The 114,817-nt window shown below is 71.3% G+C and carries 97 protein-coding genes, 2 pseudogenes and 1 riboswitch (1 of these 100 cut by a window edge); of the genes and pseudogenes, 37 read left to right on the plus strand and 62 right to left on the minus strand.

The genetic code is table 11. The annotated features are described in order from the left end of the window. Positions 1–412 precede the first annotated feature (412 nt). Genes sbnA (AB0C46_RS12090) through AB0C46_RS12110 form a run of 5 tightly spaced genes read left to right on the plus strand, consistent with a single transcriptional unit; the run spans position 413 to position 6,720 of the window. Complete coding sequence (gene sbnA / locus AB0C46_RS12090) at positions 413–1,360, plus strand: 2,3-diaminopropionate biosynthesis protein SbnA (protein ID WP_362827909.1); 948 nt, start codon at positions 413–415, stop codon at positions 1,358–1,360. A 17-nt stretch (positions 1,361–1,377) separates the two neighbouring features. Next, a complete protein-coding gene (gene sbnB / locus AB0C46_RS12095) occupies positions 1,378–2,379 on the plus strand; it encodes a 2,3-diaminopropionate biosynthesis protein SbnB (RefSeq protein WP_362827702.1) in 1,002 nt (333 codons plus the stop codon). Continuing rightward, complete coding sequence (locus tag AB0C46_RS12100) at positions 2,376–4,226, plus strand: FAD/NAD(P)-binding protein (RefSeq protein WP_362827703.1); 1,851 nt, start codon at positions 2,376–2,378, stop codon at positions 4,224–4,226. Before sbnB (AB0C46_RS12095) ends, AB0C46_RS12100 begins: the two co-directional genes overlap by 4 nt. Further along, a complete protein-coding gene (locus tag AB0C46_RS12105; protein WP_362827704.1) occupies positions 4,223–5,425 on the plus strand; it encodes a PLP-dependent aspartate aminotransferase family protein in 1,203 nt (400 codons plus the stop codon). Before AB0C46_RS12100 ends, AB0C46_RS12105 begins: the two co-directional genes overlap by 4 nt. Further along, the gene (locus AB0C46_RS12110; protein WP_362827705.1) at positions 5,422–6,720 is read left to right on the plus strand and encodes a benzoate/H(+) symporter BenE family transporter; all 1,299 of its coding nucleotides are present in this window, start codon (positions 5,422–5,424) and stop codon (positions 6,718–6,720) included. The genes AB0C46_RS12105 and AB0C46_RS12110 overlap by 4 nt, the downstream gene beginning before the upstream one ends. A 114-nt stretch (positions 6,721–6,834) precedes the next feature. Here the strand turns inward: AB0C46_RS12110 and AB0C46_RS12115 are convergent, their stop codons facing one another. Next, on the minus strand, positions 6,835–7,983 hold the full coding sequence (locus AB0C46_RS12115) for an alkene reductase (RefSeq protein ID WP_362827706.1): 1,149 nt from the start codon (positions 7,981–7,983) through the stop codon (positions 6,835–6,837). Positions 7,984–8,116: 133 nt separating this feature from the next. Between AB0C46_RS12115 and AB0C46_RS12120 the strand changes: the two genes are divergently transcribed. After that, the gene (locus tag AB0C46_RS12120; RefSeq protein ID WP_362827707.1) at positions 8,117–9,001 is read left to right on the plus strand and encodes a sigma factor; all 885 of its coding nucleotides are present in this window, start codon (positions 8,117–8,119) and stop codon (positions 8,999–9,001) included. Between the two features lie 49 nt (positions 9,002–9,050). Here AB0C46_RS12120 and AB0C46_RS12125 read toward each other — a convergent pair whose 3' ends face one another. The 3 genes from AB0C46_RS12125 to AB0C46_RS12135 all read right to left on the minus strand — a co-directional run bounded on the left by AB0C46_RS12125 (position 9,051) and on the right by AB0C46_RS12135 (position 11,067). Continuing rightward, positions 9,051–10,289 (minus strand): SPFH domain-containing protein, encoded by a 1,239-nt coding sequence (locus AB0C46_RS12125; RefSeq protein ID WP_362827708.1) that lies wholly within the window; start codon positions 10,287–10,289, stop codon positions 9,051–9,053. Positions 10,290–10,394: 105 nt separating this feature from the next. Then, a complete protein-coding gene (locus AB0C46_RS12130) occupies positions 10,395–10,616 on the minus strand; it encodes a hypothetical protein (protein WP_362827709.1) in 222 nt (73 codons plus the stop codon). Between the two features lie 130 nt (positions 10,617–10,746). Further along, the gene (locus tag AB0C46_RS12135) at positions 10,747–11,067 is read right to left on the minus strand and encodes a hypothetical protein (RefSeq protein WP_362827710.1); all 321 of its coding nucleotides are present in this window, start codon (positions 11,065–11,067) and stop codon (positions 10,747–10,749) included. A gap of 162 nt (positions 11,068–11,229) precedes the next feature. On the opposite strand from AB0C46_RS12135, the gene AB0C46_RS12140 reads away from it, so the two are divergent. Both AB0C46_RS12140 and AB0C46_RS12145 read left to right on the plus strand, forming a co-directional pair. Continuing rightward, complete coding sequence (locus AB0C46_RS12140) at positions 11,230–12,168, plus strand: hypothetical protein (protein ID WP_362827711.1); 939 nt, start codon at positions 11,230–11,232, stop codon at positions 12,166–12,168. 113 nt (positions 12,169–12,281) lie between these two features. Beyond that, positions 12,282–12,370: riboswitch (ZMP/ZTP riboswitch) on the plus strand. Positions 12,371–12,391: 21 nt separating this feature from the next. Further along, on the plus strand, positions 12,392–13,246 hold the full coding sequence (locus AB0C46_RS12145; RefSeq protein ID WP_362827712.1) for a bifunctional 5,10-methylenetetrahydrofolate dehydrogenase/5,10-methenyltetrahydrofolate cyclohydrolase: 855 nt from the start codon (positions 12,392–12,394) through the stop codon (positions 13,244–13,246). 190 nt (positions 13,247–13,436) lie between these two features. Here the strand turns inward: AB0C46_RS12145 and AB0C46_RS12150 are convergent, their stop codons facing one another. From AB0C46_RS12150 to AB0C46_RS12160, 3 genes are all read right to left on the minus strand, one after another. Then, positions 13,437–14,558, minus strand: a complete 1,122-nt coding sequence (locus tag AB0C46_RS12150; protein ID WP_362827713.1) for an NADH:flavin oxidoreductase — start codon at positions 14,556–14,558, stop codon at positions 13,437–13,439. 153 nt (positions 14,559–14,711) lie between these two features. Continuing rightward, the gene (locus AB0C46_RS12155; RefSeq protein WP_362827714.1) at positions 14,712–15,884 is read right to left on the minus strand and encodes an FAD-dependent oxidoreductase; all 1,173 of its coding nucleotides are present in this window, start codon (positions 15,882–15,884) and stop codon (positions 14,712–14,714) included. After that, positions 15,881–16,204, minus strand: coding sequence for a bifunctional 3-phenylpropionate/cinnamic acid dioxygenase ferredoxin subunit (locus tag AB0C46_RS12160; protein WP_362827715.1), 324 nt, complete (start codon positions 16,202–16,204; stop codon positions 15,881–15,883). The genes AB0C46_RS12155 and AB0C46_RS12160 overlap by 4 nt, the downstream gene beginning before the upstream one ends. A 168-nt stretch (positions 16,205–16,372) precedes the next feature. Here AB0C46_RS12160 and AB0C46_RS12165 point away from each other — a divergent pair, with 168 nt between their 5' ends. From AB0C46_RS12165 to AB0C46_RS12190, 6 genes are all read left to right on the plus strand, one after another. After that, positions 16,373–17,173 carry an IclR family transcriptional regulator gene (locus AB0C46_RS12165; protein ID WP_362827716.1) on the plus strand — a complete coding sequence of 267 codons (801 nt, stop codon included), beginning with the start codon at positions 16,373–16,375 and terminating at the stop codon, positions 17,171–17,173. 188 nt (positions 17,174–17,361) lie between these two features. Then, positions 17,362–18,474 carry an S-(hydroxymethyl)mycothiol dehydrogenase gene (locus tag AB0C46_RS12170; protein ID WP_362827717.1) on the plus strand — a complete coding sequence of 371 codons (1,113 nt, stop codon included), beginning with the start codon at positions 17,362–17,364 and terminating at the stop codon, positions 18,472–18,474. Between the two features lie 50 nt (positions 18,475–18,524). Beyond that, positions 18,525–20,984, plus strand: a complete 2,460-nt coding sequence (locus tag AB0C46_RS12175; RefSeq protein WP_362827718.1) for an FAD-dependent oxidoreductase — start codon at positions 18,525–18,527, stop codon at positions 20,982–20,984. Between the two features lie 68 nt (positions 20,985–21,052). After that, a complete protein-coding gene (gene solA, locus AB0C46_RS12180) occupies positions 21,053–22,213 on the plus strand; it encodes an N-methyl-L-tryptophan oxidase (RefSeq protein ID WP_362827719.1) in 1,161 nt (386 codons plus the stop codon). 11 nt (positions 22,214–22,224) lie between these two features. Beyond that, positions 22,225–23,397, plus strand: coding sequence for an aromatic ring-hydroxylating dioxygenase subunit alpha (locus AB0C46_RS12185; protein WP_362827720.1), 1,173 nt, complete (start codon positions 22,225–22,227; stop codon positions 23,395–23,397). Positions 23,398–23,471: 74 nt separating this feature from the next. Further along, a complete protein-coding gene (locus tag AB0C46_RS12190; RefSeq protein WP_362827721.1) occupies positions 23,472–24,017 on the plus strand; it encodes a hypothetical protein in 546 nt (181 codons plus the stop codon). Between the two features lie 93 nt (positions 24,018–24,110). On the opposite strand, the gene sbnA (AB0C46_RS12195) is transcribed toward AB0C46_RS12190, so the two are convergent. From sbnA (AB0C46_RS12195) to AB0C46_RS12210, 4 genes are all read right to left on the minus strand, one after another. Then, positions 24,111–25,187, minus strand: a complete 1,077-nt coding sequence (gene sbnA, locus AB0C46_RS12195; RefSeq protein WP_362827722.1) for a 2,3-diaminopropionate biosynthesis protein SbnA — start codon at positions 25,185–25,187, stop codon at positions 24,111–24,113. A 222-nt stretch (positions 25,188–25,409) separates the two neighbouring features. Next, entirely contained in the window at positions 25,410–26,480 is a 1,071-nt protein-coding gene (gene sbnB / locus AB0C46_RS12200; RefSeq protein WP_362827723.1) for a 2,3-diaminopropionate biosynthesis protein SbnB, read from the minus strand. Beyond that, positions 26,477–30,055: an amino acid adenylation domain-containing protein gene (locus AB0C46_RS12205; protein WP_362827724.1), complete on the minus strand. Its 3,579-nt coding sequence runs from the start codon at positions 30,053–30,055 to the stop codon at positions 26,477–26,479. Before AB0C46_RS12205 ends, sbnB (AB0C46_RS12200) begins: the two co-directional genes overlap by 4 nt. Then, complete coding sequence (locus AB0C46_RS12210; protein WP_362827910.1) at positions 30,052–32,604, minus strand: Pls/PosA family non-ribosomal peptide synthetase; 2,553 nt, start codon at positions 32,602–32,604, stop codon at positions 30,052–30,054. Before AB0C46_RS12210 ends, AB0C46_RS12205 begins: the two co-directional genes overlap by 4 nt. A 456-nt stretch (positions 32,605–33,060) precedes the next feature. Here AB0C46_RS12210 and sigK point away from each other — a divergent pair, with 456 nt between their 5' ends. The 3 genes from sigK (at position 33,061) to AB0C46_RS12225 (ending at position 34,844) form a co-directional block, all read left to right on the plus strand. Further along, on the plus strand, positions 33,061–33,654 hold the full coding sequence (sigK, locus tag AB0C46_RS12215; protein WP_362827911.1) for an ECF RNA polymerase sigma factor SigK: 594 nt from the start codon (positions 33,061–33,063) through the stop codon (positions 33,652–33,654). Then, positions 33,654–33,944 carry a zf-HC2 domain-containing protein gene (locus AB0C46_RS12220; RefSeq protein ID WP_362827725.1) on the plus strand — a complete coding sequence of 97 codons (291 nt, stop codon included), beginning with the start codon at positions 33,654–33,656 and terminating at the stop codon, positions 33,942–33,944. The genes sigK and AB0C46_RS12220 overlap by 1 nt, the downstream gene beginning before the upstream one ends. 135 nt (positions 33,945–34,079) lie before the next feature. Further along, positions 34,080–34,844: an FCD domain-containing protein gene (locus tag AB0C46_RS12225; protein ID WP_362827726.1), complete on the plus strand. Its 765-nt coding sequence runs from the start codon at positions 34,080–34,082 to the stop codon at positions 34,842–34,844. Positions 34,845–34,881: 37 nt separating this feature from the next. Here the strand turns inward: AB0C46_RS12225 and AB0C46_RS12230 are convergent. Further along, positions 34,882–35,264 (minus strand): annotated as a pseudogene (locus AB0C46_RS12230) (L-lactate permease); the annotation flags it as partial. Between the two features lie 281 nt (positions 35,265–35,545). Here AB0C46_RS12230 and AB0C46_RS12235 point away from each other — a divergent pair. From AB0C46_RS12235 to AB0C46_RS12245, 3 genes are read left to right on the plus strand one after another with little or no spacing between them, the layout of a single operon-like run. Next, the gene (locus AB0C46_RS12235) at positions 35,546–36,313 is read left to right on the plus strand and encodes a (Fe-S)-binding protein (RefSeq protein ID WP_362827727.1); all 768 of its coding nucleotides are present in this window, start codon (positions 35,546–35,548) and stop codon (positions 36,311–36,313) included. After that, the gene (locus tag AB0C46_RS12240) at positions 36,310–37,881 is read left to right on the plus strand and encodes a LutB/LldF family L-lactate oxidation iron-sulfur protein (RefSeq protein ID WP_362827728.1); all 1,572 of its coding nucleotides are present in this window, start codon (positions 36,310–36,312) and stop codon (positions 37,879–37,881) included. The genes AB0C46_RS12235 and AB0C46_RS12240 overlap by 4 nt, the downstream gene beginning before the upstream one ends. Next, positions 37,875–38,516 carry an LUD domain-containing protein gene (locus AB0C46_RS12245; RefSeq protein WP_362827912.1) on the plus strand — a complete coding sequence of 214 codons (642 nt, stop codon included), beginning with the start codon at positions 37,875–37,877 and terminating at the stop codon, positions 38,514–38,516. The genes AB0C46_RS12240 and AB0C46_RS12245 overlap by 7 nt, the downstream gene beginning before the upstream one ends. A gap of 37 nt (positions 38,517–38,553) precedes the next feature. Here AB0C46_RS12245 and AB0C46_RS12250 read toward each other — a convergent pair whose 3' ends face one another. After that, entirely contained in the window at positions 38,554–38,991 is a 438-nt protein-coding gene (locus AB0C46_RS12250) for an SRPBCC family protein (protein WP_362827729.1), read from the minus strand. A gap of 104 nt (positions 38,992–39,095) precedes the next feature. Then, a complete protein-coding gene (locus AB0C46_RS12255) occupies positions 39,096–39,872 on the minus strand; it encodes an SDR family oxidoreductase (RefSeq protein ID WP_362827730.1) in 777 nt (258 codons plus the stop codon). Positions 39,873–40,176: 304 nt separating this feature from the next. On the opposite strand from AB0C46_RS12255, the gene AB0C46_RS12260 reads away from it, so the two are divergent. Together AB0C46_RS12260 and AB0C46_RS12265 are read left to right on the plus strand one after the other, a co-directional pair. Then, entirely contained in the window at positions 40,177–40,851 is a 675-nt protein-coding gene (locus AB0C46_RS12260) for a TetR family transcriptional regulator (RefSeq protein ID WP_362827731.1), read from the plus strand. 74 nt (positions 40,852–40,925) lie between these two features. Then, entirely contained in the window at positions 40,926–41,306 is a 381-nt protein-coding gene (locus AB0C46_RS12265; RefSeq protein WP_362827732.1) for a metalloregulator ArsR/SmtB family transcription factor, read from the plus strand. A gap of 96 nt (positions 41,307–41,402) precedes the next feature. Here the strand turns inward: AB0C46_RS12265 and AB0C46_RS12270 are convergent, their stop codons facing one another. From AB0C46_RS12270 to AB0C46_RS12310, 9 genes are all read right to left on the minus strand, one after another. Then, positions 41,403–42,197 carry a carbon-nitrogen hydrolase family protein gene (locus tag AB0C46_RS12270; RefSeq protein WP_362827733.1) on the minus strand — a complete coding sequence of 265 codons (795 nt, stop codon included), beginning with the start codon at positions 42,195–42,197 and terminating at the stop codon, positions 41,403–41,405. A 297-nt stretch (positions 42,198–42,494) separates the two neighbouring features. Beyond that, positions 42,495–43,916, minus strand: a complete 1,422-nt coding sequence (gene aspA / locus AB0C46_RS12275; protein WP_362827734.1) for an aspartate ammonia-lyase — start codon at positions 43,914–43,916, stop codon at positions 42,495–42,497. Between the two features lie 94 nt (positions 43,917–44,010). Next, the gene (locus tag AB0C46_RS12280) at positions 44,011–45,030 is read right to left on the minus strand and encodes an asparaginase (RefSeq protein ID WP_362827735.1); all 1,020 of its coding nucleotides are present in this window, start codon (positions 45,028–45,030) and stop codon (positions 44,011–44,013) included. A 2-nt stretch (positions 45,031–45,032) separates the two neighbouring features. Next, positions 45,033–46,505 carry an amino acid permease gene (locus AB0C46_RS12285; RefSeq protein ID WP_362827913.1) on the minus strand — a complete coding sequence of 491 codons (1,473 nt, stop codon included), beginning with the start codon at positions 46,503–46,505 and terminating at the stop codon, positions 45,033–45,035. 83 nt (positions 46,506–46,588) lie between these two features. Then, positions 46,589–47,326 (minus strand): FadR/GntR family transcriptional regulator, encoded by a 738-nt coding sequence (locus tag AB0C46_RS12290; protein ID WP_362827736.1) that lies wholly within the window; start codon positions 47,324–47,326, stop codon positions 46,589–46,591. 177 nt (positions 47,327–47,503) lie between these two features. Then, a complete protein-coding gene (locus AB0C46_RS12295) occupies positions 47,504–48,106 on the minus strand; it encodes a GNAT family N-acetyltransferase (protein ID WP_362827737.1) in 603 nt (200 codons plus the stop codon). A gap of 272 nt (positions 48,107–48,378) precedes the next feature. Further along, positions 48,379–48,738, minus strand: coding sequence for a hypothetical protein (locus AB0C46_RS12300; protein WP_362827738.1), 360 nt, complete (start codon positions 48,736–48,738; stop codon positions 48,379–48,381). A gap of 313 nt (positions 48,739–49,051) precedes the next feature. Further along, a complete protein-coding gene (locus AB0C46_RS12305) occupies positions 49,052–49,744 on the minus strand; it encodes a response regulator (protein WP_362827739.1) in 693 nt (230 codons plus the stop codon). Further along, positions 49,741–51,528 carry a sensor histidine kinase gene (locus AB0C46_RS12310; protein WP_362827740.1) on the minus strand — a complete coding sequence of 596 codons (1,788 nt, stop codon included), beginning with the start codon at positions 51,526–51,528 and terminating at the stop codon, positions 49,741–49,743. The genes AB0C46_RS12305 and AB0C46_RS12310 overlap by 4 nt, the downstream gene beginning before the upstream one ends. A gap of 229 nt (positions 51,529–51,757) precedes the next feature. Between AB0C46_RS12310 and AB0C46_RS12315 the strand changes: the two genes are divergently transcribed. The 3 genes from AB0C46_RS12315 to AB0C46_RS12325 are packed head-to-tail and all read left to right on the plus strand — an operon-like array spanning position 51,758 to position 54,513. After that, the gene (locus AB0C46_RS12315; RefSeq protein WP_362827741.1) at positions 51,758–52,573 is read left to right on the plus strand and encodes an ABC transporter ATP-binding protein; all 816 of its coding nucleotides are present in this window, start codon (positions 51,758–51,760) and stop codon (positions 52,571–52,573) included. Next, positions 52,563–53,435: an ABC transporter permease gene (locus AB0C46_RS12320; protein ID WP_362827742.1), complete on the plus strand. Its 873-nt coding sequence runs from the start codon at positions 52,563–52,565 to the stop codon at positions 53,433–53,435. The genes AB0C46_RS12315 and AB0C46_RS12320 overlap by 11 nt, the downstream gene beginning before the upstream one ends. 40 nt (positions 53,436–53,475) lie before the next feature. Further along, positions 53,476–54,513: an ABC transporter substrate-binding protein gene (locus AB0C46_RS12325; RefSeq protein WP_362827743.1), complete on the plus strand. Its 1,038-nt coding sequence runs from the start codon at positions 53,476–53,478 to the stop codon at positions 54,511–54,513. 33 nt (positions 54,514–54,546) lie between these two features. Here the strand turns inward: AB0C46_RS12325 and AB0C46_RS12330 are convergent, their stop codons facing one another. From AB0C46_RS12330 to AB0C46_RS12355, 6 genes are read right to left on the minus strand one after another with little or no spacing between them, the layout of a single operon-like run. After that, positions 54,547–55,611 carry a serine protease gene (locus AB0C46_RS12330; RefSeq protein WP_362827744.1) on the minus strand — a complete coding sequence of 355 codons (1,065 nt, stop codon included), beginning with the start codon at positions 55,609–55,611 and terminating at the stop codon, positions 54,547–54,549. Between the two features lie 9 nt (positions 55,612–55,620). Further along, positions 55,621–56,763, minus strand: coding sequence for a trypsin-like peptidase domain-containing protein (locus tag AB0C46_RS12335; RefSeq protein ID WP_362827745.1), 1,143 nt, complete (start codon positions 56,761–56,763; stop codon positions 55,621–55,623). Beyond that, positions 56,760–59,792 carry an AAA family ATPase gene (locus AB0C46_RS12340; protein ID WP_362827746.1) on the minus strand — a complete coding sequence of 1,011 codons (3,033 nt, stop codon included), beginning with the start codon at positions 59,790–59,792 and terminating at the stop codon, positions 56,760–56,762. Before AB0C46_RS12340 ends, AB0C46_RS12335 begins: the two co-directional genes overlap by 4 nt. Beyond that, positions 59,773–60,900: a hypothetical protein gene (locus AB0C46_RS12345; protein ID WP_362827747.1), complete on the minus strand. Its 1,128-nt coding sequence runs from the start codon at positions 60,898–60,900 to the stop codon at positions 59,773–59,775. Before AB0C46_RS12345 ends, AB0C46_RS12340 begins: the two co-directional genes overlap by 20 nt. 7 nt (positions 60,901–60,907) lie before the next feature. Next, positions 60,908–61,843, minus strand: a complete 936-nt coding sequence (locus tag AB0C46_RS12350; RefSeq protein WP_362827748.1) for a hypothetical protein — start codon at positions 61,841–61,843, stop codon at positions 60,908–60,910. Positions 61,844–61,861: 18 nt separating this feature from the next. Then, positions 61,862–62,758, minus strand: a complete 897-nt coding sequence (locus AB0C46_RS12355; protein ID WP_362827749.1) for a DNA/RNA non-specific endonuclease — start codon at positions 62,756–62,758, stop codon at positions 61,862–61,864. A 196-nt stretch (positions 62,759–62,954) separates the two neighbouring features. Here AB0C46_RS12355 and AB0C46_RS12360 point away from each other — a divergent pair, with 196 nt between their 5' ends. Further along, complete coding sequence (locus AB0C46_RS12360) at positions 62,955–63,806, plus strand: caspase family protein (protein ID WP_362827750.1); 852 nt, start codon at positions 62,955–62,957, stop codon at positions 63,804–63,806. Positions 63,807–63,895: 89 nt separating this feature from the next. Here the strand turns inward: AB0C46_RS12360 and AB0C46_RS12365 are convergent, their stop codons facing one another. Next, complete coding sequence (locus AB0C46_RS12365; RefSeq protein ID WP_362827751.1) at positions 63,896–64,087, minus strand: DUF6381 family protein; 192 nt, start codon at positions 64,085–64,087, stop codon at positions 63,896–63,898. Between the two features lie 454 nt (positions 64,088–64,541). Here AB0C46_RS12365 and AB0C46_RS12370 point away from each other — a divergent pair, with 454 nt between their 5' ends. After that, entirely contained in the window at positions 64,542–65,570 is a 1,029-nt protein-coding gene (locus tag AB0C46_RS12370) for a hypothetical protein (RefSeq protein WP_362827752.1), read from the plus strand. A gap of 242 nt (positions 65,571–65,812) precedes the next feature. Here AB0C46_RS12370 and AB0C46_RS12375 read toward each other — a convergent pair whose 3' ends face one another. The 3 genes from AB0C46_RS12375 to AB0C46_RS12385 form a co-directional block, all read right to left on the minus strand. Next, entirely contained in the window at positions 65,813–66,310 is a 498-nt protein-coding gene (locus tag AB0C46_RS12375) for a DUF6328 family protein (RefSeq protein WP_362827753.1), read from the minus strand. After that, complete coding sequence (locus AB0C46_RS12380; RefSeq protein WP_362827754.1) at positions 66,307–68,865, minus strand: ATP-dependent Clp protease ATP-binding subunit; 2,559 nt, start codon at positions 68,863–68,865, stop codon at positions 66,307–66,309. The genes AB0C46_RS12375 and AB0C46_RS12380 overlap by 4 nt, the downstream gene beginning before the upstream one ends. Positions 68,866–69,150: 285 nt before the next feature. Further along, positions 69,151–71,382 (minus strand): FUSC family protein, encoded by a 2,232-nt coding sequence (locus tag AB0C46_RS12385; RefSeq protein WP_362827755.1) that lies wholly within the window; start codon positions 71,380–71,382, stop codon positions 69,151–69,153. 282 nt (positions 71,383–71,664) lie between these two features. On the opposite strand from AB0C46_RS12385, the gene AB0C46_RS12390 reads away from it, so the two are divergent. Both AB0C46_RS12390 and AB0C46_RS12395 read left to right on the plus strand, forming a co-directional pair. Beyond that, positions 71,665–72,279 (plus strand): PadR family transcriptional regulator, encoded by a 615-nt coding sequence (locus AB0C46_RS12390; protein WP_362827756.1) that lies wholly within the window; start codon positions 71,665–71,667, stop codon positions 72,277–72,279. Positions 72,280–72,469: 190 nt separating this feature from the next. Next, a complete protein-coding gene (locus AB0C46_RS12395) occupies positions 72,470–72,934 on the plus strand; it encodes a DUF1877 family protein (RefSeq protein ID WP_362827757.1) in 465 nt (154 codons plus the stop codon). An 18-nt stretch (positions 72,935–72,952) separates the two neighbouring features. On the opposite strand, the gene AB0C46_RS12400 is transcribed toward AB0C46_RS12395, so the two are convergent. Together AB0C46_RS12400 and AB0C46_RS12405 are read right to left on the minus strand one after the other, a co-directional pair. Beyond that, complete coding sequence (locus tag AB0C46_RS12400; protein WP_362827914.1) at positions 72,953–73,936, minus strand: acyl-CoA dehydrogenase family protein; 984 nt, start codon at positions 73,934–73,936, stop codon at positions 72,953–72,955. Continuing rightward, positions 73,936–75,141, minus strand: coding sequence for an acyl-CoA dehydrogenase family protein (locus tag AB0C46_RS12405; protein WP_362827758.1), 1,206 nt, complete (start codon positions 75,139–75,141; stop codon positions 73,936–73,938). The genes AB0C46_RS12400 and AB0C46_RS12405 overlap by 1 nt, the downstream gene beginning before the upstream one ends. A gap of 225 nt (positions 75,142–75,366) precedes the next feature. Between AB0C46_RS12405 and AB0C46_RS12410 the strand changes: the two genes are divergently transcribed. Together AB0C46_RS12410 and AB0C46_RS12415 are read left to right on the plus strand one after the other, a co-directional pair. Beyond that, positions 75,367–76,149 carry an SDR family oxidoreductase gene (locus tag AB0C46_RS12410; RefSeq protein ID WP_362827759.1) on the plus strand — a complete coding sequence of 261 codons (783 nt, stop codon included), beginning with the start codon at positions 75,367–75,369 and terminating at the stop codon, positions 76,147–76,149. 182 nt (positions 76,150–76,331) lie between these two features. After that, positions 76,332–77,489 (plus strand): acetyl-CoA C-acetyltransferase, encoded by a 1,158-nt coding sequence (locus tag AB0C46_RS12415; RefSeq protein ID WP_362827760.1) that lies wholly within the window; start codon positions 76,332–76,334, stop codon positions 77,487–77,489. A gap of 85 nt (positions 77,490–77,574) precedes the next feature. On the opposite strand, the gene AB0C46_RS12420 is transcribed toward AB0C46_RS12415, so the two are convergent. The 4 genes from AB0C46_RS12420 to AB0C46_RS12435 are packed head-to-tail and all read right to left on the minus strand — an operon-like array spanning position 77,575 to position 81,004. After that, a complete protein-coding gene (locus tag AB0C46_RS12420; RefSeq protein ID WP_362827761.1) occupies positions 77,575–78,648 on the minus strand; it encodes a nitronate monooxygenase in 1,074 nt (357 codons plus the stop codon). Beyond that, positions 78,645–79,391: a CoA-transferase gene (locus AB0C46_RS12425; protein ID WP_362827762.1), complete on the minus strand. Its 747-nt coding sequence runs from the start codon at positions 79,389–79,391 to the stop codon at positions 78,645–78,647. The genes AB0C46_RS12420 and AB0C46_RS12425 overlap by 4 nt, the downstream gene beginning before the upstream one ends. Further along, the gene (locus AB0C46_RS12430) at positions 79,388–80,227 is read right to left on the minus strand and encodes a CoA-transferase (RefSeq protein WP_362827763.1); all 840 of its coding nucleotides are present in this window, start codon (positions 80,225–80,227) and stop codon (positions 79,388–79,390) included. The genes AB0C46_RS12425 and AB0C46_RS12430 overlap by 4 nt, the downstream gene beginning before the upstream one ends. A gap of 3 nt (positions 80,228–80,230) precedes the next feature. Next, positions 80,231–81,004 (minus strand): enoyl-CoA hydratase family protein, encoded by a 774-nt coding sequence (locus AB0C46_RS12435; RefSeq protein ID WP_362827764.1) that lies wholly within the window; start codon positions 81,002–81,004, stop codon positions 80,231–80,233. 82 nt (positions 81,005–81,086) lie between these two features. On the opposite strand from AB0C46_RS12435, the gene AB0C46_RS12440 reads away from it, so the two are divergent. Together AB0C46_RS12440 and AB0C46_RS12445 are read left to right on the plus strand one after the other, a co-directional pair. Continuing rightward, entirely contained in the window at positions 81,087–81,920 is an 834-nt protein-coding gene (locus AB0C46_RS12440; RefSeq protein ID WP_362827765.1) for an SDR family oxidoreductase, read from the plus strand. Beyond that, entirely contained in the window at positions 81,917–82,834 is a 918-nt protein-coding gene (locus tag AB0C46_RS12445) for an SDR family oxidoreductase (RefSeq protein ID WP_362827766.1), read from the plus strand. Before AB0C46_RS12440 ends, AB0C46_RS12445 begins: the two co-directional genes overlap by 4 nt. A 95-nt stretch (positions 82,835–82,929) precedes the next feature. Here AB0C46_RS12445 and AB0C46_RS12450 read toward each other — a convergent pair whose 3' ends face one another. After that, on the minus strand, positions 82,930–84,387 hold the full coding sequence (locus AB0C46_RS12450; RefSeq protein WP_362827767.1) for an MFS transporter: 1,458 nt from the start codon (positions 84,385–84,387) through the stop codon (positions 82,930–82,932). Between the two features lie 256 nt (positions 84,388–84,643). After that, the gene (locus tag AB0C46_RS12455; RefSeq protein ID WP_362827768.1) at positions 84,644–85,435 is read right to left on the minus strand and encodes a uracil-DNA glycosylase; all 792 of its coding nucleotides are present in this window, start codon (positions 85,433–85,435) and stop codon (positions 84,644–84,646) included. A gap of 234 nt (positions 85,436–85,669) precedes the next feature. Between AB0C46_RS12455 and AB0C46_RS12460 the strand changes: the two genes are divergently transcribed. Further along, positions 85,670–86,386 (plus strand): GntR family transcriptional regulator, encoded by a 717-nt coding sequence (locus AB0C46_RS12460; protein WP_362827769.1) that lies wholly within the window; start codon positions 85,670–85,672, stop codon positions 86,384–86,386. 29 nt (positions 86,387–86,415) lie between these two features. On the opposite strand, the gene AB0C46_RS12465 is transcribed toward AB0C46_RS12460, so the two are convergent. Then, the gene (locus AB0C46_RS12465) at positions 86,416–87,801 is read right to left on the minus strand and encodes an aminopeptidase P family protein (RefSeq protein ID WP_362827770.1); all 1,386 of its coding nucleotides are present in this window, start codon (positions 87,799–87,801) and stop codon (positions 86,416–86,418) included. A gap of 154 nt (positions 87,802–87,955) precedes the next feature. Between AB0C46_RS12465 and AB0C46_RS12470 the strand changes: the two genes are divergently transcribed. After that, positions 87,956–90,298 (plus strand): collagenase, encoded by a 2,343-nt coding sequence (locus tag AB0C46_RS12470; RefSeq protein WP_362827771.1) that lies wholly within the window; start codon positions 87,956–87,958, stop codon positions 90,296–90,298. On the opposite strand, the gene AB0C46_RS12475 is transcribed toward AB0C46_RS12470, so the two are convergent. The 4 genes from AB0C46_RS12475 to AB0C46_RS12490 form a co-directional block, all read right to left on the minus strand. Continuing rightward, on the minus strand, positions 90,270–90,683 hold the full coding sequence (locus AB0C46_RS12475; RefSeq protein ID WP_362827772.1) for an STAS domain-containing protein: 414 nt from the start codon (positions 90,681–90,683) through the stop codon (positions 90,270–90,272). The two genes, AB0C46_RS12470 and AB0C46_RS12475, sit on opposite strands and share 29 nt — an antisense overlap. 115 nt (positions 90,684–90,798) lie before the next feature. Next, a complete protein-coding gene (locus tag AB0C46_RS12480; RefSeq protein WP_362827773.1) occupies positions 90,799–93,201 on the minus strand; it encodes a glycosyl hydrolase family 65 protein in 2,403 nt (800 codons plus the stop codon). Further along, entirely contained in the window at positions 93,198–93,962 is a 765-nt protein-coding gene (locus tag AB0C46_RS12485) for an HAD-IA family hydrolase (protein WP_362827774.1), read from the minus strand. The genes AB0C46_RS12480 and AB0C46_RS12485 overlap by 4 nt, the downstream gene beginning before the upstream one ends. Positions 93,963–94,082: 120 nt before the next feature. Further along, the gene (locus tag AB0C46_RS12490) at positions 94,083–94,658 is read right to left on the minus strand and encodes a hypothetical protein (protein ID WP_362827775.1); all 576 of its coding nucleotides are present in this window, start codon (positions 94,656–94,658) and stop codon (positions 94,083–94,085) included. Positions 94,659–94,858: 200 nt separating this feature from the next. Between AB0C46_RS12490 and AB0C46_RS12495 the strand changes: the two genes are divergently transcribed. Then, positions 94,859–95,566, plus strand: a complete 708-nt coding sequence (locus AB0C46_RS12495; protein ID WP_362827776.1) for a response regulator transcription factor — start codon at positions 94,859–94,861, stop codon at positions 95,564–95,566. 15 nt (positions 95,567–95,581) lie between these two features. On the opposite strand, the gene AB0C46_RS12500 is transcribed toward AB0C46_RS12495, so the two are convergent. Next, on the minus strand, positions 95,582–97,306 hold the full coding sequence (locus tag AB0C46_RS12500; RefSeq protein ID WP_362827777.1) for a GAF domain-containing protein: 1,725 nt from the start codon (positions 97,304–97,306) through the stop codon (positions 95,582–95,584). Positions 97,307–97,520: 214 nt separating this feature from the next. Here AB0C46_RS12500 and AB0C46_RS12505 point away from each other — a divergent pair, with 214 nt between their 5' ends. Continuing rightward, complete coding sequence (locus AB0C46_RS12505; RefSeq protein WP_362827778.1) at positions 97,521–98,396, plus strand: universal stress protein; 876 nt, start codon at positions 97,521–97,523, stop codon at positions 98,394–98,396. Between the two features lie 18 nt (positions 98,397–98,414). Here the strand turns inward: AB0C46_RS12505 and ppk2 are convergent, their stop codons facing one another. From ppk2 to AB0C46_RS12580, 15 genes and pseudogenes are all read right to left on the minus strand, one after another. Next, on the minus strand, positions 98,415–99,236 hold the full coding sequence (ppk2, locus tag AB0C46_RS12510; protein ID WP_362827779.1) for a polyphosphate kinase 2: 822 nt from the start codon (positions 99,234–99,236) through the stop codon (positions 98,415–98,417). Between the two features lie 41 nt (positions 99,237–99,277). Further along, entirely contained in the window at positions 99,278–100,624 is a 1,347-nt protein-coding gene (locus AB0C46_RS12515) for a nicotinate phosphoribosyltransferase (protein ID WP_362827780.1), read from the minus strand. A 62-nt stretch (positions 100,625–100,686) separates the two neighbouring features. Then, a complete protein-coding gene (locus AB0C46_RS12520; RefSeq protein WP_362827781.1) occupies positions 100,687–100,986 on the minus strand; it encodes a dsRBD fold-containing protein in 300 nt (99 codons plus the stop codon). Positions 100,987–101,175: 189 nt separating this feature from the next. Next, positions 101,176–102,045 (minus strand): universal stress protein, encoded by an 870-nt coding sequence (locus AB0C46_RS12525; RefSeq protein ID WP_362827782.1) that lies wholly within the window; start codon positions 102,043–102,045, stop codon positions 101,176–101,178. Positions 102,046–102,159: 114 nt separating this feature from the next. Continuing rightward, positions 102,160–102,684: pseudogene (locus AB0C46_RS12530) on the minus strand (permease); the annotation flags it as partial. A gap of 47 nt (positions 102,685–102,731) precedes the next feature. After that, positions 102,732–103,892 carry a sugar ABC transporter permease gene (locus AB0C46_RS12535; protein ID WP_362827915.1) on the minus strand — a complete coding sequence of 387 codons (1,161 nt, stop codon included), beginning with the start codon at positions 103,890–103,892 and terminating at the stop codon, positions 102,732–102,734. 104 nt (positions 103,893–103,996) lie between these two features. Continuing rightward, on the minus strand, positions 103,997–104,806 hold the full coding sequence (locus AB0C46_RS12540) for an ATP-binding cassette domain-containing protein (protein ID WP_362827783.1): 810 nt from the start codon (positions 104,804–104,806) through the stop codon (positions 103,997–103,999). Between the two features lie 11 nt (positions 104,807–104,817). Further along, complete coding sequence (locus AB0C46_RS12545; RefSeq protein WP_362827784.1) at positions 104,818–105,918, minus strand: substrate-binding domain-containing protein; 1,101 nt, start codon at positions 105,916–105,918, stop codon at positions 104,818–104,820. A 1-nt stretch (position 105,919) separates the two neighbouring features. Next, positions 105,920–108,325: a SpoIIE family protein phosphatase gene (locus tag AB0C46_RS12550; RefSeq protein WP_362827916.1), complete on the minus strand. Its 2,406-nt coding sequence runs from the start codon at positions 108,323–108,325 to the stop codon at positions 105,920–105,922. A gap of 1,525 nt (positions 108,326–109,850) precedes the next feature. After that, complete coding sequence (locus AB0C46_RS12555) at positions 109,851–110,015, minus strand: hypothetical protein (RefSeq protein ID WP_362827785.1); 165 nt, start codon at positions 110,013–110,015, stop codon at positions 109,851–109,853. 119 nt (positions 110,016–110,134) lie between these two features. Next, complete coding sequence (locus tag AB0C46_RS12560; protein ID WP_362827786.1) at positions 110,135–111,799, minus strand: BBE domain-containing protein; 1,665 nt, start codon at positions 111,797–111,799, stop codon at positions 110,135–110,137. Positions 111,800–111,961: 162 nt separating this feature from the next. Beyond that, positions 111,962–112,990, minus strand: coding sequence for a zinc-dependent alcohol dehydrogenase family protein (locus AB0C46_RS12565; protein ID WP_362827787.1), 1,029 nt, complete (start codon positions 112,988–112,990; stop codon positions 111,962–111,964). Positions 112,991–113,105: 115 nt separating this feature from the next. Beyond that, positions 113,106–113,381: a hypothetical protein gene (locus AB0C46_RS12570; protein ID WP_362827788.1), complete on the minus strand. Its 276-nt coding sequence runs from the start codon at positions 113,379–113,381 to the stop codon at positions 113,106–113,108. A gap of 100 nt (positions 113,382–113,481) precedes the next feature. Continuing rightward, positions 113,482–113,922 (minus strand): hypothetical protein, encoded by a 441-nt coding sequence (locus AB0C46_RS12575; protein ID WP_362827789.1) that lies wholly within the window; start codon positions 113,920–113,922, stop codon positions 113,482–113,484. Positions 113,923–114,095: 173 nt separating this feature from the next. Beyond that, a protein-coding gene (locus AB0C46_RS12580) for a hypothetical protein (RefSeq protein WP_362827790.1) crosses the window boundary here: on the minus strand, positions 114,096–114,817 show its 3' portion. Its footprint extends 268 nt past the window's final position; only the last 722 of its 990 coding nucleotides appear in the window; its start codon lies off the right edge, out of view; its stop codon occupies positions 114,096–114,098.

The raw sequence follows: 114,817 nt of genomic DNA on the forward strand, positions 1-114,817 counted from the left end.
CCTTTTGCCCCCTCCCGGGCGGGGGGGGGGGGGCGGGGTACACCCCCCCGGCCCCCACCGCATGTCCGGGTCCTGCGGAAGCTCCTCGCCCGGTGGCGTCACCGGACGTAACGGGAGGTCAGGAGGGTTGCCGCCGACCAGGATCCGGGCAAATTTCATGATTCAACGGTTTTGTTTTCCATATAATCATTGTCATCGGCCTTGCGTGGTGGCAGGATTGTTCTGTCGCATCGCGAATGGGGGATTTGTGACACCGGGGGACGGGGGAAGAGTCCCTTCTGCGTAGCGCGCACCTGACCCGTGCGCCGACCAACAAGCCCGTGGGCTCCTCGCTTTGGCGAGCGCAATTCTTTTGCGCTGCCCATTTTCAACGGTTTGGATCCTGGTGATAGCGGAAGAAGTTTATGATCTCGTGCTGGATGATCTCTTCATCCGGCTTGACCAATTAGTTCCCGGCAGTTCAGTCTTCCTCAAACTGGAAGGCCTCAATCCTGCCGGTTCGGTAAAACTGAAAACGGCTGTCGCACTGGTCGCGGCGGCCGAGGAGTCCGGGCGCTGCTTTCCGCGGACCCGGCTGATCGAGTCGACGTCGGGAAACCTCGGCGTCGCCCTGGCGATGGTGTGTGCGGCAAAGGGCTACCGGCTGACCTGCGTCACGGACCCCAACGCCACCGTGCAGTCGAGACGTCTGATGGAGGTTCTCGGCGCCGAAGTGGTGGTCATCGACGTCAGGGACGCCCATGGCGGCTATCTGCAGTCGCGTATCGACTACATCGGCGAGCGGCTGTGCCGCGAGCCTGACCTGTTCTGGCTCAACCAGTACGCCAACCCGGCCGGACCGCAGGCCCACCGGGACCGCACGGGCCGTGCGCTCCTCGAGGAGATCGGCCACATCGACTACGCCTTCATCGGGGCCGGAACCACGGGCACCCTGATGGGCTGCGCGGAGTACCTGCGCCGCCACAGCCCCGCCACCCGGATCATCGCGGTGGACGCCGAGGGCTCCGTGACCTTCGGCGGGCCCGCCGCCCGTCGCCACATTCCCGGCCTGGGGACGAGCCGGCGGCCGGAAATACTGGACACCGGGAATATCGACGACGTCGTGCTCATTTCCGAGTCGGCCGCCGTGGAGATGTGCCGGACGCTGGCCGAAGAACGCGGGCTGCTGCTGGGGGGCTCGTCCGGCACGGTGCTGTGTGCCGTGCAGGACGCCGCAAAGGAAATCCCGGACGGAAGTGTCGTGGTGGCGCTCTCCCCCGACTTCGGGGACCGCTATCTGGAGACCATCTACAACGACGCTTGGGTGGCGGAACGCTGGCCCGAGTCCGTCGGCAACGAAATATCTCAGGCATCGGCCTGAGTGGGGGGAAACGCTTGATGTTCAATTTTGAGATAGTGGCCGGGGAAACGGTTCGTCAAGTTCTTCACGGTAAGCGTGGAGACGTGCTCGGCATTGTCAGCAGCGCCTACCGGGCGCATGAGTCCGGAGACTCCGTCAACCCGGACAGCTACTTCCTCCGCTTCCCGGAGAAGCCGGATTCCCGGATCATCGCGCTGCCGGCCTTCCTGGGCGCCGATGTCCAGCTCGCCGGTATCAAGTGGATCGCCAGCTTCCCGGGCAACACGCGCCGCGGAGCCCCGCGCGCCTCGGCGGTCCTGCTCCTGAACGACTACGAGACCGGGTACCCGATCGCCTGCCTCGAAGCCGCGAACATCAGCGCGGCGCGCACCGCCGCCTCCGCGGCGGTCGCGGCGACGGTGCTCCGCCCGGACAGCTTCGCGGGGACCCGCATCGCCGTAGTGGGCGGCGGCGTCATCGCCCGCAACATCTGCGACTACCTGAACGTCGCGGGCTGCGCCCCGGACGCGTATCTCGTCCACGATCTCGACGAGACATCCGGACAGGCCCTGGCCGAGCATGTGCGCACCACCCAGAACCGTCCGGCCACCTTCACCGCCGACCTCCACGCCGCTCTGCAGGCCGACACCGTCGTGTTCGCCACGACCGCTCTCGAGCCCTACGTCAGCACCCCGTTCAAGCCCGGTCAGCTGATTCTCAACATCTCGCTGCGTGACCTCACCCCCGAGGTGGTCCTCGGGGCGGACAACATCCTCGACGACGTCGAGCACTGTCTGAAGGCCCAGACATCACCCCACCTGGCCGAGCAGCTGTCCGGCTCCCGCGAGTTCGTGACCGGAACCCTCGCCGGAGTGCTGAACGGGGAGGTGACGCCCTCCTCGGACCGGCCGGTGATCTTCTCCCCGTTCGGACTGGGCGTGCTGGACCTCGCCGTGGGGGCGTTCGTCCTCGGCGAGGCACGCAAGGACGGCACCACCATCGAGGTGCCCAACTTCTTCGGGGAGACGCGCCGGTGGTGAATCACAGACCCGTCTCCGTCGCGATCGTCGGCGCCGGGTCGCGGGGGCTGGGCGTTTTCGAGCGGCTGGTCGCACACTGCCTGGCGCAGCCCGCCCCGCTCACCGTCCACCTCATCGACCCGCAGCCCTTCGGTGCCGGCTTCCATCTGCCCGCCCAGCCCGACCATCTGCTGCTCAACACCGTCTGCGCACAGCTCTCGGCCTTCGCCGACGCACACATGGTGGACGGCCCCGTACCGATATCCGGCCCCTCGCTGCACGAATGGTGCCGACGCCGGGATCTGCGGCTGGCGGACGACGGCTACACCGTGCGCGCCGGTGCGGGACGGGAGATCCAGCCGAACGACTTCCTGCCGCGCAGGCTGCTGAGCGAGTACCTCACCTGGGCGGCGGGGGAGATCACCGACGCGGCGCCCGAGAACCTCACGCTGCTGCGGCACCGTACGACGGCCGTTGACATCCACCCCGGAGCGTCGGACACCGAAACGGTCGTCCTCGCCGACGGCACCCGGATCGACGCCGACGCCGTCTTCGTCACCGTCGGCCACCACTCGCTCTACCTGCCCGCGGCACCCGCTCCCGACCCCCGACTCGTCACCCGCCCCTATCCGTTGCCCGAGGCGCTCGACAGCATCGGACCGGGCGAACGGGTGGCCGTCCTCGGTATGGGGCTGACGGCCATGGACGTCATCGCCACGCTGACCCTCGGGCGCGGTGGCGCGCACACGACGAACGAGCACGGGATGAGCTATCTGCCCAGCGGGCGGGAGCCGTTGATCGTGCTGACCAACCGCTCCGGGATGCCCTCGCGCAGCCGGCCGCGCCTCCACCCGGGACGGATGCGCTTCGTCCCGCTGGCACTGACCACCGAGCGGCTCGACGAGATCCGTGCGCGGCGGACGGACCGGCGGATCGACTTCGCCGCCGAGGTGCTGCCGCTCATCGAGGCCGAGATGGAACTCGCCTACTACCGCGTCCTGTTGGGCCGGGAGATGGGCAACGCCACGGACGCGGGGCTGGAGATGGCCAGGCGCTGCGCCCAGGCCGGCCACGAGACCCTGCTCGATGAGCTGCGTGCCCGGTTCGGCACCTGCCCGGTGCCCGGGGTCCTGTCCGCGAACCTCTCGGACCGGCAGTGGCAGGGCTACTCCGCCTACCGCGACTGGTTCACCGCGGAGGTCGCCGCCGACCTGGCCGAGGCCCGCGAAGGCCTCGGGGTGAGCCCGCTCAAGGAGGCCCTGGAAGTCCTGCGCGACCACCGCGATGTCCTGCGCGCGGTCATCGACCCGCCGGGCGTCGACGAGGCGTCGTTGGCTGCCTTCTTCGGGGAGTTCACCTCGACGGTGAACCGGCTGGTGATCGGCCCGCAGCTGGACCGGTCGGCCGAGCTGCTCTCGCTGATCGACGCGGGGATCGTCCGGCTCGGCCCCGGCCCGCAGCCGAAGATCGTCGCACCGGCCGGACAGGGGCCCTGGCGACTGGAATCCACCTGCCTGGCCGAGCCGTTGCGGATGGAGGTCGACCACGTGGTGCAGGCGCATGTGGTCGAGCCCGGCGCGGACCGGGCGACCGGGACGCTGCTCGGCACGCTGGTCGCCGCGGGCCGCGTCCGTACCCTCGCGCACCGCGGGGGGACGGTGGACGGGCTGGACGTCACCCGGCAGGGCCAGGGGGTCGACCGCACGGGCACCCCGCAGCCACGTCTGTTCTTCCTCGGGCCGCACACCGAGGGATCCAGCTACTACAACCACTATGTGCCCTCACCCGGCGCGCCCTCCCGTGCGCTGCTGGACGCGGAACTTGCCCTGAGCACCGCTCTGCCGTCACTGATTACGAGGAAGCGATGAACAACAGCGAGACCTTCACCCCCTGGACGCAGGAGTACCGGCCCGAGACGCGCGCCGCGCAGGGCGACGGCTGGCGCTGCCCGACCACCGGCGCGGTGCCGCCGCCGATCGGGCTGGGCGCGACCTTCGCGCGCGACAGCGAGTACCGGGCGCCGGCCGGACTGGCGTATCTGCGCGATCAGGGGACACCGGGGTACGAGCAGGTCGAGCAGGTGGTGGCGGGCCTGGAGGGCGGCTCGGACGCGCTGGTCTTCTCGTCCGGCATGGCCGCCGCCACCGCCGTCTTCCAGGTGCTGCCGGCCGGTGCGCGGGTCGTGGTCCCGCAGACCATGTACTTCGGTCTCACCAAGTGGCTGCGGGAGTTCGGCCCGCAGCGCGGCCTGGAGGTCGTCACCGCGCCCATGAACGACCTGGACGCGGTGCGGGCCGCGGTGACCGCCGCCCCGACTGCGCTGGTGTGGGCGGAGTCCCCGGCGAACCCGACCTGGACGGTGACCGATATCGCCGCGTGCGCCGAGATCGCGCACCGGGCCGGTGCCCTGTTCGGCGTCGACAACACCGTCCCCACCCCGGTGCACTCCCGGCCGTTCGCACTCGGCGCGGACCTGATCATGCATTCGGGCACCAAGTACCTCAACGGCCACACCGATGTGGTGGCCGGACTGCTCGTCAAGGCGCCGGGGAGCAGCGAGGCCCGGGACACGGTCTGGGAGCGACTGCAGCTGCACCGCCGGCTGACCGGCCCGATACTCGGTCCGATGGAGACCTACCTGCTGATGCGGGGCATCCGGACGCTCTACCCCCGTATGCGCCAGATCTCGGAAACCGCGATGGCCGTGGCCGAGCACTTCGCGGAGCACCCCCGGATCCGGCGGGTGGCCTACCCGGGGCTCGCCACCGACCCGGGACACGCCGTCGCCGCCCGGCAGATGACGGGGGGCTTCAGCGGCATGCTCTCCCTGCACGTCGACGGCGAGTGGCAGCAGTCCCTGCGGACCGCGAACCACTGCGAACTCTTCATCCGTGCCACCTCGTTGGGCGGTGTGGAGAGTCTGATCGAACACCGCTACACCTTCGAAGGGGCGGGTAGTACCTCGCCGAAGGACATGCTGCGGCTGTCCATAGGTCTGGAGAGCCCCGCAGACCTTGTCGCCGACCTCGAACAGGCCCTGGAAAAGGCCGTGAAGGAAGACCGTTGAGTTCCAAGACACCCACCCCCCACCCCGATGCCGCACCGCCGGGTTCCGCCCCACCGGAGCCGGCGCAGGCGGCGGAGGGGTCCCCGGTGCCGGGGCCGGAGACCCGGCCCGGCCTGTTCCGTGACGCCTCGCTGTCCGCGGTACTGGCGGGCTTCGTCGCCGTCGTCGTGTCCTACTCGGGCCCGCTCGTCATCGTGCTCGCAGCGGCGTCCGCCGGGCATCTGAACACCGCACAGACCAGCTCATGGGTATGGGCCATCTCCATCGGCAGCGGGCTCACCTGTATCGCGCTGAGCCTGCGCACCAAGATGCCGGTGATCACCGCGTGGTCGACACCGGGCGCGGCCCTGCTGGTCACAAGCCTGGGGGCGTACTCCTACGCGGAGGCCATCGGTGCGTTCATCGTCACCGGTTTGGTGATCACCCTGGTCGGCCTGACCGGAGTGTTCGGATGGCTGATGCGGCAGGTGCCCACCGCCGTGGTCTCCGCGATGCTCGCCGGCATCCTCTTCTCCTTCGGCACCGGAGTGTTCACCTCACTCAAGACCGCACCGCTGATCGCCGGTTCCGTGCTGCTCGCCTACCTCCTGGCGAAGCGGTGGCTGCCCCGGTACGCCGTACTGGTCGCCCTGGCGGCGGGTGTCGCGGCCAGTGCGGTCAGCTCCCGGCTGGACATCCACCTGGACCGGATCGAGCTGGCCAAGCCGGTCCTGACGACCCCGGAGTTCTCGCTCGCCTCCCTCATCGGCATCGCGGTGCCGATGATCCTGGCGACGCTCGCCTCGCAGAACGCACCGGGCATGGCCGTGCTCACCGCATCCGGCTACCAGCCCAAGGACCGCCTCCTGATCGGTTCCACGGGTCTGGTCTCCACGGCCCTGGCCCCGTTCGGCTCCCATGCCATCAACCTCGCGGCGATCACCGCCGCCATCTGCACCGGCCCCGAGTCGCACCGCGACCCGCGGCGGCGCTATGTGGCCGGAGTCTCCTGCGGAGCGTTCTACCTCCTCATCGGGGCGTTCGGCTCCACGCTGGTGGTGCTCTTCGCGGGCCTGCCCAAGGAACTGGTGGCGGCGGTAGCCGGAGTCGCCCTGCTCGGTGCGCTGGCCGGCGGGCTGACCGGGGCGGTGAAGGAGGAGAAGGACCGCGAGGCGGCCCTGATCACCTTCCTCGCCACCGCCTCCGGTGTCACCCTCTTCGGCATCGGATCGGCCTTCTGGGGACTGCTCTTCGGCGTCATCGCGCACTTCGTCCTGACCCGCCGGCGCGGTACGCCCACGGAACCCGCCAAGTGATCCGGGCCGGCCGTGCGTCGGCGGCGGCCACGACGTGACCGGGGCCCACACGGGCCGCCGGGCACCTTTGCGTGTCCGGCGGCCCACACCGGCGGTGATCCGCCCAGGGCCCGGTCACGCCCCGGGGACGAGTGCGTCCACGGCCCCTGAGCCACTCCCCGACAAGGCGTAGTCGACATAGCCCGCCGCACCGCCGGTGTAGTACGTGGCCGGGTCGCCGACGGCCGGCTCCTGGCGCAGGGCGAACCGGGTGACGAGGTCGGGGTTGGCGATGAAGTGCGTGCCGAAGGACACGGCGTCGGCGATCCCGGCGTCGAGGACGGCGTTCCCGGACTCGCGGTCGAAGCCGTTGTTCGCGATCAGGGGGCCGTCGAACCGCTGCCGGTAGCGTGCGAGCGCCGCGACGTCGGGGGTTCCGTCCGCCGTGGTGCGGTCCCGGCCCCGCAGGTGCAGGTAGGCGACCGGGCGGTCGTTGAGCTCCGCCACCAGTGCGTCGTAGTCGGCGAGCATCTCCTCGTCGGCCCGGAAGTGGTCCCCTTCGGTCCAGTAGGGCGCCAGGCGGACGCCGACGCGCCGGCCGTGCCACGGTGCGGCCGCCGCGTCGACGATGTCCAGCAGCAGACGCCGGCGGCCCGTACGGTCACCGCCGTAGGCGTCGGTGCGGCGGTTCAGCCGTGAGTTCAGGAACTGCGTGATCAGGAAGGCGCCGAGGGCACCGATCTCGACCCCGTCGAACCCCGCACGCCGGGCGTGCTCCGAGGCGGTACCGAAGTCGGCGACCGTGGCCGCGATATCGGCAGTGGTCATCTCCCGGGGGGTGACGGTCTCCTTGAAGCCGCCGGCGGTGAAGGACCTCGTACGGGGGTTGATCGCCGACGGGCCGCCGGGCAGCTCTCCTCCCAGGTGATCGGGGTGCGAGGCGGCCCCGGTGTGCCAGAGCTGCAGCACGATACGGCCGCCGAGGGCATGCACGACGTCGGTGACCCGCCGCCATCCGGCGATCTGGTCCTCGCGGTAGATGCCGGGCACGTGGACGAAGCCGATGGCCCGTTCGCTGACCCAGGTCCCCTCGGTAATGATCAGTCCGGCAGTGGCCCGCTGGCCGTAGTAGGCGGCGTGCAACTCCGTCGGTACGAGAGCGGCGTTGGCCGCGCGGGCGCGGGTGACCGGGGCCATCACCACACGGTTGGGCAACGCGAGGCCGCCGAGTTCCGCGCGCCGCAGCAGCGGTTGGTCAGGGGTGGTCGGCAGGGTACAGCTCATGGTGTGTTCCTCCTCGTCATCGGGCCGGGGCGGGGTGCCGGACCGGAATCCCGGCCGGACCGCGTGCTCCGGTCACCTCGGCCCGGTGGTGCGCGTCATCAAGGTGACGGAGCGGGACGAGGAAAGGTGACCGATGGACGAGCAGGACCGGCTGGCGGAACGGTTCGAGACACAGCGCGGCCATTTGCGGGCGGTTGCCTACCGGATGCTGGGCTCCCTCAGCGATGCGGACGACGCCGTGCAGGAAGCCTGGCTACGGCTCAGCCGCGTCGACAGCGACACCGTCGAGAACCTGCCCGGATGGCTGACCACGGTCGTGTCGCGGCTCTGCCTCGACATCCTGCGCTCCCGCACCGTACGACGGGAGGAACCGGTCGGACAGCAGCTGCCCGAACCGGCCGGGGACGCCGGTGACGGGACCGGCCCGGAACCCGAAGCACTGCTGATCGACTCGGTCGGCCGGGCCCTGCTGGTGGTGCTGGACACCCTGGCTCCCGCCGAGCGGATCGCCTTCGTCCTGCACGACATGTTCGCCGTGCCGTTCGACCGGATCGCTCCCCTCGTGGCACGTTCACCGGTGACCACGAAGAAGCTCGCCAGCCGCGCACGTCACAAGGTCCAGGGCACCCCCACCGTTCCCGCCGCCGATCTCGCCCGGCAGCGGAAGGCCGTCGACGCCTTTCTCGCCGCCTCGCGCGACGGTGACCTCGACGCGCTGCTCACGGTGCTGGCCCCCGACGTCGTGCGCCGGGCGGACCCCGCTGCCCTGCCCCCGGGCGCCCCGACAGTGGTCCGCGGTGCGCGCTCCGTGGCCGAGGGGACCCTGGTCTTCGGACGGAAGGCGCGGTTCGCGGCGCCGGCGCTGGTGAACGGGACCGTGGGGATCGTCGTGGCCCCACGCGGACGGCTGCTCCTCGCCCTCACCCTCACCGTCGAGGGCGAACGGATCACCACCTACGAAGTGATCGCCGACCCCGCCCGGCTGCGGCAACTCGACCTCGCCGTCCTCGACGCGTGACCGGTCGCCACGGCCCGGCACGCCGTTCCGGCCCCGTACGGATGTCCGGTCAGGACGCACCGGACCCGGCGCCGTCCTGCTTCAGCTTTGTCACCTTCCGCGGCAGTGCCCCGGCGCCGTCGGCGAGCGGGGGAGTGGCGCCGGGCGTACCGGCCCCCTTCTTCAGGCTGTCGAGAATGGCCAGCCCCTGGCCGACGATGCCGGAGACGATCTCGTTCATCCCGTCGGTGCCGTTGAGGACGGTCAGCCGGGCGCCGGAGAGGCCCTCGGCCGCGGCCTCCGCGAGGGCGGGAAGGTTCTCGACGGTGCGGTTGGCGGCGATCAGTTCCTGGTTGCCGTCCCGCAGCGAGCCCGCGAGGGCCGTGTTGGCGTCGGCGCGGGCCTGGGCGACGGTCCGCTCGGTGTAGGCGCGGGCGTCCGCCTCGTACCGGACCTGGTCACGCTGGGCCTCCGCCAGGGTGCGCAGCCGGTAGGCCTCGGCGTCCGCGGGGCGGCGTACCTCGGCCTCCAGCCGCTGGGCGGCGAGTGAGGCCTGCCGCTGGGCCAGCGCGGTCTGCTCCTCGATGACCTCCTGCGAGGCCCTGGCCTGGGAGAGCGGGCCGGCCTGCGCGGCACGGGCGTTGTACTGCTCGGTCTCGGCGAGGAACCCGGCCCGCTTGATCGCGGTGTCCCGCTCGTATTCGGCCTTCAGCGCCGCCGCCTGCTGTTCCCGTTCGGTCGCTTCCTGGTCGGCCTTGGCCTGCGCGATCCGGGCCGCGCCGGCGACCGCGGCGGCGTGCGGGGCGGCGAGATTGGTGATGTAGCCGGAGGTGTCGGCGATCTCCTGGATCTGCAGGGCGTCGACGACGATACCGAGCTTCTCCATCTCGGAGTGGCTGCCGTCCTTGACCTCCTGGGCGACCCGGTCCCGCTCCCGGATGATCTGCTCGACGGTCAGTCCGCCGACGATCGAGCGCAGATGACCGGCGAAGATCCGGCCCACCAGCTCTTCCATGGTGGCCTGCTCGGAAAGGAACCGGCGCGCGGCGTTGGCGATGGACGTCTGGTCGTCCCCGACCTTGAAGACGGCGACCGCCCGGACGCCGAGCCGGATGCCCTGCTGGGTGACGCAGTCCTCGGAGATCTCGGCCTCCCGCAGCGACAGCGACAGCAGACTCGCCTTCTGTTTCACGGGCATGACCCAGCAGCCATGGCCGGTGACGATACGGAATTGGGCGTCCCCGGCCCGGCGCTTCGAGCCGGAGACCAACAGCGCCTCGTTCGGCGCCGGAACATGCCAGAACAACATCGGAAGGCTCCTGGTCCGGTGCGACCGGCCCCGGTCGGGCTGCGGGGACGGCCGCGGGAAAAGGGAGTGCTCACGTGGCCGGCCACGGTCTGCGGGACCGCCGGGTCACGCGGGCAGCGGCGCGACGATCACCGACCGCGCCGAGGTGCGCTCCACCACGATGACCTGTGTGTGCCGGGCGATGGGCTCGCGGGACCAGGCGGCGAAGGCCTCGGAGCCGCCGCGTACGGGCAGCAGCACCTCACCCGGGCCGTCGGCCGGGATCGAGACGGTCACCCGCCCGATCACCCCGATCGGGCTGAAGTCCGTCTCATCCGTCGCGCTCACCCGGGCTCCGTCGCTGGTCACAGCCGCTGCCGGCGCAACCGCCGGACAGCGGGAAATCCTCGACAACTCAACGGTACTCCGGCCGGGGTGCCGCTTGCGCCGCTGGTCCGGCAGCCGCCGCGGACCGGGTTCAGGCCTCCAGACGGGCGGGGCGCGCCGCCGGGACCGACGGCTTTCTCGGGGGCAGTACGTCGGGCGCACGGTGGGGCCGAAGGGCGGTGAGGGCGATCTCGGTCTCCTCCATCAGCGCACGGTAGGAGACCAGGCGCTGCCACTCGGGGTCGGCGACCCCGGGCACCGTGGCGGCGCGCTCGGTCCACTGCTTCACCAGCCCGGCGTACAACGGTGTCTGCCTGATGACCTCCGCGGTGATCCACCGCGGCATCTGCCCGGGGCGGGGGAGGGACGTCTGTCCGTGACCTGCGACGGTGCCGGAAGAGGGGACGCTCATGGCCGTAGAAACGATTCTTCGACGCTGGGGTCACTGCGTATTTTTGCAGCCGTCCGTACTTCTGCCTGGTAGGCAGGGACGGATCTCCATCGAATATCACCTTATGCAGTGATCTATAGCTGGGAAGCGGTCCAATCCGGACGAAGGAACGTTGTCGCAGTCATGGAACCGAGGGAGTTGTGGGAGCGCCACGCGGTACTCGCACAGGCGTTTTGCAGCAGCGATGACGAGGTCCGCCGTACGCAGGGGCTCCTCGACGAGGCCGAGGCCCGCCGTTCGCGGACCCTGGCCGCCTTCGCCGTGACCGTGGGCAGCGACGCGGTGGTGGCGGAGCTGCTCGGCCTGGACGAACGCGAAGTGCGGCTGGCCCGGCGCACGGTGGGCAAGGACGACGCCCGCGCGGTCGCCAAGAGCCTGCTCGCCCAGCCCGCGTGCGAGCAGCCCCCCGCAGCGCAGCAGCCCGCGCCGCAGGCCCCCGCACCGCAGGCCCCCGCACCGCAGCCCGCGCAGGCGGCGGCTGCGCAGGGGACCGCCGGGCACCCCGCGGCACCCCCACCGGCGGGCCCGGTCGCCACTCCCCAGCCCTCCGAACCGGCCTGGGCACCGGCGCTGGACGCGGTCCTGATGAGCAGCTGGCACAGCGGAGTTGACCTCACCGCCCTGGCCACCGAACTCGGTCTCGACGTCCGGCTGCTGGTGGCCCGCGCACAACAGCTGTCCGCCGAGAGCCGCCCGGTCCAGCCTCCCGCGCCGGACCGCACAGGGCGGCACCGCCGGATGGTCGCTCCCCCGCCCTCCCCACAGCCACAGCCCGAGACCCCCCATCTGACCTGGCGCGAGCGACCACAGCAGCCCCCACGGGAGCACTACGAGCAGGAGCCCTGGAAGCAGCAGCCGTACCAGAGCTACCCGGAAACGCAGGAGTACCAGGAATACCGGGTGTACGAGGAACACCAGCAGTATCAGCAGCCCACCCAGCCCACCTGGGATGCCAACGCCATCACCGCCGCCCAACACGACTGGGACGGCATCCTCAGCCAGTGGGAGGCCACCGCCGCTCCCCAACCACCCCTCTCCGCACCCGGTCAGGGAGGAGGGTGACGAGGCCGTGCCGCCGGGCGCCGGAGGCATCCGGGTGTCGAAGCGCGCCGCCTGCCGGTGACGGCCGTGACCGGAGCCGTCCCGGGTGGCGAATCTGCTGTCGATTACAGTGGGCGCCGAGCCGTGACTGGCGCTTGGGTGGAGTACCACCGGGGAGCGGCTCGGCCATCCACGGTCGGTGCCGCGCGCCTGGGCGATCCCACACGACGCTCAGGAGTAGCCCATGTCCCCGGACGCCCGCCTCATGGACGGCAGCACACTGGCCCGCAGCATCGTCGAACAGGCCGCCCGGCGCGCCGCGGCCCTCACCGAACGGACCGGCACGGCCCCGTGTCTGGCGACGGTCCTGGTCGGCGAGGACCCCGCCTCGGTGACGTACGTACGCATGAAGCGCAACCGGTGCGCCAAGGCCGGGATTCTCTCCCGGCATGTCGCGCTGCCCGCCGCCACCACGACCGCGGAGCTGGTCGACACGCTCACCGCACTGTCGAACGACCCCACCGTGCACGGCATCCTGCTGCAGCACCCGGCCGGCCCGCACATCAACGAGCGCGCCGCGTTCGAGGCGATCGCCCCCGAGAAGGATGTCGACGGCGTCACCTGCCACTCCTTCGCCGCGATGAGCTTCGGCCTGGACGGCTTCGCCTCCTGCACGCCCGGCGGCATCCTCCGGCTGCTGGATCACTATGACGTCGACCTGGCCGGCAAGCACGCCGTTGTGGTCGGCCGCAGCGCGATCCTCGGCAAGCCGGTGGGGATGCTGCTGCTCGGCCGCAATGCCACCGTCACCTACTGCCACTCCCGCACCACCGACCTGGCGTCGCTCACCAAGGAGGCCGATGTCCTGATCGCGGCCGTCGGGCGGCCCCGGTTCCTGCGCGGTGAGCACCTCAAGCCCGGGGCCGTGGTGATAGACGCCGGCTCCAACCCGGGCAACGTCGGTGATGTGGACTTCGACTCGGCGCGCACCCGTGCCGCCCTGATCACCCCGGTCCCCGGCGGCGTCGGCCCCATGACCATCGCCACCCTGCTCACCCAGACCGTCGACGCCGCGGCCGCCCAGCTGAACGCGGTCTGACCGCCGCCCGCCGGGGCGCGGTAAGAGGCCGGAAACGTCCGCCCGGCTCGCGGCCGTCCGTGTGATCACGAGGTCGGTGGGCGATCCTCCTCGGAGGCGTGAACGGCCATGGCGGGACAGTGAGTTGCCATGGTGACGGGCGGTGGCACCGGGCGCGGCACCGGATCGGCCGCGCCCGGTGCTTCCAGGGTCAGTTCAATGTCCGCAGCATCGAGGCGTCGAACGGCACGAGTGCCTCGGTGCGACCCTCGAAGATCTTGGCGGCCCACTCCGGGTCGCCGAGCAGGGCCCGCCCGATGGCGACGAGGTCGAACTCGTCCCGCTCCAGCCTGTCCAGCAGCCGGTCGATGCCGGCGACGCCCGCCTGTTCGCCCTTGAACGTCCCGATGAACTCGTTGTCGAGTCCGACGGAGCCCACGGTGAGGGCCGGCCGGCCGGAGAGCTTCTTGACCCAGCCCGCGAGATTGAGGTCCGAGCCCTCGTACTCGGGCAGCCAGTAGCGGCGCGTCGAGCAGTGGAACGCGGTGACGCCGGCGTCCGTCAGCGGCGCCACGATCGCCTGGAGTTCTTCCGGCGTTTCGGCGAGGCGTGCTTGGTAGTTGCCCATCTTCCACTGAGACATCCTGAAGAGGACCGGGAAGTCCGGGGAGACCGCTTCCCGGCAGGCCGCCACGATCTCGGCGGCGAAACGCGTACGGGCGGTAGGGCTGCCGCCGTAGGCGTCGGTACGCCGGTTGGTGCCCGACCACAGGAACTGGTCGATCAAGTAGCCGTGGGCACCGTGCAGTTCGACCCCGTCGAAGCCGAGCCGCTCGGCCGTGGCCGCCGCCTCGGCGAACGCCGCGATGACCTCGTCTAGGTCCCGCTGGGTCATGGTGTGCCCGGACGGTGTGCCGTCGAGGGCGATTCCGGACGGGCCGGACGGCGGGGCGTCCGGGAACGGCGGCGCGCCCGCCTGGCGGGCCATTCCGACGTGCCACAGCTGCGGCATGATCGTCCCGCCCGCCGTATGGACCGCCGCCACGACGCGGCCCCAGCCTTCGAGTGCGTCCTCGCCGTGAAAGCGGGGGACGGCGCCGCTGGTTCCGGCGGCGGCGTGCTCGACGTAGGTCCCCTCCGTGATGATCAGGCCGACGCCGCCGGCGGCACGGCGCGCGTAATAGTCCGCGACATCGGCGCCCGGGACACCGCCCGGCGAGAACTCGCGGGTCATCGGCGCCATGGCTATCCGGTTCGGCACGGTGAGGCCGCCCAGGTCGAAGGGGCGGGAGAGCGTCTGGGCCGCTCGGGTGGCGGCGGCGCTGGGAGTCACGTGTGGGTCTCCTAGGAAGAGAACGCGGTCGCGGAACGCCACCGGCCGGCAGACGTTCCGCTGTTCCGAACACACCCCAGCGGCGCCGTCATCCGCCTCTCACTGTCTGCTGCGCCACAGTCGTCACGCGCTGGGCGCCTTCCTGGACGGAGGTCAGGTGGTGACTGGCTCGGTGGCGCGGGCCAGATCGCGGCGGAGTCGCATGAACGGGCGGGGCCGGTTGAGGGCCAGTACGGCGGTGGTGCGCCCGTCGCGTTCGTAGCAGGCGAGGAAGCTGCGGTCATCGGGCGAGCCCTCGACGATGCGCGGAGTGTCGGTGGGCAGTCGCCGGCCGGCGAACTGGATGCGCACGCCGTACTGGTCGGACCAGAAGTACGGCAGGCTCCGGTGGGCCGCGACGGTGCGGCCGGCGAGCAGGTTCCGGGTGGCGACGGCGGCCTGTTCGGTGGCGCTGGTCCAGTGCTCGGCGCGGATGCCGTCCACCCTGGCGACATCGCCGACCGCCACGACGTGGGGCTGCGGGGTGACCCCGCCCGCGTCGCAGCACACCCCGTCGTCGAGCGGGAGTCCGGAGTCCTGGAGCCAGGCGGTGTGGGGGCGTACCCCGATGCCGATGACGACCACGTCTGCGGGGAGCAGCCGGCCGTCGGCCAGCTCGACCCCGGTGACGCGATTCCCCGCGCCGCTGTCGTGCAGTCGGGCGACACCGGTTCCGGTGAGCAGGGTGACACCGTGGTCCGCATGGAGGGCGGAGCAGATCCCGGCCATGGTGTCGCCGAGTTGGGGGACGAGAGGGAGCGGGGCGGCTTCGACCACGGTGACGTCATGGCCGAGACCGGCGCAGGACGAGGCGACCTCGGCGCCGATGAAGCCCCCGCCGATCACCACGACGCGGACCGGGCCGCGGGTCAGCTCCGCGCGGAGTGCCTGGGCGTCCTCAAGGGTGCGCAGGGTGTGGGTGCCGGTGGGGGCCGGGCCGGGGAGGCGGCGCGGGGTGGCGCCGGTGGCGATGACCACACCGTCGGTGGTCAGGGACCGGCCGCCGTCGAGGAGCACCGTGCGCCCGCGGGTGTCGAGCCCGGTGGCCCGGGTGCCGAGCAGCCACTCGGCGTCCAGTTCGGCGATCTCCTCGGCGTCGGCCAGGGCCAGTTGACCCTGGTCTGCGGTGGCGCCGGTGAGGAAGCCCTTGGACAGCGGCGGCCGGTCGTAGGGGCGGTGGTGTTCCTCCCCGACGATCACCAGGCGGCCGTCGAATCCTTGGGCGCGCAGTGCCCGCGCGGCGTACAGGCCCGCCAGCGAGGCCCCGATGACAGCGACCGACTTCATGCGGCGGTGCCCTCCTCGGTGGCGAGGTGGTGGACGTAGATCATGCCGTCCTCGACGGTCACGGGGTGGGTGCGCACCGCCCGGCGGGCGGGCAGGCAGGTCGGCGCTCCGGTGCGGAGATCGAATGAAGCGGCGTGCAGCGGGCATTCGACCAGACGCCCCTCCAGCCAGCCGTCCGCGAGCGAGGCGTCCTGGTGGGTGCAGGTGTCGTCGATGGCGTACAGCTGCCCGTCGGCGTGGAAGACGGCGATCGGAGGTGCGGTGTCGATGCGTACGGACTCGCCAGTGGGCAGGTCGGCGAGAGGGCAGACAGGAATCACAGGACCCCCCTGTTACTGTTCGGTATCATCGAGTTTCGCGGTGCGCACGATGAAGCGCTATGCGCAACAGAATCCAGATGGGGAGCGGATGCGTCAAGCGATCCCCGGAAATGCCGACCCTTCGAATCCCGCGCCACGGCCGGGGTGCCAGGTGGTGAGATCCAACAGATGACGGACATCGTGGAGGGGCCGGCGGAGGACAGGCCGCCGAAACAGCCGGGCGGTGTGCAGTCGGTGGACCGGGCCGTGACCGTGCTGGAGATCCTGGCCCGGCACGGCGAGGCCGGGGTGACCGAGGTCGCCGATGAGCTGGGAGTCCACAAGTCGACCGCGTTCCGGCTGCTGGGTGTGCTGGAGAACCGCGGGCTGGTCGGGCAGGAGCAGGAGCGCGGCAAGTACTACCTCGGCGCCGGGGTGCTGCGGCTGGCCGGTGCGGCGGCGGTACGGCTGGACATCTCCCAGGAGGGCGCGGTGGTCTGCCGGCAGCTGGCCGAGGAGATGGGCGAGACGGTCAACATCGCGGTGCTGGAGAGCGACGCCGCCGTCAACATCATGCAGGCGCGCGGCCCGGCATCGGTCACCGCACAGAACTGGCTCGGCCGGCGTACGCCGCTGCACGCCACCTCCAGCGGCAAGGCGCTGCTCGCGTTCCAGCCCGCACCGGTCCAGGAGGCCGTGCTGGCGCGGAAGTTGCCGCGGCTCACCGAGCGGACGGTCACCTCGGCCGCCGCGCTGCGCCGTGAGCTCGCCGAAGTGGTCGAGCGCGGTTTTGCGGTGGCGTTCGAGGAGCTGGAGCTCGGGCTGCGTGCGGTCGCGGCGCCGGTGCGGGCGCACGACGGCTCGGTGATCGGGGCGATCAGTGTGTCGGTGCCCGCCTACCGGCTGGCCGAGGAGCGGCTGCCCGAGGTCGCCAAGGGCACCGTTGCCGCAGCTGAGGAGCTGTCGCGGCGGATGGGGTACGCCTGTTGACCGGATGACGGGTGAGGGTGCGGAGGCGGGGCCGGAGCGTGCGTTCCGGCCCCGTCGCGGTGTCCGGGCGCGTCACGGGTCCTTTACCAAGAGCTGGCTCGTACCTCTTGACGGTGCCGATCCGGCGTCTCCACGATGTCTCTCATCGCGCAACCAGTCGTGCAGTGCGCAACACTGAGGGGTAGGGCATGCCACACGAAGTCCATGCCGTCGTCGCGGCGAAACAAGGCGCACCGGTCGAGCTGCGGACGATTCTGGTGCCGGATCCCGGCCCGGGAGAAGTGCTTGTCGCCGTGCAGGCCTGCGGGGTCTGCCACACCGACCTGCACTACCGGGACGGTGCGATCAACGACGAATTCCCCTTCCTCCTCGGCCATGAGGCGGCCGGCGTCATCGAGTCGGTCGGCCCCGGCGTCACCGATCTCGCCCCGGGCGACTACGTCGTCCTCGCCTGGCGGGCACCCTGCGGCAGCTGCCGGTCCTGCCGCCGCGGCCGGCCCTGGTACTGCTTCGACTCCCGCAACGCCACCCAGCCGATGACGCTGCTCGGGGGCACCTCCCGGACGAAGTCCGGGGGAGGCACCCCGCTCGCCCCCGCGCTCGGCATCGGGGCCTTCGCCGAGAAGACCCTGGTCGCCGCCGGACAGGCGGTCAAGGTCGACCCCAACGCCCGTCCCGAAGCGGCCGGCCTCATCGGCTGCGGGGTGATGGCGGGGTACGGTGCGGCCGTGCACACCGGCGGAGTGGGCAGCGGGGACACCGTCGCTGTCATCGGCTGCGGCGGGGTCGGCAACGCGGCGATCGCCGGTGCCTCGATCGCCGGCGCGCGCCGGATCATCGCGGTCGACATCGACGACCGGAAGCTGGACGGTGCCACCCGCTTCGGCGCCACCCACACCGTCAACTCCCGCGGTACGGACCCCATCGAGGCGGTCCGCGGACTGACCGGCGGCCATGGCGCGGATGTGGTGATCGACGCGGTGGGCCGCCCCGAGACCTACACCCAGGGCTTCTCCATGCGGGATCTGGCCGGCACCCTGGTCCAGGTCGGCGTCCCCGACCCGGACATGCGCATCGACCTGCCGCTCATCGATCTCTTCTCGCGCGGCGGCGCCCTGAAGTCCTCCTGGTACGGCGACTGCCTGCCCAGCCGCGATTTCCCCGTCCTCATCGACCGCTACCTCAGCGGACGGCTCGACCTCGGCGGATTCGTCACCGAGACGATCGCCCTGGACGAGGTGGAGTCCGCGTTCGACAAGATGCGCGACGGCCGGGTACTGCGCTCCGTCGTGGTCCTGTAACGGCGTCACACCCACCCCAGTGGACCACCCCGACCAGCAGGAGGAGGGACATGTCCCGTACGCCCGCCCACAGTTCCCGTGTGGTTGTCATCGGTGCCGGCATCGTCGGCTGCTCCCTCGCCGATGAGCTGACCGCCCGCGGCTGGACCGACGTCACCGTCCTCGAACAGGGCCCGCTGCCGGCCCCCGGCGGCTCCACCTCGCACGCCCCCGGTCTGGTCTTCCAGACCGGCCCGTCCAAGACCATGACCGAGTTCGCCGCCTACACCGTCGAGAAGTTCGGTGCCCTGGAGGTGGACGGGCTGCCCTGCTTCAACCCGGTCGGCGGTCTGGAGATCGCCACCACCGAGGCCCGCTGGGCCGATCTGCACCGCAAGGCCGGACTCGCGGCCTCCTGGGGTGTCCACGGCGAACTGATCGGCCCCCAGCAGTGCAAGCAACTGTGGCCGATGCTGGACGAGACCACGCTCCACGGCGGTTTCCACACCCCTGACGACGGCCTGGCCCGCGCCGTGCTCGCCTGCCGCGCCCAGATCGCCCGGGCCGAGCGGCGCGGCGCCCGCTTCCTGGAGCGGCACACCGTCACCGGGATCGAGCGGGAGGACGGCCGGGTCACCGGCGTCACCACCGACCGGGGCACCTTCCCCGCCGACCATGTCGTCTCGGCCGCCGGCTTCTGGGGCCCGGTGATCGGCGCGATGGCCGGGGTGGACGTACCCCTCCTGCCGCTGGCCCATCAATACGCCACCACCGGGCCGCTGCCCGAACTCGACGGCGTCAACGACCCCCGTACAGAGGCGAGCAAGCCGATCCTGCGCTTCCAGGACCGCGACCTCTACTTCCGCGAACACACCGACCGGATCGGCATCGGCTCCTACGCCCACCGCCCGATGCCCGTCGACCCCTTCACCGTCGCCGCGTTCGACGAGGCACCGGTCATGCCGTCCTCGCTGCCCTTCACCGCGGAGGACTTCGCGCCGAGCTGGCAGGACAGCGTCCAACTGCTGCCCGCACTGGGCTCGTCCCGGGTGGCCGAGGGCTTCAACGGCGTCTTCTCCTTCACCCCCGACGGCATGCCGGTCCTCGGCGAATCCCGTGAACTGCGCGGATTCTGGCTCGCCGAGGCGGTCTGGGTCACCCACTCCGCGGGCGTCGCCAAGGCCGTCGCCGAGTGGATGACGGACGGCCGGCCGGCCATCGACATCCATGAGTGCGACCTCTACCGCTTCGAGGACGCCCAGCGCTCACCCGCCTATGTCGCCGACCGCGGTGCCCAGAACTTCATCGAGGTCTATGACGTCATCCACCCGCTGCAGCCCATGGAACAGCCGCGCCCGCTGCGCACCAGCCCCTTCTACCCACGGCAGCAGGAGCTCGGCGCGTACTTCCTGGAGGGCGGCGGCTGGGAGCGCCCGCACTGGTACGAGGCCAACGCCCCGCTCGCCGAAGGCCTCCAGCTCCCCGAGCGCGACGCCTGGTCGGCCCGCTACTGGTCGCCGATCGCCGCCGCCGAAGCCAGGGCCACCCGCGAAAAGGTCGCCCTCTACGACATGACCCCGCTGCGCAGGCTGGAGGTCACCGGCCCCGGCGCCCTCGCCTTCCTCCAGCGGATGACCAGCAACAACCTCGCGAAGAAGCCGGGCGCCGTCACCTACACCCTGCTCCTGGACGAGACCGGCGGCATCCGCTCCGATCTCACCGTCGCCCGGCTCGCCCCGGACCGCTTCCAGGTCGGCGCCAACAGCGGATCCGACCTCGACTGGCTGCTGCGGCACGCCCCCGGCGAGGGAGTCCAGGTCCGTGACCTCACCTCCGGCACCTGCTGCATCGGCGTCTGGGGGCCGCTCGCCCGCGACCTGGTCCAGCCCCTGACCCGCGACGACTTCTCGCACCAGGCCTTCGGCTACTTCCGGGCCAAGCAGACCCACCTCGGCCATGTCCCGGTCACCGCCATGCGCCTGAGCTACGTCGGCGAGCTCGGCTGGGAGCTGTACACCACCGCCGATCTGGGGCTGCGGCTGTGGGACACGCTCTGGGAGGCCGGCCGGGAGCACGGGGTGATCGCCGCCGGGCGCAGCGCCTTCAACAGCCTCCGCCTGGAGAAGGGGTACCGCTCCTGGGGCCATGACATGACCACCGAGCACAACCCCTACGAGGCCGGCGTCGGCTTCGCGGTCCGACCCGCCAAGGGCGACTTCGTCGGCCGGTCGGCGCTGGCGGGCGCGAGCGAGGAGACCGTGTCGCGCAGGCTCACCTGCCTCACCCTCGACGACCCCGCGGCCGTCGTGCTCGGCAAGGAACCGGTCCATGTGGACGGCGCCCCGGCCGGCTATGTCACCTCCGCCGCCTACGGCTACACCCTCGGCCGCGGGATCGCCTACGCCTGGCTGCCGGCGACCGCGGCGGCCCCCGGCACCGCCGTACACATCGAGTACTTCGGCGAGAAGATCCCCGCCACCGTCGCCCAAGAGCCCCTCTTCGACCCGCAGATGGAGCGCATCCGCAGGTAGCACCAGGGCAGCCCGTCCGTGATCCACCGGTGATCCGCTCGCCCTCCGTACGCAGAAGGAGCAACCGCATGGCTCCCACCTACGACGTCATCGTTCTCGGCCTCGGCGGCATGGGCAGCGCCGCCGCCCACCATCTCGCCGCCCGCGGCGCCCGGGTCCTGGGCCTGGAGAAGTACGGCCCGGTGCACAACCGCGGCTCCAGCCACGGCGGTTCCCGCATCACCCGCCAGTCCTACTTCGAGGACCCCGCCTACGTACCGCTGCTGCTGCGCTCGTACGAGCTGTACGAGAAGCTGGAGCGGGACACCGGACGGGAGATCGCCACCCTCTGCGGCGGGGTGATGCTCGGCCGGCCCGACAGCCGCACCGTCCGCGGCAGTCTGGAATCCGCCCGCCAGTGGGACCTCCCGCACGAGATGCTCGAACCCAAGGAGATCCGCCGCCGCTTCCCGACCCTCACCCCCGCCGAGGACGAGGTCGCGCTGTACGAGGCACGGGCGGGCCTGGTCCGGCCGGAGTACACCGTCGCCGCGCATGTCCAGCTCGCCGGCCAGGACGGCGCCGAGCTGCACTTCGAGGAGCCGGTCACCCGCTGGGAGGAGCTGCCCGGCGGCGCCGGGGTCCGCGTCCACACCCCGGAAGACACCTACACCGCAGGCCAGTTGGTGATCTGCCCCGGGGCCTGGGCGCCCCAGCTGCTCACCGACCTGGGCGTGCCGTTCACCATCGAACGACAGGTCATGTACTGGTTCGCCCCGGACGGCGGCACCGCGCCGTTCGTCCCCGACCGGCACCCGATCTACATCTGGGAGGACGACCGGGGCGTCCAGATCTACGGCTTCCCGTCGATCGACGGGCCCGGCGGCGGCGCCAAGGTCGCGTTCTTCCGCAAGGGCACCGTCTGCACCCCGGAGACCATCGAACGCACCGTGCACGACCACGAGGTACGCGCCATGGCCGACCAGCTCGCCCCGCGCATCCCCGCCCTCCCCGGCCGCTTCCTCAAGGCCGCCACCTGCATGTACTCCAACACCCCCGACGAACACTTCGTGATCACCCGGCACCCCGCGCACCCGGAGACGGTGACCGTCGCCTGCGGCTTCTCCGGACACGGCTTCAAGTTCGTCCCGGTGGTCGGCGAGATCGTCGCCGATCTCGCGCTGACCGGTGCCACCGCGCACCCCATCGAGCTGTTCGACCCCCGCCGGCCCGCCGCCGCGGCCGCTTGAGGAGAGCATCCATGACGACCACGCCCACCGAGTCCTCACCGACGGCACCCACCACGCCCGCGACCACTGCCTACCCGAGCCTGATCGCCACCCTCGCCGGCCACCACTACACCGACCCCGAGATCTTCCGCCAGGAGCAGGAGAAGATCTTCGAGCGGCTGTGGTTCTGTGCGGTCCGCAGCGCCGACCTGGAAAAGCCCGGCGCCTTCCGCACCGTCCGGATCGGCCGGGAGAGCGTACTGATCACCCGCAACCGCGCCGGTGCGCTGCGCGCCTTCCTCAACATCTGCCGGCACCGCGGCGCGCAGCTGTGCACCGAGGAGTCCGGCGAGGTCCGCCGCAACCTCCAGTGCCCCTACCACGCCTGGACCTACGACCTCGACGGCCGTCTGGTGGCCGCCCCCAACCTGCAGAAGATGCCGGACCTCGACCGCACCGAACGCGGTCTGGTCACCGTCCCGCTCCGCGAATGGCTCGGCTACGCCTGGGTGTGTCTGGCCGACGAGCCGCCGTCCTTCGAGGACACCGTGATCGGCGCGGCCGTCGAACGGCTGGGTGACGCCGCCTCCCTCGACCGCTACCGCACCGACGGACTCGCCCTCGGCAAGCGCCTCACCTATGACGTGTTGGCCAACTGGAAGCTCATCATCGAGAACTTCATGGAGTGCTACCACTGCGCCACCATCCACCCCGAACTCACCGATGTGCTCCCGGAGTTCGCCGACGGCTTCGCCGCCCAGTACTACGTCGGACACGGTGCGGCCTTCGCCGACGAGGCCACCGGATTCACCGTGGACGGCACCGAGGGCTTCGGCCGGCTCCCCGGTATCGAGGACACCCAGGACCGCCGCTACTACGCGATCACCGTCCGCCCGCAGGTGTTCGTCAACCTCGTCCCGGACCATGTCATCGTCCACCGGATGTTCCCGATGGCCCCCGACCGCACCGTCGTCGAATGCGACTGGCTGTACCTGCCCGAGATCGTCGACGCCGGTGCCGATGTCTCCAAGTCCGTCGAACTCTTCCACCGGGTCAACGCCCAGGACTTCGACGCCTGCGAGCGCACCCAGCCGGCCATGAGCTCGCGCGCCTACCGGAACGGCGGTGTCCTGGTGCCCAGCGAGCACCACATCGGCGCCTTCCACCAGTGGGTCACGGACTGCCTGGCGGGCGGGGGTGGCTGATCTGCGGTCTGAGTTACAGTCAGGCCCCGTTGCGCTCGGTATGGACACGAGCGCCGGACAAGGGGGAGAGAGCCATGAAGCTGTCGTTCGAGGGGCCACCGGCGTACGACCTGGGAGCGGATGCGGATCTCGGCATGTGGCTGACCGAGTGGGGCGAGTATGCGGACCGGATCGTCCATCTCGGGCCGGACGACGGCCGGGACCATGGGCAGCTGTGCTGGGACGTCCTGACACCCACCGGCCTGCTCGCACCGCACTGCCGAGAGTGCAAGCACAGGCACGGCGGCCCCCAAGGACCGAAGGAGATGGAGTCCGCCCTGCGCAGGCGGATCCCGCCGCCCGAGGTGTCGCCCTGGCTTGCCGCCACGCTCATCCGCAACCTCGTCCACTGGGACTTCGGGGACGGCCCGATGCGCCCCGTGGCCGACGCCATCGCGGACGGGCTGGCAGCGTTGCTCGGCCCGGACGCCCAGTGGCGTGTCAACGGCTGCGCCGCGTATCGGGAGGGCCGTGACGGCAACGTCTCGTGGATGCCCGTCACCGAGGCCACCTTCGACGCGGCCGTGGTCGGCATCGGCGGTGGTCATGCCGTGGTTGTCGTTGCCGTCGGCGAGGACTGACGCAATGACGACGCCACCGCCCACGGCCTGACGCGGGCCGACCGCCCACGCCGGAACACGGGCGGTCGGCCCGGCGGCGCAGCGCGGCCGGCCTCAGGCCTCGTGGCGCCGAGGCCGCCGGCGCGGCTGCGGCTCCGGTGGGCCCGCCGGTGGTGTGGGACCGACCGGGGCGGTATCGGGGCCGACCGGTGCCGAATCGGGGCCGGTCGGCGGATCGGGGGCGAGTACGTCCTCGCCGTACAGATCCTGCACCCAGTTGTCGTGGTAGACGGTGTCGAGGTAGCGCTCGCCGAGGTCCGGGGCGATGGCCACCGCCGTGCGGCCCCGGGCATCGTGCCGGGTCAGCCAGTCCGTCGCGCCGCTGACCACGGTGCCGGTCGAGCCGCCGAACACGAAGCCGCGTTTGGCCAGCCGATGGCAGGCGCGGATGGTGTCCGCCTCCTCCACCCGTACGACGTCGTCCACATAGGACTCGTCGAGCAGCGGCGGCTGGACGCTCATGCCCAGGCCGGGGATCATCCGGTGCCCCGGAGTACCGCCGAAGGTCACCGAGCCGACACTGTCCACGGCGATGATCCGTACGGGTCGGTGCCACTCGCGGAAGTAGCGGGCACAGCCCATCAGGGTGCCGGTGGTGCCGGCTCCGACGAACAGCAGGTCCAGCCCTGGGAAGGCGCGGGCGATGGCCGGTGCCGTCCTGCGGTAGTGCGCCCGCCAGTTGCTCGGATTGGTGTACTGACTGAGCCACAGACACCGTTCGTCGGAGGCACACAGGCTGCGGATGTAGGCGAGCCGGGCGCCGAGGAAGCCGCCGTTGGACTCCTGGTCGGCGACCACATGCACCTGGCTGCCCAACGCCTCCATCATCAGTCGGGTCGCCAAGTTGCAGCGGGAGTCCGTCACGCACAGAAAGCGGTAGCCCTTGCTCGCCGCGATCATGCTGAGCGCCACGCCGAGGTTTCCGGACGAGGACTCGACCAGGACCGTCTCCGGACGCAGGTCTCCGTCCCGTTCGGCGGACTCCACCATCTCGGTCGCGGCCTTCAGCTTGATCGAGCCGGCGAAGTTGAAGCCCTCACACTTGAGGAAGAGAGAGTGCCCGAAGATCGACCGGAGGTCGACATAGAGCTCTTCCTCGTTGAACGCGTAGGGCGCGGTTATGACTGGCACGATGGTCTCCTCATCTGCGGCAGAGCACCGTCAAAAGGTCCGTCCGACCGTGGCGGCGGACTTCGCTCCTGTGGGCGGGGCCGGGTGTCCGACCGAGCCGGACGGGGCGCCGTAACGGGTCCGCGGCGGGGTGCGCCGCTGTGCGGCGGTCCGGCTGCTGATCTCTCCGGGCGTGTGGGGTGCATAAGCCTCCTTTCCCTGGACGGCCGGGGTCCCGGCTGCTCATCCGTACCGGCGCAGTTCATGGAAGAAGCCGTCGACGACCTGCAGTTCTCCGGAGCGGACCACCTCGTCGTAGACGTACTTGCCGACCGCGAGGTCGAGCACCCCGAGGCCGAACGGGGAGAAGACGGCGGTCCGGTCCGCCGGCACCGCGACCCGGCCGGCCAGCACGTCGTCCAGCGTGCCGTGCAGGAACTCCCGGTTGCCGGTGAGCTGTTCGGTCAGATGCGGGGAGGTGGCGGCTCGCAGACAGTGCTCGATGTCGTCGACGATATTGGTCGACGCCAGCAGGATCTGCGGTGCGAGGTCGCGCAGCGACACATGCACCACCACCGGGTGGTGACCGAACCAGGAGACCTCGTGGACATGCGGCGCAGGGGCGACGGTGGCGAAGACCACCAGGTCGCTGGAGCGGATCAGCTCCTCGGCGGTGTGGTGCACGGTGACCCGCCCGGTGGTACGGCACTGCTCCAGGTACAGGCGGAAGCCGGCCGCGCTCTCGGCGGACAGGTCGTGCACACCGATCTCGTCGAACGACCAGCCGGTACCTTCCAGGAAGGTGTGGATGTAGCGGGCGATCAGACCCGCTCCGAAGAATCCGACGCGGGTCGGGCGGGTGCGCCCGCGGCTGAGCCGGTCGGCTGCCGACGCCGCTGATGCGGCGGTCCTGGTCGCGCTGATGATCGAGCTTTCCAGGCAGGCGAACGGGTAGCCGGTGTCGTAGTCGTTGAGGATCAGCACGGCCGAGGCCCGGGGGATTCCGGCGGCCACGTTTGGCGGGAAGCTGGAGATCCACTTCATGCCGTCCACCCGCGTCTCCCCGCCGACGGAGGCGGGCAGCGCAATGATCCGGGAGGACGGGCGGTCGGGGAAGCGCAGGAAGGACGAGGGAGGGTTCACCGACTCACCCGCGCCGTGCAGCCGGTAGGTGGCCTCGACCACGTCCACGAGCTCCTTTTCGCGTCCCTGCAGGGCCTTGTGCACCTGGGCGCCGGAGAGCACCGCGAAGGACGGCGTGGGGGGCGGCTCGGGGAGTGCGGACCGGGACGGGGTGGGGCGGACGGTGGTCATGGGAGAGTCACCTCCACGGTCGGCGAGCAGTCGGCCAGGCGCACCGGGTCGGCCAGGGCCACGACCACGTCCCGCGGCCCCTCGAAGGGCTCCCTGCTGTGCGCGGTCCGGACGTTGTCCACGAGCAGCAGGTCACCGGCCTCCCACGGCCGGCGCGCGGTGTGGGCCTCGTAGACCTCGTTGAGCAGCTGCACCACGTCCTCGCCGAGGGGATCGCCGTTTCCGTAGCGCGTGTTGAACGGCAGCCCGTCGGGGCCGTACTCGTCGATCAGGTACTCCCGCACTTCGGGGGCCATCGTCCACTCGTTGAGGAACGCGATCTGGTTGAACCAGCAGCGCCGGCCGCTGACCGGGTGGCGCACCACGGCACTGCGGCGTTGTCCGGTGCGCAGACCACCGTCGGGCTGCCAGGTGAACTCGATGGCGTGGGCGCGGCAGTAGCGCTCGACGGCCTCCCGGTCCTCGGTACCGAACGCCTGGTCCAACGTGGCCCCGATCTCGGGGTGGTAGCTGCGGGTCAGCAGCCAGCCCTCCCGCTCGAACCGCTCGGTCAGGGCCGGGGGCAACGCGTCCAGCACGGCCGTCGCGTCGGCCACCGCGGTGGCTCCGCCGGCGGTGGGGGCGCTCAGGCACGCGAACAGCATCAGTCCGGGGAACTCCAGGGTGTAACTCAGCTCGTGATGCATGCACATGGGCTGGTTCGGTGGCCACTTCGACGAGGAGTAGACGCCCTCGGAGTAGTGCTGCCGGAGGGCAAAGGCCTCCCGTTCGGCCAGCGGAGCGAGGTCCAGGCCATGAAGGACGGCGCCGACCTCTGCCGGGTCGCTCATCCCCAGGCCGCGGACCAGGAGCGCACCGTGCTCGGCGACGACGGCGCGCAGTGCGTCCCGTCGCTCGGCTGCCCAGCGCGCCGCGCTGTCGGTGGTCCCGGCCCGCAGCATCGGAGGCTTGCCGGGTTCCCGTTCCAGTTCGGGCAGGGAGATCGGGAGTGACGACACCATCGTGGTTCTCCTCTCAGGAGCGGCTCGGGACGCATCCGGCCGTGCGACGTCGCCCTGGGCGTCACCCGGTTCCGACAGGGGGCGGAGCATGCCGGGGCGGCGCCCGGACCCGCCGTCGACCTGCCGGGCGAGATCGGCGAGGACGGGGTGACGGGTAACGTCCTTGACGGAAACCACCCGGCCCAGGGAGACCGCGAGTTCCACGGCCGCCAGTGAAGTGCCGCCGCAGTCGAAGAAGTTGTCCTGCCGGCCTATCCGGTCCGGCGGCATGCCGAGCACCTCGGCCCAGGCCGCGGCCAGCCGCCGTTCCGTCGGTGTACGCGGGGCGTGGTAGTGATGCTCGACCGCGTCGAGTCCGCCGGCGAGTGCCTCCAGCGCCTTCTTGTCGATCTTGCCGTTGGCGGTCAGCGGAAGACTCTCCCGCCAGAGGAAGACCGACGGGACCATGTACTCCGGCAACAACTCGCGCAGCCGGTCCCTGAGATCATCGGCCTCCAGTGCATTCCGGCCGGAGTAGAAGGCCACCAGGCGCTTTCCGTGTCCCGCCCGTTCGGTGACCACCACCGTGCCGTCGCCGACCCCGGGCACACGGAGCAGGGCGTTCTCGATCTCACCCATCTCGATACGGAAACCACGGATCTTGACCTGGCTGTCCCTGCGGCCGAGGAACTCCAGCTTGCCCTCCGGGAGCCAGCGTCCGTGGTCGCCCGCCCGGAAGAGCCGCCGCCCGGGACGGTGCGGATCCGGCAGGAAGGCCAGCCGGGTGCGCTCAGGATCGTTGATGTACCCGCGGCCGACGCAGACCCCGGAGAAGACGATCTCTCCTGGGGCGCCGAGCGGCACCGGCGCCAGGTGTTCGTCCACGACGTACACCTGCACATTGTTGACAGGGCGTCCGAGCGGGACCCGCCCGGTGTCCGGCACCCCGTCCATGACCTCGTGGTGGGTGTCGTCCGAGGTCTCGGTCAGACCGTAGGCGTTGACCAGCCTGATCCCGGGCTGTGCCGCGAACCAGCGCTGGACCAGCTCCTTCTTGAGCGCCTCACCGGTGACCGACACGCACCGCAGGTCCGGCAGTTCGCGCGGCCGCTGTGCAAGAGAGGACAGGACGACATCGAGGTACGACGGGACCACCTGGAGCACCGTGGCCCGCCCGTCGGCCACCGTGTCGACGAAGCGTCCCACGTCCAGTACGGCCGCCTGCTCGACCAGCAGGGTCCGGCCGCCGACCAGCAGCGCCGCGAGCAGCTGCCACAGGGAGATGTCGAAGCACTGCGGCGCGGTCTGGGCGACCACCTGCCCCTCGCCGATCGCCAGATCGTCGATCTTGGCGTAGAGGTGGTTGAGCATGCCCAGGTGTTCGCACATCGCGCCCTTGGGCTCGCCGGTGGAGCCCGAGGTGAAGTAGATGTAGGCCAGCTGGTCCGGCTCGACCCGGACCTCGGGGTCGCTGTCGGCGTGGCTCGCTCCGCAGACGGCGTCGATGACGTGGGTCTCGACCCCGGGCACCGAGGCGAGGGCCCGGTCGAGGCCGGTGGTGCTGCCGGGTTCGGTCAGCACCTGCCGGCATCCGGCCCGCGAGAGCATCAGCGCGATACGGCCGGGCGGAAAGTGCGGCTCCACGGGCAGGTACACACCGCCGGCCTTGAAGATGGCGATCAGCGCGGCCAGCCACTCCAGATTGCGCTCGGTGACCACCGCGACGACGTCTTCGCGGCCCAGCCCGCGCGCCAGCAGGGCGTGTGCCAACCGGTTGGCGCGGACGTTGAGTTCCCGGTACGTCCACCGCCGGCTCCCGTGCACGGCGGCGATGGCGTCCGGGTGCGCCCGCACCCGCTGCTCGAACAGCTCGTGGAACCGGCGGTCCGGCAGCTGCCGGACCGGACCGGCCAGCCCTTCGAGCTGCAGCTGCAGCTCCTCCGCGGACAGCAGGGACTGCCGCCGGTGCTCGGCCTCCGGATCGGCGGCGATCAGAGTGAGCGCCGTGCGGTAGTAGCCGCCGATTCTGGCGGCGCACTCCTCGTCGAGCGCGTCGGTCCGGTACCGCAGTCGCAGCACACCTCGGCCGTCGTGGCGGACGAGGGCCACCCACAGCACGGAGTCGCCGACCGGGCTGCCGTCCGCACCGGACAGGTCGAACACGGTCTCGGGGGACTCCTCGGCCCGACCCGCTTCCGGTCCGAACGCGTCGGCCGGGAACCGCCGGCGCTCCAGCAGCTCCACCTCTGCCCGGTGGGTGTCCAGCAGGAGGGCCCGCCATGAGCCGGCCGCGGCCGTCAGCCGGCACGGCAGCGGCGCGCCGCCCCGTTCGGCGAGGTAGCCGGTCGCGATCTCTTGGTCGCCGGACAGCGCGGCGAGCACCTTGGCATGCGCGGCCAGCAGCACCGAACTCAGCGGCACCCGCAGGGTGTCGGCCAGCCGGTGCAGCGTTCCCAGCAGGTGACCAGGGAGGACCGTCCCGTGCTCGGCGGTGCCCGGAACCGGGACGCGGGTCCATCGCGGAACCCTGGTGAACGCGCCGTCGGTCAACGCACCGCGTCCGCATGCGGTGTTGGCTGTCATGGATGTGGTCATCGGCTTCTACCTCCAACCCTCGCCGGCGTCCCGGCCGAGGTCTGCCGGGCCGGATTCCCGCCCCATCGCGCGTCCGGCGGGACGGCCTCGCCCTTCATCAGGAAGGAGTCGGGCGCGAGCACCGCACCGTCACCCATGGCCACGCCGTAATGGACGAAGGCGCCGACGCCGAGCGTGCAGCCCGCTGCGATCGTGCTGCGGTCGGACTTGAAGGCGCCGTCCTCCTGCGAGTGGCACTGGACGACACTCCCCACGTTGAGGGTGCAGCCGTCTCCGATGGCGACCAGAGTCCGCTCGGTCAGATAGCAGCCGTCGTCGAAGACCCTGCGGCCGATCCGGACGCCCAGCAGCCGCCAGATCAGGTTCTTGAACGGGGTGCCATTGAAGATCAGCAGATAGCTTTCCGCGGGCACCTTCCAGAAGCGCTCCCGCCGCCAGAAGCGCGGATCGTAGATCGAGCAGAACAGCGGGACCAGGGGATGGAACGCCGTCACGGCCCGTTCGACCAGCACGAAATAGAGGACACCGGACAGCAGGACCAGCACGTTGGCCAGCGCGAGCGCCAGGGCGCCGAGCGAGTCGTAGAGCTCGGCGGCGACCGCCACGAGGAGGGTGGCCCAGTAGAAATACAGCCACCGCACCAGGAGATAGAGCCCCATGGTGGCGGCGTTGTGCCGGTTCTTGGCGGCGAGCTGACGGCTCAGCTGCTCGCCGTTCTTCAGCTGGTCGAAGGTGCTGTCCCGCTGGACCGAGCGGGGAATCTCAAAGCTGGGAGAGCCGAGGAGCCCGACACCCTCCCGGATCTCACCGTCGACCGGGACCATGACCTTTGTCGCGAGCAGGCAGTTGTCGCCCGTCTTTCCCCGCGAGGGGTAGGCGATCCGGTTGCCGAGGAAGTTACGCGGTCCGATCGAGGTCCGGGAGACGCGGAAGGACGTGTCCGAGAAATCGGCATTCATGATCGACAGGCCGTCGGCGACCATCGTCCCGCTTCCGACGGAACTCAGGTACGGCGTCTCGTGCTTGACCTCGGTACCGAAGTTCGACCCGGTCTGTTCGACCCGGGAGAGGTCGTATCCGAGGCAGCGCAGATAGTGCACGATGGCGGAGCTGTCGCCGAACAGGCGCATCAGGAACTTCCGGTTGGTCGTCAGGGCGATCAGCCGGTGCACCCCGTAGTGGAAGCCGTACAGCGGATAGACCTTGCCCGGCGTGATGGTCCGGCTGAGCAGACGCGGGACCGTGGCCTGGAAGAGGAGGCCGAGCGGCACGGCAGCGAAGAAGAGCAAGGACACCACCAGGGCGTCCACATAGAACGTCCAGTCGCTCAGCGCCGTGGGTCCGGGTTCCAGGACCGCGGTGAGCTGCGGTGCCTCGGCCAGCAGGATGCCCACGCCGCCGACCGCCAGCGGCACGTACAGGAGCAGCACGGTCGCCAGCTGCAGGGAGCTGTGCACCGTCCTGCGCAGGGCGCCGCAACCGGCCGGCTCCACCACGCGGTAGTCCACCTCGGTCCGCTGCGCCGGTGATCCGTGCCAGCGCTCGCCGTCAGGCACCACCTGCCCGCTGTGCAGGGACGAGGCATGGCCGAGCTGGGACCCGTCGCCCAGCGCGGTCTCGATGTCGAGCACAGTGGCCTCGCTGATGACCACGTTCTTCCCGAGGACCACCGCGCCGGTCTGGATCAGTCCGTCCTGTGCCCGGTAGCAGCTGAGGAACGAGTCCTTGCGGATGACGGTACCGTCGCCGATGGCAAGCAGATCGGTGCACACCGGCACACTGCGCGAGAAGACCGTGACACCTCGCCCGATTTTCGCGCCCAGCGCCCTGAGGTAGAGCGGGTAGAGCGGCGAACCGACGAACAGGACCAGCGGGTTCGAGCGGATCAGTGTCTTGACGACCCAGAAGCGGACGTACGGCAGGCTCCAGACGGGGAACTGCTGGGGCTTCCACCGGCCGACGAGGACCCATTTCGCCAGGATCGGAAGGGCGCACAGCAGCAGCAGACCGGCCGCGCCGCACAGGACCGACCGCAGATAACGGTCGAACACGCCCGTCCCGGCGGAGATCCACTCGTAGCCCCAAGCCGTGAGTAGGGCGACGAGACAGGAGTACCCGAGGAACGTCAGGAGTTGCAGCGCTCCGCACAGGACGTACCGGGGTGCGGCCGCGGAAGCCGGAGCCGCAGGGGGAGTCGGGGCCACAGCAGAGTCAGGGGACGGGGCCTCGACCGGGAAGGCCGCTGTGGAGCCTGCCAGAGCCGCCGCCAGCGCCCGGATCGTCGGATACCGGTAGATGTCCTTCATCGAGACCGACGGCAGGTCGGCACGCTTCCTGACCCGCGCACAGAAATGTGCCATCACCAGGGAGTCGGCGCCCAGATCGTCGAAGAAGTGCCGGTCCACCGGCATCTGACCCGTACCCATGACCTCAGCCAGTGTGGCGGCAAGGGTGCCCTCGACATCGATGGCCGGGGCGTCCTCGGCGCACCGGCCGGCTGAGGACTCCTCCGGATGCGAGGTCAGTTCTTCGACCGGCTTTCCGACCATGGCGACCTCCCTGGAGAAGCGCCGGCCACCGTCGGCCGGCACCTCGGTCCCGCAGGCGCTCGGTCCGCGTCGCACGGGCAGTTCCTAACGTGTATTCGAGGCCCGCACCGTCATGGATGTCGAAATGCGGATTTTTCTCCTTCAGCGGGTGGCCCCGCACCCTTGCGCAAGAGCTCCAAAGCGGGGATGACCTGCTATTTCGCGCCCCTTACCGGCCCTTGTGCCGACGCTGTCCGAGTCCCGTACACCACGGCGCCGCCGGGCGGGGAGGTACCGGGTTCGCGGGCCCGGAGGGCGCGGCCGGCTCAGCCGAACGGGCCACGACCGGCTGCGCTTTTCGTGAGGGGACGTCAGCCTGGGAGGGCGCGGCCGCCGCGTGGCGTCCGGCGCACTCCTTCCCGGAGACACGGTCCGCACCAGACTGACGAGGGGACGGTTCGACACGTCGTGAGCCGCATTTCGCCCACCGCATCCGAGGGGCCTCGGCCTCCGGAGCGGTCTGCCACGGACCGTCGCGTGGACGGTCTGCTCGTGCGGGTCGCCCAGGGTGACGAGAATGCGTTCGTCGGCGTGTACGACGCCCTCGTGGTGCCCGTGATGGGCCTGTCCTATCGGATTCTGCGTGACGAGGCGCAGGCTGAAGAGGTGACACAGGACGTGATGATCGAAGTATGGCGGAAGGCCGACCGGTTCCGTCCTGAGCGCGGTGCCGCGAAGTCGTGGGTCCTGACGCTGGCCCACCGCCGGGCGGTGGAACGGGTGAGGTCGGTGCGGGCCGGTGCGGAACGCGAGCGGAAGGCCGCGCAACTGTCCCACCGGACCCCGTTCGACGAAGTGGTGGAGGCCGTCGAGGAGCGGGAGGAACGGGCTCAGGTGTACCGCTGTCTGGCCGGCCTCGGGAACACCCAGCGCTTGCCGCTGGTCCTCGCTTACTACCAGGGCCTGACCTACGCGGAGGTCGCCGAGGCCCTGTCCACCCCCGCGGGCACGGTGAAAACGAGGATGCGCACCGGACTGCGGAGACTGCGCGTCTGTCTGGGGGGCGGCTGATGTCTGCCACCGAGGATCCGCACCAGGCTGTCGGGGCGTATGTCCTGCACGCCCTTCCGCCCGAGGAGGCGGCCGCCTTTTCGACCCACCTGGCCGGCTGTGACGCCTGTGCCAGGGAGGTCGCCGACCTGGCGGCCACCGTCGCGTGTCTGGGCGATGCGGAAGCGGTGACCCCGCCCGACGCGCTGCGACAGCGGGTCCTCGACCGGATCGCGACCACCGCCCAGGAGCACCTGCTCCGCCGCGAGCCGTCCCGGCGCGAGGGACCGCGACTGGACCTCGAAGTCTGACCGGCGGCGGCCGCACTCGGCACCCTCGGTCCGGTGGCCGAACGCTCCCGGCGTCCGGGCAGTGTGGTCCGACCACACATCCTGTGTGACATAGTTTTTGCACGGGAGCGTGAGGGCCGAGCCGGGGAGTTGGGGATGACCGCCGAATGGCGACCTGTGCGGCAGTCGCGCACACATGAGCTCGTACTGGAGCGCATCGAGGAGCGGGTGCTCGCCGGAGAGCTCAAGGCCGGGGACCGCCTGCCGCCCGAGCGCGAACTGGCGCCGGTCCTCGGCGTCAGCCGGTCCGCGCTGCGCGAGGCGCTGCGGGTGCTGGAGACGATCGGGGTGCTGGTCGCCCAGGCCGGGCGCGGCCCGGACGCCGGGGCGCGGATCGTACGGAACCCGGACGATGCGCTGGGCCGGCTGCTGCGCCTGCACTTCGCCCTGGGCAGCTACCGCCTGCACGATGTGCTGGAGGCCCGAGTGGTCCTGGAGCGCTCCAGCTTCGAGGCGGCCGCGGAGCACGCTTCGGCGGCGGACCTCGACGAGGCGGAGGCTCTCCTGGGACGGATGCGGGAGTCCGGCGTGGGGGCCGCCGACTTCAACGACCTGGACACCCGGTTCCATGTGGCCATCGCGCGTAGTTCGGGCAATCAGCTGACCTCCACCCTCACCTCGGCCGTACGGGAGTCGGTGCGTCCGCTGATCCTGCGGGCACTGGAGACGGCGGAGGACTGGCCGGCCACGGCGGAGGCCCTGAACGCCGAGCACACCGAGCTGCTGCGACTGGTGCGGGCGGGCAAGGGCACGCAGGCCGCCGATCTGGCCGAGGCCCATATCCGTGGCTTCCACGGCCGGCTGGTCGACGAGAACGCACCGGTGGAGCAGGAGCCGGAGCAGGAGCAGGAGCAGGAGTAGGGGGACGAGGGCGGCCCGGCCGCCCCCTCCCGTACGCCTAGGGCAGCATCCAGGACAGCACCGGAGCGACTGCAGCACGACCAGGACGCACAGGACCGCCAGCATCGCGACGCTGTATCCGGCGACCTTGCGCAGCAGGATCCGCTCGGTGCCGGGCCGTTCCATCGCCGTCGCCGCGATGGTCAGGTTCTGCGGGCTGATGAGCTTGCCGACCACGCCGCCCGTGGTGTTGGCGGCCACCAGCAGGGTCGGGTCGAGGCCCGCGGTTTTGCCGGCGGTCTGCTGGAGGGTGGCGAACAAGGCGTTCGATGAGCTGTCCGAGCCGGTGACGGCGGTGCCGAGCCGGCCGAGGACGGGGGAGCGCCGGGCGAAGAGTCCGCCGGCGGCGGCGAGCCAGGTGCCGATGACGAGGGTCTGCCCGTCCCCGACGGCGGCCACATCGGGGTGTAGGCCGCCAGGGCAGCGGGCGGAGTGATGGCCACGGAGTGCGCCTCATCGAGTCTGCGCGCCGCCCGGCCGGTCGTGAACGTCCCGTCCCCGGCAGCGTCCCCGGCAGTCGCGGCGCCGTGCGGCTGACGAATCGGTCCTCAGAAGCCCATCGAAGATGTCGCATGTCAATAAGGTCGGACCAAACTGCGTCCTTACTTTTCTTCTTCGGTTCGAAGCAAGTATGGTCGGACCATAAGCGCCAGGGAGGCTCTATGCGCATCGCACTCTTCGCCACCTGTCTGGGAGACACGCTCTTCCCGGAGGCGGTGAAATCCACCGCGGTCCTGCTGGCCCGTCTGGGCCATGACGTGGTCTTCCCGCCGCAGCAGACCTGCTGCGGTCAGATGCATGTCAACACCGGCTACCAGCGTGAGCCGGTACCGCTGGTGCGGAACTTCGCCGAGCAGTTCGGCGACCCGTCGATCGAGGCGGTGGTGGTGCCGTCGGGCTCCTGCGCGGGCTCGGTCCGCCATCAGCACGAGATCGTCGCCGAACGCTACGGGGACGCGGCCCTTCGCGCCGGCGTGGCCACCGTGCGGACCAAGACGTACGAACTGTCCGAGTTCCTCGTCGATGTCCTCGACGTGACGGACGTCGGTGCGTACTTCCCGCACCGGGTGACCTACCACCCCACCTGTCATTCGCTGCGGATGCTCCGGGTCGGGGAGAAGCCGCTGCGGCTGCTGCGCGCCGTCGAGGGCATCGACCTGGTGGAGCTGCCCGAGGCCGACTCCTGCTGCGGCTTCGGCGGCACCTTCGCGGTCAAGAACGCCGGGACGTCCACCGCGATGCTGCGGGACAAGATGGCCCATGTCACCGGCACCGGGGCCGCGGTGTGCACGGCGGGCGACTCGTCCTGTCTGATGCACATCGCCGGCGGTCTCTCGCGCATCAGGGCCGGTACGCGGACCCTGCACCTGGCACAGATCCTCGCTTCCACCCACGCCGCGCCCCACGTCCTGACGGAGGCCGCCCGATGAGCAGTCCGACCAGCCGCGCGACGAACGGCACGTTCCTCGGTATGCCTGCCGTCCCCCCGCGCTCCCCGTACGGGACGGGGCACCTGCGGGGGGAGCGCACCTTCCCCCGGGCCGCCCATGACGAGCTGGGCAACGAGCAACTGCGCCGCAACCTGGGCAAGGCCACCCACTCCATCCGCGCCAAGCGCCTCGCCGTCACCGGCGAACTGCCCGACTGGGAGCAGCTGCGCGACGCCGGCTCGGCGATCAAGACGGACACCATGAACCGGCTGCCCGCCCTGCTGGAGCAGTTGGAGCGGAAGGTCACCGAGCGCGGCGGCACCGTCCACTGGGCCCGGGACGGCGTCGAGGCCAACGAGATCGTCACCCGGCTGGTGCGGGAGACCGGCAGCGACGAGATCCTCAAGGTCAAGTCGATGGCCACACAGGAGATCGGCCTCAACGAGCACCTGGAGAGCCAGGGGATCGCGGCGCTCGAAACCGACCTGGCCGAACTGATCGTGCAGCTCGCCGGCGACCGGCCGTCGCACCTCCTGGTGCCCGCGATCCACCGCAACCGCGACGAGATCCGGGAGATCTTCCTCCGGCGCATCCCGGGTGTCGACCCCGCGCTGGACGCCGACCCCGCCCGGCTCGCGGCCGCGGCGCGCGCGTTCCTGCGCGAGAAGTTCATGACGACCAAGGTGGCCGTCTCCGGGGCCAACTTCGGGATCGCCGAGACCGGCACGCTGGCGGTGGTCGAGTCCGAGGGCAACGGCCGGATGTGTCTGACGCTGCCCGAGACGCTGATCACCGTCATGGGAATCGAGAAGGTCCTGCCACGCTTCGAGGACCTGGAGGTCTTCCTCCAGTTGCTTCCGCGCTCCTCGACCGGTGAGCGGATGAACCCCTACACCTCCTTGTGGACGGGCGTGACGCCGGGCGACGGCCCGCAGGAGTTCCATCTCGTACTGCTCGACAACGGGCGGACGGCGGCGCTCGCGGACCGGATCGGGCGCGCGGCGCTCAACTGCATCCGCTGCTCGGCCTGCCTCAACGTCTGTCCGGTGTACGAGCGGACGGGCGGCCACGCCTACGGATCGACGTACCCCGGCCCGATCGGCGCGGTGCTCACCCCACAGCTGGCCGGAATGCACGGCGCCAAGAACGATCCCAACAGCTCGCTGCCGTACGCCTCCAGTCTGTGCGGAGCCTGCTTCGACGCCTGCCCGGTGAAGATCGACATTCCCTCGCTCCTCGTCGAGCTGCGGCACCAGCACACCGAGCAGTCCGGTACCACCGCGGAGAAGCTGGCGATGAAGGCCGCGGCCACGGTCATGAAGCGGCCCGGACTGTTCACCGCCGCACAGAAGGCGGCCGGGCTCGGACGGGTGGCGGCGGGGCGGGACGGCACCCTCTCCCGTCTGCCACCGCCGCTCAACGGCTGGAGCAACAGCCGTGACACGCCCGTCCCGCCCCGGCAGTCCTTCCGCTCCTGGTTCGCCTCCGCCGAGGGCGCGGCCGCGATGCGGGCCGCGGCGGACGAAGGCGCCCGGCACACCGACGACGATCCGCAGGAGGCATCGTGACCGCGACCGCACGGGAGACGGTGCTCCGCCGTGTCCGGGACGCCCTGACCCTTTCCGACGGGCCCGGGGTGACCGTCCCCCGCGCCTATCGCACCGGCCGCTCCCTCCCCGACGAGGAGCGGCTCGCCCTCTTCGTCGACCGGCTCGTCGACTACCGGGCGCACGTACACACCTGCTCCTCCGGAACCACCGCGGCGGTGCTCGCCGAGGTGCTGCAGGCGCACGGTGCACGGAGGATCGGGGTACCTCCCGGGCTCGATCCGGCCTGGCTGGCCGGGTACGACGGGGAGACCGTGACGGATTCCGCGGATGTTCCGGCGCCCCGGCTCGATGCGCTGGACGGGGTGGTGACGGCCTCCGCCGTCAGTTGCGCCGAGACCGGCACGATCTTCCTGGACGGCGCCGCGGCGGATCAGGGCAGGCGCGCGCTGACCCTCGTCCCCGATCTGCACGTCTGCGTCGTCGACCTGTCGTCGGTACGGACCGGTGTGCCGGAAGCGCTGGCGCAGTTGACGCCGGAGCACCCGATCACGCTGATCAGCGGCCCCTCGGCCACCTCCGACATCGAGCTGGAGCGGGTGGAGGGGGTGCACGGTCCACGCACGCTGGCGGTGGTGATCCGCACCGACGGGTGAGCGGCTGTGCGCGGCCTTGGTGGTGCCCAGCCCTTAGCTAGGCGGGCAGGGCGAAGCGTTCTTTGAGGGCGTCCAGGCCGGTGGCGTAGATGTTGCCACCGAAGTGCTGCTCGATCTCGGGGACGAGTTCGTCGGCGGCCTCGTATGTCGCGGCCCAGCGGATCTCGGCACCCGCCTCGTGCGGGTGCACGGACAGCGTGGAGACGTAGTCGGAGACGGGGACGGCGGATTCATGGATGGTGTAGCGGAGCATCCGGCGCGAGTCGTCCTTCTCCAGGAGCTTTTCCCGGATGACCACTTGGCCGTTGACGGAGAACGCCTGGACCGCCCCGGGTGTCTCGGGGTCGGCGCCGTCCTCGATCACCGACGGCGGGAGCAGGGGGTGCCAGTCGGCGAGACCGCCGAACTTGCCGATGACCTGCCAGACGGCATCGGGGTCGGCGGTGACGACGGTGGTCCGGGTGAGCGTGTGCACGGATGGGCCTCCGATGACTGCGGATTGCGATGGCTGCGGATTGCGATGACTGCGGGGCGTGATGGCTGCGGGTTGTCTCTGATTCGGCCGTTTCCCTCGACGGCTCACCAAGTGCCGTCGCCCCGCAGGACGGCGTCGGCACCGCCGTCGATGAAGACGACCTGGCCGGTGACCAGTTCGTTCTCGGGAGAGGTGAGCCAGGTCAGGAGGGGAGCGATCTGCGCGGGCTGGGCATGGCCGTGCAGCGGCATGGGGACGGTCTGATCCACGATCTTGCGCACGTCGGGGCTGGCCAGCATGGGTTCGGTCATGGGGGTGACGACGGTTCCGGGAGCGATGGCGTTGAGGGGGATACCGGCGCCGGCCCAGTCGGCGGTCACGGCGGTACGGCGTATCCACCGGGCGATGGCGGCCTTGGTCGAGCCGTAGATCGCATAGCCCTCTCCCCGGTCGACCGCGGCGTGGGCGGCGGCCAGCGCCGCTTCCTCGTCCCCGGCGAGCGCCGCGTCGGCGATGGCCGTGTCGTGCGGGTGGACGGAGGCGACCGAGGCGATGACGACGGCGCGCGGGTCCGTACCGGCGACCAGCAGGGGGCGCAGCCCTTCCAAGGTGGCGACCGCGCCGAAGTAGTTGACGCTGACGGCGCGCGGTGCGAAACCGGCGAGGCCGGCACCCGCGATCACGGCGTCGAGCCGCCCACCACTCAACTCGCCTGCCTGCTGGACCAGATGGGCCCGGCCCTCGGGGGTGGCCAGGTCGGCGACGATATCGGCGTCCTTGAGGTCGGCACCGATGACCGTGTGCCCCTGCTCCTTGAGCTGGGTGGCGGTGACCTTGCCGATGCCGGAGGCAGCTCCGGTGATGAGGTAAGTGCGGGACATGGTCGGCTCCTTCGTTGACGCTGTGCGTTCACCAGTCACTGATCCCCGCGCGTCGGCCGTGGCCGTACGCCGTCGGTTGCCGGTCGCCGGTCACGGGTCGCCGGTCACCGATCGACCCTCGCCGTTCGCCGCGCGGCCCCGGCACGCCCCCGGGTAGGCAGGGACAGCACGACAGCACGACAGCACGACAGCATCACGGCACCACGGCACGGGCAGAGTCGATGAGTCGACCGGCGAACGACCGGCTCCTGATCAGTCGTTGATCAACATACGCTTTTTTGGCGTGGCGTGCCAATAATTCTCTGTGAGAATAGAGGTCAAGGCGAAGCGCGGCAAGGAGTACACATTGGCGGCAGCACGGGGCCGACCGTCCCTGACGGAACATCGGCGCCTTCAGACTCGGCTGGAGATCGCGGAGGCCGCGGCGACCCTGTTCGCCGACCGCGGCTTCGACACGACGACGGCCGAGGACATCGCCTCGGCCGCGGGCATCTCCCTGCGCACCTTCTACCGCTACTGCCCGGCGAAAGAGGACGCCCTCACTCCCCTCTTCACCTCCAGCGTCGGCCAACTCGTGGATGTCCTCGCGGAACATCCGGCCGAAGAACCGCTCAGCGCCGCCATCGAGGCGTCCTTCGGGACGGCCACGGCCGAGCGGCGCCTGGAGGACGCCGCCCGGGCCCGCCGGCTGGTCCGGGTCCTGGGGAGCGTCCCCGTCCTGAAGATGCGCTGGCTCGCGGCGGGGCGGGAGATGCAGGAACGGCTTGCGCCCGCGCTGGCGTCCCGTGTGGGCGCCCCTCTCGACAGTCTCGAAGTGCGTCTGCTGACCACCGCGGTGCTGGACGCGTTCACCGTCACCATGGAGTACTGGGCCTGGCAGGACGAGCCCGGGGAACTCGTCGACCTGATGCGCCGCGCGCTGGCGTTCCTGCGGCTCGACGAACTCCAGGCGAATCCCGAGCCGTCCGTCGACACATAGTCGGCACGTCCGGGGCCGCCACCGTACCGGAATAATTGAAGAGGTCTTCATTCATCGTCGTTAGGATGGCTCTCATGGGCCACGGAATGGATGACCACCGCACGACCACCCGCGAGCGCCTGGACGCGGTGGGAGCCGCCGAGGTCGCCGCCACCCTCCAGGCCCTGTCCACGCCCTCCCGGCTGCGCATCCTGGCGCGCCTCCAGGAAGGCCCCTGCGCGGTCGGCGACCTCGCCGACGCTGTCGGCATGGAGCAGTCCGCCTGCTCCCATCAACTCCGGCTGCTGCGCAACCTCGGCCTGGTTACCGGCGAACGCAATGGCCGCTCGATCGTCTACGCCCTCTACGACCACCATGTCGCCGAGCTTCTCGACCAGGCCCTCTTTCACGTCGAGCATCTGCGGCTCGGCGTCCGTGACACCCCGTCAGGGGCGGCGGACGCCGTGCACGGCTGACGGCCGGGGGGCCGCGGCCGCCTGGGCGGCCCTCGACAGCCACCTCCAGGCGACCCGGCGCATCCTCCTGGCCGCTCGGCCTACCCGGCCGGGCCCTTACAGGGTCCGGTTGTCCAGTACCGCCACCGCGCGCCGTACGCGGGCGGTCTCCTCGGTGTCCACGTCCCCGATGAGCAGATCCGCCGCCGCGCCCAGTTGCGCGCGGACGGTGCCGTCGGGGCCGATCAGTGCGCTGTGCCCGACGCCGGTTGGTGCCTTGGTGGGGGCTTCCGGATCGAGCTGCGGATCCGGGGCGGCCTGGTCGACGGCCGCCAGCCAGACCGTCGCGTCCAAGGCGCGCGCCCGTACCAGCAGGTCCCACTGCGCGCGCTTGCCCGGCCCCGCGGCCCAGGAGGCAGGCAGCACCGACACCGTGGCCCCCGCATCGGCGTGGGCCCGGAACAGCTCGGGGAACCGCAGGTCGTAGCACGTCGCCAGGCCCACCCGTACCCCGTCGACATCGATGGTCACCACGCGCGTGCCCGGGGCGACCGTGTCGGACTCCCGGAACCCGAAGGCGTCATACAGATGGATCTTGTCGTAGGACTCCTCGACCCCGGGCCCGGTGGCCAGCAGAGTGTTGGCCACTCGTCCGTCGGGCGCCGGGGTGAACATGCCCGCCACCACCGTCACCCCCGTCTCCCGGGCGACCGCCCGCACCCCCTCCGCCCACGGCCCGTCCAGCGGCTCGGCCACCTGCCCGAGCGAGGCCCCGAACCGCACCATCGCCGCCTCCGGAAGGACCACCAGCCGAGCTTCCTCGCGGGCCGCCCGGCGGACGTGGTCCTGGACGTGCGCAAGGTTCTCCTTCGGATCGGTCGATGCCGTCATCTGGCACAGCGCGATACGCATGCGGACCTCTTCTCTCTCGTGGCGATCGGTGCCTTCTGGCCTGCTGCCGGCGCCGCCCCGGGCCTTCTCACCCGCGGAGGCGCCCGGTAACCATCCTGCCTGCCGACTGCCCGTGCCGGTCGTCAGGCGCCAGGTGTGCAGCGGGAGGGGATACGGCCCGGACCGCAGGCGTGCGGGCCGGGCGGACGCCCCGAAAGGGGACGCCTGCCCGGCCCGTGCGGGACCTGCCCGGCCCGTGTGGGACCTGCCCGGCGTGCGGGACCTGCCCGGTCCCGGTGTGTCGCGGCCCGGCGAGGCTCAGGCCGTGGTCAAGTCACCGCCCGTACCGGCGATTTCCTCCGGGCGCAGCAGCGCCGCGAGCCGGTCGGCCGGGAGCAGCCCCTGTTCCAGGACGAGTTCGGCGACGCCGCGCCCGGTGGCGAGCGCCTCCTTGGCGATCGCGGTGGCGGCGGTGTAGCCGATGTGCGGGTTGAGGGCGGTGACCAGGCCGATGGAGTTCTGCACGCTGGCCAGGAGCGTCTCGGTGTTGGCGGTGATGCCCGCCACGCAGCGCTCGGCGAGGGTGCGGCAGGCGGCCCCGAGGTGGGTGATGCTCTCCGAGAGGGAGTGCAGGATGACCGGCTCGAAGGCATTGAGCTGGAGCTGGCCCGCCTCGGCCGCCATGGTGATGGTGACGTCGTTGCCGATGACCTCGAAGGCGACCTGGTTGACGACCTCGGGGATCACCGGGTTGACCTTGCCGGGCATGATGCTCGAACCGGCCTGCACCGGCGGCAGATTGATCTCCGCGAGGCCCGCACGCGGGCCGGAGGAGAGCAGCCGCAGATCGTTACAGCTCTTGGAGAGCTTGACGGCGATGCGCTTGAGGACGCCGGAGAGATGGACGAAGGCCCCGCAGTCCTGGGTGGCCTCGACGAGGTTGGCGGCGGTGACCAGGGGCAGGCCGGTGAGGGCGGCCAGGTGGGTGCGGGCCGCCTCGGCGTATCCCTTGGGGGCGTTGAGACCGGTGCCGATGGCGGTGGCGCCGAGGTTGATCTCGTGGATGAGCAGCACCGCCTCGGCCAGCCGGCTCTGGTCCTCCTCCAGCATCACCGCGTACGCCGAGAACTCCTGGCCCAGGGTCATCGGCACCGCGTCCTGAAGCTGGGTGCGCCCCATCTTGAGGATGTCGCGGAACTCCTCGGCCTTGGCCGCGAAGGCCTCGCGCAGGACGGTCATCGAGTCGAGCAGTTCCCGTACGGCGATGATCGTGGCGACGTTGACGGCCGTCGGGTAGACATCGTTCGTCGACTGGCTGAGGTTGACGTGCTCGTTGGGGTGCAGATGGCCGTAGTCGCCCTTGTCATGGCCCAGGATCTCCAGCGCCCGGTTGGCGATCACCTCGTTGGCGTTCATGTTCGTCGAGGTCCCGGCACCGCCCTGGATGACATCGACGACGAACTGGTCGTGCAGCTGCCCGCCGGACCGGATCTCCCGGCAGGCGGCGGCGATCGCGTCGGCTCGCTCGGTGTCGAGCAGTCCGAGGTCTTCGTTGGCGCGGGCCGCGGCTTCCTTGACGGCGGCGAGCGCATTGATCAGGTGCGGGTAGGTGGCGATCGGCGTACCGGTGATGGGGAAGTTCTCCACGGCGCGCAGGGTGTGCACGCCCCAGTACGCCTCGGCGGGTATCTCCCGGTCGCCGAGCAGATCGTGTTCGCGGCGGTGGCCGGCGGCAGTCATGGTGCAGAGGGTCCTTTGTGAGGTGGAGCGGAGGAGGAGGGGCCCGCCGGGGGAGGGCGCCGCCCAGGGGGTGGGTGATGCGGCGTCAGATGTCTTACGGGGCAAGGGTGTCCGCCGCCCGTAGGGCCCCGACCGGTGCGCCGCCCCCGATGACGGGTGTGGTGGCGAACGGGGCGAGGACGCCGGCGTCGATGCCGCAGTGCGCCAGGGCCGCCGCCGTCACCGGCATCCGGGCGCGGTCGGCGCCGTCGGCGATCTTGACGCCGACCGCCCGCCCGTCCGGCAGCGCGGCGATCTGTACGCCCTCGAAGCCGTCCTTCGCGAGCAGACCGGGCAGCGCCCGCACCAGCCGGGCGACGTCCCGCCCGCTGCCGGAGACCATCTCGGGGTGCTCGCGCATGGCGTGGGCGACCCGGCCCTCATCGGTGCCGGGGGCGGCCGTCGCCAGCCGGGCGGCGGCCCGGGTCAGTCCGTGGAGGGAGACGGAGAACAGCGGGGCGCCGCAGCCGTCGACCGTGACCCGGGCGATGCCCTGGCCGGTGAGGTCCTCCACCGCGGCGGCCAGTTCCCGCTGCAACGGATGGCCGGGGTCGAGGTAGTCGTCCAGGCGCCAGCCCCGGGCGCGGGCCGTCATCAGCATGGCGGCGTGCTTGCCCGAGCAGTTCTGCGCGAGGCGGGTGGGTCCCAGACCGCGCCGGATCCACTCGTCCCGTACAGCGGGGTCGTACGGCAGATCGGGGACATTGCGCAGCGCGTCCTCGGCCAGTCCGCCGGCCGCCAGGATGCCCCGGGCCGTGGCCAGATGCTGGTCCTCCCCGGAGTGGCTGGCCGCGACCAGGGCCAGCGACGGATCGTCCAGCGGCGGCAGCCCCGCGCGCAGCAGGCCGACCGCCTGGAGCGGCTTGAGTGCCGAGCGCGGGTAGAACGCGGCCTCGATGTCGCCCGCCTCGAATGCCACGCTCCCGTCGGCCGCCAGCACCACGACCGAGCCGTGGTGGACGCCTTCGACGATTCCTCCGCGCACCACATGGGCGACGGGGACATGGGCCGGTTCGCGGACCGTGGGCGGTTCGCCCGCGGTGCGGTGCGGCGGCAGGGTGGTGCTCTGACTCATGATCAGTTCTCGGTGCTTTCGGTGCTGTGGGTGTTTTCGGTGCGCTGAGTGGGGGGTGTGGTGTCCGGGTGCTCGCCGCTCGCCTGCGCCGTCGCGGCGTCCCGGAGGGTGCCGACCCGGCCCCGTACCAGGAACCAGCCCCCGACCAGGGCGGCCACGATCACCGGCAGTGACAGCACGGTGGTGCGGCCGGCTCCGCCGTCGGCCCACATCAGCACCAGAACGAAGGCCAGGAAGGCCAGCGTCACGATCTCGGTCCACGGGGAGCCGGGGAGCCGGTAGCTGGGGCGGTCGAGCTGCCCGGCTTGCGTCTTCCGCCAGAAGAGCAGATGACAGAGCATGATCATCGCCCAGGTGCTGAGGATGCCGATCGCCGCGAAGTTCAGGACGATCTCGAACGCCTCGCTCGGCACGACGTAGTTGAGGCCCACGCCCAGTACACAGATCCCCGAGGTGAGCAGGATGCCGCCGTACGGGACCTGGCTGCGGCTCATCACGCCGGTGAACCGCGGCGCGGAGCCGGACATCGCCATCGAGCGCAGAATGCGCCCGGTGGAGTAGAGGCCGGAGTTGAGGCTGGACATCGCGGCGGTGAGCACGACGAGGTTCATCACGCCGCCCGCGGCCGGCACCCCGACATTGGACAGCACGGTGACGAAGGGGCTCTCCCCGGCCGAGTACGCGCTCCAGGGCAGCAGCATCGCCAGCAGGGCCACCGAGCCGACATAGAAGACGCCCACCCGCCACATGATGGAGTTGATCGCCCTCGGCATGATCTTCTCCGGCTCCGCGGTCTCGCCCGCCGTGACACCGACCAGCTCGACCGACGCATAGGCGAACACCACACCCTGGATGACCAGCAGCATCGCCAGGGTCCCGGTCGGGAAGATGCCGCCGTGGTCGGTGATCAGCGAGGGGCCGGGGGAGTGGCCGGCGACCGGGTGCTGGGTGACGAGCAGGAAGATGCCGATCAGCATGAAGACGACCAGCGCACCGACCTTGACGATCGCGAACCAGAATTCCAGCTCGCCGAAGATCTTCACGGAGATGAGGTTCACCGTCAGCACGACCGCGAGCGCGATGAGCGCGATCACCCACTGCGGTATCTCGGAGAACATGCCCCAGTAGTGCGTGTAGGTCGCCACCGCCGTGATGTCGGCGATGCCGGTGGTCGCCCAGTTCAGGAAGTACATCCAGCCCGCGACGAACGCGCCCTTCTCGCCGAGGAACTCCCGGGCGTAGGACACGAACGCACCCGAGGACGGCCGGTGCAGCACCAGCTCACCCAGCGCGCGCACCACCAGGAAGGCGAACAGACCGCAGACCGCGTACGCCACGGCCAGCGACGGCCCGGCATCGGCGAGCCGGCCGCCCGCGCCGAGGAACAGGCCGGTGCCGATGGCCCCGCCGATCGCGATCATGTTGACGTGCCGGGACTTGAGGGACTTCTGGTAGCCGGCATCACCGGCGTCCACATGCCCGCCCGGCTGCCGCTGCGCGGCGTCCTGCGGTGTTCCCTGTTGCTGCTGCCGTTCCGCCTGCCGGAGGGATTGCTCGCTCACGCGTGATCCTCGTCTTCCGTGGAGGGGGCCGTGCGGTGTTGCGGCCGCACGATGGTGGTCAGCGTCGTCTCGACGCGGGCGAGGTGGTGCGCCATGGCTTCCACCGCGTCGTGTTCGGAGCGGTCGACGAGTGCCTCGACGATCGCCCGGTGTTCCCGGTTCGACTGCTCGCGCCGCCCGCCGAGCTCATTGAGGAAGGCCGACTGGCGGGCCAGCGCATCGCGGATCTCCTCGATGACCCTGCGGAAGACCGGATTGCGGGCCGCCTGGGCGATGGCGAGGTGGAAGAGGCTGTCCATCGCCACCCACGCGGTGGTGTCGGTCTCCTGCTCCATCCGCTCCAGCAGATGGGTCAGATGATCGAGGTCCTCCGCCGTACGGCGCACGGCCGCGTAACCGGCCACCGGGATCTCCACATGCCGGCGCACCTCGAGCAGGTCGCTCGCCATGTAGTCGCCGAAGGTCGGGTCCGCCACGGCGCCGTCGGAGATGACGAAGGTGCCCTTGCCGGTGCGCGAGACCGTCAGCCCCATCGTCTGGAGCGCCCGCAGCGCCTCCCGGAGCACGGGTCTGCTCACTTCCAGCCGCCGGCAGAGCTCCGCCTCGGAGGGGAGTTTGTCCCCGACCGCGTACTCGCCCCGCTCAATGGCGCCACGCAGATGGTTCAGGACCGCTTCCATCGCGCTGATCCGCCGGGGCACGTCGCCAGCTGTCTGGCTGTCTGACAGGTTCACCCCGGGATCGTCGATTCCAGCCGGGGGAGCTGTCAAGGGGTGCGGCGCAGATGATTACCGGGAGCGGGAGCGGGAGCGGGAGCGGGACCCGGACCTCGACCCGGACCCAGACCCGGTCCCGGGCCTGGGGTATCCGCGCCACCCTCTTTTTCGTGCCGCTGCGTGCTGAATCCGCTACTACGGGTGCGGTGATTCCTCGTCGCGGCGTCCGTTCCCGCGGAAGTCCAGCATGTAGAAGACCTTGTCGTAGCGGCGTCCGCCCATCGCCACGAACTCGGGCAGCCGGCCGTATTCACGGAAGCCGAGCGACCGGTAGAGGGTCAGTGCCCTGGTGTTGTCGGCGCGGGCGTCCAAGGTGAGGACCTCGATCCCCGCGCCCCGGGCATCCTCGACCAAGGCGCCGGTCAGTGACCGGCCGAGGCCCTGGCCGTGGGCCTCGGAGGCCACTGCGATCTTCTCCAGGTCCGCATGCTGCCGATTGGTCGGACGGGCATAGCGCAGCCAGTACCCCAGCCCGACCAGCCGCCGGCCGGTGTACGCCGCCCGCAGCGCCCCGTCCCCGATGTGTGCGGCACGCAGCACACGGTCGACCAGCTCCGCCACCTCGTCCCGTCCCGGCGGGTCGACCCAGCCGAGCGGCGCACCACCGCTGACCAGATCCGCCAGGATCCGGTGGGCCGCCTCGGCGAAGTCCGCCGCCCGGTCCGGGTCGGCGGCCAGCTGGAGGGCGTCCACGATGTCGGGTTCGGGGTCCGTCCCGGAGGTTGTCGTTGGATTCATGATCGGCAGCCTAGGGGGCGGCCGATGCCCGCTGCCATGGATACGGGGGAGCGTCGGTCGGGCGGGCCATGGTCCGCGGACTGCCCTGGAGTCGCGCCCCGGTACTCCGCTGCGTGCGTCAGTTGGCCGGCTGCACGGCTGAGTTGGCCGCATCCTCAGGCAATGGTTTGCACGGCCTCGGACTGTGGCAGTAGGGCGGGCGCAACCTCCGGAAGGACCGCGAGTGCGCCTGGCCCTGCCGGTCACACCTCATTCGCTGACGACACCCTGGGTCAAGGAGTTCCCGGCAAGTGGCCGAGCCGTGAAGGAGCGTCGTTGTATCCGTCGTCTTCGCGCCATTGTGGCTGGCTGGAGATGATGAAACTGGAGATACCGTGGCCCAAGAGATACAGGCTCTGCGCATCGACCTCAATATCGAGTGCTTCACTGATCCGTCGAGCTTCCTCACTTGTCCCCTGCCTGATCGTCAAGCCCTCATAAATCCGCTTGACGCACAAGCGTTCAACGCCCGCAAAGAGAATATCGATGCGAGTACCGTATTCTTCGCGAGAGCTCCTCAGCAGGAGACGCCGATGACTGACAGTATATTGCCAAACCTTGAAATCTCGCTCCGATTTATAAATCTTGATCACGCGATTAATCTATCCCTTGCCTGGCTTTCTCGGAACTGCACTATCCCAATCCGGCTCGGGGAATGAAGACCTGGGCACTTTCTCCCCGACATGGTAAAAGGCCATGTTATTTCAGTCGAGATTCCCGGGCCGCGCATGCCGGGCCAGCCCATACATCTCCCACTGTGTGGCCTTGTACCCTCCCCGCGCAGCCCCGGGGGTGAACGTGATCGACCCCTTAAATCTGTTAGCGAGTTCCTCACAACGACGCTCTTCCTCTGTGGCCGTCGGGTTGCCGGGCGTGCCCGCCGCATGATGTCGCGGCCGGGTCCGGTCAAGGGGTCCCCGCCCACCGGTAGCGGTGCTCGGGGCGCCCCGTGTCCCCGTACTTCAGGGTCAGGGTGATGTGGCCGCTGCGTTCGAGGTGCTTCAGATAGCGCTGGGCCGTGGAGCGGCTGACGCCGGCGCATGTGGCGACCTCGTGGGCGGACAGTGGATGCCCGGCCGCGTCCAGCACACGGCGGATCAGGTCGACGGTCGCGGCCGAGTGGCCCTTGGGGAGCTCGGTGTGCGGGGATTCGGCGGTCCGGAAGGCGCCGAAGATCCGGTCGACCTGTTCCTGGCCGGCCGCACCGCGGCCACCCACTCCCTCGACGGTCCGGCGGAGCGCCGCATAGCCGTCGAGCTTGGCGCGCAGTCCGGAGTAGCCGAACGGCTTGACGAGATACTGCAGCGCCCCGGAACGCATCGCGTCCTGGATCGTGCCGACGTCACGGGCTGCGGTCACCATGATCACGTCGATGCGGTGGCCGAGCTGCCGCAGCCGCCGGACCAGGGCCAGGCCGGTCTCGTCGGGCAGATAGTGGTCGAGCAGCACCAGATCGACAGGGGTGCGCTCCAGCGTGGCCAGTGCCTGGGCGGCGGTGTGTGCGCGGCCGGTGACCCGGAAGCCGGACACCTGGGACACATACGCGGCATTGATCTCGGCGACGTGGAAGTCATCGTCCACGACCAGGACATCGATCATTGTGACGCTCCGCTCCCCGAGGGTCTTCGCTTCCGTGTCTCCGTTCGTTCAGGGCGCTCCGGACGCCGTGGTGCGCCCCGCACCGCAGCTCCCCCGGCGGCCGTGAGCGGACGCCCGGGAGGGCCGTCCTCGGGGGCGAGTGCCTCGGGCAGGACGACGGTGAAGACCGCGCCGCCGCCCGCGCGGGCGGTCACCCTGGCCATCCCGCCGTAGCGCTCGGCGAGCCGGCGCACCAGCGCCAGGCCGATGCCCCGGCCGCGATGGAAGGCCACCGGGCCAGTGGGTGAACCCTCGCCCACCGGGCCAGTGGACGAACCCTCGCCGGGGACGGGCCGGGCGGCCTTGGTGGACCAGCCTTCGGCGAAGATCCGCTGCCGTAGCTCCGGTGGCACGCCCGGCCCGGTGTCCGAGACCCGCAGGACGGCCGTGCTGTGCTCGGCCCGCAGCTCCACCTCGACGAACGGCTCGGCGCGGCGGCGCTCCGCGGCGGCGTCCAGCGCGTTGTCGATGAGATTGCCCAGCACCGTCACCAGGTCGCGCGGGTCGACCACCGCGTCGGGCAGCAGCGTCGAGGGCGACACCCGCAGGGACACTCCGCGTTCGGCCGCGATCGCCGCCTTGCCGACGAGCAGCGCGGACAGCAGCGGATCGGGCACCCGCTCCGCGATCTCTTCCGCGGACGCCCGCTGCGCACTGGCCACTTCGGTGACGAACTCCACCGCCTTCTCGTACCGGCCGAGCTCCAGCAGCCCGCGCAGGGTGTGCAGCTGATTGGCATGCTCGTGGTCCTGGGCCCGCAGGGCATCCAACAGCCCCTGGGTGCTGTCCAGTTCACGGCCGAGCAACTCCAGCTCGGTGCGGTCCCGCAGCGTCACCACCGCCCCGCCGTCCTGGGTCGGCATACGGTTGGCGACCAGCACCCGGCCGCCGCTGACGGCCAGCAGGTCCGTGCCGGCCACCCGCCCGGCCAGCACCTCCGTCGTCCGGCCCGGCGGCAGCGCCTCGTCCAGCGCCCGCCCGGCGGCCTGTGCGTCCAGGCCCAGCAACCGTCCGGCCTCGTCGTTGACCAGCCGGATCCGGCCGCGGCGGTCGAAGGCCACCACGCCCTCACGGATGCCGTGCAGCATCGCCTCCCGCTCGTCGAGCAGCGCGGAGATATCGGCGAACGCCACCCCGTGCGTACGGCGGCGCAGCCGGCGGGAGAGCACGATCGCGGCCAGCACCCCGACGGCCAGGGCGGCGCCCGCGTACCCGAGCACCCCGGGGATGGTGCCGAGCAGCCGGCTCCGGACGCTGTCGTAGGCGATCCCGACCGAGACCGCGCCGACGATCCGGCCGCGATGGTCACGCAGCGGCACCTTGGCGCGGGCCGAACGCCCCAGCGTGCCGGTGTCGATCTGCCGCACCTGCCGCCCGGCGAGGGTCCGGCTCGGGTCGGTGGAGACATGCCTGCCGATCTCGGCGGGGTGGGTGTGCGACCAGCGCACTCCGCGGGTGTCCATGACGACGATGTACAGCGCCCCGGTCGCGGTACGGATCCGCTCGGCGTCGGCCTGCACCGGTCCGTGTGCGTCCGGCTCGGTGGCGGCCAGTTCCCGGGCGAGGCCGGGGTCGGCGGCGGTGGTCTGGGCGATGGACAGCGCCCGGCGCATCGCCTGATCGTCCAGCTCGGCACTGAGCGGGGCGAGGAACAGACTGGTGGCGAGCACCATGACCCCGGTGGTCAGGGCCACTTGCGCGGTCAGTACCTGCGCAAAGACCCGTCGGGGCCAGCGGATCCGCATGGGCTCTCCCTTGTCTCCGGCCCTCCGCACCCTTGCGGAACCGAATCTTCCTTTTTCGTCTCGGGGATGCCGGCACCGTAAGCCGTGCGTGAGCAACTGTGTACCCCCTGGTACCCCCTTAGTGGTTCTAGCGTGAGCAAAATGAGCACAACAGGGTTTGCGCGCAGAAAGGCAGCTTGCGCCCACAAGGCTGCCGCTGTGGCCCGTATCACTCCTAGCCTCGCGGGCCATGAGCAGCCACACGAGCCCCGCTATCGAGCTGCGGGGTACGAGCAAGGTATTCCGGACACCCTCGGGGGCGCTGCACACCGCCGTCCGGGATCTGGACCTGGTCGTCGAACGCGGTGAGTTCGTCGCGGTCGTCGGCCCCACCGGGTGCGGTAAGTCCACCACCCTGACGCTGGTCAGCGGCCTGGAGGAGCCGACGGAAGGCGAAGTGCTGGTCGCCGGTGAGCCGGTCCGCGGCATCGGGGACAAGATCGGGTTCGTCTTCCAGCAGGACGCGGTCTTCCCCTGGCGCACCGTGTTGTCGAACGTGATGGCCGGCCCCCGTTTCCGCGGCGTCCCGAAGGCCGAGGCCAGGCAGCGGGCGCGGGACTGGCTGGCCCGGGTCGGGCTGGCCGCCTTCGAGGACCGCTATCCGCACCAGCTCTCCGGCGGGCAGCGCAAACGTGTCGCACTCGCCGCGACCTTCGTCAACGACCCCGAACTCCTGCTCATGGACGAGCCGTTCTCCGCCCTCGATGTGCAGACCCGGGCGCTGATGTCGGACGAGTTGTTGGAGTTGTGGTCGGGGACCGGCGCCTCCGTCGTGTTCGTCACCCACGACCTGGAGGAATCCATCGCCCTCGCCGACAAGGTCGTGGTCATGACCGCCGGTCCGGCGACCGTGAAGGAGGTCTTCGAGATCGATCTGCCGCGCCCCCGGAAGGTCGAATCGGTCCGGCTGGAGCCGAGGTTCATCGAGATCTACCGGGAGATCTGGACCTCGCTCGGCGAAGAGGTCCGGATCACCCGCGAGAGGGGTGCCGCGGATGCCGCCTGAGACCGTCGCCCTGGACAAGTCCCTTGCGGGGGCGTCCCGTTCAGACCGTTCGCGGGCACGTGCGCGGGCCGCGCGCCACCGCCGGTTCCTGGTCCACGGCACCCGGGTGCTGCTGCTCGTCGGGCTGCTCGGACTGTGGGAGTGGCTGGCCCGGACCGCCGTCATCGATCCGTTCAACTTCTCGATGCCCTCGAAGATCTGGGACCAGATGAGTCAGTGGGCGCTGCACGGCACCCCGCAGGGCTCGCTGTGGGAGCAGATCTGGTACACGCTCTACGAAGCGCTGCTCGGCTGGGTGATCGGTGTCATCGGTGGTGTGGTGCTGGGGATCGCGCTCGGCCGGGTCCGCTTCCTCGCCGATGTCCTCGGCCCGTACATCAAGGTGCTCAACGCGCTGCCGCGGATCGTGCTCGCCCCCATCTTCCTGATCTGGTTCGGCCTCGGACCGGCCTCCAAGGTCGCCTCCGCGGTCGTCCTCGTCTTCTTCCCGGTCTTCTTCAACGCCTTCCAGGGCGCACGGGAGGTCGACCGCAACCTGGTCGCCAACTCCCGGATCCTCGGCGCGAGCAACCGCCAGGTCACCCTGCAGGTGGTGATCCCCTCCGCCACCTCGTGGATCTTCACCAGCCTGCATGTCAGCTTCGGCTTCGCGCTGATCGGCGCGATCGTCGGCGAGTACATCGGTGCGACCAAGGGCCTCGGCCTGCTGGTCTCGGCATCCCAGGGCACCTTCAACGCGGCCGGTGTGTACGCCGCCATGGTGATCCTCGCGGTGGTCGCGCTGCTTGCCGAAGGGCTGCTGGCCTTCCTCGAAAAGCGGCTCTTCCGCTGGAAGCCCGCCGACGCCGCCGGCGACCGCTGAGCCTGGTCCACCGACCCTTCCACCTCACAAGGACGTGACCATGCGCACCGCACTGAAGTTCTCGGCCGCTCTGGCCGCCGCCACCCTTGCCCTGACCACGCTCACCGCCTGTGGCGGGACGTCCGGGCCCGCCGCCTCGGACGGCAAGGACGGCAAGATCAAGATCATGGTGGGGGGCCTCGACAAGGTCATCTATCTTCCTGCCAGACTCACCCAGCAACTGGGCTATTTCGAGGACGAAGGCGTCCACGTCACCCTGCTCACCGAACCGGCCGGTGTGCAGGCCACCACCTCGCTGGTCTCCGGTGATGTGGAAGGCGTCGTCGGCTTCTACGACCACACCCTCGATCTGCAGGTCAAGGGCAAGCAGGTCGAATCGGTGGTGCAGCTCGCGCATGCCCCCGGCGAGGTCGAGGTCGTCTCGAACAAGGCGGCGGGCGAGCTCACGTCCCCCAAGGACTTCAAGGGCAAGAAGCTGGGCGTCACCGGCCTCGGCTCCTCCACCGACTTCCTGACCAAATACCTCGCGGTGAAGAACGGTGTGCAGACGAACGAGTTCACACCGGTCGCGGTCGGCGCCGGCCAGACCTTCCTCTCCGCCCTCCAACAGGGCTCGATCCAGGGCGGGATGACGACGGACCCGACGGTCGCGCAGATCCTGGACAAGAATCTCGGCAAGGTCCTCCTCGACATGCGCACCCCCGAGGGCTCGCAGAAGGCGCTCGGCGGTCCCTACCCGTCGTCCAGCCTCTACATGAACACCGACTGGGTGAACAGCCACAAGGACACCGTGCGCAAGCTGGCCAAAGCCTTTGTGAAGACCCTCAAGTGGATGTCCACGCACACCCCCGAGCAGATCGCCGCGAAAATGCCGTCCGACTACGCCCAGGGCGGCAAGGAGCTGTACGCCCGGGCGATCAAGGACACCCTGCCGATGTTCACCGAGGACGGGGTGATGCCGGCCGACGGACCCGCGACCGTCGAGCGCGTCCTGAAGGCGTTCAACCCCAACCTCAAGAACGCCACGGTGGACCTGAAGAAGACCTACACCACCGAGTTCGTCAAGAAGTCGGGCTGAGCGGGCCGGCCCGCATGCGGCGGGCAGCGGCGCTCAGACGAAGTTGATCTCCGCCCGGCCCAGCAGCGGATCGTCCACCAGCTGCCACAGCGGCACGGCGAAGTTGCCGAAGCCGTAGCGGCCGCCGAAATGGAGGCCCAGGACCCGGTGGTCGGTGAGGTCGATGACGGGTGAGCCGCTGTTGCCGCCGAGCGTGGAACAGTCGTGCTTGATGACGTTCTTGCCCGGTACCAGCTCCGTGGTGGTGCCGGGCTGCAGCCGTTTGACGTTGTAGATGTCCATGAAGATCCGGCGCATCGACTCCGGCTCGTTGCGCCGGCCGTCGTACGCCGGATAGCCGACGCAGTACACCGGGCGTCCGGGCAGGTCGGCGGGCGCGTCCGCGGCCACGGCCAGCGGAGCGGGCAGCGCACCGCCACCGGCCGGCGGCGCGACCCGCAGCAGAGCCAGGTCCACGTCCTCGTGGATGCCCAGCACCTCGACGACGTCATAGGCGGGGCCGCCGCCGTCCGCATCGCCGCCGTACTCCTCACCCATGTCGAGCCGGGCCCCGATGCCCTGCTGAAAGGTCCAGCCGGTGCGGTCGCCACGGGCGAACTCCGCCGCCACATGACGGTTCGTCATCACCACGTCCGGGCCGACCAGGAACGCCGTGCCCAGCCAGTCCAGGCTCAGATGCCCGGACAGCTCGACCCGCCCCACCCGGGAGAGCGACGCACGGATCGCCGCCCGGTGGCCGTCCAGCACCGCCCAGTCACCCTGCTGCGGTGCGAAGTCATGGTTCTGGACGAGGATGGCGGGGCGGCCTTCGAGCAGCACGATGGCTTCCATGCCGAAGGACTCGTCGTCATCGATCTCGTCGGCGCGGCCCTCCGCGAGCTTCTCCAGACCGCTGACGCCCGCCGACAGCACCCGGGTCCGCTCCTGCTGCGCGAACTGCGCGATCTGCCCGGCGGGCAGCTCGTCGGCGGGCAGTTCCTCCAGGGATTCGGGGATCTCCCAGGACAGCCCGTCCTTCACCCGCGCCGCGACCTCCCGCAGATCCGAGAAGATCTGCTCGGGACCGGCCGCCACCGGTGATCTGCGCCGACTGTGCATCTCGCCTCCTCAGCCGCGCTGGGCGGCCTGTTGTGCCGTCTCGATCTCGGCATGGATACCGGGACTGCTGGTCTGCAGATGGCGCATGATGCTGCGCATCTGGGTGCCGACATTGACGAAGGCCGTCGTCCTGCCCTGGAACAGCACGTTCTCCACCCGCCGCGTCCCCCGGTGGAGCGCCACCACCTTCCAGTCGTCCGTGAAGACCGGCGACCCCGAGGACCCGCCGCGGGTGTCGGTGAAGTAGCGGACATCGTTCTCGTCCGCCTCGTAGACGAGGTTGTTGCGCAGCGCGACCCGCTTCGGCTGGCCCCCCGGGTGCTGGATGATGTTGACGGCCACGTAGTCGCCGCCGGCGACCGTCAAAGGTTCCGCCGCCAGCTTCAGCACCGGCCGCGCGGGCTCGACGGCCAGCCGCAGCACCGCGTAGTCGAGCTCTGCGTCCGCGGCGACGAGCGCGCTGACGGTGGCCTCCTCCGTCTCCACCTCATCGGTGTCGAAGTCGAACCGGGCGCGGGTGTGCCGGGCCTGGAGGCTCAGGTCCTCGGCGTCGGCCACCGGCCGCCCCTCCCCGGTCCCGGTCCTGGCGTTGACCACATGGTGGTTGGTGACGAGCAGGTCCGGAGCGATCAGCCACCCCGTACCGGAGTGCGGGAAACCGTTCGGCTGCAGCGGAGCGCCCCCTTGGTACGGCGGCACCTTGAGACGGGCCACCGCGCCGCCCGCCAGCTCACCACCGCGGAGGAAACCGATCGGCACCGTGTCGTCCCGGTGGACGATCTGTTCCTTGACCTCCGAGGTGGGGGAGGGCAGCCCGGCCAGCACATCCGGTTCACCGCCCGCCTTCCGCGCCACCTCGTCCAGGGCCTTCTGGAACACCGTGAGCGGTGCGGCCTCGGTGGTCTCGGCGACGGCGTTGCGCAGCCAGATCTCCAGCGGCACCGAGCCGTCCACCAGCCGCTCCACCCGGTTCATCTCGTTGAGGTCGGAGTGCGCCTGCCGTCCGGGCGCCGGATGGAGCGGCAGGGTGCTGCGGTACCGGGGCATGACGCCGTCGAGCAGCAGCGGCCGGACGGAGGGGTCGGCCAGCCCGGTCTCCACCGCGGCGTCCAGCACCTGGCGGATCTCGTCGGGCGAGAGATAGGCGGTCATCGCTCCTCAGGCCCCGCGGGGCCGCTCCCTTCCTCCTGTGTGCGGCTGTCGTGTGTACGGCTGTCGTGCTCCGGCCCGGAGGCCGCGCGGGCTGCCGTAGGGGCACCGGTGCCCACACCCATGGCTGCGGCCACCCCGGCGACGATCTCCCCGCTCTTGTCGGGTACGGCCAGCAGCCGCCGGGCGAGGGTGTCGAGGGTGCCGCGGTCCCGGGCCAGCCGCAGGATCCCGGCGATACCGGTCGGCGCGCCGCCGGCCGGCTGCCGGGACGGTCCCGCGGCCTCGTCCAGGATCTCCATCACCCGGCCCAGCAGCGCCGGTTGCCGGCTGGTCGCGCGGCGCATCGCCGCGCCCAGCGTGTCCAGCGTCTCGTCGTCGGCCGGCAGCCCCACCACCTCCAGCGCATGGTCGAGCGCGCCGGGGGCCCGGTCGTAGATCTGCGAGGCGACCGCGCGGACCAGCACCGGTTGGTCGGCGAGCACGGTATCGGGCAACAGCCGCAGTCGCTCGGCGAGTTGCTGGTCCGCCTCCAGGTCGGCGCCGTCGGCGCCCGCCGTCAGCCGGGCACGCGCCAGCAGCGCGCCCATCGCTTCGAGGTCCTGTCCCAGAGCCACCGCGACATCCTCCGCCACCCGCAGCGCACGGCCCGCGTTCGCCAGGTCGCCGGCCTCCTCCGAGAGCCGGGCGGAGAGCAGCAGCAGCTCCAGTCGGCGCTCCCCGCACCCCGCGCGCTCCGCCGTGTCGATGGCGTCCGCCGTGGCCCGACGGGCCTCCTCCTGCCGCCCGAGCCGGTGGAGGGACTCGGCGAGCAGGGCATGCAGGGGGCTGCACGGTGTCCAGGGCTGTCGTCTGCCGAGCCGTTCGAAGGCCGCCTGGGCGTAGCCCTGGGCGAGCAGATCCTCCACCTCGCGGGCCGCGATCCGTTCCCAGTCCTCCTGGTCGGCGCCCGCCGCGACCTGATCGGGGGTGCCGCCGCCGAGCCTGGCCGTCAGCAGACCCGCGGCCCTCGGCGTCATGTCCTGCTGGGCACCGGCCAGGAACCGTTCGACGCCCGGCAGCCACCGCTCCTCCACCGAGCGCGGGTTCTCGTCGAGCCGCAGCCGGTGGTAGATCTCCTCGGCCCGCGCCTCCAGGCCGTCGCGCGCGGCATAGTGCTCGACCGCGCGCCGCTCGACGGCGCGCATCACGGCGGTGCGGTCGCCGCCCGGCAGCCGCAGCATGATGGCGCGGACATCGCTGCGGTAGCGCACGGAGTCCGGGCGGGCCGGCTCGACCAGGTCCAGGCGGCTGAACTCCTCGAAGAGCGCGCGGGCCGCGGCCGGCGTCGCCACCCGCAGTCCGCAGGGCTCGGCGAGCACCTCCTTGATGATCTCCGGGGTGAGGACCCGGAGCACCAGCCCGGGGTGGGCGAGCCGGCGTACCTCCTCGTTGCCGATATGGCTGAGGATGCGGTCGTAGAGGATCCCCTGGACCAGCAGCTGGTCGACCCGGCGGAAGACCTGATGACGGCGTTCGGGCAGGCTGCGGATCAGCTCGCAGGTCCGCTCGGCCTCCCTTCCCGCGAGGGTGGCGGCCCGCGCGGCCAGCTTCAGACTGAGCGGATGGCCGCCGACCCGGTCCGCCAGCGCCCGTGCCACCTCGGGGTCCGTGACCCCGCAGGACGTCAGCAGGCCGACGGCCGCCTCCGGATCGAGTTCCCCCAGTTCGATGTCGAGCGATGCGACGGTCTTGGCCGGATGCTCCACCGGCGCCCGCCCGGAGACGATGAGCCGCATCCGCGGATAGATGCTCTGGAACGAGAGATAGATCGCCACCATCCGGCCCACCACCGGCGATCCGCGGTACTGCGCCTCCTCGAACGAGTCGACGACCAGCGCGAAGGGTGGGTCCTCCGGGTGTTCCCCGTCCTTTTTGTCCGCCACCGCCCGCCGCAGGACATCGGCGAGCCGGCGGATCAGATCGGTCTCCCGCCCGGCGGCCAGCGACTGGAACTGCTGCGAGGAGCGGCGTCCCAGCACGGCCCGGGTCGTGGCGAGTTCATGCAGCTGGCTCACCCGCTCCTGGCCCTCGCGCTGGCTGCGGGCCGCCTGCTGGCACTCGTGCGCCAGCGCGTCCAGCTCCGCGCGGTGGGCCGGGAACTGGATGCCGAGCTGCCGGGCCGCCTCGGCGATCAGCGTGACCGGTTCCTGGATCGAGAGGGTGGGCCGCTCGAAGTCGATATAGGCGAAGGGGAAGCAGCCGGCCGGGTCATGGATGCTGTCGAGCACGAACTTGGCGAGGAGCGTGGTCTTGCCCATCCCGCCGGGACCGTGCACGACCAGCGGGGGGACCGGCGTCGGGCGCTGCGGACGACCGTCCGGCTGCGCTCCGGCCGCCGGGGCCCCGCCGGGCAGGAGGACGTAGTCCCGTAGCTCCGCGAGTTCGCGCGTACGCCCCTGGAACGGCCACCGTACGAGGCGCTCCAGGGGATCGAGCAGCCTGGCCCGCTCCAGGGTGAGCTGCAGCTCCGCGGTGTCCGGCAGCCCGGTCGTGCCCGGCACCCGGGAGAGCCACAGCACCGCCTGGAGGGCGTCGGCCAGCTCGTCGGTGGTGAGCCGGTCCGTTGCCGGGGGGCGGCCGGAGAGATAGGCCAGACAGAAGCGCTCCGGACCGGGTTCGGCGGGAAGCTGATCGAGATGGCACTCCAGGACGCGCCGGGCGGCCTCGGGCCCGGCCAGCCCGCGGAGCGTCCGGTCCCTGACATCGGACTTGAGGGACCATCCGGCCTGGTCCTGCATCCCCATGGTCGTGCAGTCGTCGACCAGTTCCAGGACGGCGCCGCCGGTGGCGGCCACCTCACTGGGCAGCCGGAGCCACTGGGGATCGAACCGGCCCAGCAGACAGGCCGCCTCGCGGTAGGCGCGGCGGGCGTCGGAGACCTCCTGGGTCCGCTCCTCGCCCATGTGCAGCTCCGCGCGCAGGCGGGCGACGAACAACTCCCGTGCCGCGGACGGGTCCACCGCGGGACGGTCAGAGGGACTGGTAGACACGGATGGCCCCCTCCGCTGCCGTGCAGAGCTTGCGCATATAGCTTTCGCGGTCTGCGCCGTTCCCCCCGGTGGCCTGGAGCACCTCGTGCACGGCCGCGTCCACCAGCGTGGCGATGGCGGATTCCCGCAGCTGCCCCGTACCGAGGATCTCCGGTGGTGACTCATGGAAGGCCTGGTCGAAGAAGGTGCGCAGATCGTCGGGTTCGGCGATCCGCGCGGTGTCCCAGGTCAGATTTCCCCGCAGGTCGTAAGGGAGTTGACGCATCGAGCGCCCGTACCCGAGGAGCACCAGCCGGGGCGCCTGATCTCCGCGTACGGCGGCGTGCTCGTAGATGGCCATGCCGAGTTGTCCGATGAAGTCCCACACATCGGAGCTGGGATCGAGTTTGTCGCATTCGTCGAGGACCAGCCAGAAGCGCTCCTCGACGGCGGTGGCCCGGCCGGCCACCCAGTGCGCGGCCTCGTCGATCGACGGCAGCAGGTCGTTGAGTTCCGTGGGGTTCAGCGGTGCGGCGCCCTCCTGCGGATCGGCGACGAAGTCGGCCAGCCGCCGGACGACCTTGGCGGCGGTGGCGGTGTGCGACAGGGTGACGCGCACCGGACGGAAGCCGCTGTGCTGTCCGATATGGCGGAGAAAGCTGTAGGTGTACGACCTGCCGCTGCCCGGCTCGCCGTCGACCAGCAGAATGAATTTGTGGGGGTCCGCGATGAACCGGCGCAGAGTTTCCCGCAGGTCCTGGCGGTCGATGAAGGCCTCGGTGCCGTTCTTGAGGACACAGGTACGGAAATTGTCCCGTGCGGCGTGGGCGCGGAAGTCCTCCCGCAGCCGGGCCAGGAATTCCTGGGCCTTCACGATGTCCGGAAGCACGGCCAGCCGGTCGATCGTGGTGAGGGCCTCGACGAGTCGCAGCTGCCGCTGGATATCCGTGCGTGACTGGTGCACGAGCGTGCGGGCGTTGTCCGTGCTGGTGTGGGTCAGCCGCAGCGCGCCGACGAATTCCGGCGGGAATCCGTACTGGGCGAGCTGCGTATGCGGATCGGTGGTGTCGAGCAGATAGTTCCGCACCCACGTGGTGACCAGGTCCCACTCCGTCTCGGTCAACGGCATACCGCACCTACCCGGTACCGTCGAAGATCCGCTGCACCGGTGCCCTGACGTCGTGCTGCGACAGATATTCGCTGATGCCGTGGTGATTGCTGCTGTCATTCGTGACCAGCAGATCGGTGACCCGTTCCTGCGGGGCGTACTCGGGTCGCAGCGTGTGGTCGAGGGCCACCAGATCCCGCAGGTCCGAGGCGTTGTGCCAGGCCGCCACCCCGCCGGGGACCGCCGGCGGCCGCGCCAGATGGTCCTGCACCTCGGAGATCGCCAGCGGCGATCCGACGGTGACCAGCAGCTCCACCTCCCGCCCCTGCTCCATCAGCACCTCGTAGGCGATGATCGTTCCCAGGCTGTGGCCGATCACCACCAGCGGGCCGCCGTCCACACCCGCCAGCGTCTCCTTGACCACCTCACGCATCGCCGGCCCCGCCCCGCCGAAGAAGTAGGCGTGCACGTCCTTGAAGGCATGCTTGACCAGCAGCCGGAACACCGCCGTGCGGCCCGACCGGGGCATCGGCAGCGCCTCCAGCGGCAGCTCCGCACCGGGCTCCTCGCGCTCCCCGGCCTGTGCCAGCGTGTCCGCGAGATACGTCATGTCCCGCAGCCAGTCGACCAGCGCGCTCTCATCGGCCCCGGCCCGCCCCTCCAGCCCGATCTCACCTGCTTCGAGCCGCGCTTCACCCAGCGTCCGCGCCACGAACTCCTCCGGCGGCTCCGCCCCGGCCCGGTCCGGAGCGGCCGGCAGCTCCTCGATCAGCTCCGCCCGGCCGTCCAGCGGATCCGGCCGGAAATCGGGGAGCGGTGCCGGATACCGCACCGGGGCCCAGTACGCCATCCGCGACGCCCCGGCCATGTCCCTGCCGAACAGCGCTGTGTCCCACTGGGACTTGAGCAGCTCCGAGCGGACCTTGTTCCCGTTTCCGTGGACATAGACGACCCTGGGTCGCATTGCTCGCGCCTCCCGGCCTCAGCTGCGCTGCAGCACGATGTCGTCGTGCGACGCGAGCCGCTTCCAGCGCTCGCCCGGGGCACGTACGACGGGCATCAGATCGACGGCGGGCAGGGGCCCCAGGTCCAGCGAGGTCAGCTCGGCGACATCCTTCACCGGCACCTGGAACGTCCGGAACGCACCCAGCGGTGGCGGCGCGCCCACCTGCGCACCGGCCAGGGCCCGTTCGGCGTCCCGGGTCAGATCGGGGCTCTGGTCGAGGACGTACGCTGTCGCCGCCAGTGAGCCGTCCTGGAGGAACGCCGCCACCTTCCAGAAGCGCAGCGGCACTTGTACGCCCCGGTACGGCGGGTCGGAGTCGTGGAGTACGGGCCCGGTGAGGACGGCGAGCTTGCGGTCGAAGTCGGCGGCGTGGTCGAGCAGAAAGTTCTCCAGCCCCTGCCACAGCTTCTTGCCCTGGTTGAAGACATCCGCCTGCGGGGCGGCGTTCGTGTAGTGAAAGGTGTCCTCATTGGCCTGGTTCGCCTCCGCGGCCCCACCCCACACGGGGTCGAGCCGGCGCACCAGATGTCCCTTGTCCAGGGAGTTGCCGCGGTACACGTCGTTGCCCGTCTGATGGGCCTTGTCCAGCCGGGGATCGAATGCCCAGCTGCTCTCCCGTGGCACATGCTCCTGCAGACGCTGCCCGTCGATACAGACCGCGGTGGCCGCCGCCATCCGCCGGTCCGGGCGCAGCACCACGGTGAAGTGGGTGTACGGCAGCACCACCGTCTCCACCTCGGGATGGCTGGGCAGCGGCAGCGGTACCGGAACCCCGAGGAAGCGCTCGTCATAGCCCGCACGGTCCGCCAGGGGCGGCCGGGACGTGGTCCCGGCCGTCGCGCCGGCGGCCCGTGGGGAATCTGATGGGATCATGCGATAACCGCTTCCCGGTGGTGCGGACCGCCGATCGGTGCCCACCTCGAAGCCACTCGAACAGCCGCGCGCACCGGCGACGCTCCGCCTGCGCGGGACCGTTCAGGCGGTTGGGCGGGGCGCCGCGTTCGGACGCCGACGGGCCACGGAACGCATCCAGGCGTAGCCCCCACCGCGCACGTGCTAAGGAGTTCCCATGGCCACCGGCCTCTCCCTCCACCTCGGACTCAACCAGGTCGATGCCGCCAAATACGGCGGCTGGGACGGTGAACTCGTCGCCTGCGAAAACGATGCGCGTGACATGGCCCGGCTGGCCGGCGATGCCGGATTCGACGCGACCACCCTGCTCACCGCCCAGGGAACCGCGAAGCAGGTGACCGCCGAACTGCGCAAGGCGGCCAAGACCCTCAAGAGCGGCGACATCCTGCTGTTCACGTACTCGGGCCACGGCGGCCAGATCCCGAACACCGAGGGGTCCGACGAGGAGCCGGACACTTTCGACGAAACCCTGGTGCTCTACGACCGGGAATTCCTCGACGACGAGCTGCACCGGGAATTCGCCCGCTTCGCCCAGGGCGTGCGGATTCTGGCCCTGCTCGACTGCTGTCACAGCGGCACCGGTATCGAGGTGCGCGAGGTCCTCAGCCCCGAGGCCATGGAGGAGCAGTTCCAGACCCGCGACCCCGGCCGGATCGAGCAGACATCGCGTCTGATGCCCGTGGTGCAGCAGCACGAGATCTATCAGCGGGACAAGGAGTTCTTCCAAGAGCTCCAGCGCGATCTCGCCACCCACAAGAGCCGCGCGACGGACACCGACGCATTGCTCATCTCCGCCTGCCAGGACAATCAGCTGGCCTCCGACGGGAATGTCAACGGAAAATTCACCGGGACGCTGCTCGACGTCTGGAACGACGGGGCGTTCCGCGGCGGCTACCGCGCCTTTCACCGCGACATCGTGCGCAACATGCCGCCCACCCAGAGCCCCAACTTGTATGTGTCCGGCCGGCCCGGCGACGCATTTCTGGAGCAGCAGCCCTTCACGGTGTGACGGAAGACAGCGGACGGGACGCGGCCAGGGGCTGCGTCCCGTCATCTCTCTGTGTGTGCTCCCGCCATCGGGGCGGGCACCGCGGGGCCTCAGTCGGCAGGGTAGATGTCTCCGCTGGCCATACCGCTTTCCTGCTCACTCTGGGACTGGAGCCTGCGTGCCTTCTCCTGAAGCCGCTTCCGCTCCTCCGGGTCGCCGGCCCGCTCCGCGGCCGCCTGCAGTTCCTGGGCCTTGTCACGCATCTGCTGGATTCGTGCGCGTGATTCTCCTGATGCGCTCATGATCTGTCCTTGAACGGTGTATGGAGAGCTGCATTTACCAGCTAATCAGGGTCGGCCGCCCTTGGCACCTCGGACGTCACGCTCTGTATGGGCGGGTATCCGGGCGTAATTCCCGGAGCGGAACAGGCGTCGCGCATCTCCTTTCACCGGGTGTGCGGAACCGGCTTTCACCGGGTGTGCGGAACCGAATCGAGTCCGGGCCGGAACACGGCCCCCGGCCGCGGCACGCCCGGGTGTACCGGCGTGTCTCCACCGGATGGCCTTCCTGAATGGCGAGGGCAGCCCGTAGGGACGTTGGCTGAAGCACAGCACGCTCAAAGTCCGCCGAGTGTCAGCGCTTCTGGTGTTTGACGCTCCCCTCGTTCAGTGGAGTCCCTCCATGTCATCCGAACCAGCTCTTTGTGGGGGCGACGCCGAGTTGTCCTCGACAGAACCCGGCGAGCACTTTCCGCCCATGACCCCTGAGAAAAACTCGGCCCGCACCCTTCTGTGGGAGGCAGTCACCCATCGGCCCCTGGAGGAAGTCGCCGCCCTTGTGGAACGGCTCAAGCGGAGTGGCGACGTTCCCAACCCCGGCGACGAAGCCCTGCGTATGGCGGTCGTATCCCGTCCGGTGAGCGAGGTCGCCGCGCTCTTCGACATGCTCAGCGCCACCCCGCACACCGCGGAATCGAGCCATGACGCACTGCGTGCGGTGGCCGTCGACCGGTCCGTGGAGGAGGTCGCGCAGCTGATCGAGCTCTTCGACCGGACGAACGGCGGCGGTGCCGATGTGCACGGCCTCGTCGATCCCTTCCCGCCCGGCCCCGGTGGTCCCGGTGGCTTCGGCGGTTTCGGTGGCCCCGGCGGTCCCGCTGACCCCGTCGAGCCGGAGCGCACCGCGTCCATGCACGTGCTCGACCCCGATGTCCGCCCTCTGGGCCGCGACGGGCAGCCGCTGTACACCGGGCAGAGCGAGCACGCGATGAACCAGCCGCCCAACCGTCCCCCGTGGTCCCATCGGCCCGCCGGCGCCATGCCGCAGGGTGGTCCGCGCTGGGCGCCCGCGGACGAGGCGCCCCGCCAGCCGGGCTACGCGGTCCCCGGCGTGCTGCGGTCCGTACTGCGCTGGCCCGCGGCCCTGGCGCTGGCGCTGTGCGGGCTGAGCCATCTGCCGGTGAACTCGTCGCACCTGCAGGGTGCCCAGGCGGCCGCCGGGCTCTCGATGGCCATCGCCATCGTCTACCTGCTGCTGGCCGGCTGGCTGGCGATGCACGACACCGCGCTGGTCTGGACGGTGAGTGCCGCCGGGGCCATGATCATCATCGCGCTGCACGCCCTGTCCCGGGCCGGGGTCTTCGCCCCGCTGGGCAGCGGCCTGGGCGACACCGGCATGTGGCCGGAACTGCTCGCGGTGGGGCTGGCGATCGTCAGCGCCGGGTTCGCGGGTGCGGCGCTGCTCTACCGCCCGCGCCGCTTGGGCACGGCCGCCGTAGGCGCGTAACCGCCGACCGAACTGCGGCCGCCAAGGGCGCGGGCCGGGACCCCGACCGGGGGCCCGGCCCGCGCCCTTGCCGGGTGCGTCAGATGCGCGGAGCGCCGTAGTACCCGGTGGGCCGCCCTCCGTACGGTGCCACGTGGTCAGACGCGCCCCGCCGCCCGGGCGTTCGGCCTCCGGTCGGACGTGTCCCGTCCCTGGACCACCGTCCCTCCAGCGGGGAGCACCCCGGGCCCCGGGATGTGCGCTCAGTCATTGCCCGAGTACCGGTGCAGCACCCAGGCGGGCAGCGCGAACCAGCAGAGCATGAACCAGCCGACGATCCCGGTGACGATCCAGGGGACGGCGGAGTCGTCCATGGCGATGCGCAGGATCAGCAGCAGTGCGGAGGCGACCGTCGCCAGCAGGAGCACGATCCCGACCAGGGACAGGCGCGCGGCCCAGAGCACCGTCTCCGGCTTCAACCGGTGACCGGTGACCAGCCGGTGGAAGGTCACCGTCCCGATCAGCGCCCCGGTCGTGGCCGCCCCCAGCAGGACCGTCACCACGTAGATGGTCTGGTCGGTCTGTCCGAGCGTGGTGAAGCGCGGGGTGAAGACGACGGTGAGCAGAAACCCGAAGAGGATCTGCACGCCGGTCTGGATGACCCGCACCTCTTGCAGCAACTCGTTCCACCGCCGGTCGGCACGCTCTTCCGGCGACTCATGGCGCCCCTGGGACGTGTCGCGCGGGCCCAGCGCATTCACCCGGACTCCTGCTCCTGCTTGCCGGTACGGAACGCCAGCTCGTTGTTCTCCACCTCGACGCGCACCTCGTCATGGGGCGACAGCGCACTGTCGAGCAGCAGCCGCGAGAGCACGTTGTCGATCTCGCGCTGGATCGTGCGCCGCAGCGGCCGGGCCCCGTATTCGGGCTGGTGGCCGCGGTGGGTGAGCCAGTCCACGGCGCCGGGGGTGAACTCCACGGAGATGTCCTGGGCGTGCAGCCTGCGGCGGGTCCCGTCGAGCAGCAGTCCGGTGATCTGACGCAGCTGATCGTCGGTGAGCCGGCGGAAGACGATGATCTCGTCGAGCCGGTTCAGGAACTCCGGGCGGAAGTGCTCGCGCAAGGAGCTCAGCGCCCGTTCCCGCGCGCCGTCGCCGGCCTCCGCCCCCGAGATGTCCGGACCGAAACCGAGCACTCCCCGGCCGCCGCTGAGCGCATCCGAGCCGAGGTTGCTGGTCATCACGATGACGGAGTTCTTGAAGTTGACCGTGCGGCCCTGGGAGTCGGTCAGATGGCCGTCGTCGAGGACCTGCAGCAGCATGTTGAAGACATCGGGGTGCGCCTTCTCCACCTCGTCGAGCAGCAGCAGCGAATAGGGGTGGTGGCGCACCGCCTCGGTCAGCTGGCCCGCATCCTCGTGGCCGACGTACCCCGGGGGCGCACCCACCAGCCGGCTGACGGTGTGCCGTTCCTGATACTCGCTCATGTCCAGCCGCACCATGCGCTCCTCGCTGCCGAACAGCGACTCGGCGAGCGCGCGGGCCAGTTCGGTCTTGCCCACGCCGGTCGGGCCGAGGAAGAGGAAGCTGCCGATCGGGCGGTCGGGGTCGGCGAGTCCGGCCCGCGAGCGCAGGATCGCGTCGGAGACGGCCGTGACCGCGTCGTCCTGTCCGATCACCCGGGTGTGCAGCCGTTCCTCCAGTCCGAGCAGCCGCTCCTTCTCCTCCTGCGTCAGACTGCTCACGGGCACGCCGGTCTGCCGCGACACGATCTCCGCGATGTCCTCCGCGGTGACCTGCACGATGTGGCAGTCGTTCGGCGGCTCCGGCTGGCCGGCCTCGATCCGTGCGGTGAGGTCGGCGATCCGGTCCCGCAGCTCGGTGGCCCGTTCGTACTGCTCCGCGGCGACCGCCTGGTCCTTGTCCCTGACCAGCTGTTCCACCTCGCGTTCCAGATCACGAACGTCGGTGGCCTTGGCGCCCGAACGGAGCCGGACCCGGGCGCCCGCCTGGTCGAGCAGGTCGATCGCCTTGTCGGGGAGGAAACGGTGGGCGATATAGCGGTCCGAGAGCTCGACCGCCGCCAGCAGCGCCTCCTTGGTGTAGCGCACCTGGTGATGCGCTTCGTAGCGGTCCTGCAGCCCGCGCAGGATCTCCACGGTGTCGGAGACGCTCGGCTCGGGCACCAGGATGGGCTGGAAGCGCCGGGCGAGCGCGGCGTCCTTCTCGATGTGCCGCCGGTACTCCTCCAGGGTGGTGGCGCCGATGACATGCAGCTCCCCGCGCGCGAGGGCGGGCTTGAGCATATTGCTCGCCTCCAGGGAGCCGCCGTCCCCGCTGCCGCCGCCGGCCCCGACGACCGTGTGGAGCTCGTCGATGAAGACGATCAGCGAGTCGGGGTGCGCGCGGACCTCCTCGATGATGGCGTTCATCCGCTCCTCGAAGTCGCCGCGGTAGCGGGTGCCGGCGACGACGGACGTCAGGTCCAGGGCGACGACGCGACGCCCCGCCAGGGTTTCGGGGACCTCCCCGTCGGCGAGGCGCTGGGCCAGGCCCTCGACGATCGCGGTCTTACCGACCCCCGCGTCGCCGACCAGCACCGGGTTGTTCTTCCCCCGGCGGGAGAGCACCTCGATGGTCTGCTCGATCTCCTCCCCGCGGCCGATGACCGGGTCGATCCGGCCCGCGCGGGCCAGGTCGGTCAGATCGCGGCTGTATTTGTCGAGCGTCGGGGTGTCGTGCTTCGGTGCGGCGCCGTGCTCGGTGCCCGGGTGCGCAGCGCCGGGACCGCCCTGCGGGGCGGCGTGCGGCTCGAAGTGGGCGAGGTTCAGGATGCGCCCCGCCGCCGAGTCCGGATTGGCCGCCAGCGCGTCCAGCACATGCTCCGGGCCGATGTACGAGGCACCGTTGTCCCGGGCCAGCTCGTGCGCGCTCAGCAGGGCCCGCTTGACCGCGGGCGTCACGGCGACACTGGTCTGTTTCGGGCCCGTACCGGCGGCGCGGTCGATCTCGGCCGCCAGCGCATCGGGATCCGCCCCCGCGTGCTGCAGCAGGGTGCGGGTCGGCTCGGCCGCCAGGGCGGCCCGCAGGAGGTGCTCGGTGCCGAGCTCGGGACTGCCGTGCTCGGCGGCGTAGGCGGCTGCGGAGGTCACCAGATCCCGGGCGGGCGCGCTCATCATGCGCGCGATGTCCGCCTGCCGGGGCATGGGCTGCCCCTGCTCGCCGCCCGCGGACTGCGCGGAACCGAAGAAGCGCGCGAGGAAGTCACCGAACGGGTCCGGGCCGTAACCCTCCGGACCCATGAATCCATTGCTCATGTGTGTCCGTTCCGCTGTCACGGCGGTACCGCGACATGCTGCCTTGTCGGGTGCCTTGTGCTGATGCCTCGTGCTCCTGCCGTGCCGGGTGCCCGGGAGACGCGACGCGACATGTCGCACACGACTCCACTGCTTCAGGATCAGGGCCAGCAACCCCATCCGCACCCGGGCAGCCGGAACCGGGCACGCCCCGCCCGGTGCCATCCGCCCGGCCCGGCGCGCACCACGGCACCGGACAGGGGGAGGCCACGGCGGCAGTGGTCCCCGGGGCGGGCGGCAAAGGCGTCACATCTCTTTGTGGATACGGGTCAGATCGGCGGTGAGGGCATCGAGCCAGATCACCGAGTCGAGGAGCAGCGCGGCGGAGACCGCGCGGGCTTCCGTGTCGGGGCTGTCGTGCGGGATGGCCGGAGTGACCGCCAACAGGGCGCGGATATCCAGCGGTTGCGGATCGGCCTGGAGCGTGCCGTGGTCCGTACAGAGGTGTTGGGCGAGGGACCGGTAGTCGGCCGCCGTCCGGTCGGCGGCGTGGCGCAGCCAGGTGCCGACCTCCGGCGAGGCGATCCGGCCGGGACGGCCGGGCAGCAGCCGCTCACCGCGTCGCGCGTCCTTCCCGGCGACCAGCAGCGCGGGCCAGTCCGGCTGCCAGGCATCCTCCCGCGGCTCGGACTCGTACTGGGCCAGGCTCTCCTGCGCGAGGCTGAGGGCGCGGTTGAGGGCGAAGATATCGGTGCTGCCGGAGCGTTCGACGACCCGTGCGGTGGTGTGCCCGATGGCGTCCGCGATGGCCGAGCACAGCCCCGCCATGCTTCTGCGCACCTCGCTGCCCGCGCCCCGTGGCCAGGCCACCAGTCCGCAGGCCAGCCCGATGACGCTGCCGACCAGCACATCCACCAGCCGGACCGGGGCCAGTTGCCAGGTGACGGGGGAGACCTGAGCGAACAGCGTGGCCACGACCAGGGTGAAGCCGCCCTGCGCCCAGGCCAGCCCGCGCAACGGCCCCGCGGTGAACGCCACCAGCATGACCACGGGCAGCACGACGGCGTACACCGTGTCCCGGTCGTGCACCAGCGCCAGCATCCCGCCGGCCAGCACCGCACCGACCAGCGTGCCGGTCAGCGCCTGCCGGACCGCGGACCAGGTCTCCAGGCTGGTGGTACGGGTCAGGGTGAGCGTGGCGAGCAGGACCCAGAAGCCGTGCTGCAGGTCGAGGAGCCCGGCGATGGCCCGTGCCGCGGCCAGCCCGAGCGCGAACCGGCAGGCGTTCTGGAAGATCACCGAGCGGGGTGTGAGGTGCATGGTCAGCCGTTGCCACCACAGCTCGGGGGCGCGGGTGCGCGCGTAGGCGAAGGTGTGCCCGGCGGGGCTCCGTTCGACGGAACGGTCGCCGAGCATCAGCCGGGTGGCCAGGACCAGGACGACGGCGCAGTCGGCGGCCTGTACCACCTGGGACCGGCGGCGCAGATAGACCAGCCGGTCGTCGGCGCCCAGCCGTTCCAGGGTGTCCACGGCCTGGTGGGCGCGGACCGGGGCCAGCTCTTCCTGCAGGGCCGTGGCGGACGGTCCCCCGCCGGGCCGCAGCCGCTTCCCCTGCCGCAGCGCGTCCGCCGCCTCGCGGGCCGCGACGCTGATGCCCTCCAGCAGCACCACCGTCTCCGGCTGGTACTCCCGGTGCGGCCCGGCCCCGGTGTGCAGGTCGTCCAGCCGCGCCAGCAGGGTGCGGACGGCTTCGGCGGCGTGTGCCATGGCCTTGTGGGGGAGGGTGGGGGAGGCAGGACGGTCGGCGGGCGGCACACAGGCGGGACGGAGCGCCTCCCCGGCCGTGTGCGCCTGGGCGAGCGCCTGTACGGGAGGGGTCCCGCCGTGATGGTCGGCCAGGCGCGCGGCGGCGTCGGCGGCGTCGGCCAGCAGCCGGCGGAAGGACGGGGTCTCCGGTTCGGGCAGCAGGAAGCGCTGGGCCAGTGCGAGCAGGACCGCGCCCAGAAGGAAGCCGGCCAACCGCTGGCCCAGGAAGTCCGGGGCGTACGGCGGGAAGCACGGCAGGATGTAAAGCAGCTGCATCCCGGGCGCCGCCCCGGCGATCCGCGGGCCGGTGGTGCCCGCGTACGCCACCATGAAGCCGATGGCGAGCATGCCGAGGACGGCTGCCCAGGTCTGGACGGCGAGCAGCGTGCCCAGCGTGACCAGCACGAGCCCGGCGGGGATCGCGGTGAGAGTGGTCATGGCGCGCTGACGCCCGGAACCGGGAATCCGGGCGAGCGCACCGAGCGACACCACGGTGAAGGCGGCGTAGACGGACATGACGGTCAGGCCGAGCCCGTAGCGGCAGAGATAGAACGCGGCACAGGAGGCCGTCGTCACCCGGACCGCGTTGCCGACCACCGTGCGGTGCCCCTGCAGTCCGTGTTTGCCGTGCTCCAGCAGGTAGCGCAGCCGGCGCAGCCCGGCCCTGACGGGCCCGCCGGCCGAACGCCGCGGCCCGGACCCCGGGGAACCTCCCTGCTGCGGGCTCACCATTCCACTATTGGCCAGCGGGTCCGGGTCCGCACCGCGCAGTCGCCCCGGCGCCCGGCCGCCGCCCCGGACTCCGCGAACGGCCGCGCCTCGACCGCCCTCTGCCGCGGCGCGGTGCCGGGGTGACCCCTGCCACTCGGGAGCCTCCCGCCCGGCGGCGCCCGGTCCGCGCCGGGGCCACCTCCTGGAGGTGTTTCCAACAGACATAGCTCTAGCAGGAATGCCACGAAGCAGGACGGGAGTTGGCGATGCGCGGCCGGGCGGGGGACCGGCGCGGACCGTAGGATGCGGCACGTGACGGAGACGAGGGCGGGCGCCGCGGACACCGGCGATACCGAGCGACCGGTGCTGCCGGCGACCAGTTGGGCGGTGCTGGGGCTGCTCTCCTTCGGTGAGGAGCTGTCCGGCTACGACCTCAAGAAATGGTCCGACTGGTCGCTGCGCCTCTTCTACTGGAGCCCGTCCTTCAGCCAGATCTACGGCGAGCTGAAGCGTCTGGAGAAGGTCGGTTACGTCACCGCGCGGATGGTCGCCCAGGAGACCGGCAACCGCGACAAGCGGGTCTATGTGATCACCGACGAGGGGATGGCGGCGGTGCGCCACTGGGCACACGAGGCGCCCGTGGAGCCCCCCGTCCTCAAGCACGGCGTGATGCTGCGGATGTGGCTGGGCCATCTGCTGGAGACCGACCGGATGCGGGATGTGCTGGGCCGGCACCGGGAGTACGCGGAGACCATGCGCCGGCGCGCCGAGGTGGACGTCGAGGACGCCGGCGGCGAGGAGGCCTGGGCCTATCCCGCGCTTGTCCTGAAGTGGTCGGAGCGCTACTACGCCTCCGAACGGGACCTGGCCGATGCCATGCTGGCCGACCTGGACGAGCGGGACCGCCGGCGCCTGTAGGCAGCGCACTCGCGGAGCGCGACCGGGGGCAGTTCCTGCCCATGGTGGTCCGGCATCCGGCATGCGGCATCCGGCATGCGGCATGCGGTTGTCGCGAGGCACCGCCCGATTGTCAGAGCCGTGTGGAACACTCGCATCACCGTTCGAGAAATGGGTCGAACGGGCGGTAGAGCAAGGGGGATTGCTTGTCATGGGTGTGAGTGTGGGGTTCATCGGCGCGACCACGGAGGAGCTGGACAGGGCCGAGAAGGAGCCGAGCTGGGCCGAGGAATACCTCTCCGAGCTGTATTCCAGCGACAGCCTCTCGAAGTCGAATCGCCCCTACGGTGGCCCGGACAAGGCGTGGGCCGACCTCCAGTTCCTGCTCGACGAGACGGACGTGCGGCTGGAGTTCCTGATGGACGGGTCCCAGATCCTGGAGGACGGCACCCTGTTCGGGTGGTCTGCGGAGCAGATCGAGAGTGTGGCCCGGCAACTGCGGGCGACCCCATGGGAGCGGCTTGCGGTCCACTACGACCCGGAGCAGATGAAGAAGGAACGGGGATACCCACCCGTCTCGCTGGGCTCGCTCGAGTACCACTATGAGGAACTTGTCGCCTTCTTCACCGAGGCGGCCGACGGCGGCTATGGGGCATTCATGAGCTTCAGCTTCTAGAGTGCGGGCGCCCAGCGGTCAGCCGGTGAGCACGCGGGCGCGGCAGTCCGCCGGAGTGCCCCAGGCGTCCCGCAGTGGACGGGCCTTGCGGATCCACAGCGAGAGGTCCAGCTCCTCCGTGTAACCGAGGGCGCCGTGCAGGTGGAGTGCCGTCCGCGCCGCGGTATGGCCGGCCTCGCCCGCCGCGACCTTCGCCGCCGCCACCTCCCGGCCCGCCGAGGGGGCACCCGCCGCCACCGCCAGCGCCGCCGCATGGACCAGCGGCTGGGCGAACTCCAGCCCGATGAGGGTGTCCGCCAGCCGGTGCTTGACCGCCTGGAACGAGCCGATGGCCACCCGGAACTGGGTGCGCTGTTTGACGTAGGACACCGTCGCCGCCAGCAGGGCGCGGCCGAGGCCGAGGGACTGCGCGGCGGTGGCCAGCCGTGCGATCTCGACGGCGTGCGCGGCGGCCGCGGTCACCGCGGGGCCCTCGGCCACCACCGTGCCACCGAGCGGGCGGGCCGGCCGCCGGGCCGGATCGAGGCAGGCCTGCACCGGGCCGTGGGCGTCCGTACGGCACACCGTGTCGCCCGCCACAACGAGGACGGCGTCGGCGGCATCCGCGTCCAGGGCGTACGGACCCGCCCCGGCGCACAGGCTGAGGACGGCCCCGCCCGCGGCGATCCGCGGCAGCCATTCCCCGGCCATGGAGTCCGCGCCCAGATGCTCCAGGAACGCGGCGGCCGCCACCGTCTCCACCAGCGGACCCGGAACGGCATGCCGTCCCAACTCCGTGAAGGAAAGCGCCAGTTCGACCGGCAGCAGCCCCGTCCCGCCGTGCCGCTCCGGGACGGCGAGCCCGAACACCCCCGCCTCCGCGATCCGCGCCCACAGTGCCCGCCCCGGCCGGTGCTCCCCGGCCGCCCAGGCCCGCGCCACGGCCGGTGTGCCGGACGCCCCCAGCATGCCGTCCAGCATGTGCGCGAACTCCCGCTGCTCATCGGTCAGGAGGAACCGCATCACCGGCGTCCCTTCGGCAGGCCGAGCAGCCGCTCGGCGATGATGTCGCGCTGGATCTCGTTGGTGCCGGCATAGATCGGCCCGGCTAGCGAGAAGGTGTAGCCCTCGGCCCACCTCCCGTGCGCGGGCGCCTCCTCGGCGTCATCGGCGAGCATCCCGTACGGGCCGAGCAGGTCCAGGGCGGTCTCGTGCAGGGCGAGGTCCAGCTCGGACCAGAAGACCTTGTTCAGGCTCGACTCGGCGCCGAGGTCCCCCACTCCCGGCTGCCCGCCAGTGGGGGCGCCTCCCTCACCGGCGGTGAGGCGCGAGGCGTGGGCATAGGTGAAGAGCTGATAGGCGCGGGCGCCGATCAAGGCATCGGCCACCCGGTCGCGGAGGGCCGGGCCGGCCCCCTCGGGGGCCTCGCGCCACAGCGCGGCCAGCCGCTCGGCGGCCGCGGTGAAGCGGCCCGGACTGCGCAGCGTCAGACCGCGTTCCTTGCCGGCGGTGCTCATCGCGATCCGCCAGCCCTGCCCCGGCTCGCCGATGACCTCCGCATCGGGCACGAAGACCTCATCGAGGAAGAGTTCGGCGAAGGCGGGCTTGCCGTCGAGGCGGCCGATGGGGCGTACCGTCACGCCCGGTGCGTCCAGCGGGAACATCACATAGGTGAGCCCCTGGTGCGGCCGGGCGGCGTCCGGGTCGCTGCGGAACAGCCCGAAGGCGCGGTCGGCGAACGCGGCCCGGGACGACCAGGTCTTCTGTCCGCTCAGCAGCCAGCCGCCGCCGGTCCGTACGGCGGCCGAGCGCAGCGACGCCAGATCCGACCCGGACTCCGGCTCCGACCAGGCCTGCGCCCAGATGACCTCACCGCGCGCCATGGGGCCGAGCACGCGGGCGCGTTGCTGCTCGGTGCCGTGCTCGAAGAGGGTCGGGGCGAGCAGGCTGATGCCGTTCTGGCCGACCCGCCCGGGGGCGCCCGCGGCGTAGTACTCCTCCTCGAAGATCAGCCACTGCACGAGTGACGCGCCCCGGCCGCCGTACTCCTCGGGCCAGGAGACGACCGACCAGCGGTCCGCGGCGAGCCGGTGCTCCCACTCCCGGTGGGCGGCGAATCCTTCCGCGGTCTCCAGCGACGGCAGGGGAGTGGCGGGTACGTGACCGGCGAGCCAGGCGCGGGCCTCGGCCCGGAACGCCTCGTCCGCGGCGGTGAACGCGAGGTCCATCAGGCGCCCGCCTTCGGTGGGCAGGGGAGTTGCCCGTCGTGCGGGGGCGTCTCGTCGTGGGCAGCGGGCATCGCCATCCGCCTCCTTCTCTAACAAGTGTTTGGTAGGTTAACGTAGCGCCACGAGCAGCGTCGAGGCCCCACCACCGGCGAGCGCCTTCGCTGTTCCGTGACCGGATCGCCCGGACCTGGACCGGCCTGGAGACCATCCGCTGGAGGCTCGCGTATGACACCGCCCCCTTACGTACCCGGCCACCATCTGCTCGACGGACGCACCGCCGTCATCACCGCGGCCGCCGGAGCCGGCATCGGCGGCGCCACCGCCCGCAGGTTCCTGGAGGAGGGCGCCCGCATCGTCATCGGCGACGCCCATGCGCGCCGGCTGAAGGAGAGCGCCGCGGCGCTCACCGCGGAGTTCGGTGCGGGCACAGTGGCTTCCCTGCCCTGCGATGTCACCGACGAAGACCAGGTCAACGCCCTGCTGGAGCTGGCAGAAGAGCGCCATGGGCGGCTCGACATCGTGGTCAACAACGCCGGGCTCGGTGGCACCGCCGATCTCGTCGAGATGACCGACGAACAGTGGAGCAAGGTCCTCGATGTGACGCTGAACGGCACCTTCCGCTGCACCCGGGCGGCGCTGCGCCGGATGAAAGCCACCGGCAGCGGCGGAGTGATCGTCAACAATGCCTCCGTCGTCGGCTGGCGCGCCCAGCGTGGCCAGGCCCACTACGCCGCGGCCAAGGCCGGGGTGATGGCACTGACCCGCTGTGCCGCCATGGAGGCCGCCGAGTACGGCGTCCGCGTCAACGCGGTCTCGCCCAGCCTCGCCCTGCACCCGCATCTGGTGAAGGTGACCACCCCCGAGCTGCTCGCGGAGCTCACCGAGCGCGAGGCGTTCGGCCGCTACGCCGAACCCTGGGAAGTCGCCAATGTCATCGTCTTCCTGGCCGGCGACTACGCCTCGTACATGACCGGCGAAACGGTGTCCGTCAGCTCCCAGCATGCGTGAGCCATCGCCGGCCGGAGGCCCGGTACGCGACACCGCCCGCCACCGGCCGGGCGCACCGAACCGCCCCCAGGGTCTGTCCGACCCCTCGGACAGTCCCCAGGAGCGCGCCGCCCGCACCTGCCGTCGGCATCGCCTTGCGGAACCGACCGGCACCTCCGCAGAATCTGACCAGGGAGACCCTCATGTCCGAGGCCTACATCGTTGACGCGGTCCGTACCCCGGTCGGCAAGAAGGGCGGCGGTCTGTCCGCCGTCCACCCCGCCGACCTGGGCGCCCATGTACTGACGGCACTGATGGCACGCACCGGCGCCGACCCTTCCGCCGTCGAGGACGTCGTCTTCGGCTGTCTGGACACGGTGGGACCGCAGGCCGGGGACATCGCCCGGACGTGCTGGCTGGCCGCCGGACTGCCCGAGGAGGTGCCCGGCGTCACCATTGACCGCCAGTGCGGCTCCTCCCAGCAGGCCGTCCATTTCGCGGCCCAGGGCGTGCTCTCCGGCACCCAGGACCTGGTGGTCGCGGGCGGCGTGCAGAACATGTCGCAGATCCCGATCGCCTTCGCCAGCCGGCAGGCCGCCGCCCCGCTGGGACTGACCGACGGCCCGTTCGCCGGCTCGGAGGGCTGGCGGGCCCGCTACGGCGCGGCGCCCGTCAACCAGTTCCACGGTGCCGAACTGATCGCCGCCAAGTGGCACCTCTCCCGCGAGGACATGGAGGAGTTCGCGCTCCGTTCGCACCGGCGGGCCGTCCGCGCCATCGACGAGGGCCGCTTCGACCGCGAGCTCGTCGCCTACGGGGACGTCACCACCGACGAGGGACCACGGCGCACCACCTCGCTGGAGAAGATGGCCGGACTGCCGCCGGTCGTCGAGGGCGGCCGGCTGACCGCGGCGGTGTCCTCGCAGGTCTCCGACGGTGCGGCCGCCATGCTCCTGGCCTCCGAGCGGGCGGTGGCCGAGCACGGTCTCACCCCGCGCGCCCGCATCCACCAGCTGTCGGTGCGCGGTGAGGACCCCATCCGGATGCTGTCCGCACCGATCCCGGCGACGGCGTACGCCCTGAAGAAGGCCGGCATGTCGATCGGCGACATCGACCTGGTCGAGATCAACGAGGCGTTCGCGCCCGTGGTGCTGGCCTGGCTGAAGGAGACCGGCGCCGATCCGGAGCGGGTCAATGTCAACGGCGGCGCCATCGCCCTCGGCCACCCGCTCGGCGCGACCGGCGTCCGGCTGATGACCACCCTGCTGCACGAACTGGAGCGCACCGGCGGCCGGTTCGGGCTGCAGACCATGTGCGAGGGCGGCGGCCAGGCCAACGTCACGATCATCGAGCGTCTCTGACGGACCCACGGTACGACGGTCCGGCGCACCCTGCCGCGGCCCGGCCGGTACCCGCTCCGGCCGGGCCGCGGCAGCGGCGGTCCGCTCAGCGCGGCGCGTGCGGCGGCAGCGCGGCCAGTGTCCGGCACGCTTCGGCCATGATCCGGTCGACCAGCCCCGCGCACGACGGAAGATCCTCGATCACCCCGGCGACCTGGCCGGAGGCCATCACCCCGAGATCGGTGCGCCCCTCGACCATCGACGCCTTCAGCAGCATGGGTGTGTTGGCCGCGAGCAGGACCTGGCTCCAGGAGAGGTCCCTGCCATGTCTCATCGCCAGGCCGTCACGGACCATCTGAGCCCAGCTCAGACCCGACAGCTTCCGGAACGACGCGGCATGGCGCACCGCCCGGAGCAGCGCGGTGCCGCGCCCGGACCGCTCCAGCGTCTCGACCAGCTCGCTGCGCAGCATCCGGTGCGGCAGACCGTCCACCTTCGTGGTGACGGTGATGTCCTTGGCGGCCGCCGCCAGATAGCGGGCCTGGACGGTGGGCGGCACGGTGCTGTCGGACGTCAGCAGAAAGCGGGTGCCCATCGCGACCCCCGCCGCACCGTAGGCCAGCGCCGCGACCAGACCGCGGCCGTCGAAGAAGCCGCCCGCGGCGATCACCGGGATGTCGACCGCGTCCACGACCTGCGGGAGCAGCACGGTCGTGGCGACGTTCCCGGTGTGCCCGCCGCCCTCCCCGCCCTGTACGACGACCGCGTCCGCGCCCCAGGCCGCGACCTTCTCGGCATGGCGGCGCGCCCCGACGGACGGGATGACGACGACCCCCGCATCCTTGAGCCGGGCGATCAGCTCACGGGAGGGGGCCAGGGCGAACGAGGCGACCCGTACGCCCTCCGCCACGATCAGGCGCACCCGCTCGGCCGCGTCCCCCGCGTCCGCCCGCAGATTGACCCCGAACGGCGCGTCCGTACGGGACTTGACCTCGTGGACCGCTGCCCGCAGCTGCTCGACGGTCATGGTGGCCGAGGCGAGGATGCCCAGGGCGCCGGCGTTGGCCGCGGCCGAGACGAGCCGGGGCCCGGCCACCCACCCCATGCCGGTCTGCACCAGGGGATGGCGCACCCCGACGAGCCTGGTCAGCGGGGTCTCGATCCCGGTGGTGGCCGTCATACCGGCGGCACCTCGCGGTCGCGCAGCCCGTCCGGGTCGATGACCGTCCGGATCAGCCGCAGTTCCGTGGCGGTGGGCTCCCGGGTGCAGGGCACATCGTGGGGCCGGGCGAGCCGGAACCCGGTCGCCGCCTGGACCTCCTCGGCCGTCACACCGGGATGGACGGAGGCGAGCCGCATGGCCCGGTCCGGGGTCGCGAAGTCGAGGACGCCGAGGTTCGAGACGACCCGCGGAATGCGGTGGTAGCGGGTCGCGGACGGGCCGGCGGCGGCCGCGCTGTCGTACCCGACCCCGCTGATCATGTCGACCTTCTCGACGAAGACCCGCCGCGAATGCTTCGGCACCCAGTAACTCACCGGATTGTTGAGGGTGTTGACGGGGGCGCCGCGCACCCCGAGGAGCTGGCGGGCGGGCTGCTGCCAGTCGCCGATGCAGGAGATGTTCTGGTTGCCGAAGCGGTCGAGCTGACTCGCGCCCATCATCACATGGCGCCTGCCGCCGGTGACCATGGTGAGATGCCGGCGGTACGGAAGCCAGCCCTCGGCCGCCCCGTCGACGCTCACGAGCATCGCCTCGCCGTCGGTGAGCAGCAGGTCGGGCGAGAAGGTGCGCTTGGCGAGCCGGGCGCCGATCGACGGGATCAGGCCCATCGGGCCGGCGAGCACCTCGCCGTTGTCGCGCCAGGCGTCGGCGCAGGCGATCACGCAGTACTCGGCGCGGGTCGTGGTGCTGGTCCGGCTCACGTCTGCTCCTTGTGCCAGGTCTGGACCGCGGACTGATAGGTCTTCTCGTCCCCGGACAGGAACCGCTCGGCGAACTCCGGCCAGGGCGTGGTCGCATACAGCTTCTGGAAGGCCTCGTCACGGCCGTAGTCCGGGACGCAGGAGGTGAAGTGCGCGCCGTTGGGGGCCTCGACGACCCCGGTGACCGAGTGCCGGTTCACCAGGAGGGTCTGCGGGACGGCGGTGGAGAAGTCGTCCACGAGCCGTTCACAGGACAGATACGCGTGGTCCGCCGCCTCGCAGAACAGATCGTCGAAGTACGGGTCGGGGCCCAGGTACTGGCCGTTGCCGAGGCGGTCGGCACGGTTCAGATGGACCAGCGCGGCATCCATGCGCAGGGCCGGCACGGCGACGAGGGTCTCGCCGTCCTCGTACGGTGAGGTGACGGTCCGCAGACCGGGGTTGACGCGCATGACGTCCGATCCGAGACCGGCCCGTACGGGGAGGAACGGCAGCCGGTTGGCGGCGGCGTGCAGGCCCCACATGAACATCGCCTCGTCGATCTCCGTCAGTGCGAACGCGCCGCGTTGACGGGCCGCGCGGAAGTGCGGTTCGAGGGGGATCGAGTCCAGGGTCGCGAACGCCGCGACCAGCTTGCGGATCCGGCCCGCGGCGGCGAGCAGCCCGACATCGGGCCCGCCGTACGAGACCACGGTGAGATCGGTGATGTCGGAGCGGAGCAGCGCGCGCACCAGCGCCATCGGCTTACGGCGTGACCCCCAGCCGCCGATGCCGAGGGTCATCCCGCTCTGCAGCCGGGAGACGACCTCCTCGGGCGTCATGGTCTTGTCGGACATGGCTCAGCCCTCCTTGGCCGGTACGCCGTGGGGCGTACCGAAGCTGTCGCGGACGCGGTCGGCGACCCCGCTGAGGTTCGCCTCGAAGGTGAAGCCCTGCTCGAAGCGGTAACTGCGCCGGACGTCGACGGGGTCGATGCCGTTGAGGGCGGCCTTGGCGAGACGGAGGAGAGTGCCGTCCTTCTGTGCGATCTCCCGCGCCAAGTCCTGGGCGGCGCGGGTCAGTTCGGCGCGCGGGACGACCTTCCAGACCGAGCCGTGCGCCTGCAGTTCGGCGGCGGTGGCGGTACGCGAGGTGTAGTAGAGCGCGCGCATCAGATGCTGGGGGACCAGCCGGGCCAGATGGGTGGCCGCGCCGAGCGCGCCGCGGTCCAGCTCCGGCAGCCCGAAGGTGGCGTCGTCGCTCGCCACGATCGCATCCGCGTTGCCGACGAGACCGATGCCGCCGCCCAGACAGAAGCCGTGCACCGCCGCGACCACGGGTACCTCGCAGGCGTACACCGCCGAAAAGGCCTCGGCGCAGCCGTGGTTGGCGCCGATGAGGACGCCATGGCCGCCTGCCGCGGTGTCCCGCTGCATCTCCTTGATGTCGACGCCCGCGTTGAAGCCGCGGCCCGCGGCGGCGAGGACGACACAGCGGATGCCGGGGTCGTGGCCGGCCACGCGCACCGCGTCGGCCAGGTCGTACCAGCCCTGTACGGGAAGGGCGTTGACCGGAGGGAAGTCGACGGTGATGACGGCGATGCCCTTGTCCGGTGTGGAGGTGGAGACACCCATGAGGCGATCAGCTACCTTTCCACCAAGCGTTTGTTAGGTAGCGAAGCTAGCAGCGGATCGCGCGCTGCGGGAGGGGTGCCGAATGAGCCTGACCCTCGATCTGACCGGACGGGTGGCCGTCGTCACCGGCGGCACCCGGGGCGTCGGTGCAGGCATCGCCCGCGCGTTTCTGCAGGCCGGTGCGGAGGTCGTGGTCTGCGCCCGCCGGCCGCCGGACACCCCCGTCACCGCGGCCGGCCGCACGGCGCACTTCCGACCCCTAGACCTGCGCGACCCGGCCGCCGTCCGGGCCTTCTTCCCGCAGGTCGCGGCGGCACACGGGCGGCTGGACTGCCTGGTCAACAACGCCGGGGGCACGCCGTACCGGCTGCTCGGGCAGACCACCGCCGAACGGCATGCCCGGGTCGTCGAACTGAACCTCCTTGCACCGCTGACCGCCTCGCTCGCCGCGTACGAGGTGCTGCGCGACCGGCCGGCCGGTGGTTCGGTCATCATGATCGGCAGCGTCAGCGGCACCCGCCCCTCACCCGGCACCGCCGCCTATGGCGCGGCCAAGGCGGGCCTGGACCAGCTGGCCCGCTCCATGGCCGTCGAATGGGCGCCCCGGGTCCGGGTCAACACCCTCGTGCTCGGCATGGTGCGCACCGAACTCGCCGCGCTGCACTACGGAGACGAGGCGGGTATCGCCGCCGTCGGAGCCACCGTCCCGCTCGGCCGGCTCGCCGAACCCGCCGAGATCGGCGATGCGTGCGTCTTCCTCGCCTCCGACCGTGCCGCGTATCTGACCGGCGCGAGCCTGCTCGTCCACGGCGGTGGTGAGCGCCCCGCCTTCCTCGACGCCGCCACCGTCAACCACCCCGGTGCGCCCGAAGCCCCCGAGGAGATCCGCCATGACGGAACAGGAGACCTGATATGACCGGCACCGGTATCTGCACGGGACGCGTCGCCGTCGTCACCGGAGCGGGCCGCGGCCTGGGCCGCGCCCATGCCCTGGCCCTCGCCGCGGAAGGGGCGGAGGTCGTGGTGAACGACCTCGGGGTGGCTCCCGACGGAGCCGGCACCTCGGCCGGACCGGCCGAGCAGGTCGCCGACGAGATCCGGGCCCACGGCGGCCGGGCCGCCGCCCACACCGGCGACATCACCACCACCGACGGCGCCGCCTCGCTCGTCACCACCGCCCTGGACACCTTCGGCCGCCTCGACGCCCTCGTCAACAACGCCGGGTTCCTGCGCGACCGGATGCTCGTCAACCTCGACGAGGACGACTGGGACGCCGTCATCCGCGTCCATCTCAAGGGCCACTTCCTGCCGTTGCGGCACGCCGCCGCGCACTGGCGCGCCGAGACCAAGGCCGGCCGTACGCCCGACGCCCGGATCATCAACACGGGTTCGGGTGCCGGGCTGCTCGGCAGCGTCGGCCAGGGCAACTATTCGGCTGCCAAGGCCGGCATCATCGGTCTCACCCTCGTCGCCGCCGCCGAGATGGCCCGCTACGGCGTACAGGTCAACGCCATCGCACCGGCCGCCCGTACCCGGATGACCGAGCAGACCTTCGCCGCGACGATGGCGGCGCCCGCCGACGGGGAGTTCGACGCGATGGCCCCGGAGAACGTCTCCCCGCTGGTGGTCTGGCTGGCGTCCGCCGACAGCGCCGGGGTCACCGGACGGATCTTCGAGGTGGAGGCGGGCCGGATCACCGTGATGGAGGGCTGGCGCCCCGGCCCCACCGCGGACAAGGGAAGCCGCTGGACACCCGCTGAGGCGGGCGGGACGGCCCGCAAGCTGCTGACCGCCGCCGAGACACCGCAGCCGGTGTACGGCGCACGATGACGCCCCGGCCCGGCGGGAACCGCCGCCGGGCGACGGCGGCCGGTACGCCACAGGCAGGGTCGCTGCCGCCCGCTCGGCCGCACGATGACGGCCCGTCAGGCGACATCCGCGGGGTGGCAGCCGTCGACTGCATCACCGTGCCTGTGCCGCCGTGGCCGGCAGATCGCGAACAGCCCGAAAGCGCCGAGGAAGGCCAGGACGGAAGTGCCGCGCAGGACGGTCTCGATGGCGGGGCCGTCGGCGGCCGCGGTCGTCGGGGAGCCGCTGACGGCCTCCAGCACCGTCGCCGCGATCGTCACGCTCACCGCACCGAACAGCACCAGCGACGTCAGCACCAGACCTGACGCCGCGCCCGTCCGGTCCGCCGGGACATGCGCCTGCGTGGCCACATTCGTCAGCGCCCACCCCAGCCCGATGCCCAGCCCGCAGACCGCGAAGACCACCGCGTACCAGCCCAGGGGCCGCACCCAGGTCAGTGCCAGCAACCCGGCGCCGCTGGTGAGCATGCCGCAGGCCATCAGCAACTCGGCACGCCAGCGCAGGGCCAGCCGCCCAGCCCAGTAACTGGCCGCCCCGACACCGCAGGAGAGCGCCAGGAAGATCACCCCGGCGTGAGCCGGCGACAGCCCCCGTGCCTGCTGCAGATAGAGGGCCGCGAGCACCGCGATCAGGCAATAGACCACATTCGACAGTGAGCCCGCCAAGGTGATCACATCGAACTTCACACTGCGGAAGAGCGACAGCTCGATCAACGGCTCCGGCGCCCGCCGCTCCACCGCCACGAACAGCACGAGGAACGCGACCCCCAGCGCGAGGGTCACCAGCGTGGGCGCGGAGGCCCACCCCCAGCCCTGCCCCTGGTCGACGGCGAGCATCAGACAGCCCAGGCCGAGGGCCACGGCCGCCGCGCCGGGCAGGTCGAGACGGCGGGTCGCGTGCTCGTCGCGGCTCTCGGGGACACAACGCAGCACCAGTACCGTGGCGGCCAGGCACACCGGCACATTCAGCAGGAACACCGCACGCCAGCTGACGTGTTCGGCGAAGACGCCCCCCACGAACGGCCCGAGCGCGGTCCCGAGGGAACTGAATGCGAGCACCGTACCGACCGCGGGTCCCTGCCGGTCGTCCCGGAAGTAACTGGTCACCACCGCCACGGACACCGGGAAGATCAGCGCCGCACCGATCCCCTGCACGACGCGCGCGCCCACGAGCCAGGGGGCGTTCTGCGCGGCGCTGCAGACCACGGACAGAGCGGCGAACACGATCAGTCCGATCACGATGACCCGTCGCCGCCCGTGCACATCGGCGGTCCGGCCACCGACGATCATCAACGCGCCGATGGCCAGCATGTATCCACTGACCAGCCACTGGAGGTCGGTTGATGAGGTCCCGAAGTCCCTGGCGATGACCGGCAGCATCAGATCGAGCGCGAACCAGTCCATCTGCACGATGAGCATGGACAGCGCGGCAGCGGCGATCACTGCCCGGTCCCGGCGCGAGAAGGAGCCGCGCGAAACGGTCTGCTCGACCTGAGGTGCCACGGGATGGCGCACGAGCACTCCTAAGCGTTCCGCGGGAAGTGCCGGGAGGTGCCGTCATTCGACTGCGGCTGCGTCGTGGCCGGTCGCGCGGTTCCCCGCGCCCCTTCAGGGCGCAACCGCACCGCACCGGACTGCAGCGGGGCCGCTCAGGCGGTGGACCCGTGACCCACCGGTCTGCGCAGCCGTCCTGCTCCAAGGATAGAAGTCGGCATCCAGGGCCGCACGGCGGCGGCGCCATGCGCACCGGACGCCTGTCCGGCCTCGGGAGTCAGTCCCCTGTTGGCCCCAGCCCCGCGAGTCCCGCGGCGCGGGCGAGCAGCTCGACGAGCATGTCGAAGGTGAGCCGGCCGGTGAACGTATTGCGCTGGCTGGGGTGGTAGCTCCCGAGCACCTGGAGTTCCCGCCGCTGCCCGGTGGCGGGCAGGGTCAGCTGCACCCCGTGACCGAACGCGGGGCGGGGCCGGGGGAGCGGCCACCCCGTCTCGCCGAGGACGGGCAGCAGCGCCTGCCAGCCGAAGGCGCCCAGCGCCACGACCGCACGCAGGCCCGGGCCGAGGAGTTCCAGCTCCGCCGACAGCCACGGCCGGCAGGTACGGCGCTCGGCGGGCGTCGGCCGGTTCTCCGGCGGAGCGCAGTGCACCGGTGCGGTGACCCGCACCCCGTACAGCTCCAGCCCGTCGCCCCGATGCGTCGCGGTGGGCTGGGAGGCGAGGCCGACCGCATGCAGCGCGGCGAACAGGAAGTCACCGGACGCGTCCCCGGTGAACATCCGGCCGGTGCGATTGCCGCCGTGCGCGGCGGGCGCCAGCCCGACGATGGCCAGCGCCGCGTCCGGCGGCCCGAACCCCGGGACGGGGCGCGCCCAGTACTCCTGGCCCCGGAACGCCGCGCGCGGCTGCCCGGCGGTCTCCTCCCGCCAGGCCACCAGCCGGGGACAGGCCCGGCAGCGGACCAGCTGCGCGTCCAGCTCCGCGAGCCCGTCGCAGCGCCTCGCGTAATGCGCGGGAAACCCGCTCTCACCACTGCCCGGCGGCGATTCCGCCGCCCCGGTTCCCTCCATCCCCCCACGCTACGACGGGACGGCCTGTGGCGGAGCCGGGGCCGCTTTCCCCGCACCTGACGCGCGTCAGGACCACTGGCGGGACATGCGCCACGCCACCTCTTCGGGCGTCATCAAGCCCTTCCCCCGGCCCCCGCAGAGTGCGTCGCGGAGGAGGTGTGGACGGCCGCCATCAGGCAATTGGCGCAACGTGACATTGTACGCTGGCCCCCCGCGGCAACTCGGAGGACCACGATGGGTGAACTCAAGCATCGCAGCCTGATCACCGCTCAGGAGCGGCTTCGCGATCAGGTCGTCCATCAGCTGCGCGCGGCCCTTGTCGCGGGGGAACTCCGCCCAGGATCGGTCTACTCGGCCCCGGGCCTGGCCGCGGACTTCGGGGTCTCCGCCACCCCGGTGCGCGAGGCGATGCTCGACCTGGCCCGGGAGGGGCTGGTCGAACCGGTCCGCAACAAGGGCTTCCGGATCACCGAGGTGAGCGAGCGCGACCTCGACCAGTACACCGAGATCCGGGCGCTGATCGAGGTGCCGGTCGTCGGCCTGGTCACCCGCACCGCGGCCCGCGCCCAGCTGGAGGCCCTCCGTCCGGCCGCCCTGGAGATCGTCGCGGCGGCCCGTGCGCACGATCTCATCGGCTACCTGGAGGCCGACCGCCGCTTCCACCTCGAACTGCTCGGCCTCAGCGGCAATGACCGTCTCGTCGAGACCGTCGGCGACCTGCGTAAGCGCTCGCGCCTCTATGGCCTCACCCGGCTCGTCGAGCGCAACCAGCTGCTGCCCTCCGCCGAGGAGCACGGGGAACTGCTGGAGGTGATGCTGACGGGCGATGCCGAGGCGGCCGAGTCCTGTATGGCCCGCCACCTCGGCCATGTCCGCTCGCTGTGGGCCGAGGGCCGGGACGGGCCGGTGGTTCCGCGGCCCCTGCGCATCCCGGGCGTCCGACGGGCCTGAGGGCATGACGGGCCTGAGGGGCCGTCGGCTCACGCCCCTCCGGCGAGGAGCCCCGCCATCCACTCCTCCACGCCGTCGGCGGTACGTGGCAGCGCCGAGGACATCAGCCGGGCCCCGTCCGCCGTGATCACCAGATCGTCCTCGATACGGATGCCGATACCGCGCAGTTCCCGCGGCAGGGTCTCGTCGTCGGGCTGGAGGTAGAGCCCCGGTTCGACCGTGAGTACCTGGCCTTCCGTCAGGACGCCGTCCAGATACTGTTCCGCGCGGGCCCGGCCGCAGTCATGCACATCGAGCCCGAGCATATGTCCCGAACTGCACAGCGTGTAACGCCGGTACAGGCCGCTGTCGGGGGCGAGTGCCTCCGCCGCCGGGACGGGCAGCACACCCCAGTCGGCCAGACCCTCGGCCAGGACGCCCATACAGGCCCGGTGGAAGTCGCGGAAGCTCGCGCCCGGCTTGAGGGCGGCGATGCCCGCGTCCTGCGCGGCGAGCACCAGCTCGTACACCCGGCGCTGGACCGGGGAGAAGCGCCCGGACAGCGGCAGGGTGCGCGTGATGTCCGCGGTGTACAGCGAGTCGGTCTCCACACCCGCGTCGAGCAGCAGCAACTGGTCCGGGTCGAGCGGGCCGTCGTTGCGGATCCAGTGGAGCACACAGGCGTGGGCGCCGGCGGCGGCGATGGTCTCGTACCCCGTGCCGTTGCCCTCGGCGCGGGCGCGCAGCTGGAAGACCCCCTCGATCCAGCGCTCCCCGCGCGGGTGGCGCAGCGCGGCGGGGAGGGACCGTACGACATCCTCGAAACCGGCGACGGTGTGATCGACGGCCTGTTGCAGCTGCCCGACCTCCCAGGCGTCCTTCACCAGCCGCAACTCGCTGAGAGTGCAGGCGAGTTCGGGATCGCGGGAGGCATCCCGGTCGGTCCTGTGGTGCACCAGGTCGTCCAGGTGGGCGCAGCGGATGCCGGTGAGCCGCGCGGCCTCGGCCAGATCGGGGCGGCGGCCCACCCAGAACTCGCCGTACTTGCGGTCCCGGTAGAACTCCCCGCCGCCGTCCCGTGGTGAGCGCGGCCGTACGTACAGCACCGCCTCGCCGTCCGGCTCCAGCACCAGCACATGTCCCGGCTGGTCCTCGCCCGTCAGTCCGGTCAGCCAGGCGTAGGCGCTGTGCGGCCGGAAGCGGTGATCGCAGTCGTGGGAACGGACCGTCAACTCGCCTGCGGGGACGAGCAGTCGGTCGCCGGGAAAGCGGGCGGCGAGCCGGTCCCGGCGGCCGGCGAAGAGCGCATAGCCGGGGACGCGGGAGCCGGCCGGGAGCGGGGTGGCGGCCCACTGGCCGGTCATGAAGCCGGCGAGGGCGTCCGACACCGGCAGGTCATGGCTCCCGGTGTGGAGCGGGGCGGTGCGCGAGGTCATGTCGACGCCTCCGGGAAAGAAGGGTGCTGAAGCCTTGTCAGTGCAATTTCACATTACTATGTTATAGGTCACACCTCGTGGAGTGAAGGCCATCGCCCCACCCCCACGCAACCCCCCACCCCCCACAACCCCCCACCCCCTCCCGGAGGTTCAGGTGTCCCATCCGCGTACGCCGCGCAGGCTCCTGCTGGCCGCGACCCTCGCCACCACCCTCGCCCTGCCGGCCGTTCAGGCGGCCCACGCAGCGCCCCACACGCCGGCCCTCCCCGCGCAGCGGGCCGGGGCGCAGCAGCCCGGACACCGTGCCGAGGCGCCCCCCACCAACCCCTTCAACCAGGTCCAACGCCTCGCCAGAACACCGAAGTTCACCCCGGCACCGGCGCCGGCGCCCCGCGCCCGCATCGAGCGGGGCCGGATACCGGGCCCGCAGACCAGACCCGCCACCGCGTCACACGGCCCCAGACCCAGCGTCGCTCCCTGCACCCTCGACGGGATCACGGGGCTGAGTCCCGAGCAGCTCGCGGACTTCCTCGCCGACCCGGCCGTCACCGCCGACGACTGTCTGCGCAAGCTCGTCTGGACGTGGGACGCCCGGCTCGTCCCCATCATGTCCGACGCCCATGTCCAGGCCGTGGCCCGCCGCATCAGCGGTCTGGCCGCCGCCCATGACGGCAAGAACACCAGCCATCTGTACGAGATGTTCACCTATCTGCACGCGGTGGCCTACCAGGACTTCTCGCACGACGAGATCGACATCACCGACGGCCCCACCGTCGACGCCATCCGCCGGGCCGTCGACGCCTTCGGCACCGCGGCCCGCACCTTCGACGTCACCCGGGCCAACGCCGACACCCTGCGCGAGGCCCTGAACGCCGCCAGCGCCCCCGGACTGCGCCAGCATCAACTCGGCCTGATCCGCAAGGTCCTGGCGACCATGGACCCGTCCCACACCGCCACCCACAAGGACCCGTCATGGGGGAACGCCGCCCTCGCCGCGCTCTCCGTCAACTACCTGGGCGTCTACCCCGGGAACAAGGACACCGCCTTCCAGGCCGCGGTCACCGCCGACGCCAACTACCGTGCCGTCTTCAAGGCCTTCGTGGGCTACACCCACCTCAAGGGCACACCCAACGCCTGGGTCATCCGCGACGCCCTCAGTGAGTACGGCCGCTTCGGTGAGATCGCCGCCCTCAAGCCGGGCATCGTCACCGACCTCGGCGCCCTCCTCGGCACCACCGTGCAGAACTACGGCGAGGGCAGCGAGCCCTGGGCCAAGGTCGCCACCTGGCTGAACTACTTCGAGGCCTGCGCACCGTACGGGGTGTGCAAGGCGGACATCGAAAAGCGGATCTTCCCGCGCACCTACTCCTACGACAACGGCGCCATCAAGGTCCGCACCGCCCTCGACCGCGCCACCGTCGACCAGCTCTACTATGCGTCCAAGCAGGTCAGGGCGCAGTTCCACCGGGTGGTCGGCACCGCGGAGCCGCTGGCCGGCGACCCCAACACCACCCTGACCATCGTGCTGTACGCCTCGCGCGCCGACTACGAGATCTACCACCCGCTGCTCACCGGTATGGGCACCAACAACGGCGGCGTCTACATCGAGCGCGGCGCCACCTTCTACACCTACCAGCGCCGCGTCCCGCAGGACTCCACCCTCACCCTCGAAGAGCTCTTCCGGCACGAGTACGTCCACTACCTCAACGGCCGCTTCGCCGTCCCCGGCTTCTTCGGCGAAGGCCCCTGGTACCAGGGCGACCGCACCACCGCCATGGACGAGGGCAGCGCCGAATTCTTCGACGGCTCGACCCGGGACAACGGGATCGCGGTACGCCGCTCGCTGGTCAAGGGCATCATCGCGGACACCGCGGGCGGCGGGCCGCGGATGAGCATCCAGCAGCTGTTGCACGCGACCTACGACGGCGACGGCTTCCGCTTCTACAACTACGCCGGGACGTTCTTCGAGTTCCTGTGGCGCGACTACCCGGCGAAGCTCCAGGAGATGTACCGGCACCTGCGCGCCGACGACCCGGCCGCGTTCGACTCCTGGCGCAACCGCATGGGATCCGACCCGGGGCTCCAGCAGCAGTACGACGCGTTCCTCAACGCCCAGATCGCCATCGTCGACGACCTCTTCGTGCCGGACACGGCGTTCGTCCCCAACGGCTCCCTGAAGCTGGCCACCCCCGCCAACGTCCAGAGCGCCTTCACCGCCGCCACCGCCAGCAGGCCCACCTGCACGGACGGCGGCGACCCGGGCTACGGCCGGTTCCTCTGCGCCGGCCGGATCACCGCCAACCTCAGCAACTCCGGCAGCCCCGACCAGGTCTTCAAGGACATGGCCGAAACGGTCGACTTTTTCCTCCTCGACCGGGCCAAGCCCGCCGCGAACAACTTCGCCGATATGAACTGCTCCTTCGGCCCCACCGAGATCTGGTCCTCGGGCAAGGCCGGCAGCGCGGACTTCAGCTGTGAGGGGCCGCTGCGGCGGTGACGGACCCGTCACCTCCTGCGGTGCACGGCCCGTCGTCCGCCGGGCGGGCCGTGTCCGGAGGGGCACCGAGGATGTCGAAACTGCCGGTGAGACCGACGGTGTCCAGAAGGCGCAGGAAACGGGGGTCGGTGATCACCAGGGACAGCCGGCCGCCGTGTGCGCGGGTGCGGCGGCGGGCGCGGCACAGGACCCCGATACCGCCGCAGTCGAGGAAGTCCACCTGCGTCAGGTCAAGGACCATGTGCGGATGGTCCCCGGCCGTCACGGGGTCGAGGCGTCCGTTGGTGCGCGCCGCGTTCGGGAAGTCCAGTTCCCCGAAGAGCTTGACGACGGTCGGCGCGCCCAGGGGGCGCCCGCGCCGAGGGGTTGTCGACTGCCGCCGCATGGGTCTCACCTGCCCGCACGATTCCGGCCTCCGGGCCGCTGTCACCATCAAACGTGCCGGGCGCGCCGGGCAGGAGGGCCGTGCGGGCCACGCCCGATAGGGCCCTTCGGCCCCCTCATTCCTCAGACAGGTCCAGCCGCCGGGACATACCGGGGGCGAGGGCGAACGAGCGGCCGCGCAGATTCACCCGTACCGCGGCGTTCTCGGAGGCCGGTACCGCGATCCGCACCTGCGCGGCGCGGATGCGCAGATCGATGTCCCAGTGGCGCCGGTAGCGGATGCGCACCCCGAACCTGGAGAGCTCACGCAGTGGCGCCGGATCGAGCCAGAGTGCCTGTTCGCGGGTCTCCAGGCCGGTCATCCCGCGCTGGACGAAGTCCAGGGTGCCGGCCATCGCGCCCAGATGGATGCCCTCCGCGGTGGTACCGCCCTGGACGTCCGCCACATCCCCGGTCAACGCCTCCTCGCAGTACGTCCAGGCGTCGGGGCGGTGTACCCGGGCCAGGACCCAGGCGTGGACCAGGGCGCTGAGCGTCGAACCGTGGCTGGTGCGGTGCAGGTAGTAGTCGACGGTGGCGTGCCAGGTGTCCTCGTCGAGGGGATGGCCGAGCCGGCGGAACAGCGCAGTGAGCTCCGACGGTGCGAAGAGATAGCCCAGCATCAGGACATCGGCCTGTTTGGAGGCCTGGTAGCGGTTGACCGTGTCGCCCTCCGCCTCCAGGATCCGGTCCAGCCGGCGGATGTCGCCGTACCGCTGCCGGTATCCGTGCCAGTCGAGCTCGGCGAGGTCCCCGTAGCCGGCGAACTGGCTGATCACCCCGCGGTGGTAGGGCACATGGAGCCGGTGCGCGATGTCGTCCCACTGCTCGGGCTCCTCCGGGGAGAGCTGGAGCTGTTCGAAGAGCTGCCGCTGGTGGGCCTCGGGCAGCGTGCGGCACAGATCGAGTGCGCGCATCAGCACCCAGGCCGCCGTGACATTGGTGTAGGCGTTGTCGTCCACTCCCGGTTCGGCGGCTCCCGGATAGCCGTCGTGGTACTCGTCGGGACCCACCACCCCACGGATGTGATAGCGGCCGAGGGCGGCGTCCCAGTCCGCGGCCGCGGCCCAGAAGCGGGCGATCTCCAGCAGCATCTCCGCACCCCGGGAGTGCAGGAACTCCGTGTCGCCGCTGGCCTGACCGTACTGCCATACGTTGTAGGCGATCGCCGACCCGACGTGGTGCTGGAGCCGGGAGTGATCGGGCAGCCAGCGTCCCGAGTGCGGGTTGAGATGGAGCTGCTGGGTCTCCTCGCGGCCGTCGCCCGCGCTCTGCCACGGGTACATCGCCCCGGCACGGCCCGCCTCCCGCGCCGCGTGGCAGGCGGCGGGCAGCCGCCGGTAGCGGTAGTCGAGCAGGGCCCGGGAGACCTCTGGGAGGTGCAGATTCAGGAACGGCAGGACGAACAGCTCGTCCCAGAAGACATGCCCGCGGTACGCCTCGCCGTGCAGGCCCCGCGCCGGCACCCCGACATCCAGCTCGGCGGTGTGCGGCGAGAGGGTCTGCAGCAGGTGGAAGAGGTGCAGCCGCAGGATGCGGCCCGCAGCTCCCGGGACCTCCAGCTTGGCCTGCCGCCACAGGTTCTCCCAGGCGCGGCGGTGTTCGGCCCGCAGCTGCCGGAAGTGCGGGGCGAGGGCCACCGCGTCCACGGCGGTGTGCAGCGGGCTCTCGATCGCCGGGTCGCGGGAGGTGTACAGCGCCACCGTTTTCTCGACGACCGCGGGGGAGTCGGGGGTGAGCGGCAGGACCAGTGTGTGGAACGCCCGGAGCGCGGTCAGCTGCGGGCGGGGCGTCCCGTCGTGGCCGGCGGGGGTGCGGGTCCGGGCGGCCAGCGCGATCCGGATGTCCGAGTCGAGGGTGCGGCAGCTCAGCCACACCGTGTCCGGCTGCTCGGCACCGGTCTCCCAGCCCGTCAGATGCTGGTCCGCCAGACCGTGGTAGCGCGCGACGCCGGCATTGCGGACCGCCCCGTCGATCCCGGACTCCACCTCCACCGCGCCCGACCACCCGTCGGACGCGAAGCAGGTGCGCAGCGCGGCCAGATGAGGCTCGCCCATGTGCACCAGGCGGCACTGCTCCACGGTCAGCCGCCGTCCGGCCTCGTCCTCGTAGACCGACCAGCGGGTCAGGGTGCCGTGCCGCAGGTCCAGTGTCTGCCGGTGCTCCGTCAGGTGCGCGTGGTCGGGGGAGAGCCAGGGGCCGGGGGCCGCGTCGGCCGGGCAGATCCGGTAGCGCAGCGGGAGCCAGTTGGGCAGGTTGACCATGTCCTCGTTCTCGACGGGGCGGCCCGACACGGTGGAGATCAGCCGGTTGTAGCAGCCGGCGGCGTAGGTGCCCGGATAGTGCGCGGGCCCGGAGAGCACCTCGGATGCCGCGCCGCGGGTGGCGAAGTAGCCGTTGCCGAGGGTGCACAGGGTTTCGCGCAGTCGTTCCGTGTCCGGGTCGTACCCCTCGTACGACCAGGTCCAGGCGCGGCTCATCCGCCCTCCCCGGACGTCAGCAGCTCGCCGGGGTCGGCCACGACCACATCGGCGCCGCGGCGGCGCAGTGCGGTGGCGCTGTACGGGCCGGCCGTCCGGTCCACGCCCACCACCAGGCCGAATCCGCCGCGGCGGCCGGCTTCGACCCCGGCCAGGGCGTCCTCCACCACGGCAGTGTCCTGGGGCGGGACGCCGAGCCGCTGTGCCGCTTCCACGAAGAGCGCCGGGTCCGGTTTCCCCGGCAGCCGCAGCCGGTTCGCCTCGTTGCCGTCCACCACGGCCTCGAAGAGCGGGCGCACCCCCGCCGCGGACAGCAGCTCGGTCGCATGGCGCGATGCCGAGACGGCGGCACACGGGACCCCGTGGTGCTGCAGCGCATGCAGCAGGCGCACGGTGCCGGGCCAGGTGGCGATGGGGCGGGTCCGCAGGCTCTCGCTGAACAGCTCTTCCTTACGGGCCGCGACGGCGCAGACGGTGTCCGTGCCCGGTGCGTCGTCCGGGTCGCCGAACGGCAGGTCGAGGCCCCGGGAGCGCAGGAAGGCGGCGGCCCCGTCCTGCCGTGCCCGGCCGTCGACACAGCGCAGATAGTCGTCCACCGGGTCGAAGGGGCGCTGCCCGCCCACGGCCGCGAGGCAGGCGTCGAAGGCGCCCTTCCAGGCCGCGGCGTGCACCGGGGCGGAGTCGGTGATGACCCCGTCGGTGTCGAAAATGACGGCCCGCAGGGAGTGCAGGCACGCTGCCAGGGACGGCGCGCCGGTCATGGTGACGGTTCCGTTCGTCGGTGTCCCTTCCATGGCACCACGGCTGCGGGACATGGGCGCGCCGCACCGGTGACCGGGCGCTTTCCCCCGCACCTGACCGCCGCCCGGCGGCACACCGCGTCACGCCGCCCGCTGCCCCCACCGGGGGTCTTCGGCCGCCCACTCCCGCTCCCACTGGGCGTAGCGGTGGCGGTTGAGCAGGGCGCGGCCGGTGCCCCGGGCGCCGAGGATCAGCAGCCCGGTCGAGGCTCCGGCCACGGTGCCGACCGCGATGCTCTCGCCCGTTGCCTGCCTGGGCGTGACGGGGTCGCGCACCAGCGCCCCGTGCCGGTCGAGCCAGACGGTCATACGGTCCCCGGCCCGCAGGCCCGGCGCCACCGTCGTGGTGCCCGTCCGGGCCGAGCCGTCGCCGGCCGTCCAGCGCACCGTCGCGTGGACCCGGGAGCCGACGCCACCGGAGACGTCCACCCCGGCCCGGGGCGGCGGGTTCTGGGTCAGTACGGCCGATATCGTGTGCCGGCCCTGCCGTTCCTGATCGGTGCCGGCATCCACCGCGTGCGCGGCGGCCAGCCCGGCGGCCGGAGCGCCCAGGACGATCAGCGCGGCGGTCACCAGCACCAGCCAGGCCTCCACCACATCCGAACGCCGTCGGAGCGGGCTGTGCCGCCACGGCCGGAGGAATTCGCTGCGAGCCATCACACACCCCCTGCGCCTGTGACCCCGACCGTCGCACGCGGCGCGAAGCCGGCAGGAGGGGCCGAACGGCCCTCGCGGGGGGCCGGTAGGGGTCGGCCCACCGCGGGCGGGAGCCCCGTTCGGCCCTGGTGTGCTCACCGGGGCAGGGCGACGATGAGAAGCACCGCCCGCACCGCACGACCGAGAGCGTGGAGGACGCCATGGGCGACGTACGCGAGTTCTCACCGCAGCGGCCGATCCGTGTCTTCCTGCTCGACGACCATGAAGTGGTGCGCCGCGGTGTGCGGGACCTGCTCGACGCGGAACCCGATATCGAGGTGGTCGGGGACGCCGGCACCGCCGAGCGAGCGCTGGCCCGCGGTCCGGCGCTCGGCCCGGATGTCGCCGTGCTCGATGTGCGGCTGCCGGACGGCGACGGGATCAGCGTCTGCCGGGAGTTGCGGTCGCGGCTGCCCCACCTTGCCTGTCTGATGCTCACCTCGTTCGACGACGACGATGCGCTGCTCGACGCGATCATGGCGGGCGCGGCGGGCTATGTCCTGAAGGAGATCAAGGGGTCGGATCTGGTCGCCGCCGTCCGCACGGTCGCCGCCGGCCGCTCGATGCTGGACCCGGCGACCACCGCGCGGCTGATGCACAGTCTGCGGGGCGTGGACGCCGGGGCGGCGCCCGCGGCGGATGCGCTGTCCGGGCTGTCGCCGCGGGAGCGGGAGGTCCTCGGGCTGATCGGCGAAGGATTGACGAACCGTCAGATCGGCGGCCGGCTCTACCTCTCCGAGAAGACGGTCAAGAACCACATCTCGCGGCTGCTGGCCAAACTCGGTGTGGAACGCCGTATCCAGGCGGCCGTCCTCGCCGCCCAGGGACCGCCGCCGGCCACCGGCGACACCGGACCGTACCGGCTCTGACCCGCGGGGAGCGGCTCAGGACGACGGGAGCGGCGCCTGCCACACCAGACGGGTGCCGCCCTGCGCCGGCGTCTCCAGCGTCATCTCGCCGCCCACGCTCTCCGCCCGCTTGGCGAGGTTGCCCAGCCCGCTCCGCCGGCCGTCGCGCGGCAGGCCCACCCCGTTGTCCGTGATGCTCAGGCGCAGCGCGCCGCGGGCCACGGCCAGCGAGATGTCGACCGTGGTGGCGTGCGCATGCCGCGCGGCATTGCTCAGCGCCTCGCCCAGCACCGCCACCACATGGTCCGCGATCTCGGCCGGCACATCGGTGTCGATGAGCCCCTGCATACGGAGCGACGGGGTGAAGCCCAGGGCACGGGCGGCCTGCTCCACCGCCGTGACGGTGCGGACCCGCAGCCCGTGGCTCGACCGGCCCGACGTATGGCTGCGGAGCCCGAAGATGGTGGACCTGATGATCTTGATCGTCTCGTCCAGATCGTCCACTGCGCGCAGCAGCCGTTCGCTCGCCTCCGGGTGGTCCACGAAACGGACCGCGCTCTGCAGCGTCATCCCCGTCGCGAACAGCCGCTGGATCGCCAGATCGTGCAGATCACGAGCGATCCGGTCGCGGTCCTGAAGGAGCGTGAGCTGCTCGGCGGCGCGGCGTTGATCGGCCAGTTCCATGGCGAGGGCCGCCTGTCCGGCGAAAGTCAGCAGCGGCCCGGTCTCCAGCTCGGTGAACGGTGCCCGCTCCCGCACCCGCGCCATCAGCAGCACCCCACGAGGCCGGCCACCGGTGATCATCGGGACGGCGACCGCGGGCCCCAGCCCCATCCAGCGCGGCGGCCCCGTGGTGATCCTCGGATCCCGCTCGACATCGGTGCTGATCAGCGGCTCCCGTAGGTCGAGCGCCGCCCCCATGAACGACCCCCGCAGGGGGAGGAGCAGCCCGCGGTGCGCCTCGGCGTCGACCCCTGACGCCAGGGCGACATGCAGCGCCGTGCGGTCCGGCTCGGGGACCGCGATCACCCCGAGGTCCGCGGTGAGGATCTCCCGCGCCTGGTCCACGATCAGCCCCAGGGCCGCCATCTCGTCCGCCCCCGGCAGCAGCAGGCTGGCGACGATCTCCCCGTTGGCCTCCTGCCAGCGCTGCCGGTAGCGGGTCTCCTCGTACAGCCGTGCGTTCTCGATGGCGATCCCCGCCGCCACCGCGAGCGTCGCGAGCACGGTCTCGTCCTCGGCGTCGAATTCGCCGCCGCCCCGCTTCTCGGTGAGATAGAGATTCCCGAACACCTCGTCGCGGACCCGGATGGGCACCCCGAGGAAGGAGCGCATGGGCGGGTGGTGCGGCGGAAAGCCGTACGACGACGGGTGCCGGGACAGCTCCGGGAGCCGCAGCGGCTGAGGATGGCGGATCAGCTCACCCAGGATGCCGTGCCCCTCGGGCAGCCGGCCGATCGCCTCCTGTTGTTCCCCGGTGACCCCGACCGGCAGGAACTGGGAGAGCCGGGTGCCCTCGGAGACCACGCCCAGCGCCCCGTACTCGGCGTCTACGACCACCACCGCCGCTTCCACGATGCGGCGCAGCACCTGCGGCAGATCCAGCTCCCGGCCCACCGACAGCACGGCCTCCAGCAGCAGATTCGCCGGGTCGCCGGGGCCCTGCCGCAGGGCGTCGAGGCGCTGGTGCAGCTCGTCCGGCAGCGCATCGAGCCTGCGCCGGGCGGTATCGCGCCGGCCGCTTCCGTGGTCGCCCACCATGGCCTCCGCTGGATGGCCCCTCACGAGGGCGGGGCCGTACCTCCACGGTAGCCGCGGTGCCCTTCCGGGGCTTGTCCCGGAAGGGCACCGCCGTGACAAGGAGGTCCGGGCGGCCCCCGCCCGGTGTCCGTCCGGACCTGCACGCCCCCCGGACACGGTGCGACGGTGGCAGTAGGGACATGTCCGCGCCGATGTGAGGAAGGACGTGGGGGCGATGGAACATCCGCTGGTCGTGGGGACCGATGGATCGGATTCCGCCTTCCGGGCGCTCGACTGGGCAGCGGACGAGGCGGCGCGCCACGGCCTTCCGCTGCGGGTCGTCTACGCCTCCCGCTGGGAGCGCTACGAGGGCGCGGTGCCGGCGGAGGGCGCGGAACGCCCCAGCGAGCAGGTACTCGCGGAGTCCGTCGTCGCATCCGCCGCGGAACTCGTCCGCCGTCGGCACGCGGACGTCAAGGTCTCGGGGGAGGTGCTCGCCGCCGACGCGATCACCGCCCTGCTGAACGAGGGGCTCCATGCGACGGCGCTGATTCTGGGGTCACGGGGACGCGGCGAGATCGCCGGTCTGCTGCTGGGGTCGGTCAGCCTGGCGGTGGCGGCCCGCGCCCGGTGCCCGGTGATCGTGGTGCGTGGCGACGTGGCCGGACTGGCGGGCACACATGAGCGCATCCTCCTCGGCGTCGCCGACCCGGCCAAGGAAACGACGGCCGTCCGCTTCGCCTTCCGCGAGGCCGAGGCCCGCCACTGCACGCTTGAGGCGGTATGCGCCTGGCCCCTCCCGGTACGGGATGCGACCGAGGCCCCGCTGCTCGCCGCGGACGCCCGGCGCTACCACGAGAAGCAGGCCTCGGCGCTGCTGGACGAGGCGCTGGACGAGGTGTCCGGTGCGCATCCGGCGGTGCGGGTGCGGCGGGTCACGGTCGAGGGGCCGGCCCACAAGGTCCTGGTGCACCGCACCGCCGCCGCGGATCTGCTGGTGACCGGAGCACTGCACCGCCAGGGCCACTTCGGTCTCCAGCTCGGACGGGTGGCGCACACCGCGCTCTGCCATGCCACCTGCCCCGTGGCGGTGGTGCCGCAGCATGTCTGACACGGCGCCGCCCCGCCGTCACCGCGCCAGCCCGGCCGCATGGTCGGGAACGTAGGTCTGCAGATCCCGGGGCGGCCGCTGATAGCCGGTGGCCGGTGGCCGCGGCGGGAGTTCGAGCGCCGGCGGCGCGATGTCGCGATAGGGCACCGTCGACAGCAGATGGGCGATCATGTTCAGCCGGGCCCGGCGTTTGTCGTCGCTCTCGACGACGTACCACGGTGACTCCGCGATGTCCGTGTGGACGAACATGTCGTCCTTGGCCCGTGAGTACTCCTCCCAGCGGGTCACCGAATCGAGGTCCATGGGGGAGAGCTTCCAGCGCCGCGTCGGGTCCTCCAGCCGGCGCCGGAAGCGCTGCTCCTGTATCTCGTCACTCACCGAGAACCAGTATTTGCGCAGCAGGATCCCGTCCTCCACCAGCATCCGCTCGAAGACCGGGCACTGCCGCAGAAACCGCTGGTGCTCCGCCGGTGTGCAGAATCCCATGACCCGCTCGACCCCGGCCCGGTTGTACCAACTGCGGTCGAACAGCACCATCTCGCCCGCCGCGGGAAGGTGCTCCGTATAGCGCTGGAAGTACCACTGGGTGCGCTCCCGCTCGGTGGGCCGGGGCAGCGCCACGATCCGCGCCACCCGGGGGTTGAGGTACTGGGTGACGCGTTTGATCGTGCTGCCCTTGCCGGCCGCGTCGCGTCCCTCGAAGACCACCACCAGCCGGGCGCCCTCGGCCCGCACCCACTCCTGGAGCTTCACCAGCTCGGTCTGCAGCCGGTACAGCTCCGGCTCGTACACCGACCGCGGCAGCTTCCCGGGGCCGCTACCGCCCTGTTTCTCCGCCATACGACGACGGTACGGAGAAATGCCCCGCCGGGCCTCTTGGCTCAGGCGTGCGAGCCGAACGGGGCCAGGACCTCGCGCTCGATCCGCAGCCGGACACGGCTGGTCAGGGCGGCGAGCCGCTTCGACACCCTGGGCCGCACCTCGTGCGGCGACCGGATGTACCGGGCGGTCGCGGGCAGCTCCGCGACATCCGCCACGACCCGCAGCCGGGCGTCCGCCGGCCGGTCACGCGGTGTACTGCGCACGCCCCCGCGCATCAGCGTCTCCAGCAGCGGCGTGCTGCCCGCCGGGAGCGGCTCGTCGGCCAGACCGAGCACATCGAGGCACCCGGGCCGGCGGAAGACCTGCTTGCGCCCCGGCGCGGTCATCTTCGCCGACGACAGCTTCATCACGGGCCGGCCGTCGTAGGCGACGAGCTTGTACGCCGAGTCCAGGGAGGGGGCGTCGGCGATCACGCCGACGCGGGTGCCCACGGCGTAGACGTCGATCGGTGCTCTCGCGCGTGCCAGGTCGTGCACGGCGAATTCGTCCAGTCCTCCGCTGGCGACGATCCGCACCTGCGGCAGCCCCGCGTTGTCCAGGATCGATCGGGCCCGAACGGCCAGTTCCGCCAGGTCACCGCTGTCCAGACGGATGGCCGACCCGTCACCGCGGCCCAGCCCGTTGAGCACCCGGGCCGCCGCCGCGACACCCGACTCGGTGTCGTAGGTGTCCACCAGAAAAGTCACCGGCCCGGGGTGGCAGAGCGCGAACGCGGTGAAGGCCGCCTCCTCGTCCTCGAACGCCTCGATGTACGAGTGCGCCATCGTGCCGACGGCCGTCAGATCCTCGGCGTGCGCCGCCGCCACATTGCTGGTGCCCGCGAAACCGGTCATGGCACCGAGCCGGGCCACCTGCCGGGCGGCGGCGGTGCCATGGGTGCGCCGCAGCGAGAAGTCCACAACGGAGCGGCCCCGCGCGGCGAGCACACAGCGGATGCACTTGGAGGCGAGGGCCGTCTGATGGGTGAGGTGGTTCAGCACGAAGGACTCCACCAGCTGTGCCTGCGGCAGCGGAGCGGTGATCTCCAGCAGCGGCTCACCCGCCAGTACCACCCGCCCCTCCGGCACCGCCCGGACCTCGCCGGTGAAGCGCATGCCCAGGAGCGGGGACAGATCCCGCGCCGGCCGTTGCAACGCCTCGGCGAACACCTCGACATCCTCATGTCCGACCGCGAAGCCGGCGAGGCAATCGAGGACGGTTTCGGCCCCCGCGGCGATCAGGAACCCCCGTTCCGGCGGCAGCGCCCGCACAAAGCAGCTGAAGGTCGCCGGTTGCGTCATGCCCTCGTGGAGATACGAGAGGGCCATGGTGACTTCGTACAGGTCGGTGGTCGTCGCATCCGACATGGCCGACTCCTTCCGCGGACGGCCGGGCCACCGGCCGGCTGTGGCCGCCGCCCGCACCGGGCTCACGCCATGGCGTCCGTCCAGCCGTAGGCGACGCGATGCTCACGCCGGGGCGGCGCGGCACCGACACCTTCGAGGTCGTGGTCGGCCACCCGCAGCAGCTGCCCGGCGAGATCCCGTACCGCACGCCCGGCGGCGATCTCGTCGCCGATCTCCGGTACGTCCCGGTCCTCGGGGCTGCACCGGGCCGTGCCGTGCCCGGTGAGGGTGGTGGTTCCGGTACGGAGCACCACGCGCGCCTTGGTCGTGCCGTCCTCCTCGAAGAGGTACAGACGGACGGGCCACTCGACTGTCTTTGCCATGGCTTGCCTCCGCTTTCCTTACCGGGGGCTGCCGTCGGAGGCCGCGGCAGGGGCCGCGACCGGGGCCGCCTCGCCGTCGGCAGCTGATCCCGCTGGATGAGCCCTCACCGTCATCATCCGCCTTCTGCCGGGGCGCGTCCTGGCGCGGCCGGTGGGCCGTCACGGACCGTGGCACCCGCTGCCGCGCGGTCACTCGTGGGGCACCACGGCCACCGGACACGGAGCGTGGTGGACGACCGCCTGCACGACATGGCCGATCCGGGCCCCCGGCAACCGGTGCCGGCGCCGGCGGCCGACGATGAGCAGTCCCGCGTCCGTGGCACTGTGCAGCAGTGCCGGCGCCGGACTCTCCATCACCACCCGGTCGTCCACCCGGACGTCCGGGTGCTTCTCCCGCCAGGGCTGCAGGGCGGCGGCCAGCTCCTGCCGCGCGTCCTGCGCCGCCTCCTCGGCGGCGATCGGCTCCACACCGCCCCCGCGGTTGTACGCGTACGCGGGCAGATGCCTGCCGTGGACGGCACGCAGGGTGACACCCCGCCGGGCGGCGCTGTCGAAGGCGAAGGCGAGCAGCGACTCGCACGGTCCGTGGAGGCCCAGCCCCACCATCAGCTCGCCGTCGCCCTCGTTCGCCGTGGTCTCCTGGCGGGCGCGTACCAGGACGGTGGGGGCGGCGGTGTGCGCCACCAGCTGCAATCCGAGCTCACCGAGGGCATAGCGGGACACCGGGCCCAGGTCCCGTGAGCCGAGCACCAGCAGATCCGACTGCCCCGCGGCGTCCTGCAGGGCCTCCATAGGCTCCTTGGGCACCAGGACCTCGTCCACCGGAAGGTCCGGGAAGCGTGTCCGGACCGCCGTCACGGCCTCCTCCATCATCTGGTGGGGCCAGTAGTTCTGGTCCTGTCCGGCAGCGGGACGGGGTGTCGGCTCCGGCGCGAGCAGCACCCAGGCATGCAGCAGCCGCAGGCGGGCACGCCGCAGTTGCGCTTCCTCGGCCGCCCACAGGACCGCGGACAAGGACTCGGGCGTACCGTCCACACCGGCGGTGATGACATTGTTCATGGCCGCACTCCGTTCCTGGCGCGTTCGGCGCGTGCGCGCCCACACCTCAAGGGTGCTCGACCTCGTCCGCTCCGGCATGAGCCACTCGGCCCCATCCCGCCCGGCACCGGTCAGTCAGCCCGGCCCGCGCCCGGCGCCGTTCCGCGCGGTGGAGGGCTCAGGGCCGCCTGGCGGGGCGCCGCCCCTCATGCGGAGCATGGTCCGGCCCCCGGTGCTCAGGAACCGGTGGACCAGTGCGGCGGCCAGGAGGAGGAAGGCGATGTTGAGCCAGGTGGTGTAGTTCCAGGAGACGCCTGACATGGGGATCGTCGCGGGGGCCTGAGGGGGAATCAGCCCCAGGCCGCCGAAGCCGAGTTCGACGGCGTAGCCCGCCACGACGATGGCCGCGTAGAAGGTGACCAGCACGAACAGGGCCATCCTGGTGCCGTAGTACTTCCGGTAGATGTGCAGGATCAGCAGGTCGGAGAAGAGGAAGGCGACCACCCCGCCGAAGCTGATGCCGCCCTTCCACAGGACCACCGCCAGCGGCACATTGCCGACGGAGCAGACGAACGACGCGATCGCCACCAGCGGTCCGATCAGCAGGCCCCACACGCTTGCGGCCAGCGGGTGCCCGTCGAAGAAGAAGGCGCGCCAGAAGGTCCGTGCGGTACCGCAGCCCAAACGCCCGCCGTCGCGGCGGTGCGTCAGACCCGCCCGTGCGCCCGCTGTGCCCGCCGCGACAGCGAGTCGATGACCACGGCGATGAGCAGCACTCCGCCCGTGATCATGAACTGCACGGCCGTCTGGATGCCCATGAGGGCCACCCCGGAGGCGATCGACTGGATCACCAGGACACCGAGCAGGGCCGACCAGGTCCGGCCCCGTCCGCCGAACAGACTGGTGCCGCCGATGACCGCCGCGGCGATGACGTCCATCAGCAGCAGGCCGGCCCCCGAGGTCTGACTGGCCGAGGTGACGCGCGAGGCCAGGAACAGACCGCCGATCGCCGCCATCGTTCCGGACATCATGAAGACCGAGATGCGGACCAGGTCCACATTGAGGCCGGTGCGGCGGGATGCCTCGACGCTGCCGCCGAGCGCGAAGATCATGCGTCCGTAGCGCGTGCGGCGCAGCACAAAGTCGAGACCGACCAGCATCACCAGGAAGATCAACAGGGCCAGGGGGAGCCCCAGGAACTGGTTGAGGACGAACGCCGAGGCCATGGCGATCGCCGCCAGCACACCCGTGCGCAGGAGGATCTCGCTCAGCGGCCGGGCAGGCACCCCGGCGGCCCGGCGCCGCCGCGCGTCATGGTACGAAGCGAGGAAGTACCCGGCGGTGCCCAGCGCCGCCAGGCCGTAGGCGGCGGCCACATTGTGGAAGTAGTAGCCGGTCAGCATCGCGAGCAGGCCCTTGTCGTCGATGTTGATCGTGCCGTTGGCGCCCAGGATGTACAGCATCAGGCCGTTCCAGCCCAGCAGACCCGCAAGGGTGACCACGAACGCCGGGACCCCGACCTTGGCCAGGAAGAACCCCTGAAAGGCGCCGATCGCCGTGCCGCCGAGCACCGCGATCAGCAGCGCGAGCCCCTCCGGCATGCCGTGGTTCACGTTCAGCACCGCGAAGACGGCCGCGGCCAGGCCGCTCACCGAGCCGACCGAGAGATCGATCTCGCCCAGCAGCAGCACGAAGACGATGCCCACCGAGATCATGCCGATCCCGACGATGTCCACGCTCAGGTTGGACAGGTTGCGCGGCGAGAGGAAGTTCTCGTTGAGGCTCTCGAAGATGATCCACACCACGATCAGGCCGAGGGCGACCGGGACCGAGCCGAGCTCGCCGCTGTGGAACCTGCGCTTGAGCATCTCCAGGGGGTTCTGCGCGCCGAACTCGGGGGCGAGCCGGCGCCGGTCGGCAGCGGTCACCGATCCGCCGGCTGCCTTGTTCTTCCTGAGCGCCCAGGTCCGGCTCATGGCTCCACATCCCACTCCGGCGCCTTGCGGCGGGTCACGGCGTTGTCCGTGGCTCCGGTGATCGAGGAGATGATCTGCTCGTGGGACGTGGTCGTCACATCGAAGAAGCCGTTGTTCCGGCCGAGCCGCAGTACGGCGATCCAGTCCGCGACCGCCTTGATGTCCCCCATGTTGTGGCTGATGAGAAGCACCCCGTGACCGCGTTCCCGCAGCTGGTCGACGAGGTCGAGGACCTGGGCGGTCTGTTCGATGCCCAGGGACGCGGTGGGCTCGTCGAGGAGCACGAGCCGGGGTTCGCCGAGGAGCGAGCGGGAGATCGCGACGGTCTGGCGCTGGCCGCCGGAGAGCGAGGCGACCGGGAGGCGGACGTCGGGCATCCGGATGGCCAGCATGTCCAGCAGGTCCAGGGTGAGGCGCTCCATCTCCACCTCGTCGAGGACGCCCGCCCGGTGCATCTCGCGGCCGAGGAAGAGATTGCCGACCACGTCGAGGTTGTCGCACAGCGCGAGGTCCTGGTAGACGGTGGCGATTCCCAGGTCCTGGGCATCGTGGGGGCGGGTGATGTGGACGGGCCGCCCCTCCCACTCGATCACGCCCTCATCGGCGGGGTCGACCCCGGCGATCACCCTGATCAGCGTGGACTTGCCGGCGCCGTTGTCACCCACGAGAGCGACGACCTGACCGGCACGTATCTCCAGTTCGACATCGGCCAGGGCCTGGACGGCGCCGTACCGCTTGAAGACGCCGCGCAGCGCCAGCAGCGGCGGTGCGCGCCTCGGGCGCCGGAGGGTTGCGCCGGACTCCATGGATACCTGCCTTACCTGATGAGCCCCGCCTTCTCGCAGGCGGACTCGAACTTGGGGGTGCAGATCTGATCGATCGTGTACATACCGTCCTTGACGACGGTGTTCTTGATGTTGTGCACGTTCACGGAGACCGGGGTGAGCAGCACGGCCGGGATGCCTCGGTGGGTGGGGCTGTTGACCGTGTGCGTCGTGATGCCCTTGAGCTTCTCGCCGCGCCCCAGCGCGACGGCCATGGCGGCGGCGGTGCCGGCCTCGGGCGCGAAGGGCTTATAGACGGTCATGATCTGATCGCCCTTGACGAGGCGTTGGATGGCGGCGAGTTCGGCGTCCTGACCGGTGATGGGCGGCAGCGGAGCGACCTTGGCGGCCTGCAGGGCGGAGATGACCCCGGCGGCGAGTCCGTCATTGGCGGAGTAGACGCCGTCGATGTTCTCCGCGCCGAGGGCCGAGAGGGCGGCGGACATATTGCGATTGGCGTTCTCCGGTCGCCAGTCGCCGGTCTCGTAGGCCTTCCCGATCTTCACCCTGCCCTTGAGCACGGCGAGCGCGCCCTGTTTGAACCAGGCGGAGTTGGGGTCCGTCGAAGCGCCGTTCATCATGACGATCTGGGCGTCACGCGCCTTGGGGCCGAGCGCCTTGAGCAGCGCCTCGCCCTGCAGCCTGCCGACCGTCGCGCCGTTGAAGGAGACATAGGCGGAGACCGGTCCCTCGACGAGGCGGTCGTAGGCGACGATCGGGATCCCGGCCCGCCGCGCGCTCTCGACCGACGAGCGGAGCGACTTGGAATCGACGGCGTCCAGGATCAGCACCTGCACCCGCTTGGTGATCATCGCGTCCATCTGCTGCTGCTGGGTGGCCACATCGTGCTGCGCACTGACGGTCTCCACCGTGCACTCGGGGCACAGCTGCCGGATCTTCTTCTCGATCAGGGGCTTGTCGAAGTGGTAGAGACGCGAGGTGTTGTCCGGGAGCAGCACACCGATCTTCGGGGCGCCGTCGGAGGCGGACCCGTTCGACTCCCGTGCTCCGCCGGCCTCTCCGCAGGCGGCCGGGCCGGCCACCAGGCACAACCCGGCCAGGACGGCAGCGGCGCCACGCAGACGAGCACGCACCTCAGCGCACCCCCTCACCGTTGTGCCGGCCGTCCGTGGCGGCCGGCACCTCCGCCGCGCCGAGCCGCTCGCCCGGCTCCAGGGTGATCTCGCTCCACACCTGCTTGCCGCCGCTCAGCGGCACCGAGCCCCAGGAGGCCGACATCGCTTCGACGAGCAGCAGACCACGGCCACCGGTCGACTCCCAGTCCACGCTCGTCGGCTTGACGGGTGCGCGCGGCGAAGCATCGTTCACCGCGACCCGCAGCCGGTCCGCAGCCAGCGTCAGATCCAGCCGCACCTCCCCCTGGGTATGGGCGATGGCGTTGGTGACCAGCTCGGACACCACCAGCAGGGCCACGTCCAGCTCCTCCGTGACCCCCCAGGAACGCAGGGTGCGCCCGGTGAAGCGGCGGGCGTGCATGACGGCGTCCGGCAGCCGCCACACGGTCCAGCGCACCCGGGTCGGGCGGACCCGCATCCCGTCGTAGCGCAGCACCAGCAGCGCCACATCGTCGTCGCGCCGCTTCGCGCCCCCGAGCAGTTCATCGGCGAGCTGACCGGCATCGGCCGGATCGGCCGCGGCGAGCGCCGCCCGGACCCGGCGGATGCCGTCCTCCAGGGGGAGCGTGGCCGACTCCGCCAGGCCGTCCGTGAGCAGGGCGAGCACGGTGCCGGGGGCCAGTCCCACTTCGGTCAGCGGGAACTCACCGTCCGCGGCCACGCCCAGCGGAGGACCGCCCTCGACCGGCAGTTCCTCGGTGGTGCCGTCGGGCAGCCGCAGCAGCGGCGGCAGATGCCCGGCCCGGACGAACCAGGCGATGCCCTCCTCCATGTCCAGGTCCACATAGCAGCAGGTGGCGAACAGATCGGTCTCCATGCCGAGGAGCAGCCGGTTGGCATGGGCGATCACCACATCGGGCGGGTGGCCCTCCACCGCGTAGGCCCTGATGGCCGTGCGCATCTGCCCCATGATCGTGGCGGCGCCGGCGCTGTGCCCCTCCACATCGCCGATGACGAGCGCGACGTGGCCGTCGGAGAGCGGAATGACGTCGTACCAGTCGCCGCCCACTTCGAGCCCCATCGTGGCGGGCAGATAGCGGGCGACGGCCACCCCTCCGGGCAGCGACGGCAGCTTGCGGGGCAGCAGACTGCGCTGGAGCATCGTGGCGAGCTCGTGCCCGGCGTCCAGCGCATGGGCGCGGACCAGGGCCTGCCCCACCAGTCCCGCGGTCGCGGTCAGCAAGGACCGCTCCTCCGGCCCGAAGTGGTGCTCCTCGTCCCATCCGATCAGGCACACCCCGACGATCCGGCCGTCGGCCGGCAGCGGCAGCACGGCGAGCCCACCGGGCCCGATGCCCGCGAGGTCGGGTTCGAGGGCCGCTCCCGGCGGCCACATGGCGACATGCCCGGCGCGCAGCACGCTCTCCAGCGTGGGCAGCGAATGGCAGGCCGCGTCAGGCCACTCGGACCGCCATTCGGACCGCCACGCAGCGGGCCAGGCACCGGGCTCCGGGGGGTCGAGGACGGACACCACGAACCGGTCGGCCTCCAGCTCGGCCACCGCCAGCCGCTCGGCCCCCAGCGGCGCCCGCAGCGCGGAGACCACCACCCGGCTGACGTCCCGGATCGTCGTGGCGCCGGCCAGCGAGGCGGACAGCCGCTGCACGATGGAGACCTCGTCGGCACTGGGACGCAGATACGAGGCGTCGGCGACCACCCCCAGCATCCGCTCCGGGGTGCCGGCGGCGTCGACGAGCACCCGGCTGCGCAGGCTCAGCCAGCGCAGCTCCCCGTTGGGCCGGCGGATCCGGATCGACAGCTGCTGGCCGGCCGCGGGCAGCCCGCCCGGCTCCACGATCGACATCAGCGCCGGCACGTCGTCCGGTACGGTCCGCGCCAGCAGCGTCTCCACCCGCCGGTCGAACTCCTCCGGAGCGATGCCGAACAGCTCCAGCACCTGCGCGTCCGCGTCCATCCGTCCGGTGCGCAGCACCAGCGTGAAGGCGCCGCCCCGGAGGGTGTCCAGCCCCGGGCCCAGCAGCGACCGCCGCTCGGTCCGCGCCATGACCCGGGCGGCGACGGCCTCCAGCCCCGCGGCGACCTGGTCGGCGTGCAGCTCCAGAAGGTGGCGACGGTCCGCGTCGAAGGCGTCGGTGGCCTTGTCCATGACCACCAGGCACCCGAGCCGCCGGCCGCTCGCGCCCAGCGGCAGCACGCCCAGTGAGACATCGGCCGGGGGCTTCCCGGCACCGTCCCAGGGATCCGTGCCGGGGCAGTCCGGGGAACCGGTCAGGTCGTACTCCGCGAGCTCCGCCGGGCTCAGCCACAGGGGGACGCCACTACGGAAGGCCGCGGCGACCGGAGAGTTGCCGGACAGCAGGTAGCTCGTCGGCAATCCGTAGGGGACGCCGGAGCCTCCGAGCATCTCGGCCAGCTGAAGAACGCCGTCCCCTTCGGCCGGCACGTAGACGGCGGTCAGCTCAGCCCCGGTAGACCCAAGGACTCGTGCGGTCACTGCCTGCACCGCCTCCGTACGCCGGAAGCCGTCGTCATAAGCCACGGTCGCCGTATCCGCCCTCGGGGGCCAGGGCGTCCACCCCGCCACCGCCTCATCGGATATGTCGTGAATTACCGTCTTCTCTCCATGGTGCGGCACACAGTGAGCCGGGAGCGAGTCGGCGCCGGGGTCACGGTGTGTGACCGGGGAAGTCCTCCGCCAGCAGCGCGGCGAGGTCGAGGACGCGTCCTGCGTACGGGACCGCAGCCGGGCGAGATCGATGTCGCGCCGGCTGTCGAGGTGGTAATCGAAGGGGATGAAGACCATCCCGCCCGGATGGCTGCGGAAGTGCTCGGCGAAATCGTCACGCCGGACCGGCCGGTCCGGTCCGGGAAGGCCGGTGACCGCCAGCACGGCGCGCTCCGCCAGCGCCGGGTGGCCGCGCTGCGCGAGACGGGTCAGCAGTGCCTGTGTCTGCCCGATGCCGCGCTCGGTCATCCGGGACACGACGACCAGACGGTGCGTCATCGACAGGACGGGGTCGGTGACGCTCTCCGTCCGCAGAGGGGCCCAGTCCGCGAGGACGACGGAGAAGTGCCGGCTCAGCAGCTCCATCAGCCGGCGGTACTCCTCCTCGTACACCGGAACCGGCGTGGTGCGGCCCAGGCCGTGCGTGAGCGCACGCAGCCCTGACGGGCCGTCCAGGGTGTGACCCAGCAGCGCCTCGTAGCTGTCGACCGCGGGCAGCGTACGGAGCAGCTCGTGGCGCAGGCCGGCGGAGCCGCCGAGGTTCAGCCGGCCGGCCAGCTCGCCGACCGCGTGGCCGGCGTCGAGCGCCAGCACCCGCCCACCGCGCGCGGCGGCCAGCAGCGCCCCCAGGGCGATCGTGACGGTGCTCCGGCCGACCTCGCCGTCCACGCCGACGACGGTCGCCCGGTAGCTGACCCGCAGGCGGGCCCGGACCACTTCCAGCTTCCACTGCTGCTCCGGCCCCATCCACCGCCGTCCCAGCCGGGCCACCGGACCGCCGCCCCGCAGTGGCCGGTCCGCCGCGTCGACCGGCGCCGCGGAGCCGTGGTCGAGCGGGATCTGCGGGCCCGGGCGGAACGAGAAGCGGGCGGCGCTCCCGGTGCCGGCCGCGCCGCCGGCATCGGCGCCGCCCGTCCGCAGTTCCGTCACCATCGGCGCGTAACGGGCGAAGGCCTCGGCGACCTCACCCGCGGTCGGGCGGCGGCCCGGGTCCTCGGACAGGCACGCCGTGACGATCTCGCGCAACGGCCGCCAGGTCCACGGCGCTGCAGGAACGACCTGAGCAGGTCCTCGTACGGCAGGGGCCCGGGGGCGCCGCACCGGGAGCCGCCGAACCTCCGCCAGGGCGGGGCCTGCGGCAGGGTGACCCGGCGCTGGGTGCCGTCTCCCTGGAACAGCCGCCAGCCGGCGGTGGGTTCGGGGTTCATAGGGGCTCCGTGGGTTCGGAAAGGTGGAGTTCGGGCAGTGCCCGGTCGGGGTCGGCCCAGGCGAGGACGGGCCTGCCCGGGTGGTCGGCGGGACGGTGCAGGGTCTTGGCGCGGTAGGAACGGACCTGCTCGGGCAGCGCACGGGCCGGAGCGGCCGACACCTGCGGTGCCGATCAGCGGTGCTCACGGCAGCGGAACGGACGGATCATCCCCGCCGGCTCCGGCTCCGGCTCCGGCTCCGGCTCCGGCTCCGGCTCCGACCGCGACCCCGGCGGCGCGGTCAGCTGGTGTACGGCTGGACGGACTGGGCGTGGCGGAACACATTGCGCGGGTCCCAGTGCTCCTTGACCGCCTGCAGGCGCGCATAGTTCTCGCCGTAGTACAGGCGGTGCGAGCGCTGGCCGGAACGATTCCACTCGGGGTCGTCGAGGTCGACGTCGGGGTAGTTGATATAGCACCCGTCGGTCACCGGGTCCGGCTGCCCGCCTGCCGGGGTGCCGGTCGGCGCCAGGATCGGCACCCCACCGGTGTCCTGGTAGACGTCGCGGTAGAACTCGCGGATCCAGCGCAGATGCGGCGCCGCGATCGAGGGGTCGGCATCGGCGTCGTGATGGTCGGCGACACCGTCGTCGTTGGCGTCCCGCTGCACACTCCAGTACGTCTGGTACTGCAGCTTGAGCACCGAACTGCGTTGGTAGACCGCGGTGTCGCTGCTGTCGGGAAGGTTGATCGCGCCGCCGTACGAGTCGACCTGGAGCAGCGCCTGGGGGTTCTGATAGTCGTCACACGACAAGTAGCGGTAAATGGCGTCGAGTTGAGGTTCGGTGAAACCACGCCGCATGTACGCCGACTTGTACTTGCCGCACTGATTGTCGCCGGAGCCGTTGAGCGTCTGGGTGGCGGTGAGCCACGGCAGCCGGGTCGGTACCTCCAGGCCGCCCATGGGCGCGTGTTCACCCATCCGCCGGTCCAGTGGTGTGGGCTCGACGCCCAGATCCTGGGTGATCCACTCGAGGAAGGCGTTCAGCCGCTCCACGCTGTCCGGCCTGGTGGCATCGAGCTGGGCGATCAGACCGATCTTGCCGTTGGCACGCTGATTCAGCTTCAGCAGGGTGAACATGTCGCTGTAGTCGCAGCGGAGGGATGCCGGGAGTTCCGTGGTGTTCTCGTACTCGAAGAACAGCCCGTAATTGCGCACCAGTGACTTCAGGCGTTCGGGGTCGTCCTCCAGTTCCTCCCACGGCCAGGCCACGGCCTGCAGCAGGACCTGGGACGGGGGCTCGGGCAGTCCCTTGAACCAATACCGGGTGACCACGCCGAAGTTCCCGCCGCCCCCGCCGGTGTGGGCCCACCACAGGTCCCGCAGCTCCGGTTCGGGCGAGTCGCGTCGGGCGATCACGACCTCCGCATGCTGTCCGTCGCGGACGACGACGACCTCCACCGCGTAGAGGTAGTCGACGGTCAGCCCGTGCTGCCGGGACAGCAGCCCGTAACCTCCGCCGGCCACATGGCCGCCGGCGCCCACGGAGTAACAGGAGCCGCCGGGCAGGGCCACCCCGAACGGCCCGTAGAGGTGGGTGGCGACATGCCAGTTGTTCGCCCCCGATTCCACGCAGTACGCGCCCATCTTCTGGTCCAGGTAGGCCCGGTCCAGCTGCCCGAGGTCGACGATCACGCCCACATCGTCGCCGCAGACGAAGTTCTCGTAACAGTGGCCGCCCGACCGGACCGTGAGCCGCCGGTGGAGATCCCCGTCGGAACGGTGGCTCGCCAGATACTTGTTGACCGCGGCGACGACCTCACTTGTCGAGCTGACCACCGACACATAGTCAGGTGTCGCGATGAAGCGCTGGTTGAACCCTCTCCGCAGGGCCTCGTAGCGGGCGTCGCCCCGGCCCACTTCGATCCCGCACTCGGCTGCGGCCTGGATCTGATTGACGGTCATGTGGCGCCCCTCGTCCTCACACGCGAACTGACAGCATTGCGTTACCGATGACTACTATCCGTGACGATGGCGGGCGGTGCGAGTACCCGAAAGGGGTCAGCTCGTAGAGCGGAGTTGACCCCGCATGACGTGCTCATTGCCAGACGGTCGCCGTGCGTCGGATCAGCCGGGGGTCAGCACGGCGGCCCCGTGAACCCGGTCGGCGGCCAGGTCCGCGAGCGCCTCCGGGGCGCGGCTCAACGGGTAGGGGCTGACGGTGACCTGGATGCCGATCCGCGCCGCGGTCGCCAGGAACTCGCGGCCGTCCTCCCGGGTGTTGGAGGTCACGCTGCACAGATTCCGCTCGTAGAAAAGATGGCGTTGGTAGACGAGCGGTGGGATGTCGGTGAGGTGGATCCCGGCGACGGCGAGGGTGCCGGAGCGGTCCAGTGCCTGCAGCGCCACCGGCACCAGGTCGCCCACCGGCGCGAAGAGAATTGCCGAGTCCAGCGGTTCGGGCGGCCGGTCGTAGGCGCCGCCGGCCGAGGACGCGCCCAGTTCCAGGGCGAGTTCACGGGCCTGCGCGGACCGGGTCAGCACATGCACGGTGGCCCCTTCGGCCAGTGCGACCTGCGCGGCCAGATGCGCCGAGGCGCCGAAGCCGTAGATCCCGAGCCGGCCGCCGGCGGGCAGCGCACTGCGGCGCAGCGCGCGGTAGCCGATGATCCCGGCGCACAACAGCGGCGCCAGCAGCGTGGCGTCCTGGGTGTCCGGGAGCGGGTAGGCGTAGTCCGCGGGGACGAGGGCGGCTTCGGCGAAGCCGCCGTCGGCGTCCCAGCCGGTGTACACGGAGGCCGGGCAGAGGTTTTCGTGGCCCGCGCGGCAGTAACGGCAGATTCCGCAGGTGCCGCGCAGCCATGCCCCGCCGGCCCGGTCCCCGGTCCGGAACCGCGTCACCGCCTCGCCGGTGGCGGTCACCCGGCCGACGATCTCATGGCCGGGTACGGCCGACGGGCGGTGCGGGGGCAGGTCGCCCTCCGCCAGGTGCAGATCCGTACGGCAGACACCGCAGGCTTCCACCCTGAGCAGCAGGTCATCGGGGCCCGGCTCAGGAGCGGGGCGACGGACCGATACCAGCGGCCCGGAGGCAACCGGGCCAGGATGCCGGACGGCCCAGCCGGACAGTGCGTCCGGGCCTGAAACAGGGGCCATGGCTCCAGGATGGCGCCCACCAGCGAGGCGGACAAACGGTGCGCCGCCGGAGCCTGTCACCGCTCGACGGGGTTCGCCGCGCGCCGCCGCCCGGACAGCGAAACCGGGGCCCGCCTCAGCCGAAGAGCGTGGTCAGCTTCTGCCTCAGCCTGGCGAGCGGATGCCTCCGGGCGGCGGGAGCGGGAGCGGAAGCAGGGGAGGGAGCGGGGGAGGGGGAGGGGATGCCGACGGTGTCCGGCGGCTCGACCGGCGGCGGTTCCGGGTTGCTCGGGTGCTGCGCCGGAGCCTGGTCCGCGGGGTTCTTCGCGGGGGCCTTCGCGGGCTTCGTCCGGGTGCGTGCGGCCTCGGCGCGGACAAGCGCGCCAAGAGCGGCAAAGACGTCGATGGGCATGCCGAATCTCCTGCGGTGGTGGTCCCGAAAGCTGATGACGGCAGGCCGCATTCGCCCCGGGGCCCCGATGCGGGGAGGGGGCGCACACGGCCGGGCCGGCTCAGCAGCGCAGGATGGCCACGCGCTGCGGTGATGCGGGGGCGGCGGCCGTGACGACAGCCGTGGACGAGGCGCTCCCCGACGCGGTGATGGTCTCCTCCAGGAGGGAGTCCCCGAGCGCCTTACCACCGGCCCCCGTGGGGACCTGATGGCGGAGATGGCAGGCCGATGCGTCGCACTTGCGCCGGACGCCGCTGCCCGGATGATGTCCGCCGCCCTCGGTGGACGCCAGCACCGGCCCCGCCGGGAGGCAGGGCCGTTCGGCCGGGACGGACACGGCGGGAGGGGCGGTGCGGGGAGGGCAGCCGCCGGCATCGGGCATCGGTAGTTCGGGGGAGTCGGTGCTGAGCGCGGCGTGCAGCAGGGCCAGTAACGCGAGCAACACCAGCACGCGCCAGCCGCCAGATGCCGCGGAGCGGCCGGTGCTGACGGTGTTGCGCATGCGAATCTCCCAACCCTCTTCCAGGAGGGGATCCCCTGGAAGAGGTCAGGGCACGCCAGATACGCCGCAAGGGGCGACAAAACCACCCGTTCCGGCTACCTGTTCGCACGCGTGCGCCGCCCTTCGCACGCCTGCCCGCTACGGGCGTGGTGGGTTGTGGGCCGGTGCTGCCTTCAGCGCCGTCGGCTCGAACGCCCCGTGGACCCGCTGTCGGGGTCATCGGTCGCATAGCGGCCGTGGAAGTGTGAGTACCGCTCCAGTGCGTCGCCGTCCAGGCTCCACGGCCAGGGCGTCGCCACCCCTCCGGTGGCGCGCAGTACGGCGCCGGCCTCGGCCGTCCGGCCGGCTTTGAGCAGGGCGTAGGCCAGCAGGTTGAGATCGGCGAGGGCCGCTGCGTGGGTGAGGAACCCCGGGCCCGGCCAGTAGCGCGCCGCATGGTCGAGCGCCTTGGCGGCGTCGGGGCGCCGCCAGATCTCCCCGGCGCCGAGAGCCATCAGACTGCCGCCGGAAAGTGCTCGCTGGTGGCTGCCGATGAGCGCGGTGAGCTCCAGACCGGCGGCGGGGGCATGGGGCGGCATGGCGGAGCGGACACCGTCGAGCAGATCCAGGACCAGGGCGCTGGAGCCGCACTCGTCCGGCGAGAGGTACCCCAGAGCCTGCAGATGCGCCTCGCGGTTCCACGGATCGCGGGCCTTGATCTCGCGCCAGATCGCCGACAGTTCCGTGGAGGGGCGCCGCTCCAGGCGGAGTGTGGCCAGGTGCAGGATCCACGGGGTGGGGTCGGCGGGGAGCAGATCGGCCGCGAGCCGGCAGGTCTCCAGGGTGTCGTTCAGATCGACGGCGGCGCCCTGCTGCCGGGCCTGGAGCAGATCCGACCAGGCGTGGAGCAGCAAGG

Source organism: Streptomyces sp. NPDC048637 (genome assembly GCF_040650675.1).
GTDB lineage: Bacteria > Actinomycetota > Actinomycetes > Streptomycetales > Streptomycetaceae > Streptomyces.

Coding starts and splice junctions, on each gene's coding strand:
- AB0C46_RS12415 (WP_362827760.1), top strand. CDS start 76,332: ATGTCCGAGGCCTACATCGTTGACGCGGTCCGTACCCCGGTCGGCAAG.
- AB0C46_RS12120 (WP_362827707.1), top strand. CDS start 8,117: ATGGACGAGCAGGACCGGCTGGCGGAACGGTTCGAGACACAGCGCGGC.
- AB0C46_RS12115 (WP_362827706.1), bottom strand. CDS start 7,983: ATGAGCTGTACCCTGCCGACCACCCCTGACCAACCGCTGCTGCGGCGC.
- AB0C46_RS12475 (WP_362827772.1), bottom strand. CDS start 90,683: ATGCGGCGGCAGTCGACAACCCCTCGGCGCGGGCGCCCCCTGGGCGCG.
- AB0C46_RS12540 (WP_362827783.1), bottom strand. CDS start 104,806: ATGGAGTCCGGCGCAACCCTCCGGCGCCCGAGGCGCGCACCGCCGCTG.
- AB0C46_RS12330 (WP_362827744.1), bottom strand. CDS start 55,611: ATGCACAGTCGGCGCAGATCACCGGTGGCGGCCGGTCCCGAGCAGATC.
- AB0C46_RS12550 (WP_362827916.1), bottom strand. CDS start 108,325: ATGCTCGGAGGCTCCGGCGTCCCCTACGGATTGCCGACGAGCTACCTG.
- AB0C46_RS12575 (WP_362827789.1), bottom strand. CDS start 113,922: ATGCGCAACACCGTCAGCACCGGCCGCTCCGCGGCATCTGGCGGCTGG.
- AB0C46_RS12135 (WP_362827710.1), bottom strand. CDS start 11,067: ATGAGCGTCCCCTCTTCCGGCACCGTCGCAGGTCACGGACAGACGTCC.
- AB0C46_RS12325 (WP_362827743.1), top strand. CDS start 53,476: ATGCGCACCGCACTGAAGTTCTCGGCCGCTCTGGCCGCCGCCACCCTT.
- AB0C46_RS12405 (WP_362827758.1), bottom strand. CDS start 75,141: ATGGACCTCGCGTTCACCGCCGCGGACGAGGCGTTCCGGGCCGAGGCC.
- AB0C46_RS12175 (WP_362827718.1), top strand. CDS start 18,525: ATGTCCCGTACGCCCGCCCACAGTTCCCGTGTGGTTGTCATCGGTGCC.
- AB0C46_RS12255 (WP_362827730.1), bottom strand. CDS start 39,872: ATGTCCCGCACTTACCTCATCACCGGAGCTGCCTCCGGCATCGGCAAG.
- AB0C46_RS12400 (WP_362827914.1), bottom strand. CDS start 73,936: ATGCGGTTCCTCCTGACCGATGAGCAGCGGGAGTTCGCGCACATGCTG.
- AB0C46_RS12390 (WP_362827756.1), top strand. CDS start 71,665: ATGCGGCACGTGACGGAGACGAGGGCGGGCGCCGCGGACACCGGCGAT.
- AB0C46_RS12525 (WP_362827782.1), bottom strand. CDS start 102,045: ATGAACAATGTCATCACCGCCGGTGTGGACGGTACGCCCGAGTCCTTG.
- AB0C46_RS12190 (WP_362827721.1), top strand. CDS start 23,472: ATGAAGCTGTCGTTCGAGGGGCCACCGGCGTACGACCTGGGAGCGGAT.
- AB0C46_RS12385 (WP_362827755.1), bottom strand. CDS start 71,382: ATGGTGAGCCCGCAGCAGGGAGGTTCCCCGGGGTCCGGGCCGCGGCGT.
- AB0C46_RS12505 (WP_362827778.1), top strand. CDS start 97,521: ATGGAACATCCGCTGGTCGTGGGGACCGATGGATCGGATTCCGCCTTC.
- AB0C46_RS12455 (WP_362827768.1), bottom strand. CDS start 85,435: ATGGAGGGAACCGGGGCGGCGGAATCGCCGCCGGGCAGTGGTGAGAGC.
- AB0C46_RS12560 (WP_362827786.1), bottom strand. CDS start 111,799: ATGACCGTCAATCAGATCCAGGCCGCAGCCGAGTGCGGGATCGAAGTG.
- AB0C46_RS12280 (WP_362827735.1), bottom strand. CDS start 45,030: ATGAGTCAGAGCACCACCCTGCCGCCGCACCGCACCGCGGGCGAACCG.
- AB0C46_RS12365 (WP_362827751.1), bottom strand. CDS start 64,087: ATGAGCGCATCAGGAGAATCACGCGCACGAATCCAGCAGATGCGTGAC.
- AB0C46_RS12220 (WP_362827725.1), top strand. CDS start 33,654: ATGTCTGCCACCGAGGATCCGCACCAGGCTGTCGGGGCGTATGTCCTG.
- solA (WP_362827719.1), top strand. CDS start 21,053: ATGGCTCCCACCTACGACGTCATCGTTCTCGGCCTCGGCGGCATGGGC.
- AB0C46_RS12155 (WP_362827714.1), bottom strand. CDS start 15,884: ATGAAGTCGGTCGCTGTCATCGGGGCCTCGCTGGCGGGCCTGTACGCC.
- AB0C46_RS12495 (WP_362827776.1), top strand. CDS start 94,859: ATGGGCGACGTACGCGAGTTCTCACCGCAGCGGCCGATCCGTGTCTTC.
- AB0C46_RS12570 (WP_362827788.1), bottom strand. CDS start 113,381: ATGCCCATCGACGTCTTTGCCGCTCTTGGCGCGCTTGTCCGCGCCGAG.
- AB0C46_RS12105 (WP_362827704.1), top strand. CDS start 4,223: ATGAACAACAGCGAGACCTTCACCCCCTGGACGCAGGAGTACCGGCCC.
- AB0C46_RS12345 (WP_362827747.1), bottom strand. CDS start 60,900: ATGCCGTTGACCGAGACGGAGTGGGACCTGGTCACCACGTGGGTGCGG.
- AB0C46_RS12350 (WP_362827748.1), bottom strand. CDS start 61,843: ATGCGACCCAGGGTCGTCTATGTCCACGGAAACGGGAACAAGGTCCGC.
- AB0C46_RS12210 (WP_362827910.1), bottom strand. CDS start 32,604: ATGGTCGGAAAGCCGGTCGAAGAACTGACCTCGCATCCGGAGGAGTCC.
- AB0C46_RS12420 (WP_362827761.1), bottom strand. CDS start 78,648: ATGACGGCCACCACCGGGATCGAGACCCCGCTGACCAGGCTCGTCGGG.
- AB0C46_RS12380 (WP_362827754.1), bottom strand. CDS start 68,865: ATGAGCAATGGATTCATGGGTCCGGAGGGTTACGGCCCGGACCCGTTC.
- AB0C46_RS12270 (WP_362827733.1), bottom strand. CDS start 42,197: ATGCGTATCGCGCTGTGCCAGATGACGGCATCGACCGATCCGAAGGAG.
- AB0C46_RS12235 (WP_362827727.1), top strand. CDS start 35,546: ATGCGCATCGCACTCTTCGCCACCTGTCTGGGAGACACGCTCTTCCCG.
- AB0C46_RS12395 (WP_362827757.1), top strand. CDS start 72,470: ATGGGTGTGAGTGTGGGGTTCATCGGCGCGACCACGGAGGAGCTGGAC.
- AB0C46_RS12485 (WP_362827774.1), bottom strand. CDS start 93,962: ATGACCGGCGCGCCGTCCCTGGCAGCGTGCCTGCACTCCCTGCGGGCC.
- AB0C46_RS12565 (WP_362827787.1), bottom strand. CDS start 112,990: ATGGCCCCTGTTTCAGGCCCGGACGCACTGTCCGGCTGGGCCGTCCGG.
- AB0C46_RS12320 (WP_362827742.1), top strand. CDS start 52,563: ATGCCGCCTGAGACCGTCGCCCTGGACAAGTCCCTTGCGGGGGCGTCC.
- AB0C46_RS12460 (WP_362827769.1), top strand. CDS start 85,670: ATGGGTGAACTCAAGCATCGCAGCCTGATCACCGCTCAGGAGCGGCTT.
- sbnB (WP_362827723.1), bottom strand. CDS start 26,480: ATGACCACCGTCCGCCCCACCCCGTCCCGGTCCGCACTCCCCGAGCCG.
- AB0C46_RS12225 (WP_362827726.1), top strand. CDS start 34,080: ATGACCGCCGAATGGCGACCTGTGCGGCAGTCGCGCACACATGAGCTC.
- AB0C46_RS12170 (WP_362827717.1), top strand. CDS start 17,362: ATGCCACACGAAGTCCATGCCGTCGTCGCGGCGAAACAAGGCGCACCG.
- AB0C46_RS12430 (WP_362827763.1), bottom strand. CDS start 80,227: ATGTCCGACAAGACCATGACGCCCGAGGAGGTCGTCTCCCGGCTGCAG.
- AB0C46_RS12125 (WP_362827708.1), bottom strand. CDS start 10,289: ATGTTGTTCTGGCATGTTCCGGCGCCGAACGAGGCGCTGTTGGTCTCC.
- AB0C46_RS12480 (WP_362827773.1), bottom strand. CDS start 93,201: ATGAGCCGCGCCTGGACCTGGTCGTACGAGGGGTACGACCCGGACACG.
- AB0C46_RS12500 (WP_362827777.1), bottom strand. CDS start 97,306: ATGGTGGGCGACCACGGAAGCGGCCGGCGCGATACCGCCCGGCGCAGG.
- AB0C46_RS12295 (WP_362827737.1), bottom strand. CDS start 48,106: ATGAATCCAACGACAACCTCCGGGACGGACCCCGAACCCGACATCGTG.
- AB0C46_RS12445 (WP_362827766.1), top strand. CDS start 81,917: ATGACCGGCACCGGTATCTGCACGGGACGCGTCGCCGTCGTCACCGGA.
- AB0C46_RS12315 (WP_362827741.1), top strand. CDS start 51,758: ATGAGCAGCCACACGAGCCCCGCTATCGAGCTGCGGGGTACGAGCAAG.
- AB0C46_RS12370 (WP_362827752.1), top strand. CDS start 64,542: ATGACCCCTGAGAAAAACTCGGCCCGCACCCTTCTGTGGGAGGCAGTC.
- AB0C46_RS12490 (WP_362827775.1), bottom strand. CDS start 94,658: ATGGCTCGCAGCGAATTCCTCCGGCCGTGGCGGCACAGCCCGCTCCGA.
- sbnB (WP_362827702.1), top strand. CDS start 1,378: ATGTTCAATTTTGAGATAGTGGCCGGGGAAACGGTTCGTCAAGTTCTT.
- AB0C46_RS12205 (WP_362827724.1), bottom strand. CDS start 30,055: ATGACCACATCCATGACAGCCAACACCGCATGCGGACGCGGTGCGTTG.
- AB0C46_RS12265 (WP_362827732.1), top strand. CDS start 40,926: ATGGGCCACGGAATGGATGACCACCGCACGACCACCCGCGAGCGCCTG.
- ppk2 (WP_362827779.1), bottom strand. CDS start 99,236: ATGGCGGAGAAACAGGGCGGTAGCGGCCCCGGGAAGCTGCCGCGGTCG.
- aspA (WP_362827734.1), bottom strand. CDS start 43,916: ATGACTGCCGCCGGCCACCGCCGCGAACACGATCTGCTCGGCGACCGG.
- AB0C46_RS12410 (WP_362827759.1), top strand. CDS start 75,367: ATGACACCGCCCCCTTACGTACCCGGCCACCATCTGCTCGACGGACGC.
- AB0C46_RS12360 (WP_362827750.1), top strand. CDS start 62,955: ATGGCCACCGGCCTCTCCCTCCACCTCGGACTCAACCAGGTCGATGCC.
- AB0C46_RS12240 (WP_362827728.1), top strand. CDS start 36,310: ATGAGCAGTCCGACCAGCCGCGCGACGAACGGCACGTTCCTCGGTATG.
- AB0C46_RS12165 (WP_362827716.1), top strand. CDS start 16,373: ATGACGGACATCGTGGAGGGGCCGGCGGAGGACAGGCCGCCGAAACAG.
- AB0C46_RS12440 (WP_362827765.1), top strand. CDS start 81,087: ATGAGCCTGACCCTCGATCTGACCGGACGGGTGGCCGTCGTCACCGGC.
- AB0C46_RS12535 (WP_362827915.1), bottom strand. CDS start 103,892: ATGCTCAAGCGCAGGTTCCACAGCGGCGAGCTCGGCTCGGTCCCGGTC.
- AB0C46_RS12355 (WP_362827749.1), bottom strand. CDS start 62,758: ATGATCCCATCAGATTCCCCACGGGCCGCCGGCGCGACGGCCGGGACC.
- AB0C46_RS12310 (WP_362827740.1), bottom strand. CDS start 51,528: ATGCGGATCCGCTGGCCCCGACGGGTCTTTGCGCAGGTACTGACCGCG.
- AB0C46_RS12140 (WP_362827711.1), top strand. CDS start 11,230: ATGGAACCGAGGGAGTTGTGGGAGCGCCACGCGGTACTCGCACAGGCG.
- AB0C46_RS12520 (WP_362827781.1), bottom strand. CDS start 100,986: ATGGCAAAGACAGTCGAGTGGCCCGTCCGTCTGTACCTCTTCGAGGAG.
- AB0C46_RS12515 (WP_362827780.1), bottom strand. CDS start 100,624: ATGTCGGATGCGACGACCACCGACCTGTACGAAGTCACCATGGCCCTC.
- AB0C46_RS12305 (WP_362827739.1), bottom strand. CDS start 49,744: ATGATCGATGTCCTGGTCGTGGACGATGACTTCCACGTCGCCGAGATC.
- AB0C46_RS12335 (WP_362827745.1), bottom strand. CDS start 56,763: ATGACCGCCTATCTCTCGCCCGACGAGATCCGCCAGGTGCTGGACGCC.
- AB0C46_RS12145 (WP_362827712.1), top strand. CDS start 12,392: ATGTCCCCGGACGCCCGCCTCATGGACGGCAGCACACTGGCCCGCAGC.
- AB0C46_RS12435 (WP_362827764.1), bottom strand. CDS start 81,004: ATGGGTGTCTCCACCTCCACACCGGACAAGGGCATCGCCGTCATCACC.
- AB0C46_RS12185 (WP_362827720.1), top strand. CDS start 22,225: ATGACGACCACGCCCACCGAGTCCTCACCGACGGCACCCACCACGCCC.
- AB0C46_RS12465 (WP_362827770.1), bottom strand. CDS start 87,801: ATGACCTCGCGCACCGCCCCGCTCCACACCGGGAGCCATGACCTGCCG.